Source organism: Mycobacteroides franklinii (assembly GCF_001853795.1).
GTDB classification, from domain to species: domain Bacteria; phylum Actinomycetota; class Actinomycetes; order Mycobacteriales; family Mycobacteriaceae; genus Mycobacterium; species Mycobacterium franklinii.
The window spans coordinates 1-113,126 of record NZ_MLIK01000004.1; the positions used below are offsets into that span (position 1 = coordinate 1).

Below are 113,126 nucleotides of genomic sequence, written 5' to 3' on the forward strand. Positions count from 1 at the left end.
GCTGCTCGGAGTGCACATCTTCGGCTCCGATGCCACCGACCTGGTGCATATCGGGCAGGCGGTGATGGGCTGCGGCGGCACCGTCGAATACCTGGTAGACGCGGTTTTCAACTATCCGACGTTCTCGCAAGCCTATGGCGTCGCCGCGCTCGATGTGACGAACAAGATCCGCGTACTGAACCAGTTCAAGGGATGGGTAAAAGACCAAACATAGGTAGGTCCTTTGCCGATGGGAGGTGTTCCACGGTGCGGGCTACAGACTACCGATGAACGAGATGGAGAGTTTTATGTATGCCACTGTCAGATGGTGCAGAAATATTTTGCCTTACGTATTCACGGGACTAACACTAACGGCGACGGCATGTCGCGAATTCACTCTCGAAGATAGGTTTCTGATTGCACAACCAGGAGTTTGCTCTGCGGGCGAAACCCCGTTCACTCACGAGTGTCGAACCTCCTGTCAAGGTGGTGCCCCTAAAACCGGTGGCGTCTGCACACAACCTGGTACTGTTTTATATGACCGTGGATTGCAGCAGCCCACCTCCGAAGGCGCCAATCCTCGTACGCCCCTGGGCACTAACCCACAAGTCCCTTACGGAACAAATACGACTACCGTCTTGTACAATTAGCCTTCTCGAGATCAGCTGAAAGCCGAAATAAAGATACCGCTGAATGTTGTGTCGATTTCTCAAATTACTTCAGATTTAATCATTCAGAATTAGCTTCGTCTCAACAGAGCTATTAGTCGATCAAACATATGTCGAACCCTGTCGGTTCAGTAATGCGATATGGGGAGATGAAACCAGCGGTTCATTCGCCCCGGGCGCGAGAGGCGTGCCTGAGTCTTGGGCGAAGTCTGAGTTTGGGCCTTGGGTAAAGTTGGCAGCGGCGTCACCGCTGCCATGTGAAACATGCAGAGCGAGGCGGGCGCGGGTCCGGCAAAATGAGTAGCCGCACTCACGGGTAATCATGCCGTCATGTTTCCGTTGAACGCTGGTAGGCCCCCTGGTAGGGCGCAACACGCGATGGATATGAGCGTGCCCGATCAGTTCGGCGTCTACCGCTCGATGCGGGCATACAACTGGAACACTGGAGCCCGCGCATCCAGGACAACAAGGGCTACCGTCGACTGATTCTAGATCATCAGCAGCATGGCTAGCACGCCAGCCAAGTCCACACACCACCAGCAGCCGTAAACTTGGCCGGTCAACAACTCAACTCAAAGACCCCGACCCGCGGCGAAGTCGCGGTCACACCATCGGTATGGCCGAATTCGACTCTGCCACAGCGCAAATAAGCGATGCCCGAGTTAACCCGCCGCGTTGATGCGCAGCGGCGGACACTGTCCTTCGGCATCCGCGGTCAGCTCGTAGTGCCATTTCTCGTTGGCGAAGACCTGACAGAGACCGAACTGTGTGCTGTGCGCCAGCATCCACCCGTAGGCGGAGGCGGGGCCTATGTCGACGGCCTTGCCCTGCACATGATGCGATTCATCGGGGGTGGCTACCCACTGCCGGGCGACTGCCAGACTCCCGTACGTCTGTACCGCATCATCGAGTAACTGCTGCTGGAAGGCCCGCGAACGCCAGCCCGACGTGATCAGAAGTGTCACACCGTCGGCCGCCGCGCTGGTCGCGGCGTCCTGGACCGCACGCAGCAGCGGAGGGTCCAATCTGATGACCGCCAAGGACGACGTGTCGAATGGGCTGACCGGAGCCGAAAGTGCGCCGCCGTCGGGCTCCTCGCCGAGAGTGCTGGGCGTCGGCGACGGCGGAACGGTCGCCTGGGCCGTCACCAGCACGATGGTCGCCATAGCCTCCGCATGACTGCCCGCAGCCGGGCCGGCGCCGTAGCATGCCGACAGGGTGAGTGCCGCACCAGCGGCCACGCTCACGAGTGCACTACGTGACATCTAGAGAAGTCCCGTCACGACCGATGCGGCTCGTCTTCGTCCTCGTCATCGACATCGAACTGCTCGTATGTCTCTTCGGCGGAGGGGTGATGATGGGCCGCCGTGGCGGCCTCCTTGAGGCTCACCGCGGCGGCGACGGGGACCGCGTTCTCGGACACCTGCGGAATCACCGACGTCTCGGCGGGATCAGCTTCCGCCACATCGGCTTTCGCGTCGACGCCGGCAATCTCGGCGGAATGATCATCGGAATCTGCGCCGGCAGGCCCACCGTCGCGTACCTCGTCGTCTTTGTCCGACTCCTCGTCGGACTCCAGGGCGCCGGCATGCCGGTCCCGAATGGCATCGACGATCATCAGCACCACGCCGACAGCGGCCGCGGCGATACATACGAAGGCGAGAACTTCATTACTGGTGACCACCGCTGTCACCAGAGCAGCCAGGCCGACGGCGGCCAACACCAATGCGACGATCAGCATCGCGAATCACTCCTCATACGTGCCGCGAGCATAGACCGATCTAGATCAGTAGTTGTTCCCACGGTTGAACTGGCCGAAACCGGCTTCCTTGGATGCGTTTTCGTTCGAGGCGCCCGCATCGACGGGTGCCGCGGAACCGCGCTGGCCGAGCTCCTCAAGCTGAGACTCGAGGTAGGTCTTGAGCCGGGTGCGGTACTCGCGCTCGAATGTACGCAACTGCTCCAGACGCCCTTCCAGCACCGTGCGCTGCTGGTTGATGGTGCCCATGATCTCCGAGTGCTTGCGCTCGGCGTCGGATTGCAGGGCATCGGCTTTCTCCTGCGCTTGGCGCAGCTGGGTCTCGGAACGGGTCTGAGCATCCGAGAGTAGCGCCTCGGCCTTGGTGCGCGCCTCGGTAACCGTCTTGTCCGCGGTGGCGCGAGCCTCGCCGACAATCTGGTCCGCATTTGCGCGAGCATCGGCGAGCATCTTTTCCGACTCGGATTTGGCGTTCCCGGTCAGACGGTCCGCGGTGTCCTGTGCCAGACCCAGGATCTTGGCCGCGCGCACGTGATGTTCCTCGGTCGACGCTGCGGCCGGAGCGGCCGCCACGACAGGTGCCGGTACCGGCTCGGGCTTAGCGGGCTCGGGCTTCTTCTCGGGCTTCGGCGCCTCGTAGACGGGGGCAGCGCCACCGCCCTTGCGGGCCTCGGCCAGCTCCTGATCCAGCTCCTGAACCCGCTGGCGCAGGTCCGAGTTCTCCTCTATCAGGCGGGCCAGCTCGTTCTCCACCAGGTCGAGGAACGCATCGACCTCGTCCTCGTTGTATCCACGCTTACCGATGGGTGGCTTACTGAACGCGACGTTATGTACATCAGCTGGTGTAAGCGGCATTGCCTGCCCCTATCAAGTCTCGACGTCCGGAATCGTATTGCAGTGTAAAACGAACATGCCGTCTCACTGTAACTGGCGTCCATCCTGTCACATCCGACCCGCCGGTCGCAGCAGAGCGCGTTAAGTATCCCTCTGACGTGCATAAAAATACTCTGAGGCTTTGGATATGACGCGCTTTCGTATCCAGATCGATGTGAGTTGAATACCGAAATTCTGTGTCGCTGGCGGCTTAGCCAGCCGCCATCACGAACGCCACCTTCATGCCAAAGAATCCGACCAAAAGCAGCAAAGTAATGGACAAATCGAATCGCACCGCACCAAGAGAGAGGGGCGGAATGAGACGACGCAATAACCGCACGGGCGGGTCGGTGATGGTGAAGATGAGCTCCAGAATCACCACCGTGGCACCCCTCGGATGCCAATCGCGGCTAATGGACTGAATGGTCTCGATCACTATGCGCGCAAAGAGCAGCAAACAGAAGAGCAAAAGCGCGTAGCCAATGATCTCAAAGAAGAGCGACAACGGACCCCTCACCGGCCAAGCGTGAACAACCACGCGCGGGCTTCTAATAACAGCAGCCCCAGCCTACCGGCAGGCCCCATCGGACCGCCCGCCGCACAACGAATCCCCTGGACCGAGCGACACGGCCTCCTATGTGCAACTAATGGTTGCGCCTAATGCGAATCGACACTACCGTGAAACGCAACCGATCGTTGCAAGTAGGGAGAGACATGTCATACGAACGAATCGAACGGGAGCTTCATATCGAGGCGACCCCAGAGGTCGTCTTCTCCGTCATCAGCCGTCCAGAACATATGAAGCAATGGTGGCCCGACGACGCCGAGTTCGCCCTGGCTCCCGGCGCGAACGGTGAGATCTCCTTCCACGGCGACGGCCCCGGACAGATTCACGTCTTCGGGCTCACGCTCGTCGACGTGGATCCGCCGCGGCGATTCTCGTTCCGTTGGTGTTATCCGGAGGGAGATACCGCGAACCCTGAAAATTCGCTGTTAGTGACATTTGACCTCACACCATCGGGCACCGGCACGGTGGTGCGGATGACCGAGGTCGGTTTCCGGGACCAGAACCACACCGAGGCCGAGGTCGTCGAGCAGTACGAGGCGCACGAGGAGGGCTGGGCACGGCACCTGCCCCGCCTCACACCGTGTGTGGCCGCACTGGCAGGCCGGTCATGACGGCAGTCATCGACGACGACCTGTGGGCCGCGGTCGGCGACCCAACCCGGCGGCGGGTCTTCGATCTCATCCTGACCGACGGCATGGCCACCGCCACGACATTGAGCGACCGTCTGCCGGTCACTCGCCAGGCCGTGACCAAACACCTCTCCGTCCTCGATAAGGCCGGTCTGGTCCACGCCACCACCAATGGGCGGGAGAAGCAGTATCGCGCCAACGCCGAACAGGTCGCGCGCATCGCCGGGCAGCTCACCGCGGTGGGCGCGGCATGGGACCGACGACTGGCACGGATCAAGCAGATCGCCGAGAGCCTGCACAGCATCGAGAAGACTGAATAGGAGGAAACAATGGGCACAGTGATGAGGACACCCCCGATCGTGTCGGCGCGGGAATGGGACACCGCACACCAGGAGATGCTCGTCGAGGAAAAGGCCTTCACCAGGGCCCGCGACGCGCTGGCCGCCAAACGCCGGCGCATGCCCTGGACGGAGGTTGACGCCTCGTATCGGTTCGAGGGACCCGAGGGCCCGATGAGCCTTCTCGATCTGTTTCAGGGTAGGCGTCAACTCATCGTGTACCGGGCCTTCGTCGACCCGGGCACCGGCGACTGGCCCAACCACGGATGTATCGGCTGCTCACTGATGGCCGACCACATCGGCAACTTGGCTCATCTGAACGCACGCGACACCACACTGGTGTACGTCTCGCGTGGGTCCCAGGCCGACCTGGAGCGCATCAAAACCCGGATGGGATGGCAGATCCCTTGGTACACCATGGTTCCCGAGAGCAGTTTCGACCGGGACCTCGGCGTGCACAACTGGCATGGCCACAACGCGTTCATCCGAATCGGTGACCGCGTGTACCGCACCTACTTCATCAACAACCGGGGCGACGAGGCCTTCAACAACACCTGGAGCTTCCTCGACATGACCGCGCTGGGGCGCCAGGAGACGTGGGAGGACTCGCCGGAGGGCTACCCGCAGTCCCCCGCATACGAATGGTGGGCCTGGCACGACGAATACGGCGCGCACGAGCCATCACGATGGTTCGGCGACCCGGATCCCGACGATCCGCACGATCCGCGGCCCGCCAAGGCGTGCCACTAAAGCGAATTCGGAGGTTTACTGGTAGGAGTAGAAGCCACTCTCGGCGATCCGGCGGCGCTCCTCGGCGCTGACATCGATATCGGACGGCGACAGCAGGAACACCTTGGTGGCGACCTTGTCGAAGGAGCCGCGCAGCGCGAACGCGAGCCCGGCCGCGAAGTCCACGACCCGCTTGGCGTCGGCGTTGTCCATCGACACCAGGTCCATGATCACCGGGGTGCCGTCGCGGAAACGCTCACCGATGGTGCGGGCCTCGCTGTAATCCTTGGGGCGCAGCGTGGTGATCTTCGACAACGGGCTTCCCTCTTCGAAGATGGCGGCGCGGCGCGGATCCATGGCCAGCGCGCCGCGGGTGGGGGCGCTACCCCGTAGCGAGCCCAAACGCGGTGCCGGACGATCGAATTCGCGCGGTGCCGGATGGCGGGCGGCAAAGCGGTCTTCCTCGGCGTAGCCCGCCGGACCAGCCGGGCGGTAGCCGGGCTCGTCGTAGCCGTATTCGGCATCGTCGGCGAACCGCTCGCCACGGCGCGGGTATCGACGGTCCTCGGCGGACGCGCGGCGGGGCGCGGGAGCGTCGACATCGTCGTAGTACTCGTCGTCGTAGTCGTCCATTGGAGCCATGCCGAAGTAGGCCTTGACCTTGTGCAGCGTGCTCATCGCGTGACCTTCCGTGCGTGGGCTAAATGGAGTTCAATTGTTCGCTCGGTCTCTACAGCTGTGTTGCAAATGTGACTGGAGTGACGATCTACCGTGACGTTAGCGGTCGTTGCCCCATCAATGCCGTTCCGACACGCACACAAGTGGACCCATATTTAATGGCAGTCTCCAGGTCGTTGGACATTCCTGCCGATAAGCGACTCGCCTGCGGGTAACGCTGCTGGACGCGTTCATGTTCTTGCTGGAGCCGACGAAAGGCCTGGTCGGGATCGGCCTCCCGAGGCGGGAGGGCCATCAGCCCGGCAAGCTCCAGATGCTCGCTGGCGACCACCTGCGTACATAGCTCATCCACCCCGGCGGCGTCGGCGACATCCACCCCACCGCGTTCGGTATCACCGTCGAGGCTGATCTGGAGGTACACCTGCAGCGGCTCGCGCTTCTCCCCCGCCCCACGTGCGGTGTCCAACGCCGATACCAGCCGCGAGTTGTCCACCGAATGCACCGAATACGCCCAGTGGGCAACCGATTTCGCCTTGTTGCGCTGGAGATTGCCCACCATGTGCCACTCGATATCCGAGTGGCCAACCTCCGCCACCTTCGCGGCGGCCTCCTGATCTCGGGATTCGCCGAAAGCGCGGCAACCCAATCGGTACAGCTCCTCGACGTCGCTGGCAGGGAAAAACTTGGTGATGGGCAGCAATTGGATCTCTTCCGGGTCGCGGCCGGCCGCCTGCGCGGCGCGCTCGACGCGATCCCGCACCGCCTCGAGCGCTGCGGACAGTTCTTCGGCGCGTGTCATCAGCTGAGCCAGATCACCGATGCCAGTCGGCCGGTACGGGGCTCCCGGCGATAACTGAACAGATCGGGATCCTCCGCCGTGCACCGCGGGTCGATATCGATCGCGGTCACGCCCAATCCGGAAAGCTGCCGGGCGATTCCGGCACGCAAATCCAGGCCAGGAGTTCCGGCCGCCGTCGTGGTGCGGCTGCCGGGCAGGGTCTGCTCCACATCGGCGGCCATATCGGCGGGCACCTCATAGTGACGACCACTCACGGCCGGCCCGAGAAAGACCGATATGCGGTCCACCTGTGCTCCGGCCTCCACCATGGCGTCGATGGTGCGCGGCACGATACCGAGCTGGGCACCCACCCGTCCGGCATGGGCGCCGGCCACAATTCCCGCGCCGGCATCGGCAAAGAGCACTGGGACACAGTCGGCGCTCAGCACCGCCAGCGCGATACCCGGCTCGGTGGTCATCAACGCGTCGGTCTCCGGAATGACCGACGCCCCGGGTCCCTCCACCCGGTGCACATGGTCGCCGTGAACCTGCTGCATCCAGATGAGGTGATCGTCGGGTACCCCGATGGCGCCGGCGAGCCGTGATCGATTGGCTGCCACCGCATCCGGGTCATCGCCGACGTGATCGCCGAGGTTGAAACTGTCAAACGGCGCGCGCGATACCCCGCCACGGCGGGTAGTGGTGACGCGCCGAACTCGAAAACCCATACGTCAGAGCGTAGTTCGTCCGCTACCGCCGCATGAAGGGTGGCACATCGACATCATCCTCGTCGCCGCCGCCGAGTGTCACCGTGGACCCGTTGGTGTCCCTGGGCAGGCTCTGCGCATCGATGGTGTCGAAGATGCTGGTTCCGTTGGCGCGCGAGCCGTTCACCTCGCCGGCCTTGCCGGGGGCGACCGTGCCCGGAGCCGCCGTACCGCTGATCGGCTTGCGGCTGGGCCCACCGGCGTCGAAGCCGGCGGCGATCACGGTGACCCGCACTTCGTCGCCGAGGGAATCGTCGATCACGGTACCGAAGATGATGTTGGCCTCGGGGTGCGCCGACTCCTGCACCAGCGACGCGGCCTCGTTGATTTCGAACAGACCCAGGTCGCTGCCACCGGCAATCGACATCAGCACGCCCTGAGCGCCTTCCATCGAGGCCTCCAACAGCGGCGAATTGATCGCGGTCTCGGCAGCTTTGAGCGCACGACCGTCACCGCGCGACGAGCCGATGCCCATCAGGGCGCTACCGGCCCCGGACATGACGCTCTTGACGTCGGCGAAGTCGACGTTGATCAGACCCGGGGTGGTAATCAGGTCGGTGATGCCCTGGACTCCGTTGAGCAGCACCTCGTCGGCGCTGCGGAAGGCGTCCATGAGCGATACCGCGGCGTCGCCCATCTGCAGCAGACGATCGTTGGGAATGACGATGAGGGTGTCGCAGCTTTCGCGCAGCGAGCCGATTCCATTCTCGGCCTGACCGCTTCGACGCTTGCCCTCGAAGGAGAACGGCCGGGTGACCACACCGATCGTCAGCGCGCCGAGCTTGCGGGCGATGCTGGCGACCACGGGTGCACCACCGGTACCGGTACCACCGCCCTCGCCCGCCGTGACGAAGACCATGTCGGCGCCCTTGAGGAGCTCCTCGATCTCATCCTTGGCGTCCTCGGCAGCTTTGCGCCCCACGTCGGGGTCGGCACCGGCGCCCAGACCGCGCGTGGAATCGCGGCCGACGTCGAGCTTGACGTCGGCATCGCTCATCAACAGCGCCTGCGCGTCGGTGTTGATCGCGATGAACTCGACCCCCTTGAGGCCGTGTTCGATCATGCGGTTGACGGCGTTCACGCCGCCGCCACCGATGCCGACGACCTTGATCACCGCGAGGTAGTTGTGTGGAGGCGTCATGGTCGCCTTCCTCCCTGGTTGCTGCCGAGATCTGTCAATTCTGGGGCTCTCTGCAAACTCTCAACCTCTACCTCAGGCTTAGAGTTATGTCAGGTTGTCCCGCTGAAACAGAACGGTAGGGGGCGCGGTTAACCGCACCCGGGAGGCGCGCCGAGAGCGCATGACGAATTTCCTTGGCTATTTTCATGACTCCTGCGCGGCGAGCATGCTCGAATGTGCCGAATTCTGACCGAAATGGACACATATCGGCATGCTCGCGCCGAAGGGCCGCCTACTTGACCGTGGGCAGGTCGGGGCTGGACACGTCATAGGTGCGGCCGGGCTGCGTCAACAGCGCCCCCAGCTTCTCTGCCTTCTCCGCTGTGCGCTCGGTGGTCCCCCACACGATGGTGCGTCCATCGTCAAGGGTGAGCGTGATCGACGACACCGACGGCGCCGCGACCTTGGCGACTTGCCGCGCGAGATCGGGCGCCAAGGAGACGAGCACTTGCAGCGCCGCCTTGGTCGTCGGGTCCTGCGGCCCCGGAGCCACCACGTCCAATGCCGGGATACCCGGCGGCGGGGGCTCGTTGGCGAAATCCACCCCGTCGCGGTCGATGAGGTGCGTGCCGTCCGCGCCGCTCCATGCGGCGATCGGAACCCGCTCGACGATCGTCACGCGCAGTGTGGACGGGTACTCGCATTGCACCCGGGCGCTGGCCACCCGGCGAATGCTGGCCACCCGGTCCGCGGCCGCGGCGGTGTCGATCTGCAACAGCCGAGTTCCCTGCGCGATGTTCAGCGCACCGAGAACGTCTTGCTGGGTGACCACCCCGGTGCCTGTCACCACCGTCTGGCGTACCGACATCAGCGGCGTGAAGTACAGGATCGCCCCCAGGCCCACCGCGATCAGCGTGAGAAGCAGCGCCAGCAGCAGGGTGTGCAGACCCTGCACTTTCCCGCGACCGTCGCCCTTGCCCGCCTCGACGTACTTGCCCTTGGCCGCGGCCTTCGCCTCACGCCGGGCCTGCTCCAGCGCGATCGCGCGCCGTTGCGCGTCCCGGCGTTCCGCCCGCTCGCGCCTGGCCCGCATCCGTGGCCCCTCGGCGGACTCGTCCTCGCCGGGCTTGTCGGTATCGCCGGGCTCGGTGACCTCGTCGGCGTCGGCCGGTACCGCCGCCTCCTCGTCCACGCCCTCTGCGGTGTGGTCGGGATCGCTCATCGACCGTTCCCCGGCGGCGGCCAGTCATTGGCACGCGCGCGTAACGCGCGCACAATTTCCTTGCCCTGCAACGTGACATCGCCTGCACCCATGGTGACCACCAGATCACCGGGCGCGGTGGCCGCAGCGACCTGTTGGGCCACCGTCGATAGATCGGGCAGATAATGCACCGGCACCCCGGAGATCTGCTCGACGATCAACGCGCCGGTGACACCCGGGAGGGGCGCTTCCCGCGCCCCGTAGACGTCGAGCACGAACACCAGATCGGCGATGCTCAAAGCCTCGGCGAAATCCGTCGCGAAAGCTGCTGTGCGCGAGTACAAATGCGGCTGGAACACCACCACCGAGCGACCGTAACCCTGCTGTGCCACGATTCCGGAAACCGCTTGCAGCACCGTGCGAACCTCGGTCGGATGGTGCGCGTAGTCATCGAAAACCCGCACCGATTCCACCGAACCAACCAGTTCGAACCGGCGGCGCACGCCCTCGAATCCGGCCAGCCCGTCGAGCGCATCGTCCACGGATGCCCCGATCTCGGCGGCCGCCACCACCGCGGCCAGCGCGTTCAGCGCCATGTGCCGGCCCGGCACCGACAGTCGCATGGTGCGTGGCGCCTTCTCCCCCGCAAGCTGGATCTGCGCGGTGGCTCCGGTGTCCTTGAACTGCCAATCCCGCAGCCGCCCGGCCACCGGGACATCGCCCGCCTCAGCCTGGTCGACGCTGCCATAGCCCCGTACCCGGATACCGCGCTCATGCGCCCGCTGCGCCAGCGCCGCGGAGCCCGGGTCGTCCAGGCACACCACCAGAACCCCTTCGGAACCAAGGGTTTCGGCGAACTGGTCGAATACCGCGGTGTAGGCCTCGACGCTTCCGAAGTGATCCAGATGATCGGCCTCGATATTGGTGACGATGATCAGGTTGGGCCGGTACTGCAGCAGGGAGCCATCGCTCTCATCCGCCTCGGCCACGAACACGTCTCCGCTGCCGTGATGGGCATTGGTACCGGCTTCGTTGAGCTCACCGCCGACCGCAAAGGACGGGTCGTAGCCGCAATGCTGCAGCGCCACAATGAGCATGGAGGTGGTGCTGGTTTTGCCGTGCGTCCCGGTCACCATCAGGGTGCGGTATCCGGCCATCAGGTCCGCGAGCACCACGGGTCGCAGCAGGACCGGTATCCCACGCCGATTCGCTTCCACCAATTCAGGATTCGTCTTGGGAATGGCGGCATGGGTGGTGACGACCACGGTCGGACCACCCGGCAGCAGATCCAGGGCGTCGCCGTCATGGCCGACGTTGACGACGGCGCCGCGGGCACGCAAGGCCAGCACCGCGCGAGACTCCTTGGCATCGGAGCCCGATACCAGCGCTCCCCTATCCAGCAGAATCCGGGCGATACCGGACATTCCGGCACCACCGATGCCCACCATGTGCACGCGATGCAGGTGCTCTGGGAGTGGACCGACGGTCATCGCCGCGCACCCCGCTCATCGGACCGCCCCGCACGGGCGATATCCAGCGCTACCTGGGCCACCTGTCGTGCCGCTTCCGGGTGCCCGGACAGTGCCGCGGCCGAGGTCATCTCGGCAAGCTTGGCCGAATCGGAGGCTATCTCAATCACCATGTGCGCCAATGTCTCCGGAGTGAGGTCGCGATCCGCGACGATGACACCGCCACCGGCCTCGACAACCGGCAGCGCGTTGAGCCGCTGTTCGCCATTGCCGATGGGCAGCGGCACATAGATGGCAGGCAGTCCCACCGCCGAGACCTCGGCGACGGTCATAGCACCGGATCGGCACACCGCGATGTCTGCCGCGGCATACGCCAGATCCATACGATCCAGGTACGGCAGCGCCACATATCTGGCGGCGCCGGGCGCACGCTCGGGCAGCTCGATGGTGTTCTTCGGGCCATGCGCGTGTAACACCGAAACACCAGCAGCAGCAAGGTCATTGGCGGCAGCCGAGACGGCATTGTTCAGGGAGACCGCCCCCTGCGAACCACCGAATACCAAGAGCACCACGGCGTTGTCGTCAAACCCGTAATGAGCACGTGCCTCGCGTCGCAACGCGGCCCGATCCAATGACGTGATCGACCCTCGAACCGGAACACCCACCACCTCTGCGTGGCGCAGACCGGAGTCGGACACCGCCGACAACACCCGCTGCGCGCGGCGCGCCCCGACCCGATTGGCAAGGCCCGCGCGCGCGTTAGCCTCATGAATGACAACCGGAACCCGGGATCGGCGCATCGGGCCGCGGCGAGCGGCCAGATAGGCAGGCAGGGCCACGTAGCCGCCGAAACCGATCACCACGTCGGCCTGGACACTGTCGAACACCGCCCGCGTCTGCCGAACCGCCCGGCGCACCCGCAACGGCAACTTCACCAGATCGCCCGTGAGGCGCCGGGGCAGCGGCACCGGGACAATCAGCTCCAAGTCGTACCCGCGAGCCGGAACCAGTCGCGTCTCCAGGCCGCGCTCGGTACCCAGGGCGGTGATCCGTACCGACGGATCGATCTCACGCAGCGCATCGGCAACCGCCATGGCCGGCTCGACGTGTCCCGCGGTACCACCACCGGCCAGCACCACCGAAAGCGGCCGAAGTTCATCACTCACTCCGGGAGCATCCTTTCGGTCTGGCAACGATCAAATATCAGCAGCTATCGATAGCTTCGGGCGCGTGAGCCGCCGGCCCGTGATTGGTCACGAGACCTGCCACTCGCACGCGTCGCGGAGCCCCGGCGCACCTGCTGCACCTGCCTATGATGCCCTGCTTCGCTATCGGTACGTGCACGCGGCTTACGCTTGGGCCCCTCCACGGACTCCGGCTGCCGCTTGCGCTCGGGCTGCGATTTGGCGGCCCCGGCGTTCGGTGCGCCCGACTTGGCGCGAAGCCGGTCGCGCGCGGTGTCGATCCTCGGCGGAACATAGGGCTCCGGCAGCGGGAGCCGCAGCAGCCGGTTCATCCGGTCACCGGAACCCGCACGTAGGGCCGCCACCGCCTCCGGCTCGTGACGGGCCGCGTTGGCGATCAAACCTATGAAGAACAGCGCGGTTGCCGTCGCCGTTCCGCCCGAAGAGATGAGCGGTAGCTGAATACCGGTCACCGGGAGCAGACCGATGACATAGCCGATGTTGATGAACGACTGTCCGATCATCCACAACCCTGCCGTGGCGGTGATCATGCGCAGGAAGGGATCGGCGCTGCGCTTGGCGATCCGCATGGCGGTGTAGCCGAAGACGCCGAACAGGGCGAGGACACCGAGGCATCCGACGAACCCGAGTTCCTCGCCGATGATGGCGAAGATGAAGTCGTTGTGGGCGTTCGGCAGGTAATGCCATTTGGCCGATCCCTGCCCCAAGCCCTGCCCGAAGAAACCGCCCTGCGCGAGCGCGAACCGGGCCTGCCGGGACTGATATCCCGTCGCCTGCGGATCCGCGGACGGATCGAGCCACGCCTTCACGCGGTCGGAGCGATACCCGGCCGACACCGCGAGGATGGCCGCTGCCATCACGGCGGCCACCACCGAGCTGAGGAAGACCTTCAGCGGCAGACCGGCGTACCAGAGCAGGGCCAGCAAGATGATGCTCAAAGAAACCGTCTGCCCGAGGTCGGGCTGGATGACGATCAGCACCAACGCGATCATCGCCGCGGGCACCAGCGGGACCAGCATTTCGCGCATCGTCGCCTGCTCCATGCGGCGCGTGGCCAGCAGGTGTGCGCCCCAGATCGCGAACGCGACCTTGGTGAGCTCGGAGGGCTGCATGGATAGCCCGGCGTAGACGAACCAACCACGAGAACCGTTGGAGTACGTGCCGATTCCGGGAATGAGCACCAGGGTGATCAACACGACCGTGATGACGAAAACCGGGAACGAGTACTTACGCATCACCCATACCGGGGTGCGCAGCGCGATATAGAAACCGACAAGGCCCACGCAGACCCACAGCACCTGCTTGCCGAAGATCGTCCAGGCGGATCCGTCGTCGTGAAACGACTCGACACCCGACGCGGACAGCACCATGATGAGGCCGAGCGTGGTGAGCAACGCGGCCGTCGCGACGACAAGGTGAAACGATGTCATCGGCCGGTTCAGCCAGGCACCCAGACGAGTACGCGCGATCAGCCCATCGGTCTTGGCATCGGGCTTCTTGGCCGGCTTGGCGCCGGCCTTTGATTCTGCGCGCTTCGCGGAGCGGAAAAGCCTGGCGAACGGAGCGGTCAGGGTTGACACGAGGCAGTCACCTAACCGGTAAGTGCGTGCACCGCCGCGGCGAATCGATCGCCACGCTCGGAGTACCCGCTGAATTGGTCGAAGGACGCGCCGGCCGGAGCCAATAGCACGGTGTCGCCAGGCCGGGCCAACGTGCTGGCGTGCCGGACGGCCGCGGCCATGACTCGGGTACCCAAATCAGCGCCACCCCCATCCGCCTCATCAGTCACATAAACCACATTTGCCTCTTGCACCTCAGCATCCTCGCGCGTCACAACCACAACTACGGGTACATCCGGCGCGTGTCGCGCCAATGCCTCAGCAATCAGCCCCCGATCGCGGCCGATCAGCACAACCGCACCGAGCCGGTCGACCGAATCGCGCACCAGGTCATCGACGGCAGCGCCCTTGAGCAGCCCCCCGGCAACCCAGATGACCCGCGGATACGCCGCGATGGACGCCGCGGCAGCATGCGGGTTGGTGGCCTTTGAGTCGTCCACGTAGGCGACGTCGGCAACATGAGCAACCAGCTCGGCCCGATGCCGCCCCACCTGGAAGGCCTCCAACGCCCTGGCAATATCCGCCGCGGACGTGCCCACGGCCCGGGCCAGCGCGGCGGCCGCCAGCGCGTTGAGCACACCGATGGGGCCGCCCACCGGAAGCTTCGATACCTCGATCAGCGCCACGTCGGGGCCAAAAGCGCGATCAACCAGCCAACCGTCCCGCGCCCCGAGCTCACCCGGCGCGGGCTCGCCGGTGCGAAATCCCGCCTTGACCGGCGCCGCGGCACCGGCAAGCAGCCCGCCGGCCACCGCGTCGTCCAGACCGACGACGGCGACCTCACCGTCGAGCGCGCGGGCCTTGTCCCGCGTATAGCCCTCCATGCCCCCATGCCAGTCGAGGTGATCCTCGGCCACGTTGAGCACCACACCGGCAGCCGGCCGCACGGAAGGCGCCCAGTGCAGCTGGAAACTCGACAACTCGACGGCCAGGAACTCCACATCGCGCTCCAGCACATTGAGCACCGGGTCGCCGATGTTCCCGCAGAGCGCACTGGTACCGCCCGCCGCCGTCAGCATGTCGTGGACCATCGCCGTGGTGGTGGTCTTTCCGTTGGTTCCCGTGACCACCAGCCACCGTTTGGGCGGCCCATATCGGCCGGAAGCATCCAGGCGCCAAGCCAATTCGACATCGCCCCAGATGGGCAGCCCGGCCTGCACCGCGGCCAGCACAACAGGTGAGGACGGACCGAACCCGGGGCTGACGATCACCAGGTCCTGATCGGCCATGCCGCGCTGTGCCTCGGCGGTGGTCAACGCACCGCGCCCCGCATCGCGATGGCGGCGCAGGGCATCCTCGTTGTCGTCACAGACGGTGATGCGCACATCGAATCCGGCCAGTGCACTGACCACCGCGTCGCCGGTGACCCGCGCACCGCAGACCAGGACCCTTGCGCCGCTGACCAATTCGGTGACTTCAGAAGCAGTCATGATCGCCTAGTCACCGATCGTGGCGAGCCACTCGCCATAGAACAGCGCCAGACCCAAGCCGCAGGCGATGGCCGTCAGCAGCCAGAACCGAATGATCACCGTTGTCTCCGCCCAGCCCATCAGCTCGAAATGATGATGGAACGGCGCCATCCGAAACACCCGGCGGCCGGTGGTACGGAATGCGGCGATCTGCAGAACCACCGACACGATCTCGGCGACGAACAGCGCGCCCAGCACCACGGCCAGCAGCTCGGTCCGGGTGGTCACCGACAGACCGGCGATGACACCGCCCAGGGCCAGCGACCCGGTGTCGCCCATGAAGATCTTGGCGGGCGCGGCATTCCACCACAGGAAGCCGATGCAGGCGCCCGCGGTCGACGCGGCGATCACCGCGAGATCCAGCGGGTCACGCACGTTGTAGCAGGCGATGCCCGGATGCGTCGAGCACGCGTTGCGGTACTGCCAGAAGGTGACGATGACGTAGGCGCCAGTCACCATCGCCATGCAGCCACCGGCCAGCCCGTCGAGCCCATCGGTGAAGTTGACGGCGTTGGACCAGGACATCACCAGGATCACGCAGAAGAGCACGAAGATGACGGCGGGCATGGCGACCGTGGCGATCTCGCGGACATACGAGAGCTGCGGACTGCCCGGGGTCAACCCGTCGGTGTTGCGGAACTGCAGCACCAGCACGCCGAAGACGAGTGCCGACAGGATCTGGCCGACCGTCTTGGATGTCTTGTTCAGACCGAGGTTGCGCGCCTTGCGAATCTTGATGAAGTCGTCGATGAACCCGACTCCCCCGAGCATCGTCGCTAGCGCCAGCACCAGCAGGCCCGTCGCCGAGGGACCATCAGACCCGAACGCGATGCCCACCAGGTGTGACCCGAAGTACCCGGCCCACATCCCGGCCAGGATCGCGACGCCGCCCATGGAGGGGGTGCCGCGCTTCTTCTGATGATGCTGCGGGCCGTCGTCCCGGATCTCCTGGCCGAAGCCCTGCCGTGAGAACACCCGGATGAGCACCGGCGTGAGCATGATCGAGACCAGGATCGCGATCCCGGCGGCAATGATGATCTGCCTCATGCGTCATCCACCTTCAGCAGCTCATCGGAACTGTCGCCTCTTCGCGCAAGCAGCTCATCGGCCACGACCCAGAGCCCGGCCGACTGCGATGCCTTGACCAGCACCACATCGCCCGCGGCCAGCTCGCCGGCCAGCAGTGTGGCGGCTGCCGCAGGATCGTCCACCAGCACCGCCTCGGACCCCCACGACCCCTCCATCACCGCACCCGCATGCATTGCCCGCTGTGACCTCCCAGTCCCGACGACTACCAATCGACTGACATCTAATCGCACGGCGGCCCGCCCGATGCGGTCATGCTCGGATATCGCATCGGGACCCAGCTCGGCCATCTCGCCCAGCACCGCCCAGCTGCGACGGGGCTCAGCACCGTGGCGGGCCATCGAGACCAGCGCCTTCAGCCCTGCCATCATCGAATCCGGATTGGCGTTATAGGCGTCGTTGATGACGGTCACTCCGTCATGTCGAGTGCTGACCTCCATGCGGCGGCGCGAGACCGGGCCGGCCTCGGCGAGCGCGGCGGCGACCTGCCCGAGGGTGGCGCCGCATTCCAACGCTACCGCGGCGGCGGCCAGCGCGTTGCCCACCTGATGCTCACCGTGCACCGCCAGCTGAACCGGCATGGAGCTCTGCCCGACATGCAGGGTGAATCGGGCCCTGGCGAGATCGTCGACGCTCACCTCGCCGGCCCAGACATCGGCGGGATTATGCACACTGGTGCGCACCACCCGGGCCGACGTCTTGGCGGCCATTGCGGCCACCGCGGAATCATCGGCGTTCAGCACCGCCACACCGTCAGCGGAAAGCGATTGCGGCAGTTCGCCCTTGGTGTCGGCGATGGCCTGCCGCGAGCCGAACTCACCCAGATGCGCGGTGCCGACATTGAGCACGACACCCACCGACGGCGGCGCGATGGCGGCCAGGTCCGCGATATTGCCGGGACGCCGGGCCGAAAGCTCCAGCACCAGGAACTTTGTCGATTCCGTCGCTCGCAGGACGGTCCAGGGATGACCGAGCTCGTTGTTGAATGATCCGGGAGGCGCCACCACCTCGCCGAGCGGGCTGAGTACCGCGGCGATGAGATCCTTCGTCGACGTTTTTCCGGACGAGCCGGTCACGCCGACGATGCGTAGTCCCTGGGCCGCCAGCCGTCGGGCCACCTCGGCTGCCAGCGCGGCCGTCGCGGCCAGCACCGCAGCACCCGATCCATCCGAATCATGTTCCAGCGCAGAAACTTCGGTCCGCGCCACCCCGGTCGGCGACACCACGATGGCGGGCACGCCGACCGGTCTGGCGGCCAGCACCGCGACGGCCCCGGCCGCGACCGCACCCTGGGCGTGGTCGTGGCCGTCGACCCGGGCTCCGGGCAGGGCGAGGAACAGCCCACCGGGCGTCACCTGACGCGAATCGAATTCGACGGTGCCGGTGATCCGCGTCTGCCGAGCCTCCTGCGCACTCATCCCGTCGAGGCGTCCACCCACAATCTCGGCGATCTCGGCGACGGTCATCTCAATCATCCAGGCTCCCAAGTGCCTCTAGGGCGGAGCGCAGCTCCACGCGGTCGTCGAAGGGCACCGTCACATCGCCCGTCTTCTGACCGCTCTCATGCCCCTTGCCCGCGATCAGGACGGTGTCCCCCGGGCGCGCCCATCGCGTGGCGAAGTCGATAGCGGCTCGCCGGTCGCCGATTTCGATCACCTCGGCATCCGAACCAGCTGTGCCGGAGATGATCTCGGACCGGATCGCGGCCGGTTCTTCATTTCGCGGATTGTCGTCGGTGACCACCACGAGATCGGCCAGCTCCCCGGCGACCTCCCCCATATCGGCGCGCTTACCGCGGTCGCGGTTACCGCCGGCACCGAACACCACCGCCAGGCGACCGCCACGGTGGGCGCGCAGGCTTTCCAGAACAGCACGCAACGCACCGGGCTTGTGGGCATAGTCGACGACGGCCAGAAACGGCTGACCGGCGACCACCGCTTCCATGCGCCCCGGCACGCCCGCGGGCGCGATCCCCGGCGCGGCGGTCGCGGCAGAAACGCCAAGTATCTCCAAGATAGCCACGGCCACAAGACAATTGGCCACATTGTAGTAGCCGGGTAAGGCGATCGCGAGTTCGATGCTGCGCGCCGGACCATTCGCGACGAACCGCTGACTGCCGTCGTGACCCACCGCCACACCCGAACAGGTCCAGTCCGCGGAGCCACCGGCATGCGAGCTCACCGTGACGACCCCGGGGCCCGCCTCGCGCGCCAGCGCGGCCATGGCCTGCCCGGCGTCATCGTCGACGCAGATGACGCAGCGCTGCGCTCGCTGTGGCGAATCGCGCTGGAACAACCGCGCCTTGGTGGCGAAGTAGTCCTCCATGTCGGGATGAAAATCCAGGTGATCTCGCGACAGGTTGGTGAAGGCCCCTACCGCAAAGCGCGTGCCGTCCACCCGGTTGAGGGCCAACGCGTGGCTGGATACCTCCATGACCACGGTGTCCACCCCGCGCTGGACCATTTCGGCCAGCAGTTCCTGCAGCGCCGGTGCCTCGGGGGTGGTCAGCGCGCTCGGTACGTCCTCGCCGTCGATCCGAACGCCGACGGTGCCGATGAGACCGACCCGCCGACCCGCGGCTCGCAGCCCCGCCTCGACCAGGTAGGTGGTCGTGGTCTTGCCGGAGGTTCCGGTGACACCGACGACCCGCAGATGACGAGAGGGCTCTCCGTAAACGGTCGCCGCGAGCTCACCGAGCACCGAGCGCGGGAGGGGGTGAACCAATACCGCGATATCCGAGAGCGCCAGGCCCTGATCCTCCAGTAGTCGCGCGCCGTCAGCATCGGTGAGCACGGCGGTCGCACCCGCGGCGACGGCCTCGGACGCGAACTGCGCACCATGTGTACTGGTGCCGGGCAGCGCGGCGAAGAGGTCGCCCGCGCGAGCATCCTGCGCCCTGAGCGTGACTCCGGAGACGGTGGTGGCGGGGTCCTGTCCGCGCAGCTCGGCCGACACCAGCGAGGCCAGATCGGCGACCGGGTGCGGGCGCGTCCGGGGAAGGAACCGGTGGGTTCCGGATGCCGCCACCTGCGATCACCTCCTGCCGTATTTCTGCCGCCCCTACCCTCGGGCGTCAAACGACACTACCGGGCGTGCCGTCGTCCCCCGATCGGATGAGGACGGGCTCAGGTCGCCTGCAGGATCAGCGGTGGCCCGGGATCAGGTGATAGTGGCACGTTTTCGCGCCGCATCAACCAGGACGCGATGTTGTGGAACAGCGGCGCCGCAGTCATGTGTGACGAGCCGTCCGAGCCGCGTTTCGGCGCGTTCATCTCGATACCGACGACGTACCGGGGGTCGTCTGTCGTGGCGATGCCCGCGAAGGTGATCCAGTACACATCGTCGAAGTAGCACCCACAGGCGGGATTGATCTGCTGGGCAGTGCCGGTCTTACCGCTGAGTTGATAGCCGTCGACCGCGCCGGATGCGCCCGTGCCGTTCTGAATCTGACGCGCGTCCGGTTGCAACACCGCGCGCAGCATGTTCCGGACAGTGCGCGCGGTGCCCGCGTTGACCACCTGCACGGACTCCGGGCGTGGCTCTTCTTTTCGGGTGCCATCGGATGCCGTGATGCTCTTGACGATGCGCGGCGGGATCCGTACTCCGTCGTTGGCGATGGCCTGGTACATGCCCGTCATCTGTAGCAACGTCATCGACAGACCCTGGCCAATGGGCAGGTTCGAGAACGTGCTGCCGGACCACTGCTCGATCGGCGGCACGATACCGGCGCTCTCACCCGGCAGGCCGACCCCGGTGCGCTGACCCAGCCCGAACTTGTCCACCAAATCCATGAAGCGTTCCGGGCCGACCCGTTGGGCCAGCATGAGAGTGCCCACGTTGGAAGACTTTCCGAAGACACCGGTGGTGGTGAATGGCACCGTCCCGTGGGGCCACGCATCCCGGACGGTAACCCCGCCCATATTGATGGAGCCTGGAACCTGCAGCACCTCATCGGGATTGGACAAATCATTCTCGATCACCGCCGAAGCGGTGATGACCTTGTTGACCGATCCTGGCTCGAACGGCGAGGAGACCGAAGGATTGCCCATCTCGCGGTTGCCCTGCTTGCCGAGGTTCTGCGACGGGTCAAAGGTGTTGTCATTGGCCATCGCCAGGACCTCACCGGTCTTGGAATCGAGCACGACCGCGGAAACGCTACGCGCATCGGACAAGTCCCTCGCCTGCTGCACCTGCTGCTGCACATAGAACTGAATGTCGTTGTCCAGGGTGAGCTCGACGGTGGACCCGTTGACGGCATTGTGACGATCGCGGTAGCTGCCGGGAATCACCGCGCCGTCGGAGCCTCGATCGTAGGTGAGCGATCCGTCCTTGCCTGCCAATGAACTGTCGAGAGAATCCTCGAGCCCCAGAAGGCCGTAACCCTCCCAGTCGATACTGCCGACGATGTTGGCGGCCAACGAGCCACCGGGATACTGGCGGATGTCCTGCCGCTCCGCGCCGACTTCCTGGAATTCCTTGGTGATCGCAGTGGCGATGGCCGGATCGACCGAACGCGCCAGGTACACAAAGCTTTCGTCACTGCGAATCTTCTTCAACAGGCTCTTGGCGTCTGGTTTGTTACCCAGCTTGGCCGAGACTCCGGCAGCGATATCCTGCAGCCGCTGCTCGGGATCGACGGACCTGATCTTCTTCGCCGCGGCTTTTGCGGCGTCGCTCTTGCCTGGGTCGTTGAGAATCTCCTGGCTTTTCTCCCAGGCCTTGTTGAGTTGTTCGCGAATCTTCTTGGGCTGGAAGGTGAGAGCCCGAGCCTCGATGGTGAACGCCAACTTGTTGCCCGCGCGATCGACGATGGTGCCGCGCAGCGCCTTCTCGGTCTCGGTGACCTTCAGCTGACCGGAGGCCTCCGCACGCAGGCCCGCGGCGCGCGGCCCTTGGAGAGTGAACAGCTGAATGGCCGCGACAGCCAAGACCACGAAGATGACGATGTTGCCCGTGCGATGACGAAAGGCGAATCCTGCCGTCCGCGAAATGGCAGCCGTGGGCCGTCGGGTGCGACGGGCACCGACCGGCCGGGACGGATCCTGCCGGTTCACGCCGTCGGGAGGGGACTCGTTGTTGCCACGGGATTGAATTGTTCCCCGGTTACTGGAGAATTCGTGATATTTGATGCTTGCGGCGCGTCGGCCACGGGGGGCGGTACAGCGAGCGCGGGTGCCGGTACCGGTGGCACCGGCGGTGCGGCCGCGGGATCCTGCCCGATGGGAGCTTCGACCACGGGCACAGGGGGAACCGCCGCCGGCGGGGCCATATGCGGTACGAGAGCCACCGGGGGCGGTACCGGAGGCAGCTGCACAGGTACCTCGACCGAGTTGCCGGCCTTCGGAACGGCATCGGCGTCGTCCTGGATCACGGAGTTCAGGGGTGCCGGTGCGACACCTTCGGCGGGTTTGGGGGCGCCGACCAGCAGCCAGTTACCCTGCGGGTCACGCACCAGATGCGCGATATCGCGGGACGGGATCATGCCGAGATCGCGCGCCGAATCAGCCAGCGCCGGCGCCGATTCCGCACGCAGTACATCGCGTTCGAGGGCTTCCTTACGTTGCAACAGCTGCTCGTTGGTGGTCCGCTGGGCACCTAGCTGGTAGGAGCGTTCCGCGGCGTCGGTCGACAACCACAGGGTGATGGCCAGGCCGACCCCAAGAGCGCCGATGACCAACACGACGAAGGGGACTTTGGTGACCCAGACATGCGGTCGCAGGTCCACCTCAGACAGGCGGGTGAGAATTCGCTCACGCAGCGGTATCCGGATGACCTTGGGGGCCTTGGCCTTGCGAGCCTTTGCCCGGGCCTTTGCCTGTCGCGTGCTGGCGGCGGGACGGATCTTCTCCGGCGCCTGACGCTGCACCGGGATCGGCATGGTCTGCGGAGCAGAACGACGCGGACGGGCCGAGGGACCCACCGAGGCAGCCTTGGGTGCCCCGTTGCGACGCTTGGTGGGCTTGGTCTTCTTGGGCGCCTCACCGACATTCTTGCGCACACCGATCATGACTTCCTCCTATCCCCAACTCGTTCGACTGCCCGCAACCGCACTGGTGCACTGCGCGGGTTGACTTCTATTTCCGCTTCGTCGGCGCGCTCCGCGCCACGGGTGATCGCCCTGAACTCCGGTGCATCACTGGGCAACTCGACCGGCAGGTCGATGGGCGACCGAGACGCGGTGGCAGCGGTGAACTCTGCCTTGACGATCTTGTCTTCCAGCGACTGGTACGCCATGACCGCGACCCGCCCGCCCGGGCGTAGCGCGGCCATCGCGGTAGGTATCGCCCCCGCAAGGGATTCCAGCTCGGCGTTGACCGCGATCCGGAGCGCCTGAAAGGTCCGTTTTGCCGGGTGGCCGCCGGTGCGACGAGTGGCCGCCGGGATGGCCGCGTACAGCAACTCGACCAACTGCCCACTGCGCGTGAAGGGTTCCGCGTCCCGACGCCGGACGATCTCGTCGGCGATTCGGCGCGCGAAGCGCTCCTCACCGTATCTGCTGAGCACCCTCGACAGCTCCACCGCCGAATAGGTGTTCAGGATGTCGGCGGCGGTCAGCTCGTCCTGCGCATTCATCCGCATGTCGAGTGGGGCGTCCACGGAGTAGGCGAATCCACGTTCGGCCTGATCGAGCTGCATGGAGGACACACCCAGGTCGAAAAGCACCGCGTCGATCGAAGACGTTGCGCGGTAACCCAACCCGTCAAGAGCATCGGCCATGCCGTCGTACCGGGTATGCACACCGACGAAACGCGTCCCGAAGTGCGCCAGTCGCGTCCGGGCAATATCAAGAGCATTGGTGTCGCGATCGAGGCCGATGACCGTCAGGCCCGGCAACATGGTGAGGAAATACTCCGTATGTCCACCGGCACCCAGCGTGGCGTCGACAAGAACGGCGCCCGACCCGTCAGCGGAGCCGGCGGTCAGTGCCGGAGCAAGCAGCTCATAGCAGCGGTCGCGCATGACCGGAATGTGGCCAAATCGAGAATCGTTGTCAGACACGGCGATAGCCCTCCGGGAGCGGGAGATGCAGCAGAGCCGCGCAGCCCGGTCCCTGCCCGATGGTGCGAACCTGGCGTCGGGGAAGTACGCCAGGGTCGTATCGGACAGAGGCCGCGCTGCACGGGTCCGCTCAGAAAATGCCATTGAGAGATTCATCGCTGGCCGTCGAGAAGTTCTCTTCGTGTTCCTCGAGGTACTGCTGCCACTTGGTGGCATCCCAAATCTCTAGGTAGTCAACGGATCCGATGACGACACAGTCCTTGGACAGATCCGCGTACCGCCGATGGTCGGCGGACAGGGTGATGCGGCCCTGCGCGTCCGGATGCTGTTCGTCGGTGGCCGCCGCCAGGTTGCGCAGAAAGGCACGAGCCTCCGGGTTGCTGCGAGAAGCCGCGGCGGCCTTGCGTGCCAGCTGCTCGAACTCGGCCCGTGGATACACCGCGAGGCTGTGGTCCTGGCTTTTGGTAACCATCAACCCTCCCGCTAGTGCGTCCCGAAACTTGGCGGGCAATGTCAGCCGCCCTTTGTCGTCGAGCCTGGGCGTGTAGGTACCGAGAAACATCCCGACACCTCCCTGCCCAAACCCTTCGGAGCTACCCTTCCCTCCGATGTCCGCCACTTTACCCCACAATCCCCCACTTTGAATCTGATTTGCCGCGTGTCTCCCCACCATGCACCCACACTGAGGCTGAGAAGCGCCGCCGATGCGTTGTTTACGCAGGTAAACCCGGTGGGGATGAGTGGGGCACCGGTATCCAGGCGAGTTGATAACGATTTGGCCTGCCCGTCCGGCCGGGCTTGCGCGCGGTCACTCCACGACGCGCAGTGGTGAGGATGAGTGGGTCAAGCAGCAACGCACATAGCAACAGACCCGCGCTGATCGCGCGGGTCTGTGTTTCTTGACCGGTTTAGAGGGTGTTTGTCAGTTGTCGAAGCGGCGACGGAACCGCTCTTCCATGCGTTGTGCGAACGACCCGGCGGCGCGAGGCTTACGGGCGCGGCCGCCGGCCCCACCCTGTCCCCCCTGACCGACCGGGCTGGTCTCGGAGCGTCTGCTGCCGATGATCGCGAAGACCGCCGCACCGAACATGACCACAAATCCGATGACGCTCAGGACCGGGAAGTTTCCGATCTGCGTGGCGGGTACCGCGACACCGATCACCAACATCGCCAATCCGATGCAAAACAGCGCCGCGCCCTGCAGGCGCCGGCGGCCGGAGGTCGCACCCAGCCGTCCTCCGCGCACACTCGACGCAAACTTGGGATCCTCCGCGTACAGCGCGCTCTCAATCTGGTCGAGCATGCGCTGCTCGTGCTCGGAGAGTGGCATCTGTCCCTCCCTCTGGCGCACCGCTACCGGTTGGCTATGTCGTGTCGGCATCAACGCCGGGGAGCGCTGACACTCAATATCTGTTGATGTCTATTTATCAAGGGTGCCGTGGTTACAACACCCTCACGTTCATAATACGAGGTGAATACCCGCCATACCACCCGGTTCACCCACCAATCTCACAGCCACCGCCCACCGGGCAACACCGCACCACGGCGCGCCGACGGACCCGGCGAAAGCCGCGACAGCACCCGGGAACCCACCGCGCGTGATAAACCCGGGCAGTACACGAAGCCCAACCGGAAACCCAAAGGACGCACGTTGACGACATTCCTGGCCGATCTGTCGCAACGCGATATGCAGCGCCGGCTCAGCGAAGCGCTTCGTGTCTATGTCATCGCCATGGGCTACCCACACGGCACCGAGGATCAGCGCGCGCCCATGTGGCTCGAGCACAGTCGCAGGCACGGGTGGCAGGCAGCGGCCATTTTCGATACTCCGGCCATACCGTCGGACCACGACGCCCCACCCGTTCTGGACCCTGAACAGGCCCGCATGGTCGGAATCGCATACGGCTACCGCGGCGCCGCCGACCAGTGGTGGCATCAACAGGTCAGCCAGGGTCTGCGCAAGTCGGGACGGCCGCGCGACCAGGTGAATACCCTGCTCGAGCAGTATTTCGAGCTGACCGAACTGCATGTCGATCCCCAACTACAGGGCCACGGTTACGGCGAGGCATTGGCACGGCGGCTGCTCTCGCGTCGCACCGAGTCGCATGTCCTGCTGTCCACCCCCGAAATCACCGGCGAATCCAACCGCGCGTGGCGGTTGTACCGCCGACTGGGATTCACCGATGTCATCCGGCAGCACCAGTTCGCGGGAGATCCCCGGCGATTTGCGGTGCTTGGTCGCCCTTTGCCGCTGGAGCCCGGATATCGGCAGCCGGACATATCCGCCGTCTGGCACGATAATCCGCGATGACTAAACGAGGGCGGGTGGCGCGGATCACCGCTGTGCTGTTGTTGACGACACTGCCGCTGCTGTCGGGATGCGTGCGCGTCAAGGCCTCGATGACCGTCACCACCGACGATCACGTCTCCGGTCAACTGATTGCCGTCGCCAAACCGCAGGGCAAGAACGATAAGGGCCCCCAACTCGATCGCAACATGTCCTTCGCACAGAAGGTTCAGGTGAGCGATTACGAAGAGAACGGCATGGTGGGGTCCCGGGCCATCTTTAACGACCTGACCTTCGCGGAGGTGCCCCAGCTCGCCGGGATGAACAAGAACGCCGCCGGGTTCGACCTGACCCTGCGACGCAATGGCGACGCAGTAGTCCTGGAAGGACGTGCCGACCTCACCGCACTGGGCGACAACTCAAACGCCGATGTGTCGCTGGCCGTGTCCTTTCCCGGTGATATCGAATCCACCAATGGGGAAATGCTTGGCTCCGACGCCGTGCAGTGGAAGCTCAATCCCGGTGTGGTCAGCACCTTTACCGCGACAGCTCGCTACACCGACCCCAGTACCCGTTCGTTCGACGGTGCCGCGATCTTCGTCTCGATCGCCGCGCTGCTGGTCGGGGCGCTCGTCGCCTCCATGGCCTGGCTGGCTCGTGACCAGTCGCCGCGGTTTACGCCCGACCAGTTCCCGGAGTAACCCGCACCCCGAGGTTCTCCAACACCTCGGATGTGGCCCGGGCGAAGTTCAGAGTCATGAAGTGCAGGCATGGGACACCCTCGGCGAGCAGCCGGGCGGCCATCGCGGTGGTGACCTCGACACCCACCTTGCGCACCTCGTCGCGGTCCTCGTCCGGACCATCCCCGGCGGCCCTGAGTAGCCGTTCCTCCAAGGAGGCGGGCAGCGTGGACGAGGAAAGCTCAACCTGTCGACGCACCGAACGCAGTGAGGTGATGGGCATGAGCCCCGGGATGATCGGCTTGGCGCCCTGCTCGGAGTCGGCCGCGATCACCCGGTCGCGCAGCCGCAGATAGTCGTCGACATCGAAGAACATCTGGGTGATGGAGTACTCGGCTCCCGCACGGAGCTTGCTCACCAGATTGGCGGTATCGCTTTCCAGGTCGATCGCCTGCGGGTGGCCCTCGGGGAAGGACGCCACGCCGACATGGAAATCGCCGAGGTCACGAACCAGCTGCACCAGTTCCGTCGCGTACGTCAGCCCGCCGGGGTGAGGAATCCATTCCGCATTGACATCTCCGGCCGGATCGCCGCGCAGCGCAAGGATATTGGTGATGCCACGGTCCACATACGCCCCCACCATGGCACGCAGCTCATCGACGGTGTGCCCGACGGCAGTCAGGTGCGCGACCGGCAACAACGTGGTGTTCTCGGCGAGTTCGCCGGTCACCCGCACCGTACGGTCCCGGGTGGAGCCACCCGCACCATAGGTGACCGAGACGAACACCGGCTGATACCGTTCGAAAACTCTTGCCGCCCGCCACAACCGAGCCTCAGCCGCCTCGTCGCGGGGCGGCATGAACTCGACCGAGAACGGGACCTCGCCGGGCTGAACCGCGGACAGTCGATCGGCGATCGACCCCGGATCCTGCAGCTCGGCGACCGGTCCATCACGGTCGAGCGGGTGAGTTGTCACTTGTCCAGGATAGGTGGGATTAGGCTGAGTTCACTCTCGGAGACCCTGCACGCATCCGGGACCCAGTTACGCACCGTGAAAGGACTCCCCCGCTGAGCGTCAATGTAGCCGCTGCCAACGCCCGGCACCTGACCGACGCGGTGAGCGACCAACTGAGCCAGTTCCTGGCCGAATGCCGTGAGCACACCGCGCATATCGGGCAGAACTACGAGCACGCCATCACCGCCCTGGACCAGTTTGTGCTGCGCGGCGGCAAGAGGCTGCGCCCGGCGTTCGCCTACTGGGGCTGGCGCGCGATCACCGACGACCCGGACCCGTGGAACCCCGATGTGCTGCGGGTGTGTGCCGCGCTCGAACTGCTACACACCTGTGCACTCATCCACGACGACGTCATCGACAGCTCCGCCACCCGGCGCGGCGAACCCACCATCCATGTCGAGTTCGCGGCCCTGCACCGCGAGAACGGCTGGTCGGGCTCCCCCGAGCAGTTCGGAATATCCGCCGCGATCCTCCTCGGCGACCTGGCACTCACCTGGGCCGACGACATGGTCGTCGGCGCACAGCTCTCCCCGCAGGCTCACGCACGGGCACGAGGCGTCTGGTCGATCCTGCGCAGCGAGGTGTTGGGCGGCCAGTATCTGGACATTCTGTCCGAATCCTCCGGTGACGAGTCCGTCGAGACCGCCCTGCGGGTGATCCGATTCAAGACCGCCGGCTACACGGTGCAGCGTCCCTTGCAGCTGGGTGTCGCGATCGCCGCCGAGAACCCGGAAATCTCACAACTTCTCGGCGATGTCGGACTGGATATAGGCGTCGCGTTCCAGCTTCGCGATGACGTGCTCGGCGTATTCGGCGACCCGAAGGTGACCGGGAAACCGGCCGGGGACGACCTTCGTTCAGGCAAACGCACCGTGCTGCTGGCCGAGGCCCTGCAGCTGGCGCGCCGAAGCGACAGCGCCGCCGAGGATCTGCTGCACTCCTGGATCGGCACCCCGCTCACCGATCAGCAGGTCGCCGAAATGTGTTCGCTCATAGTCGACTTGGGTGCGCTGGCGGCGGTGGAATCCCGTATCGAGGAACACACGCACCGCGCCCTGGACCAGCTGGCGAGCGCCGATATCGCCGACGATGCCCGCGACGCGCTATCTGACCTGGTCCGATTGGTGTCCAACCGGAGCGCATGATCACGTGAGCACATCGTCAAAGGCCGTGGAGCCTCCCCTGGAAAGCGCCGGATGGGTGTCGTCCTTCCTGCGGTCCCCCGCCGGACGCGCGGCCATCACCGGATTCGGTGGTGCTGTTCTCATCGCCATCGGCGGCCTGGGCGCGGGCAGCACCCGCCAGCACGACCCACTATTGGAATCCGCCGGGCTGTCCTGGTTGCGCTTCGGCCACGGCCTGGTGGTGTCCTCGGTCCTCATGTGGCTCGGGGTTGTGCTGATGCTGCTGGCCTGGCTCGGACTGGGCCGACATGTCATCGCGGGCAAGGTAACCAAAGAGTCCCTGATGATTGTCATCCCGTGCTGGTTGCTGCCGCTGCTCACCTCGGTTCCGGTATTCAGCCGGGATGCGTACTCCTATCTCGCGCAGGGCGCCCTGCTCCGCGACGGATTCGATCCCTATGTGGTGGGCCCGGTCGAAAACCCGAATCCATTGCTGGAGAACGTCAGTCCGATCTGGTCCACCACCACGGCGCCCTACGGGCCACTGTTCATCCTCATCGCGCGGTTCGTCACCCAGGTAATCGGCGACGATGTGGTGGCGGGGACCATGCTGCTGCGCCTGTGCATGCTGCCCGGCTTGGCATTGCTGGTGTGGGCCACACCCCGAGTCGCCCAACACCTCGGCGCCAACGCCAGCAAGGCCTTGTGGATCTGCGTCCTCAACCCGCTGGTGATCATCCATCTCATGGGTGGTGTGCACAACGAGATGCTGATGGTCGGCCTCATGATGGCGGGCATCGCCCTTGTCCTTGAGCGACATCACGTTTGGGGCATGTCGGTGGTGGCCCTAGCGGTCGCGGTCAAGGCCACAGCCGGTCTGGCCCTACCGTTTTTGGTGTGGATCTGGATGCGCCGACTCATCGACCGCACCGACGAGGGTCCCCCGCAACAAAAACGGCGGAGCCCGATAGCCGCGTTCGTGATGGCGTCGGCGGCCTCGGTCGCGATTGTCGTCACCGTGTTCGCGGTGCTGTCCTGGATCGCCGGAGTCGGCCTGGGATGGCTGACCGCGCTGGCCGGTTCGGTGAAGATCATCAACTGGCTGACCGTGCCGACCGCCGTCGCCAACATCATCAATGTCGTCGCCGGATTGTTCGTCACCGTGAACTTCGACGCGCTACTGGAGATCACCCGCATCATCGGGGTCATCGTCATAGCCGTCAGCCTGCCGGTGGTGTGGTGGCGGCATCGCCACAACGACCGTGACGCGATGTTCGGGATCCTGTGGTCGATGGTCATCGTGGTACTCATGGCACCGGCCGCGTTGCCCTGGTACTACACGTGGCCGCTGGCCATCGCGGGACCACTGCTGCAATCGCGCGCCGCGATCGCCGCGATCGCCGGGTTCTCCACCTGGATCATGGTGATTTTCAAACCCGATGGCTCCCACGGCATGTACGTATGGATCCATGTGCTGATCGCCGCCACGTGCGCGGCCGTCGCCTGGCGGATGATCAATACCGCGCCGGAACCTCATGATCCGGAACCGGCCGTAGCACCAGCCCCGGCGCCCGCCGCCTAGTACGCCATCGCCTGCGCCCGCCGCAGCACTTCGCGTGCCTGGTGGCCGTGCAGCGCATCGACCGGGCGGGCCGCCTCGATTCGTTCCGTGGTGCCGTCCCGGCTCACGGTGAGCGACTCGTCGCCGGTGAACAGCCAGCGCATGATTTCGGGCTCGTGAAATCCGCCGTCCCGCAGCACGGACAGCAGCCCGGACAAATGTTTCACGACCGGCCCCTCCGGGCTGAAAAAGATGACGGGAACCTTGATTTCACCATCGCGCCGCACCGCGATCAGCTCTCCGTCGCGCAGATATTGCTGGACCTTGCTCACCGTTACCCGTAGACGCGCCGCCACCTCCTTGAGAGAGAACAGTGGCTCATCGGCGTCAAGTGTGTCGGCGACGTATGGAATTGCGCTCATGACGAATGACGCTAGTCGTCCGCCGCGTCACCGTCGCCCAAAAGTGTCCTCCGGGTGTGGTGACACGCGTAACCTTCGGACGGTGACGAGTTCCGGCGATCCGACATCGGTCACCCACAGTGAGTACTACCCCTACCCCGTCGAGAAGGTCTGGGATGTCCTCATCTCCCTAGAGCTCACCGCCTCACAGGTGAAAGAAGTGAACGATGCACCGGTTGAGGTCGGCGCGACGCGCGTCCTCATCACCCATCCCCAGCCCACGGTGGGATTCGATGGGGTGCTCCGCACCACCTACACCAGCGTGGTGCCCTGCGATCACATCGAACAGGTGCTGACCGCCCCTGGCATCGAAGTGACCTCGCGGTGGAATCTGCTCCCCGAGCCCGGCGGCACCCGGCTCCGCGTGACGTACAGCCGGTTCGATCCCGCCATCCCCCTGCACCGTCAATGGCGGACCATGCTGTTCTCCGGGGCCGGGCCAATGCTCAACTCCGTCCGCGAAATGCTCGACAAGCGACATTGACGGCGGGGTGTCCTCGCATCAGTCGATACGATCGATGCGATGACATCGCCCAAGTCCCCGGCCAGCCGTCTCGATCCGATGATCGGCACGGTGCTCGACGGTCGGTACCGCATCGAGGCTCCGATCGCGACGGGCGGTATGTCGACCGTGTACCGCGGGCTGGACACCCGACTGGACCGCCCGGTGGCCGTGAAGGTGATGGACAGCCGCTACGCCTCCGACAGCGGATTTCTCGCACGATTCCGGCTCGAGGCGCGGGCGGTGGCACGGCTGCGTCACCCGGGCCTGGTCGCCGTCTTCGACCAGGGCATGGACGGTAAGCACCCGTTCCTGGTGATGGAGCTGATCGACGGGGGCACCCTGCGCGAGCTGCTGCGTGAACGCGGGCCCATGCCGCCACACGCGGTGGCCGCGGTGTTCAATCCGCTGCTGGGCGGTTTGGCGGTGGCACACCGATCGGGCCTGGTGCACCGCGATGTCAAACCCGAGAACGTGCTGATCTCCGATGACGGCGAGGTCAAGCTCGCCGATTTCGGGCTGGTGCGCGCCGTGGCCGAAGCCGGAATCACCTCAACCAGCGTGATCTTGGGGACCGCGGCATACCTATCCCCCGAACAGGTGCGCACCGGATCCGCCGGCCCGCGCAGCGATGTCTACTCGGCAGGCATCCTGATGTACGAATTGCTCACCGGGGTAACACCATTCACCGGCGACACCGCGTTGGCACTGGCCTACCAACGCATCGATCGCGACGTGCCGGCGCCCAGCGAGACTATCGACGGCGTACCGGAGGAGTTCGATGAGCTGGTGCTGCGCGCCACCTCCCGCGACCCGGACGCGCGTTATGCCGATGCCGCGCAGTTCGGCGCCGAACTGGATGCCATCGCCTCGGAGCTGCGGCTGCCACCCTTTCGGGTACCGGCGCCCAAGGATTCCAAACAGCACGTCGCCGAGCAGCTCTACCGCAGCCGACTGATCGATGCCGGCGGCAGTACCACCGGCAACCTCAGCGCTCCCGACAAGTTCCAAGCGGCCGACGCCGCTTCGGCCGCGGCGGCCCTGGGCGTCTCAGCGCGCCCGGGCACCTCGGCGCGACCCAAGGTGCCCAATCCCACGCGGATGATGGACCCGGTGCCCTCCTACGACCCCGAATACGATGAATACGATCGGGAATTCGACAGCGAGCCAGACGAATCGGCATTCTTCGCCGGCGTCGACGACTCTGACTACCGATACGAACGCCAACAGAGCCGGCGTGCGATCTTCATCTGGCTGGTGATCGTCTTGATCCTCACCGGGTCCGTCGCGGCGGGATGCTGGTCACTGGGTGCCAACATCACCCACCTGTTCTAGGCGCGGCCTCAGTCCCTGAGCATCTCCGCGACGAGGAACGCCAACTCCAGCGACTGCTGGGTGTTCAGCCGCGGATCGCATGCCGTCTCGTAGCGACCGGCCAGGTCGTCATCCGAGATATCTTGTGCGCCACCAAGACACTCGGTGACGTTCTCACCGGTGATCTCGACGTGAATACCGCCCGGGTGCGTGCCGAGTGCGTTGTGCACCTCGAAGTAACCCTGCACCTCGTCGACGATCCGATCGAAATGCCGTGTCTTGTAACCACTGGGCGACTCGTGGGTGTTGCCGTGCATCGGGTCGCACTGCCAGACGACCTGATGGCCGGTGGCCTGCACCTTCTCGATGATCGGCGGAAGCAGATCGCGCACCTTCGAGTTGCCCATCCGCGAGACGAACGTCAGGCGGCCCGGCTTGTTGTGCGGGTCAAGGCGTTCCACGTATTCAACGGCCTGATCGGGCGTGGTCGTCGGACCGATCTTCATACCGATCGGGTTGGCGATGATCTCGGCGAAGGCCACATGCGCGTGATCGAGCTGCCGCGTGCGATCGCCGATCCACAGGTAGTGGGCCGACAGGTCGTAGAGCGCGGGCTCACCGTTCTCGTCCTCGGCCAGGCGCAGCATCGCCCGCTCGTAGTCGAGCACCAGCGCCTCGTGACTGGCGTAGATCTCGGCGGTGTCCAGGTTGGAATCCGCCACGCCGCACGCGCTCATGAACTTCAGGCCGCGATCGATCTCGGAGGCCAGCGCCTCGTACCGCGCACCCGCGGGCGAGGTGCGGACGAATTCACGGTTCCAATCGTGCACCAGGGCCAGCGAGGCCAGGCCCGAGCCGGTCACGGCACGCACCAGGTTCATCGCGGCGCTGGCATTGGCGTACGCACGCACCAGCCGCGACGCGTCGTGCTCGCGCAGTGCGGCATCGGGGGCAAAACCGTTGACCATGTCGCCGCGGTAGGACTTCAGCCCCAGGGCGTCGGTGTCCGAGCTGCGTGGCTTCGCGTACTGGCCGGCGATACGGGCCAGCTTCACCACCGGCATGCTGGACCCGTACGTCAGCACCACCGCCATCTGCAGCAGCGCGCGAATGTTGGCCCGGATATGCGGCTCGGTGTTGTCGGCAAAGGTCTCGGCACAGTCGCCGCCCTGTAGCAGGAATGCCTCACCACGGGCCACCTGAGCCAGCTGGCCCTGCAAACGCTGAATCTCCGCGGGAACGGTGATCGGCGGCACGCTTTCCAGCACCGTCCGCATGGCTGCGGCCTGATTCGCGGGCCAGCTCGGCTGCTGAGCAGCGGGTTTGGCCAGCGCGGCGGCGAGGCGGTCACGCAGATCAGCCGGGAGCGGCGGCAGCTCCGGCAATTGGTCGATAGGGACGTCGACTGTCCAGTTCACCACACCATCTTAACCGGCCCTCACCAGCGGATTTTACCCGCCGTCGGGAGCCATCGCGCGGTAGCGGACCAGGTTGTATCGGGCGTCGACCAAGGCATCGTGCGAGTCGGCAGGGCGTTTCGGTACATCTGGCCGGCCCAGGTCCTGCCACAGCTGCTTGAGCTCCAGGGTGAACCGCGGAATCGGACGCGGGAGCGCCGTCATGGGCCCCCACAGCTGACACAGCGCGACATGGTCGTAGGCGCCCACCCAGGCCCACAGCTCAATCGGGTCGGCCGGTCCGCCACCGTTCAGTCCGAGGAATTCGGCCAGCTCGTCGCGGATCTGCCCACGAGAGCGCCACAGCGGTGACGACAGCGCCGGCAATTTGGGCAGCACGTGCTGACGCACCCACGGGCCCGCCTGCTGCGGATCGAAGGCCGTGGATACCGCGTAATACTCGCGGCCGTCCTCACAGACCATCCCGATGGAGATGAGCTCGATGGTGCGGCCGTCGTCGATGAACTCGGTGTCATAGAAGTAGCGCACGCACGCCGCCTAGTTGTGTGCCGGAGTCGCCGGCGTCAGCTCATCGGCCTGCACTGATTCATCTTCCCGCACAGCCTCATTCGCCTCCCCTGGGTCTCTCCGCAGCCAGATCCAGCTGGTCACGAGCACCCCGAGATGAACAAACACGTACAAGCTGGGAATCACGTCGTTCAGGACGCCGCCCGGCCGCAACGTCAGCGCCCCGGAGTCCGGTGTCTTTCCGCTCAAACTGGTGAACCAGGCCGCGAACACCACGCAGAACACCCACATGGTGACCGCGGATGCCCGCTTGCCCAGCACATATCCGCGGTAGCCCAGGTGCACGACCAAGGGCACGAACCACACCCAGTGATGGCTCCAGCTGAACGGCGATGCAGCCGCCGATGCCATGCCCACGATCGAGATCGCCAGCAACAGCTGGTTCCGCCGGTAGGCCACGGTCGCGACCACCAGGCTCATCACGATCACCAGCACCGACAGGGCCGTGGCGGTCCCGGCGGACAGGTTCAGTCGCAGGAACAGCCCGCTGATGCTGGTGCTGGCGGTGGGATCGCGGGTGATGCGGCTGATCTTCTCGAAGGAGCGGTCCACCCAGTAGTAGTGCGACGCCGAGGGCAGGAATATGAAGCCCAGGCCGATGGTGGCGATCAGCGTCACGGTGGCCACGACGGCGGCGCGAATCCGTCCCACCACGAAGAGGAAGACGATGAAGATCATCGGGGTCAACTTGATGCCGGCGACGATGCCGATGCCGATCCCGGCCAGTTTCGACCGTTTGGGCGCCAGCATGTCCGTGACCACCACGGCGAGGATGAGCAGGTTGATCTGCCCCAGCTGAATGGAGAGCCGCACCGGCTCAAGCCACGAAACCAATCCGATCAGCAGCGCCAGCAGCCCCCACAGCCCTGCCTTGACCGAGATGTTTAGCCAGCGCAGCATGCGCCACACCGAATAGACCAGCAGCGCCGGGAACACCACGAGCGACAGGACCTGCGCGGTGAAGTCGGTGATGAAGGCCAATGGGGTGAAGACCAGCGCCGCGAACGGGGTGTAGGTGAACAGCAGATCGTCGATCTCGCCGTTGCGTCCGATCGAGTACAGATCCAGCCCGTCCAGCACCCGCGTGCCGCCAAATCGATAAACCAGCACGTCGATCTGCAGCGCGTACGTCGGCCAATGAATGAAGACGACCGCGTGCAGCAAGAGGGCGATCGCGAGGACGAGCGGGCCACCCCACGCAATCCATCCGGCGACTCGACGAGTGGAGCCGCCGACCGCGATGGTGGTTTCGTCTATTGAATTCGGCACGGCCCTCGCATCTCTCAGTTCTCCCGCCGGTGGGGTCAAGAGTAGCGGTACCGGCACGGATAGCTGACCCACGCCCCACGACGAGGCGCCACCTCAGATGCAGGGAAGATGTGCCGACCCCGAATTAACCGGCAGCGCTCTCCGGCATGCGATCGGGTTGCTGAGCAGGCTCGGCGGGCTTCGGCTTGTCTGCCGCGTCTTTCTTGAGGGAGGCCGCGTAGATGTCGACGTACTCCTGTCCGGACAGCTGCATCAGCTCGTACATCACCTCGTCGATGACCGCGCGTTCGATGAACCGGTTGCCGGCCATCCCGTCGAACCGCGAGAAGTCGAGCGGCTTGCCGATCTTGACGGTGACCTTGGAAAAATGCCAGCGAGCGGTTCCCGGCGGGTTCATGACATTGGTGCCGACCATGGCGATGGGGATGACCGGCACGCCCGTTGCCAGCGCCATGCGCGCCAGTCCGGTCTTACCCTTGTACAGACGTCCGTCCGGTGACCGGGTGCCCTCGGGATAGATGCCCAACAGCTTGCCCTCACCGAGCAGCCGCTTCGCGGTGCCCAGCGCATTCTCGGCGGCGTCGGCACTGGTTCTATCGATCGGCACCTGACCCGCCCCGCTGAAGAACACCTTCTTGAGCCAGCCCTTGAAACCGGACTCAGTGAAGTACTCGCTCTTCGCCAGGAACGTCACCCGACGCGGAGAGACCAGCGGAAGAAAGAAGCTATCGACCACGGCTAGATGGTTACCCGCCAAGATTGCCGGCCCGGACGATGGGATGTTCTCCAGACCTTCCACCTTCGGCCGGCCCATCAGCTGCAGGATCGGCCCCATGAAGATGTACTTCAGCAGCCAATAGAACATCGCCCATCCTCTCCCGATCCCCATCCCGAACTCCCATGGGGCTGGCGCCGAGCTTACCCTCGGCGACGGCGAAACTCCGTGGAGTGTTTAAGGTCCCGAAAAAATGGGACGCCATGTCCCAGAACGGACACGGATGCGCGCTACTCGTCGATGTCCACCGGAATTGGTTGGTAGCCAGTCGATTGCGAGCTGGGCGGTGGAGGCGGGAAGGGACTGCGGTATTCGGGACCGGGCCCGTCGCCGTCGGGATCGTCCGGACCACCCGCACCCTCGGCCTCCAGCATCGCCCGCACCACCATGACCAGTGCCAGGCTGTGTTCGGCGATCGTCGCCAACAGCGGATGGTGCTCACCCTCGACAAGGGCTGCCAGTGCGCACACCGGGCAGAACAGCTGATTGCATTTCCCGGGGGCGCCACCATCGGCGGCGGCACGTGCGGCCTGGCGCAGCGCCGGATCAAGCTTGTCGAGGATCGAGGTGGCCAACGCCCGCAGCTCGGGGCCGAGCTCCGGATGGGTACCCGTCACGTAGGCCACACCTCCGGATCCGCTCTAAACCGTATGGTCAGCTCGCCACTGACGAGCCGGGCGTCGACAACCACACAGCGCCGCAGCACGGAGGCCAGCCGGACCCGCCGGCGCATCCCGTTTGCGCCGATGACCAGGTCATCTCCTACCCGGCCGAGGCTCAATGTGGCCGGGTCGATCTGCGGTAACTCTAGCCGCAACCGATAGACGGCGTCCGCGCCGGATCCGGATTCGTGTTCGACGACGGTAGCCAGCGGGGCCGGGGGCTTGGCGCCATCGCGGCGTCGCACCGCCTCGGCCAGTTCTCCGAGCGCATCCGGACCGATGGGCTCACGCGGCAGGTGCGGCACCAACAACATCTCCACATCCCCGATCGCCTCCCCCATCTCGTCGAGAACCGCCGACTGATCGGTGATGCGCTGCATGTACCAGTCAAAGGCCGGATGGTCAGGAAGATTGTGGTATTCGTACGAATCATCTTGAATAAGAACCTGATTGACAATCACCTGGTCGATGCGCACACCCATGAGCGCCAGCGCTCCCACGGTGCGGACAGCTTCCGCCACCACCACGCGTTCCGGTGTCAACACCAGATGCGCCCCCACCCGCTCGGGATCCGAGAGCAAGCCCGCGAGCCGATCCGCCGACGCCGCAACGCGTTCCAGCAGTTCGGCCAGTATCAGGGCGCGCGGCGAGCCGATACCGCCGAGCCGGCGATGCCGCGGCCAGGCGCGTTCGAGATACATCGCGAAGGTTCCGGGCAGGGTCAGCATCCGCAACGCGTCGGCCGTCGAGGCACAGTCGACCACGACGACATCCCATTCACCCGTCTCGGCGAGCTGCTGGACCTCATGCAGCCCAAGCATCTCCTGAACGCCGGGCAACGCGGAAAGCTCCTCTGGGGCAAGCGATCCGATATCAGATTCGGGATACTGCGCGGCGATTGTCCCGGCAATGTCTGCCCAACGCCGCTCCAGCAGGCCCAGGGTGTCCAGCGCCATGACGTCGAGCAGGCCCCCGTACGGATCCTCGATCACCCGCACGCAGTGCGCACCCGGGGACGGATCGACACGAACGCCGAAGACATCGCCCAGCGAGTGCGCCTGGTCGGTGGAAACCGCCAGCACCCGTCGGCCGGCACGCGCGTACCGCACCGCGGTGGCACCGGCCAGCGTCGACTTGCCCACGCCTCCCTTGCCCACGAAGAGGCCGATGGTGGCTGTCAACGGCGCGTGGACTTCGGGGGCGACGTCTTCGGGACGGGACATGAGCTCCTCCCCGACGTCGCTAGCGGTCAGATTCGACTCGCTTCTTCAGATCCTTGAGCGCGGAATCGGTGATCTTGCGTTCGGCCTTGCGCTTGAGCATTCCGATCATCGGAATTTGAAGGTCGACCGCGAGCTCATAGGTCACCTCGGTTCCAGACCCTTTGGCCGCCAAGAGGTATGTCCCCTCCAGCGAACGCAACAGGGAGCTTTCCGCCAGGGTCCAGCTGACCTTTCGGCCATCCGGGGACCACACATACTCCAGGACCTGGGTGTCCTTGAGAACACCGGCGTCCAACACCAACCGGGCCCGTTTGACCCTGCCCTCCGAATCGGTGTCGAGCACCTCGGTTTCCTTGTACTCCGACACCCATTCCGGGTAGGCGCCGATATCGGCGATCACCGCCATCACCTTGCCGGGCTCGGCATCGATGGCAATCGTTTGGGTAGTCTTCTCAGCCACCTGACAGACGCTACCCTTCTCGTTGGCGCTCGGATACTCCCATCCTGGCAATTCGCTGCAGCCCCACGAAGGAGAGACGCCCATGAGCCGTCTGGTGGCGAAGGTGCTCGGTGTGCACCAGCAGATCTACATCGCTTCGAAAGGCTATCTGGGTCATCGCGTTCCGGGGATGGCACCAAGCCTGCTACTGACCTCGATCGGCGCCAAGACCGGAGCGCAACGGATCAACTCGCTGACCTATGTGCGGGACGGCAACAATCTCGTCATCGTGGCCTCGAACGGCGGCGCTCGGCGCAATCCCGCGTGGTATCACAACCTCAGGGCTCACCCCGAGGTGCGGGTGCAGCTGGGCAGGGAAAAGCGCCGGGTTCGGGCCAGCGCCCTACTACCCGGCGACGCCGACTATGAGCGGCTGTGGAAGTTGGCCGACACCAACAACTCTGGGCATTACAGCGCATATCAGCGAGCAACCTCCCGTCCCATCCCGCTGGTCGTGCTCGCCCCGGCCTGATCAGGCCTGCGGTACCCGCGACTCACCGATCGGCCGGCCGGCCTCGAGCTGCTGCTTGACCCCGAAGGCGAACCGTTTCCCGGCGACACGACGGGCATGATTGAGCTGGGCCAGATTCAGCTTGCGTGCCTGCGCGGCATTGGCGCCGACAGGCTCCGCATGCAGGAAGTAGTGCAGGATCGCCCCGTCGAGGACGGGCTCCAGCCACACCTCCATCGTGCCGGTGAGCGGCCCGGCGACCGTCCAGCGGATGCCCTTCTCGCCGCGCTCCTCGACAACATTGAGCTGCAGGTCAGGCCACCAACGGCGCCAATCCGCGGGGCTGGAGATGGCGCGGCCGATGTCCGCGGGATCTGCGGCGATAAAGGTCTGATCGGCGACCTGGATGCTGTTCATCGCCGACAAGCTTAAGCCCCGCCGCCGAGGGAAATACGGCAACGCCTTCGACGATCTTGAGGCCACGACTAGTCTAGGCGGGTGCGAGAGTTCAGCGTTCCTGCCCCATTCACCGTCGAGGACAACGCATCGGTTGTTCATGCCGTCTACGACTACGAGCGTGAAGACCCCAACCAGGCGGCGTTCTCCCGTCTTATCGACGGCACCTGGACGCCCGTCACCTACGCGGAGGCCGCGGCGGAGATCCGCGCGGTGGCCAATGGCCTCATCGCCAAGGGCGTGGCGCCCGGCGACCGCGTGGCCCTGATCTCCGCGACACGATACGAGTGGACGATCATCGACTACGCGGTGCTGTCGATCGGTGCCATCACCGTGCCGATCTACGAGACATCCTCGGCCGATCAGGTCCGCTGGGTGCTCCAAGATTCCGCCGCGGTGGTGCTGTTCGTGGAATCCGATGCCCATGCCAAGATCGCCGAAGAACTGGCACCGGAACTGCCCAACCTGCGCACCGTGTTTCACATCGCCAACTCGAGCGCCCCGGCGGCCCTCGACGAGCTCGCCGCGGCGGGCACCGGGGTGGACCCCGCCGAACTCAACGGCCGGTTGGCCGCCATCAAGGCGACCGATCCGGCGACACTCATCTACACCTCCGGCACCACCGGCCGCCCCAAGGGCTGCCAGCTCACCCATTCGAACCTGGTGTACGAAACCCGTGGCGCGCGTGCGGTTTTCCCTGACTACCTACAAAAGGGCAGCCGAACACTGATCTTCCTGCCGCTGGCTCACGTGTTGGCACGCGGCATCGCGATGGCCTGCTTCCAGTCCAAGGTCAGCGTCGGATTCACCAGCGATATCAAGACACTGGTGCCGACGTTCGGGGTCTTCAAGCCGACCTTCATCGTCTCGGTCCCCCGCATCTTCGAGAAGGTGTACAACACCGCTCGCCAGAACGCCCAGAACGACGGCAAGGGAAAGATTTTCGATGCCGCCGCCGACACCGCCATCGAATACAGCGAGGCACTGGACAAGGGCGGTCCTGGCATCGTGCTGCGCGCCAAGCGGGCCGCCTTCGACAAGCTGGTGTACGGCAAGTTGCGCGCCGCGCTCGGCGGCGAATGCGTGGCATCGATCTCCGGCGGGGCACCGCTGGGCGCCCGGCTGGGTCACTTCTACCGCGGCGTCGGCCTGACAATCTACGAGGGTTACGGCCTCACCGAGACGACGGCCGCCTGCGCGGTGAACGTCATCGGTGGTCTCAAGATCGGCAGTGTCGGAAGGCCATTGCCCGGTAACGCCGTCAAGATCGCCGAGGACGGCGAGCTGTTGATATCCGGCGGCGTGGTGTTCAGCGGTTACTGGAACAACGAGACCGCCACCAGCGAGTCGCTCGTGGATGGCTGGTTCCACACCGGCGATCTGGGGGCCATCGACGAGGACGGGTTCGTCACCATCACCGGTCGTAAGAAGGAAATCATCGTCACCGCCGGCGGCAAGAACGTGGCACCCGCGGTGCTGGAGGACCAGTTGCGCGCCCACCCGTTGATCAGCCAGGCGATGGCGGTGGGCGACAAGCAGCCCTTCATCGGCGCTCTCATCACCATCGACCCGGAGGCCATCGACGGCTGGAAACAGCGCAACGGCAAGCCTGCCGACGCCACCGTCGCCGACCTCGTCGAAGATCCCGATCTACTCGCGGAGATCGGGACCGCCGTGAAGGCAGCCAATCAGGTTGTCTCCCATGCCGAAGCCATCAAGAAGTTCCGGATCCTGCCGGTCGACTTCACCGAAGCCACCGGCGAGATGACGCCGACACTCAAGGTGAAACGCAATGTGGTGGCCGAGAAGTTCGCCGCCGACATCGACGCGATCTATTCGGGGTCGCCCGAGTAACGCAGTCGGTACGCGATGAAGCCGAGCGAGCCGCCGGTCGTGCACCTCTCGCGTGTGCTGCGCATGCTCTGCAGGGCCACGAACCCAGGTTATGCGGACCCGCTGACCAGCTCCGCGAATCGGGCGGCATGGTGATCCCAGCGCCAGTTCTCGGTCACCCAGGTGCGCCCTGCCGCACCCATCATGGCGGCACGCGCCGGATCGGACAGAATCTGGACGATCGCGTCGGTGATCGCGGGCACCGATCTGCCGTCGACGACGATTCCCGTTTCGCCGTCGCGCACGGTCTCCGGCGCGCCCCCCGAATCTCCGGCCACCACCGGCACACCGCAGGCCGAGGCCTCCAGGAAGACGATTCCCAGCCCCTCGACATCCAGCCCCGCCCCGCGCGTGCGGCAGGGCATCGCGAAGACATCTGCCATCGCGTGATGAGCGGGGAGCTCCTCCCATGGCACACTGCCGGTGAACACCACATGCTCATCGACGCCGACGCGATTGGCCAACGCCCGCAACGGTTCCGCGTACGGCCCACCGCCCACGATCACCAGCGCTGCACCATCTACACGTTCCCGGATAGCGGGCAGCGCCTCGATGAGCATGTCCTGCCCCTTGCGCGGAACCAGCCGGGAGACGCACACGATGGTCGGCCGGTCACCGAGCCCGTAGCGGCCTCGCAGCTCCTCGCGTGCGGCCGAGTCCGGGCGAAACCTATTGGTATCGACACCGGCAGGTAGATGTTCCAGGGCGGCGCGCGGGCCGAAGGCCGAGGCGAAACGTCCGCGGGTGTAGCGGCTGACGTAGGTGATCACATCGGTGGTGTCCCCGATCTGCCGCAGCGCGGACCGCGCAACCGGGAGCATCGACCAACCCACCTCGTGCCCGTGCGTGCTGGCAGCCGTCACCGAGGCCCCCGCCGCCTTCGCCGCCGAGGACAACAGCGCGAGCGGCGCGGCCGCACCGAACCACACCACATCGGAACGCTGCGACGTGATGAGGTCCACCATGCGCTGGCGGACACCGGGACTGGGCAGCATCAGCGATGTCGGATGACGCACCACCTGGTACTCGGCGGCGGCGTCGTAACGCTCACACCCTTTCCACCGCGGTGCATAGACGGTGACCTCGTGCGATTCGGCCAGACGGGTCACCAGCTCCTGCAGGTACGACTGGATGCCGCCGGGCCTCGGCGGAAAATCGTTGGTGACCAACAAGATCCGTTGCCGCTGGCCGCCAGGGTGAAATGTCACAGCACTTACCGTACTGGGCCTACCGTAGTGGACGGGTGCCGAGCCAGCTCTGCCACTGACGTACCAGCGTCGTCTCGTCGATGCCCAGCGTCCGCTGGATCGCCACCCCCTGCGCCTCCCGCACAATCCCGGCTCCGTACCGGTACAGCTGCGCAAGCGTGGGCTCGCCGAAGGTTTCGGCCACGTATTGCGCCACCGACCAGGCTTCCTCGTAGGCCTGGGTGCGGCGCGCCCCCGGACTGTCGATATCCTCGTCGGTGGGCAGATGATCCGGAATCTGACCCGCGGCAAGGGCATTCGCCAACGTCGGCGCGGCGTTGCGGAAGGGGGTACCGCTACCGCGACGACCGTTGTAGTCGGCCACCCCCTCCACCAGCCACAGCGGCGCGTGGTCTCCGGTGACCGTGCGGGCGGCGGCGTGGAAGAGCTCGTGGCGCAGCACCACACGGAACTGATCGACCGGCAACGCGGCAGATCCGGGGGCGAATATCACGCGCTGCCCTACGGCGACTCCACCGTCGACCCGGTCGGCAACGGCCGCCCCGGCTATACCGTCGGTACGTTCGCCGCCGACAAGAGTGGCGAACTCCGCGTCGGTACCCGTCGCGACGAACAGGATCCCCGAATATCCCTGCGACCCCCAGAACTCCGACAGGGACGTCATGGCCCCGTCGATCTCGGCGACGATCCGCGGCGCGACCGCCGACCCGGGATGCCCGAGCACCACCACGTCCCTGTCCCCCGACCTCTTCCGCGTCTCCACCACCGGCGCGAACTGCCACGGCACGGCGATGTCACTGGCGTCGAACAACCGCCAGGCATCGTTGTCGCGCGACACCCCGATCGTGACGGGGCGCTGGACGGCAACCTTGTCCACCCCGCTGACCGCATAGAACAGCGACGCGTCCAGCTTCCATTGTTGTTGCGAGGCAATGGGATCGGCCGGAACATCGGCGGCAGTGCGGTATTCGAACGTATCGGTCTTGAGCTGCGAGAGATTCGCCTGCAGTGTCAGCTGCGTCTCGATGAACGCGGGCTTGTCCGGGGCAAGCACAGCCCGCAGCGCCGCGGCATCGTTGGCACGCAGCGCCTGGGAATAGCGGGTGAGCAGCGCTTGAATCGAGGTGCGCGCATCATCGGCCGGTACGGCAGGTTGCGCCCGACAACCCCCGCACACGATCAGCAGGGCCACCGCGAAGAGCGGTGCGCAGCGCCTCAGTAGCGACGCGCGTTGTAGATCGGGCCGGACGACGTGATCGGCACGACCGCGACCGGAACACCATAGGTGGAGGCGTGCACCATCATGCCGTTACCGACATAGAGACCGGTGTGTGAGGCATCCCCGTAGAAGTTGATGACATCACCTGGCTGCAGTTCGCTCAGCGAAACGGGCGTACCGCCACGCGCCAGCGCCTGGCTGGAATGCGGCAGCGAGACACCTTGCTGACCGTAGGCCCACATGACCAGGCCCGAGCAGTCGAAGGCGTTGGGGCCCGAACCGCCCCATGAGTACGGCGCGCCGATCCGGGTCAGTGCGGCCGCGACGGCGTTCGCACCCACCGCGGATCCGCCACCGCCGATCGCGGCTTCCGGTGCGGGTGCCGCGGCAGCGGCCTGCATCAACGGCTCGGGCGCATCGGCGTCGCCCGGTTCCGCCAGAGGCGGTGGGGGCACGGGCGCCGGTGCCGCCAACTGCGCACGCTGACCGGGGCTCAGGGTGTTGTACTGCGACTTGACGACCGCGATCTGCACCTGCAGCTGGCTCTGCTTGGCCTGCAGCGAGGCACGCACGTTCTTGGCTTGCTCGGCGGCCACCCGCGCCGCCTCTGCGGCGTCACGGGACCGCTGCTCGGCCTCGTCGGCCGAAGCCTGGGCAGAGCGATAGTTGTCCATCCGGCTGCGCATCTCGCCGCCCACCGTGCGCTGCACGGACAGCTGATCGATCAGATTCTGCGGCGAATTGGACGTCAGCACGGCGCCGTAACCACTGGTCGTACCACCCATGTAGGCGGCGACCATGGCCTTGTTGACATCAACTTGGTAGGTGGACACCGCCATGCGCGCGGCCTTCGCGACGGCCTCGTCGGCGAGAACCGACTTCTCGGCATCGCGCTGAGCGGCCAGCTTGGCATCGAGATCGATTTTCGCCGTGTTAGCTGCCTCAGAGGTTGCCTCGGCCTGGCGAGAGAGCTCGTTGAGCTTCTTCACGGCGTCGTTGTTGGGGTCGGCGGCGGCGGTCTGTCCGCCCGCAAATACCCCTCCGACCAGCGCGGCAGCAGTCAGCGCGAGCATTGTGCGGCGCAGAGGAGAGGGCGTCAGTCGATCCGAATGATTTCGAAGAAGACGCCCGACACTCACTGACTACATCCCTTTACTGCAATTTGATCGCCACGAACCACGGCGCTGATAGGTCTCAGATAGGTTACGAAATGGCATCGGCGTTGTCCACCGCAGTGTGGAACGACGTCAACGTCGCGTAAGCGCCGGTTCTCCTCCCCGTTCCCGGGGCGGGCCATCACGTACCTCTTTCGAGTGTGCCTTATGCGACTCCGGCATCGGGCGTCTTCGCCGAAACAGGCGTGTCGTAGGTGCGCTGAATCGGCACCAAACGCAGCCTGGGTGCCATCCCGGCCTCGGCCAATACGGCCAGCGCGGCGCGCTCGTCATCGGCGAGTGTCTGGGGCACTCCTAACAGCACGCTGACCACGCAGTCTTCGCATCCCGGGCCGCGCATGGCGCAATCGTCACAATCGATGAGCATGGCTCCTCCTATCCCTTGAGTCGTTCTTTCAGGTTCGAGCGGACGGTAACCGCGCCCACCGACAAGTAGGAGTTCCCTGGCACGCTGGCGGTATGACCGAACAGCAACAGCCAGTGCACACCGACCGGCGCCGGGCGGAGTCGTTCGGAGGCTCCGCCGACGCGTACGACAGTCACCGTCCCCGCTATCCACAGCCACTGATCGATGAGCTGATCTCCGGCGGGCGCCCGCATGCCCTGGACGTCGGAGCAGGCACCGGCATCGCGGCAGCACAGCTCGTCGCCGCCGGCGCCCAGGTGCTCGCTGTCGAACCGGACGCCCGGATGGCACGGATAACGGCCGGGAAGGGCATCGACGTCGAGGTGGCCACCTTCGAGGACTGGCAGCCGGCGGGCCGCACATTCGATCTGGTGCTCTTCGCCCAGTCCTTTCACTGGGTCGAGCCCACCGCCGCGCTACAGAAGGTGTTGACGGTGCTTGTCCCCGGTGGGCGGCTCGCACTGGTCTGGAACCGCATCGAACCCACCGCGCCGGCCCAGAGCGATCTGGACGCCATCTACGCCGATTTCATGGACACCGCGAAGCGCCCGTCCATCGGCACCGAGGACACGGTGACTCCGATCATCGAGAGATCCGGATACCAGGTGCGGCATCTGCGCTTCGCGGAGCAGAAGCATTTCTCCACCCAGGCGTACCTGGACATGGTGTTCACCTACTCCAATCACCTCACGCTCGACCCGGCCGCACGCGGCGTGCTGCGGTCCCGCCTGGAAGAGACGATCGGAGACGACGGCGTCGACACCAAGAACGACGCACTCGCACTGATCTGCACCCCCGTGGCGTGATCTCTACATGTCAGTCCTGAGGCCTACGGTCACGTCATGACGCAGCTGACCTTCGACGAGGTGCACTCCTCGTCGGGGTCGGCGGCACAAGCGCTGCGCGACACCACCTTTGTGGTGGTGGACCTGGAGACAACCGGGGGCAGTGCGGAAAACGACGCGATCACCGAGATCGGCGCGGTGAAGGTGCGCGGCGGCGAGGTGCTCGGGGAACTGGCCACCTTGGTCGATCCGCAACGCTCGATACCACCGCAGATCGTCCGCCTCACCGGCATCACCTCGGCGATGCTGGTCGACGCACCGCCGATCGAACAGGTGTTGCCGACATTTCTCGAATTCGCCCGTGGCGCGGTGCTGGTCGCTCACAACGCCGGTTTCGATATCGGGTTCCTCAAGGCGGCCGCACGGCAATGCGGAATCGACTGGCCCCAGCCCACCGTCTTGTGCACGGTGCGGCTGGCACGGCGGGTGTTGTCGCGCGATGAGGCTCCCCGCGTCAGCCTGGGCGCGCTGGCGCAGCTGCTCGGTGCGTCCACCACCCCGAATCACCGGGCACTCGACGATGCCAGGGCCACCGTCGACGTCCTGCACGCGCTGATCGGCCGGGTGGGCAACCAGGGCGTCGACACCATGGGCGAGCTGCGGCGCTATCGCACCCATGTGCCCAACGCCTTACGCGACAAGCGCACCCTGGCCAACGGAATGCCTCACGCCCCAGGCGTTTACCTTTTCCGCGGGCCGTCTGGCGAGGTGCTGTATGTGGGTACCGCGGTCAATCTGCATCGACGGGTGCAGCAGTATTTCACCGGCGCCGACCCCCGTGGTCGGATGCGTGAGATGGTCACCATCGCGACCGCCGTGGACCACGTGACCTGTGCGCACCCCCTGGAGGCTGCGGTACGCGAGCTGCGGTTGTTGGGTGCGCACGCACCGCCGTACAACCGGAAATCCCGATTTCCGCACCGCTGGTGGTGGGTGGTCCTCACCGAGGAGCCATTCCCCCGGTTCGCCGTGGTGCGGAGCACCAATGGGCGCCCGATGCTCGGGCCGTTTCGCGCACGCGGCGACGCGACCACCGCCGCCCTGACCCTTGCCCGATTCACCGGGGTGCGTACGTGCGCCACCCGCATCGGGGCCAACGGCCGGCACGGCCCCGCCTGCGACGGGCAGTCGTATCCACACGACACCGCCTCGCCCTGCCCCACCCCCGCCGGGGTGGACGCTGTCGAATATCGGGAGGGGCTCGGCACTGCGCTCGCTGTCCTCGCCGGCACCGAGGGACAGCCGCTGCACGCGATGTGCGACCGAGTGGCCGAACTGGGCGGCCTGCGGCGTTACGAAACCGCCGCACGACAACGCGATGCGACGGCGGCACTCATGGAGGCACTGGCCCGCCAGCATCGGCTGCACGCGCTCGCACGTCTCGAGGAGCTGATTGCCGCCCGTCCCGATGGCGAGGGCGGATGGCAGATTGCGGTGGTGCGACATGGCCAGCTCGCCGGGGCCGCGGTCGCCCGGCGGGGTGTGCCGCCGATGCCGGTGGTGGCGGCGGTCTCGACCTCAGCGCAGGTGGTGCTGCCGACCCCGGAACCGTTCGGTGGGGCCGCACCCGAGGAGACCGGGCTGATCACCCGCTGGCTGGCCGAGCCCGGGGTGCGCATGGTGTCCTCGACGGATGGTTATGCCGAGGCGACGGGATGCGCCGGATCGCTCCGGGACTGGGCGGCAGCGGCACGCAGCGCGCGCATGGCGCACAGTGTGCAGCGGGATGACTGGGGAATGGCCGAGCTGATCAAGATCGCCGACCCTCCACAACGACCTACCGTGCCCCGAGCCGCTGGCTGACGGCTATCCAGTTGTCCAGTAGCGCCGCGGCCGCCCCCGAGTCGATGGCGGTGGATACCCGGGCGAGCGCGTTCTCCCAGGCAGGCACCCATTGGGCGTCGCTGGCCAGCCCGGCGTGGGCAACCATGGCGCCCGCGGCATTGAGCAGGACCGCGTCCCGTACGGCGCCGGCGCGACCGGCAAGCACCGTCCGGACTTCGGCGGCGTTGAACGCGGGATCGCCCCCGACCAGCTCCTCCAGCCGAGCGCGCGCGAAACCGAAGGCCGCGGGATCGAATCGCAGTGTGTCGACGGTGCCCGCCTGCACCCGCCAGATGGTGCTGGTCGTCGTGGTGGTCAGCTCATCGAGCCCGTCGTCGCCGTGCACCACCAGCACACTGGACCCGCGTCCCGCGAACACCCCGGCCATCACCTCGGCGAGGTCCGCGAACGCACAGCCGATCAGACCTGCCCGCGGACGTCCTGGATTTGTCAGTGGCCCAAGCAAATTGAACACCGTGGGGACGCCCAACTCGCGGCGCACGGACGACGCGTACCGATAGGACGGGTGGAAGTGCGGCGCGAAGCAAAATCCGATACCGACCTCCGCGACACTGCGTGCCACTTGCGCGGCACCCAGGTCGATACGTACCCCTAATTCCTCGAGTGTGTCCGCTCCACCGGCCAGCGACGACGCCGCCCGGTTGCCGTGCTTGACCACTCGCACCCCACACGCCGCCACCACGATGGAGGCCATGGTGGACAGGTTCACCGTGTTCGCCCCGTCACCCCCGGTCCCCACGATGTCCACCGCGTCCGTGCCGATCGCGTCGGCAGCGTCCTGCGGGAACCGGAGCGCGTGCGCCAGCATGGTGTCGGCCAGCTCCCCGACCTCAGCCGAGGTCGGGCGCTTCATCCGCATGGACACTCCGAAGGCCGCGATCTGGGCCGGGGTAGCCGCACCCGTCATGATCTCGTCCATGGCCCAGGCCGCCTGCCCCGCCGTCAGGTCGCGACGGTTGGTCAGCTCCCCCAGTACCCGGGGCCACGAATGTTCCAGCACGCCGCAAATGGTCCCATGGACCGGGCGGGCACAACAAAGGACTAAATGCCTTCCAGGCCTGGCGCGACACGCCGTACGCAGGTCATCGACACCACTCTCATCAGAGGCCACACGTGTTGTGGAGAGTCGGTCACAAATCAATGTCGGACCCGAGTGGCTCTCGACAACTACAAAGCGTCATACTTACGACGTGACGACCGCAGCAGCCCCAGGATCGCCGGCGGGAACCGCCATTACCCAGCGGGTTCATTCACTGAACCGGCCCAATATGGTGAGTGTTGGCACCATTGTGTGGCTTTCCAGTGAGTTGATGTTCTTTGCTGGACTCTTCGCCTTTTACTTCACCGCCCGGGCTCAGTCCGGCGGCAACTGGCCACCGGAGCCCACCGAGCTGAACCTGGGTCTTGCCATCCCCGTCACCGCCGTGCTGGTCGCCTCGTCCTTCACCTGTCAGATGGGCGTGTTCGCCGCGGAACGTGGTGACGTCTTCGGGCTGCGTCGCTGGTACGTCATCACCCTCATCATGGGCACCTTCTTCGTCCTCGGCCAGGGCTACGAGTACTCGAACCTCGTGCGCGAGGGCACCACGATCGCGAGCAGTTCGTACGGCTCAACCTTCTACTTGGCGACCGGCTTCCACGGTCTGCACGTCATCGGCGGACTGGTGGCATTCGTTTATCTGCTGATTCGCACCCGGATGAGTAAGTTCACTCCGGCCCAGGCCACCTCCGCGATCGTCGTGTCCTACTACTGGCACTTCGTCGACATCGTGTGGGTCGCATTGTTCGCCACGATCTACTTTGTCCGCTAACAGCCCGATGACGAAGCCCAGCCCGGTGAAGGGAGCACAACAGGTGAGCGTGGAGCCCGCAAAGGACACAGCCGCCAAGAATCGCGCGCGCCGCAAGTTCCGCCGTCGCGTCTCAGCAGGTTTGCTACTGCTGATCGCACTGGTGGTTGCGGGCGGTTTGGCCTCTACCTTCACGCCAACCCCGCAGGTCGCGGTGGCCGACGAGGACAAGTCGGCCCTGCTGCGCACCGGCAAGCAGCTGTACGAGACCTCGTGCATCACCTGCCACGGCGCCAACCTGCAAGGTGTGCCTGACCGCGGACCCAGCCTGATCGGCGTGGGCGAGGCGGCCGTCTACTTCCAGGTCTCGACCGGCCGGATGCCGGCCATGCGCAACGAGGCTCAGGCCCAGCGCAAGGACCCGATCTTCGACGAAGAGCAGACCGACGCCCTCGGTGCGTACATCCAGGCCAACGGCGGTGGCCCCCAGGTCATCCGCGACCGTGATGGCGCGGTGGCTCAGGAGTCGTTGCGCGGCAACAACATCGCCCGCGGTGGCGACCTGTTTCGCCTCAACTGCGCGTCATGCCACAACTTCACCGGCCGCGGCGGCGCCCTCTCGTCGGGCAAGTTCGCCCCCGAGCTGGACCCCGCCACCGAGCAGCAGATCTACACCGCGATGTTGACCGGACCGCAGAACATGCCCAAGTTCTCGGATCGTCAGCTCACCCTCGACGAGAAGAAGGACATCATCGCGTATGTCCGCGCCTCGTCGGAGACCCCGGATCCCGGCGGTTACGGGCTGGGTGGCTTCGGGCCGACCTCTGAGGGCATGGCCATGTGGATCATCGGCATCGTCGCCGCCATCGCCGCGGCATTGTGGATTGGAGCACGCGCGTGAGCGTGAGTGACGCTGACAAGCCAGAGATTCCGAGCGACGAGCAGCTCGCGGCAATGAGCCGGGACGAGCTGGTCAAGCTCGGCACCAACCTCGACGGTGTCGAGATTGTGTACCGCGAGCCGCGCTGGCCCGTCGAAGGCACCAAGGCCGAGAAGCGTGCCGAGCGTCTGATCGCGCTGTGGTTCGCCCTCGGCGGCGTGTTCGGCCTGGCACTGCTCGGGGTGTTCCTGTTCTGGCCGTGGGAGTACAAGCCGTTCGGCGACCCGGGTAACGCGCTCTACAACCTGGCGACCCCGCTCTACGGCCTGACTCTTGGCCTGTCCGTGCTGTCGCTGGGTATAGGCGCCGTGCTCTACACCAAGAAGTTCATCCCGCAGGAGATCTCGATCCAGGACCGTCACGACGGCCCCGGATCGGCCGAGGTGGATCGCAAGACCATCGTCGCGCAGCTGCAGGACACCCTGGACACCTCGACGCTGCCGCGTCGCAAGATGATCGTCCGGGCCCTCGGCTTCGGTGTCGGCGCCATGGGTGCGGGTACCGCCGTCGCGTTCATCGGCGGCATGATCAAGAACCCGTGGGCCAGGGTGGTTCCCACCGCCAACGGCAAGCAGCCGGTGCTGCTCACCAGCGGCTGGACTCCGCGCTACCACGGCGAGACCGTCTACCTGGGTCGCGCTGTTGGCAGCAGCTCCAATTTGCTGCTCAAGATCCGCCCCGAAGACATCGACGCCGGCGGTATGGAGACCGTGTTCCCGTGGCGCGAGTCCGACGGCGACGGCACCACCGTCGAATCGCACGAGAAGCTGTCGCACATCCAGATGGGCATCCGCAACCCTGTGATGCTGATCCGGGTACGTCCCACCGACATGCCCAAGGTGGTCAAGCGCAAGGGCCAGGAGAACTTCAACTACGGAGATCTCTTCGCCTTCACCAAGATCTGCTCGCACCTGGGTTGCCCCACATCGCTTTTCGAGCAGCAGACGTACCGCATCCTGTGCCCGTGCCACCAGTCGCAGTTCGACGCGCTGCACTTCGCCAAGCCCATCTTCGGGCCTGCCGCTCGCGCGTTGGCACAGCTGCCCCTCACCGTCGACAAGGACGGATACCTCGTCGCCAACGGCGACTTCGTTGAACCCGTCGGACCCGCATTCTGGGAGCGCAAATCATGAGCGACACAGCCCAAAAGCCCTCGCGCGCAGCCAAACAAGCCGAGGCGATGGATTCCCGGTATCACCTAGCCGCCGGGATGAAGCGGCAGATCAACAAGGTCTTCCCGACGCACTGGTCGTTCATGCTCGGTGAGATCGCGTTGTACAGCTTCATCGTTCTGCTGCTCTCGGGTGTGTACCTGACCCTGTTCTTCGACCCGTCGATGTCCGAGGTCACCTACAACGGCATCTACCAGCCGCTGCGCGGCGTGCAGATGTCCAAGGCCTACGAGACCACCCTGAACATCAGCTTCGAGGTGCGTGGCGGACTGTTCGTGCGACAGATCCACCACTGGGCCGCCTTGATGTTTGCGGCGTCGATCATGGTGCACATGGCCCGCATCTTCTTCACGGGTGCGTTCCGGCGTCCCCGCGAGGCCAACTGGGTCATCGGCGCCTTGCTGTTCATCCTGGCGATGTTCGAAGGGTTCTTCGGATACTCCCTGCCCGACGATCTGCTCTCGGGCACCGGTATCCGCGCGGCACTTTCGGGTATCACCATGGGTCTTCCGATCATCGGCACCTGGATGCACTGGGCCCTGTTCGGTGGCGATTTCCCCGGAAACATCCTGATCCCCCGCCTGTATGCCATGCATATCCTGCTGATCCCGGCGATCATCCTGGCACTTATCGGTATTCACCTGGCCCTGGTCTGGTACCAGAAGCACACTCAGTTCCCCGGCCCCGGTGCCACCGAGAAGAACGTGGTGGGTGTGCGCATCCTCCCCGTGTTCGCCCTCAAGGGTGGATCGTTCTTCGCCTTCACCACCGCCATCCTGGCGCTGATGAGTGGTCTGCTGCAGATCAACCCGATCTGGGTGCTGGGCCCGTACAAGCCCTCACAGATCTCCGCGGGTAGCCAGCCGGACTTCTACATGATGTGGACCGACGGCCTGCTGCGCATCATCCCCGCCTGGGAGATCTATCCGTTCGGTCACACCATCCCCCAGGCGGTGTGGGTCGCCGTCGGCATGGGTGTGGTGTTCGGTTTGCTTGTCATGTACCCGTTCATCGAGAAGAAGCTCACCGGTGACGATGCCCACCACAACCTGCTGCAGCGTCCGCGTGACGCTCCGGTCAGGACGGCCATCGGCTCGGCGGCGATCTCGCTCTACATGCTGTTCACGCTGATGTGCATGAACGACATCATCGCGCTGAAGTTCCACATCTCGCTGAACGCGACGACATGGATCGGCCGCATCGGCATGGTCATCCTGCCCGCCGTCGTGTACTACATCGCCTACCGCTGGGCGATCGGCTTGCAGCGCAGCGACCGCGCGGTCCTCGAGCACGGCATCGAGACCGGCATCATCAAGCGGCTGCCGCACGGCGAGTACATCGAAATCCACCAGCCACTGGCCGGTGTCGATGAACACGGCCACGCCATCCCACTGGAATACCAGGGCGCGGCAGTGCCTCAGCGCATGAACAAGCTCGGATCCGCCGGCGCACCCGGCACCGGTTCGTTCCTGTTCGCCGACCCTGCCGACGAGCAGCAGGCGCTCGCCGAGGCCGAACACGAGGCGCACCACAAGTCGCTGCTCGCCCTGAAGGAGTACCAGGACGGCGAGCCCGTGACGAACGGTCACGGTCACTGAGACAGTCCAGCCCTGCAGTTGCGCCCCGCATGCGAAAGCATGCGGGGCGCAACTGTTTTAGGGTGGCAATATGCGTGAGATGAGCCGTGAGGAATGGTGGGCCTTCGCCTCCGCAGGCACCCGGACCGGCATGCTGGGCCTGGTACGGGCCAACGGCGCACCCATCGTGACGCCGGTCTGGTTCGTGCTGCACGAAGGCCCAGACGGTGACGAGCTGATCTTCACGACCGGCACGGACACGTTGAAGGGTAAGGCGATTCGGCGAGATCCCCGCATCTCGCTGGCGGTCGACGATCAGCGCCCACCGTTCTCCTACGTCCAATTCACTGCCGAGGCGCGGCTGACGAGCGATCACGACGAGATGCTCGAGTGGGCGACGAGGATCGGCGGCCGCTATATGGGCGCCGATCAGGCCGAGCAGTTCGGTCGACGCAACGCGGTTCCGGAGGAGTCACTTGTCCGGGCGAAGATCACCACAGTGCTTGCGCGCGCCGGTATCGCAGATTAAGAGGAGGCTGCGAGCTCACGCAGCTTCTTGAGCGTCAGCCATGGGATCGCCCCCATCGCGCAGGTGATCACCCCGGCGAACGCAAACGCAACGATGGCGGCGGTATCGCTGTCCACCGCCAGCAGATAGGTGCCCGTCACCACCGCCAGCAGCGCCAGACCGATAGCACCGGCGATCCCCACCGCGGCCCGTAGCCACAGGCGATCGACTACCGCCGACTTCACGGCGGCCTCGGCGGCGGCCCGATATGCCGCAGATCCGGGGCCGTTGTAGTCCGTCGGCACGTGACTCACATGATCCGCGAGACCGCCGAAGGTCTTGAGCTTCTCGGTCGATGCCTCCGCCGCGGGCGGGCCCGGCAGCGTTCCCGCTTCACGGGAAGTGTTGGCACTCTTGGATTTGGGCGCAGCCTTTGACGCGCCGCGCGTGGCGCGCTGGGCAGCGGTTTTGCGGGCGCGTAGCAGCAGCGGCACCGCGCCGACGATGACGGCCAGCGATACCCCGATGACGATGTAGATCCCCAGAGAAGTACCGGAGGAGCCCGTCGAGCTGTCCCCCATCCCGGAGAGTACGACGATGGCACCGACCAGCATCCCGACGAACGCCAACCAGATGACCGCACACAACCCGATCAGCATCCGATCGACGGACTCCGGCGATGACCGCCGCAGCGGACCCGCGATTGCCTCCAGGGGTTTGACCAATCGACCTGCCGGCATCAGCAGGTTGCCTGCGCCGAATTGTTGTTGTTGGAGGACAGAACCTGACCATCGCTGGTGGTGATCGTGCAATTGAGCTGGCTCAGACGCAGGAAGCTGCTCGCCGACACCGAGCCGATCTCCGAGTTCGAGATGGGAGTGACGGTTATCGACCACGGGATGTACACGTTCGGGTTCACCCGGGTGCGTCCGGATCCGTCGGTCCACGTGATCGAGATGCGATCAAGCGGAGCCTTGGAGCCGGTCACCGAGTACGTGATCTGCCGCGGTCCGGCCGGTGTCGTCGTGGTCGGTGGTGGCGGAGGCGGCGGTGTCGTGGTCGTCGTCACCGGGGGCGGCGCCTCATGCGTCGTCACCGGCGGCGGAGGCGGGGGCACCGGAACCGGAGGTTCCACCGTCACGGTCTCGGTGATCACCGGAGGAGGCGGCGGGGGCGGTGGCTCGGTGGTCGGCGGCGGGGGCGGTGGTGGTGGCGGCGGTGTCGTGGTGGTGATGATCTCGTTCCACGGCGTCGTGGTCGGTGTCGGCGTGACCGAGGTGCTCTTGGCAGCACCGGTCGTCTCGTCCGAACGCCCGGCTACCAACAGCGCGACGGAAGCCACCAGGGTGATCGCGGCGATGATCGCGGCCACGCCGACGACCCACGGCCACCGCGGCGGCGGCGGCTCTTCACCATCGACCAGTTGGGTCTCGTACTCGTCATACGGCACGTAGGGGCTGGTGAATTGCTCGGATTCGGGTGCCGAGTACGCCTGTGAGTGAAAGGCGGCAGAGTCCGCCTCGGGGGCCGCAGCGTCCCCTTTGTCCAGGTTCGGGCCGTCCAGATCCGGAACTTCCCCGGGAGTCCCCGACCCTGGGTTGTCCGTCCCACTCATCTACACAAGTTCCTTTTCGTCACTTCCCGCTCCCCGGCGGGCCACCTGCCTGAGGGGCCATGGCAACGATAGCCAAAGCAATCCGGAGCGACGAATCCCGACGGCCGGAAAAACCAAACTGACCACCGGATTGTTATCGAAAACGTGAGAGTGCGCACGGCGACGTCACACCAGTCACGGGAGTCCCGCCGCAAAGTACGGGTACACCCTGAGATGACGACACAAAACGCGCGGTGAGCTAGTGCTTCTCCGGGCCGATGTGGTATTCGAAGACCAAGCCGGCGACCGCGCTGAGAACAAAGACCGCACCGGCGGCAAGCAACCAGGGCAGCCACAGCGCCACGCCGACAGCGGTGGTGGCGGCTGCCAGCGCGATCATGAGCGGCCACCAGCTATGCGGGCTGTAGAAGCCCAGCTCCCCGGCGCCGTCAGCGATCTCGGCATCTTCGTAGTCTTCGGGCCGGGTGTCCAGGCGCCTGGCCACAAAGCGGAAGAACGTGGAAATGATCAGCGACAGGCCGGTGGTCATCACCATGGCGGTGGTTCCCGCCCATTCCACGCCGCCGTTGGCGTACAGAGCGGTCAGTACCGCGTACAGCACCGTCGCAAGGGCGAAGAATCCGGTGAGGATCTCGAAGAGTCGGGCTTCGATATGCATGCTGCGCTCCCTCGCCTAGTTCTTGGCCGCGTTGGTGTCTGCCGGCGCGAGCTCTCCGCGACGGCCATCGAACGGCCTGGTGGTGATCGAGACGGGCGACTGCCCGATCGAGGCCAGCGCCTCGGCGTTGGTCTTACCGTCCTGACGGGCCTTCAGATAGAACTTGAAGTCGTTGGGGCTGACCACCCGCAGCTCGAAGGCCATCATCGAGTGGTAGGTGCCGCACATCTCGACGCAGCGCCCCACGAATGCGCCTTCCTTCAGGATCTTGCTGACCTGGAAGACGTTGTCGGAGTTGTTGGCCTTGGGCTCGGGCATCACGTCACGGGTGAAAAGGAACGGCACCACCCGGAACGAGTGGATGACGTCGGCCGAGGCGAGCTGGAACTCGACGCTCTTACCGCTGGGCAACACCAACACCGGGATCTCCGAAGAGGTTCCGACGGTCTCGATCTTGTCGAAGTTCAGGTAGGTACGGTCCTCGCGGTTCAGGCCGCGGACCGGGCCGACAAGCTCATTGCCGTGCGCATCCTTGCCCTCGGGCTTGGAGGTCATCGCCTTCTTACGCTCCGGATCGGCGCCCTCGTAGTTCAGGCTGCCATCCTTGAACGCGACCTTCTGGTAGCCGAACTTCCAGTTCCACTGGAAGGCGGTGACGTCGACGACGACCTCGGGGTTGGGGTCCTTGTGCATGACCTTGTTCTGCACCACGACGGTGAAGTAGAAGAGCACCGCGATGATCAGGAAGGGCACCACTGTCAGGACCAGCTCCAGCGGCAGGTTGTACCCGAACTGGCGCGGGAACTCGGTGTCGCCCGGCTTGTGGCGGTGGAACGCGACGGTCCAGAAGGTCAGGCCCCACACGATGACGCCGACAACCAGCGAGGCGACGACTGCCCAGGTCCACAGGGGAGCCATGTAGTCGTGTGCTTCGGGGGTGATGCCCTCGGGCCAGCCGAACCGCAGTACTTCTTGGACGCTGCAACCGCTGAGCAGGAAGCTCGCCGCGCCCAACAACACCACAGTGGCCAGCAGGGACGACCGTGAGCCGGACCGTGACGTCACGTTTTTAGCCTCCTGTTTCGGTACAGAATCCATCGCTGACCAGTGGCAGCAATCGAATACTACGCAGCGTAGACCACGCCGTCGCATCAGGGCTGCGACGGGGCCGGTATGGGGACCTAGGTCCTGAGACGGGCCCCGCGATGTTGCATACTTGGCCCCGTGTGTGGACTGGTGGCGTGGCTGGGCCCGCCCGGGTCTTCCCTCGAATCTCATAGCCCTGCGGTGGATGCGGCGATGGTGCATATGCGCCATCGCGGCCCCGACGAGCCTGGCATTTGGCATGAGGGAAACGTGCTCTTCGGCTTCAACCGGCTTTCGATCATCGACATCGCGCATTCGCATCAGCCGCTGCGCTGGGGTCCGGCGGAGACACCGGACCGCTACGTGTTGGTCTTCAACGGCGAGATCTACAACTACCTGGAACTCAGAGACGTGCTCCGGTCTGAGCATGGCGCGGTTTTCGCCACCGAGGGCGACGGCGAGTCGATCCTCGCGGCGTACCACTTCTGGGGCGCGGACGCGCTGCATCGGCTGCGCGGCATGTTCGCCTTCGCGATCTGGGACACCGTCGAACGTGAGTTGTTCTGCGCTCGCGATCCTTTCGGCATCAAGCCGCTGTTCATGGCGACGGGCCCGGGCGGCACCGCATTGGGCAGTGAGAAGAAATGTCTGCTGGACCTGGTCGAGCAGCTGGGTATCGAAACCGAGCTGGACCTGCGGGCGCTGCAGCACTACACGACGCTGCAGTACGTTCCGGAGCCCGAGAGCCTGCACACCGAGATCCGGCGCCTGGAATCCGGTTCGTACGCCCGCATCACCCCCGGCCAGGAGCCGCGCGTCACCCGGTACTTCCCCGCCAGGTTCGACGTGACACCGTTCACCCGCGCTACCCGCCGGTCCCGGTATGACGAGATCACCGACGTGCTCTCCGATTCGGTGGCCAAGCACATGCGTGCCGATGTCACGGTGGGATCGTTCCTGTCGGGCGGTATCGACTCGACGGCCATCGCCGCGCTGGCGATCCGGCACAATCCGAAGCTCATCACCTTCACGACAGGCTTTGAGCGGCAAGGCTATTCCGAGATCGATGTGGCGGTCGAGTCGGCCGAGGCGATCGGCGCCCGACATGTGGTAAAGGTGGTCAGCCAGGAGGAATTCGTCTCCGCGCTGCCCGAAATCGTTTGGTACTTGGACGATCCGGTAGCGGACCCGTCGCTGGTGCCGCTGTACTTCGTCGCCCGTGAAGCACGTAAACACGTCAAGGTGGTGCTCTCCGGCGAGGGCGCCGACGAGCTGTTCGGCGGATACACAATCTACCGGGAACCGTTGTCACTCAAGCCCTTCGACTACCTACCCGGCGCACTGCGGCGCGGCGCGGCGCGGTTGTCGGCCGCCATCCCGGACGGAGTGCGTGGCAAGAGTCTGCTGCATCGCGGGTCGATGACGCTGGAGCAGCGCTACTACGGCAACGCACGCAGCTTCGATGATGAGCAGCTGCGCGCGGTGCTCCCCCACTACCGCCCGGAGTGGGGCCACCAGGACGTCACGGCGGCCCTCTACGAGCGGTGCGCGGGATGGGATCCGGTGGCGCGCATGCAGTACGTGGATCTATTCACGTGGCTACGCGGCGACATCCTGGTCAAGGCCGACAAGATGACTATGGCCAACTCGCTGGAACTGCGGGTGCCGTTCCTTGACCCCGAGGTGTTCAAGGTGGCCTCCCGGCTGCCCTATCAGGAGAAGATCACCCGCGAGACCACCAAGTACGCCTTGCGTCGGGCACTGGAACCGATTGTGCCCGCGCATGTTCTGCACCGGACCAAGCTCGGCTTCCCGGTACCCATCCGGCATTGGTTCGTCGATGGGCTACTGCATGACTGGGCGCGCGAGATGCTCGCGACCACACAGGCCGGGCACTTGATCGATGTGCCCGCTGTCGGCCGCATGCTCACCGAGCACGCCGCCGGGGTCAGCGATCACAGCCGCAGGCTGTGGACGGTGCTGATCTTCATGCTGTGGCACGCGATCTTCGTCGAGCAGTCAGTGCGGCCCCAGATTCAGGAGCCGCACTACCCGGTGCAGCTCTAGAGAGCCGCACCGATCTCTTCGGCAGCGTCGGGGCCGTACGCGTCCGCAAGGCGGGCCAATGCCTCGTCGCGCTCCCACGACCATTCCTGAGTGCCCACGGTCTCCAGCACCAGCGTGGCCACGAGGGACCCCAACTGTGCCGAACGTTCCAGGTTCAGGCCGGCGCTACGGGCGCTGAGGAATCCGGCGCGCCATGCGTCGCCAACACCGGTGGGATCGACCTGACCCTTCTCCGGGACCACACCCACCTTGAGGGAGGTGCCGTCCTTCTCCACGATCTCGACGCCGTTGGCACCGAGGGTGGTGATGCGCAGCTCGACGCGCTCACGCACGTCGGCCTCGGTCCAGCCCGTCTTGGAGAGCAGCAGATCCCACTCGTAGTCGTTGGTGAACAGGTAGGTGGCGCCACCGACGAGTTCACGGGCCTGCTCACCGGACAGACGCGCCAGCTGCTGCGACGGGTCGGCCGCGAACGGCAGCCCCAGGCTGCGGCATTCCTCGGTGTGCCGGAACATGGCATCGGGATCGTTGGCCCCGACAATCACCAATTCCGGTGTGCCGGTGCGCGATACAACATCAGCTAGCGAGATGTCGCGGGCTTCGGACATCGCACCCGGATAGAACGAGGCGATCTGGGCCATGTCCTGATCGGTGGTGCACACGAAACGCGCGGTGTGCGCGGTCTGGGAAATCAACACGGCGTCGCAGTTCACGCCGTGGCCCTCGAGCCACGACCGGTATTCCGCGAAGTCTGCGCCGACCGCGCCGACCAGCGCCGGCTTGCCACCGAGCACGCCGATGGCGAAGGCGATGTTCCCTGCGACACCGCCGCGACGAATCTCCAGGTCGTCCACCAGGAAGCTGAGGGAGACCTTCTGCAGGTGCTCGACCAGCAGCTGTTCGGAGAACTTGCCGGGGAAGTTCATGAGGTGGTCGGTCGCAATGGATCCGGTGACGATGATGGACACGCAGGAGACCCTTCGTTGGATTCGGGCGGGTTGGGCAAGTCGAGAGACAACCCCAAAAGCTTACCTAACGTAACTGTTCGGAGAGTTGTCACCGATTGCTAGCCTGGTTAGTTGGGGAGTGAGATCGGGGACACGATTTTCAGGAGAATCAATGGCTGAACCAGGTTATTCGACGGTGCCCTACCCTGGTTTACCGCCCATGCCGCCGCCGGTGGACTACCCGGAACGCAAGCGCAAGGTACCCGGCTGGGTCGCACCCGCCGCCGTGGTGGCAGCGCTGCTGGTGCTGGCGCTTGTCCTGGGATTCCTGACCAAGAATTCGGGTGTCTCCCAACGGCCCAGTGAGGCGAAGATCGAGCAGACCATTCAGGGCTACCTGGATGCGATGGCCAAGCTCGACACCGTGACGCTGGCACGCAACGCCGGCTGCGGCCTGTATGACGCCGTGCGCGACAAGGACACCGACGACACGATTGTCCGTGCCAACGCCCAGCAGTTCGTCGCCACCTTCGGAACGGCCACCGTGAAGTCGATAGACAAGGTCGTCTACTTCTCCCAGTACCAACTCAAGGTGCTGTTCACCGCGACAAGCCAGAAGCGCAAGGACGCCCCGCAGGGCCAGGCCGAGCTGCTGCTCAACGACGGCAAGATCTACGTGTGCTCCGCCTACATGCGCGGCGGCAACGCTTACTGATCAGTGCGTTCTGATCAGTTGAAGGAGTCGCCGCAGGCGCAGGAGCCGGTGGCGTTCGGGTTGTCGATCGTGAAGCCCTGCTTCTCGATGGTGTCGACGAAGTCGATGGAAGCACCCTGGATGTAGGGGGCGCTCATGCGGTCGACCGTGAGCTTCACACCGTCGAACTCGGTGACGAGGTCGCCGTCGAGGGTCCGGTCGTCGAAGAACAGCTGGTACCGCAGACCCGCGCAGCCACCCGGCTGGACGGCGATGCGCAGCGAAAGATCGTCGCGGCCTTCCTGATCCAGCAGCGCCTTGGCCTTGGCGGCAGCAGCATCGGTCAAGACGGCGCCATGCGTGCCCTCATCGGTACTGGTGGCGGTCGATTCGTCTTGGACAGTCATGGTGGGATCTCCCCTGGGTCGAAGCTCGCGGGCGGACGTCCACTTCAGGCACGTCTTCTGAACTCAACGGTACCTCGTGTACGGCTATTCCTACATCTGTGCCCGACTATCCGGGCCCTGGCGAGGCGGCCAGTCCTGTGCGACGTGGGCCGCCAGCCCGGCCAGTTGACCGGCCGCATCGTCCATGGCGCGCTGCACGGACCCCGCGAACTGCGCAATCGATTCGGCGCGCGCGATACCTGCCCGTTCGTATTCGGCGCGGTCCAGTGCCACCTGCCCTGCCAACACCAGCACCGGAATGCCCGATGTCGTGGCCCGGGCCGCTACCGCCCCGGCGACCTTGCCGTGCAGCGTCTGATCGTCGAACTTCCCTTCACCGGTGATCACCAGGTCGGCCCGCTCAACCGCGGCATCGAGGCCGGTGTGCTCGGCGACGATCCGTGCTCCCGACGCCCGGCGGCCACCGAGCGCGAGCAGGGCTGCCCCGATGCCACCTGCCGCCCCGGCTCCGGCGACGTCCCGCACGCAGCGCCCGGTTCCGGCCTCCAGCACCGCGACCCACTCGGTCAGCCGCGCCTCCAGGCGTGTGACGGTGTCCGGGTCCGCCCCCTTCTGCGCACCGAACACCGTGGCCGCACCGCGGCCACCGAGCAGCGGATGCTCGACATCGCTGGCGACCACCAGTTCTGTTGTGGCCAACCGGTGCTGCGCCCGCTCGATCCCTCCGAGGCCCTCGACGAGCCCCGCGCCCCCGTCGGTGCAGCTGCTGCCGCCCAGGCCGACGACGATCCGCGTCGCCCCGGCATCCAGTGCGGCCGCGATCAGCTGCCCGACCCCGGTGCTGTGCGCACGCCAGGCGGTGTCGATCGAGGGCGACTGTCGCAGCAGCGGCAGCCCGCAGGCCTGCGCGCATTCGACATAGGCGGTCGTTCCGTCCGCCAGCCATTCGGCGTCGACATCCTCGTCCAGGGGCCCGCGCACCCGCACCGCGTGCCGGCGCGCCGAGGTCAGCTGTGTAGCGAGCACGTCCACGAACCCGGGTCCGCCGTCGGACTGTGGGCTGAGGATGACCGTGTCGCCGGGACGAGTCCTGCCCCAGCCTTCCGCGATGACGCTCGCGGCCTCGGTGGCGGTGAGGGTGTCACCGAAGCTGTCGGGCGCCACCAGAATCTGACTCATTCGCGCAGGATAATCTGGGCTGGTGAATCTGCTCGGCCGAAAGAAATCCGCCCCCACCGATGACACTGCCGCGGCGTCCACTTCGCCGTCCGGTGAGACGGACGTCACAGGACCTTCCGAGCCGGCGCAGTCGGGAAAGGGCCGCCCCACCCCCAAGCGGGACGCCGGGAAGCGCCGCGGACCTGTCGCGCCGGCACCGTTGACCAGTTCCGAGGCACGGCAGCGCCGCAAGGCGATGCGCGGGCCGAAGTTGTCGCGCGCCGAGCGCAAGGTGGAGACCGCCGAGCGGCGCGCCCGGATGGCCGAAAGTCGCGAAAAGATGATGGCCGGGGACGAGGCATACCTGCTGCCCCGCGACCGGGGTCCGGTGCGCGCCTTCGCGCGCGACATCGTCGATTCGCGGCGCAATGTGCTGGGGCTGTTCATGCCCCTGGCGCTCTTCCTGATCTTCTCCATGTTCGCGGTGCCGTCCGTCCAGGTGCAGATGTGGATGACCCCGGCCATGCTGGTTTTGATGATCGTGATGATCGTCGACGGCATCTTCGTGGGCCGACTGGTGAACAAACGCGTCTACGAACGCTTCCCGACCAGCGACGAAGGCGGATTCAAGCTCGGCTGGTACGCCGCCAGCCGAGCGTCACAGCTGCGCAGGATGCGCGCGCCACGTCCCCGGGTCAACCGCGGCGAGCCGGTCTAGCCTGACGTGCCTACCACGCTGGTTCTTGGTGGAATTCGTTCGGGGAAATCGCGTTTCGCCGAATCACTACTGCCCGCCGCAGGACCCGCGCGGTACCTGGCCACCGGATCGTCGGCTCCCGGGGACGCGGCGTGGGCGGACAGGGTTGCCGCCCACCGGTACCGCCGTCCCGGTCACTGGGCCACGGCCGAAACCACCGATATCGCGACCGAGCTGCGCACCGGTGACGCGGTACCCACACTCATCGACGATCTCGGGGGCTGGCTGACCGCCATGCTGGACAGCCGCGGCGCATGGGATCGCGGCGGCGAGATGATCGCCGCCGATGTCGGCACGTTGATCCACGCCATCGGCACCTACCCCAGCGACCTGGTCATCGTGAGCCCGGAGGTCGGACTGACCGTGGTGCCCGCCACCGCATCCGGCCGGCTCTTCGCCGATCAGCTCGGCACACTGAATCAGGCCGTGGCGGGGCGCAGCGAACGGGTGCTGTTGGTGGTGGCGGGTCAGCCGCTGGCCATCAAGGGAGCCTGCACATGACCACAGCCGAAGCACCACGATTCGCGCCGGTGTCGGCGCCCAATCCGGATATCGCCGATGCCGCACGCGAACGGCAACAGCGGCTCACCAAGCCGGCCGGCGCGTTGGGGCGGCTGGAGGAACTCTCGATCTGGGCGTCGGCCTGCCAGAACCAGTGCCCCCCTACGACATTCCAGCGGCCCCGGGTCGTCGTCTTCGCCGGTGACCACGGGGTGGCCGCCGGCGGCGTATCGGCTTATCCCCCGTCGGTCACCGCGCAGATGGTGCGCAACATCGATGCCGGCGGGGCCGCGGTGAATGTGCTGGCGGCATTGGCCGGCGCAAGCGTGCGGGTGGTCGACATTGCCGTGGACACCGATGCGTCTCTGACAGAAACTGTTGCTGCCCACAAGATTCGCCGCTCCAGCGGCAACATCGCCATCGAAGACGCGCTTACCACCGAGCAGACGCACGCCGCACTGGCCGCCGGTATCGCCCTGGCCGACGCCGAGATCGACAGCGGAGCCGATCTGCTCATCGCCGGCGATATGGGCATCGGAAACACCACACCGGCAACGGTGTTGGTGGCGGCGCTCACCGGGAGCGAACCGGTGGCGGTCGTGGGCCGGGGCACCGGGGTCGACGACGCCGGATGGATACGCAAGACCGCCGCAATCCGTGACGCGCTGCGCCGCACCAAGGATGTGCGTACCGACCCCGTCGCCCTGCTGGGCCGGGCGGGCGGCGCCGACCTCGCGGCAATGACCGGTTTCCTGGCGCACGCGGCGGTGCGCCGCACGCCGGTTCTGTTGGACGGGGTGGTGGTGACCGCGGCCGCGCTGGTGGCCGAACAGCTGGCCCCGGGGGCACGCCAGTGGTGGCTCGCCGGACATCGTTCCACCGAGCCCGCGCATTCCCTTGCCCTCAAACGCCTTCGGCTGGAGCCCGTGCTGGATCTGCAGATGCGATTGGGCGAGGGATCGGGAGCACTCGTGGCACTGCCGGTGCTGCAGGCCGCGGTCGGCACGCTGGCTCAGATGGCGACGTTCGACGAGGCCGGAGTGGACAGCGTGTGAATGCGTTCCTGCGGATCCTGCGACCGATCGGTGGCGCCTTCGAATTCGCCACCGTGACACCGGTTCCGGCGCGGCTCGCGGGGACGCTTTCGGGCCCGGTGCTGGGGGCGCTGCCGGTGGTGGGTGCCGCCTTGGGTGTGCTCGCGGCGTTCGTCACCTGGATCATGCATTTCGCGTACATGGCTCCGCTGGCCGGACTGGCGGCGGTGACGGCGACGATCCTCGTGACGAGGGGCCTGCATATCGACGGGCTCTCGGATACCGCCGACGGGTTGGGCTGTTATGGGCCACCGGAGCGGGCCCTGACCGTGATGCGCGACGGTTCGGCCGGACCGTTCGGGGTGATCACGGTCGTCATCTCCCTTCTGGCCCAGGCGTTGTCGTTCGGGGTGCTGGCCTCCAGGCAGGAATGGCTGGCCATCGCGCTGGCGGTCACGGTGGGGCGGGTCAGCGCGGTCGTGGCCTGCCGACGCGGTGTACCCGGCGCCGCGCAGAGCGGTTTCGGCACCCGGGTTGCCGGATCGCAGCCGCTGTGGCTGGCGGGGACATGGGTGCTCGCCGCGATGGCCGTGGGAGTGCTGGCCTTGCCCTGGCGACCGTGGCAGGGCCCGGTGGCGGTGGTGGTGGCACTGATCGCCGGGGCGCTGCTGGTCCGTCATTGCGTACGCAGGTTCGGCGGGATCACCGGTGACGTGTTGGGCGCGAGCATCGAGGTGACCACGACCCTGGCCGCGTTGGGCCTGGCGGCGTACTGATGCGACCGGGAAAATTTCACCAGGAGTTCGTGGCCACATCGGCCTGTGCGGTCGCGTTACCGGCCGCCGTGGTCCACCATTCGAATCTATGCCGCGCAACCCGTTGAACCCCGCCGGTGAGACACCGGACATGGGAATCCCGCAGTCGATCGCCGGATCGATGTCGATGGCCGAACAGTACGAGTGGCATCGCGGGTACCTGCGCCGTCATGCGGTCTCGCGCCGCAACTTCCTGCGGGGTTCGGCGGCGGCCGCCGCGGTCGCCGCATTGGGGGTATCGCCGTTCGGACGACGGGCGTATGCGGACGAGGCGCAGCTGGGGGTCGCCGGTAGGCGCGTGGGATATGGCGCGGACTCCTCGAGCCAGCTCGGCTTCTCCGGCCAACTGTCCAGGAATCCACACGGCACCAAGATCTTTCTCGACCATGGCCCGACGCCCGACCTGGGCGCCTCCCTGGAGGCCGAGGTGCGCAACCTGGTCACCCAGATTCCGTCCAGCGACCACGGAGTGCTGGCGGCCGAACAGTTCTACGTCCACGCGCCCGTGCACGGGCTCGCCGGGGGCACCGAGCATTTCTACCGCTGGCGTACCGAGGACGGTTTCCTGGGCGATATCCGGTCGGCCGCAACGGCAATACCGTCCGCGCGAAACGCGCTCGCGCCCTTCCGTTTCACCATGATGGGCGATCAGGGCACCGATGAAACCCCCACACTCCCACCAAATCTGACACCCGGTGAATACGACGACAACGGCTACAGCGCGGACAACGACCCCACGATGCCGCACACGCTGAACGTCATGAACCAGATCGTGGCCAGCCGGCCCGACTTCCACATCCTGGCCGGCGATATCGCCTATGCCGACCCATCCGGGATGGGTAAGTCGCCCCAATTCGTGTCCGGTGGCGGCAAGGCCCCGGCCGGATTCGACAAGTACAACCCCTTCGTCTGGGACGTGTACCTGACGTCCATCGAACCCAGCTCCTCGACCACACCGTGGATGTTCGCCACGGGTAATCACGACATGGAGGCGGCATACGGCCACCACGGTTACGGCGGCCACCTGGCGCGTCTCGGGTTCCCCGGCAACGGCCCCGCCGGATGCCCGTCGGCATATTCGTTCACGTACGGCAATGTCGCCGTGCTCTCCTTGGACGCCAACGACGTGTCCTACGAGATCCGGGCGAACACCGGCTACTCGGGCGGGGCCCAAACTGGTTGGGTGGGAAGAACTTTAGCGGCGTACCGAGCCAACCCGAATATCGACTTCATTGTCTGCTTCTTCCACCACTGCGCCTATTCCACGACGCTGTCTCATGCCAGCGACGGTGGCGTACGTGACGCGTGGTGTGCACTGTTCGATCGCTATCAGGTAGATCTGGTACTACAGGGCCACAATCATGTCTTCGAACGCACCGATCCCATTCGTGCGGGACGGCCGACCGGAGAGGCCGGGGACAACGCCACCGTCGACCCGGAGACCGATGGCACCGTGTATTACACGGTGGGCTCCGCGGGCCGGCCGCGGTATGACTTTCAGCCGGGTGAGCCGGAGGGGTATCGGGGCCGCGAGCTCGCAGACACCTTGGTACCCAACAGCTTTGTGTGGGCGCCCGACGGTAGTAAGCATGCCGAAGCTGTCACGTGGTCCCGGGTACGTTATCGCAACTACGCCTTCATTCGCGTCGACGTGCGTCCCGGAACCTTGGTCAGCGAGATGGACGTCACCGCGGTCGACGAATACGGCCGCGAGTTCGACAAGGTGACCTATCGCCGCCGGGTACGCGCGGGAGCGTCCTAGCCGAGCTTGGTGATCCAGCCGTGCGTATCGGCGAAGGTGCCGCGCTGGATTCCGGTCAACGTGTCACGCAGGGCCATGGTGACCTCACCGGATTCCCCCTCGCCGATGGTGAATTCGCCACCCGAGTACTTGACGCGCCCGACCGGCGTGATGACCGCGGCCGTCCCGCAGGCGAACACCTCGGTGATCTCCCCGGAGGCCGTCTTCTTCTCCAGCTCGTCGACGTCGATCTTGCGTTCCTCGATGGCGAAGCCTGCATCGGAGGCCAGCTGTAGCAAGGACTTCCGCGTGACGCCGGGCAGCAGAGAACCGGACAGCTCGGGGGTCACCAGGCGTGCCTCGCCGTCGCGCCCGAAAACGAAGAACAGGTTCATCCCACCCATTTCTTCGATGTACCGGCGCTCGATGGCGTCGAGCCACACCACCTGATCGCAGCCCTCGTCGGCGGCCTGCGCCTGGGCGACGAGCGAGGCGGCATAGTTGCCACCGGTCTTGGCTGCGCCGATCCCGCCCGGTGCGGCACGCACGTACTCATGCGACAGCCACACGCTGACCGGCTTGATGCCCTTGGAGAAGTAGGCGCCCGCGGGTGAGGCGATGAGCAGGTACCGGTATTCGTCGGCGGGCCGCACGCCGAGGCCGGCTTCGGTGGCGATGATGAACGGACGCAGGTACAGCGATTCCTCGCCGCCACCCGGTGGCACCCAGTCGGCGTCGACCGCGATGAGCTGGCGCAGTGACTCGATGAACAGGTCTTGCGGCAGCTCGGGGATCGCGATGCGACGGCACGATTGGATCAGCCGTTCGGCGTTAGCCTCGGGACGGAAAGCGGCGATGGTTCCGTCGGGCTGGCGGTAGGCCTTGAGTCCCTCGAAGACCTCTTGCGCGTAGTGCAACACGATGGCCGACGGGTCGAGCGTGATGGGGCCGTACGGCATCACTTGCGCGTTGTGCCAGCCATTTTCGGCGTTCCAGTCGATGGACACCATGTGGTCGGTGAAGTACTTCCCGAATCCCGGCGCCGCGAGTACCTCAGCCCGACGCGCCGGGCTCGCCGGTGACGGGTTGAGTTGCCGGGTGAACTCGGGAAGCGGATTCATGCTCGGCAGTCTAGCCGTCCGCCGTCGCCAAATTCGAACCCATTACCCGACGTTGACGTCGACGAATGGCGGCTTGACAACCTCGCATTCGATCTCGCGGCCGCGCACGTCGACGACGACGGTGGATCCGTCCGGGATCTGGGCCGCGGTGTCCAGCAAGGCCAGCGCGATTCCGGTCTTCAGGGTCGGCGAGAAGGTCCCCGACGTGGTCACCCCCACCGGCTGTCCGTCGGAAAGCACCGCGAGGTCGGGGCGCAGCACACCCCGGCCGGTCGCCCGCAGACCTCGCAGGGTGCGGGTGGGGCCTTCGCTCTTCTCCCGGGTGAGCGCATCGCGCCCCCAGAACGCGTCCTTCTTCCAGCCGACGGCCCATCCGGCCCGTGCCTGTACGGGGCTGATATCGGCGGAGAGCTCATGACCGTGCAGCGGATAACCCATCTCGGTGCGCAGCGTGTCGCGCGCGCCCAGACCGGCCAGCTGGCCACCCGCCGCGGTGATCACCGGCAGCAGGGCATCGAACACCGCACCGGCGTCATCCCAGGACGGCAGCAGCTCGTAGCCGTGTTCGCCGGTATATCCGGTGCGGCATACCCGCACCGGCAGGCCGTTCAGCATCGCGTCGGCGTAGGCCATGTACTCCATATCCGTTGGCAGGCCGAGCTGTTGCAGCACCTCCGCGGACTTGGGCCCCTGCACGGCCAGCACCGCGTAGTCGCGGTGCTGATCGGTGACGGTGATTCCCTCGGGGGCCTGTTCCTGCAGGGCGGCGACCACTGCCGCGGTGTTGGCGGCATTGGGCACCAGGAAGATCTCGTCGTCGGATACGTAGTAGGCGATGAGGTCGTCGATGACTCCGCCGGTCTCGGTGCAGCACAACGTGTACTGAGCCTTGCCCGGTCCAACCTTGTTGAGATCGTTGGTAAAACACGCATTGACGAACGCGGCGGCGCCCGGGCCGCGCACCAGCGCCTTGCCGAGATGACTCACGTCGAACAGGCCGACTGCCTCGCGAGTGGCGGTGTGCTCCCCTACCGTGCCGGCGTACGAAACCGGCATGTTCCAGCCGCCGAATTCGGCGAAGGTGGCGCCCTGTGCGGCGTGCCGGTCATGGAGGGGGCCAGGAATCGGAGCAGCAGTCGGCGGCGTCATGGCGTTCACCCTAATTGGCTCATCATTCGCTTTCACTAGGCTGTGAGCCTATGAGCGCATACACGGCACCTTCGTTCACCCTGGCCACATCCATTCCGCAGCGCGGAGTCTCCGCCGCGGTGCTGCTGGTGGGTGTACGCCCCAGCGAAAAGGAGTCCGACAAGGGCCCCAAGGTGGTGGACGCCCAGCTGCTGGACAAGGCGGCCGTGAAGGCCATCGAGACCGCACTCAAGGCGGTCGGGGCGACCGGCTCGGCCGAACAGCTCAGCCGGGTGGTGGTGGACGGATTGCCGGTGGCCAGTGTGCTCGCCGTCGGGCTGGGGAAGGGCGACAGCGCCGAGACGATCCGTCGTGCCGCCGGCGTGGCCGCTCGCTCGCTCGACAACGTCGAAACTCTGGTGACCACGCTGTCCGAGCGTGATGTCGACTCCACCGTGCAGGGCCTGGTACTCGGCGGGTACCGCTTCGCGGAGTTCCGTAGCGCCAAGACCGCACCCAAGGACGCTGGGCTGCAGAAGGTTACGTTGCTCGTCGGCGACAAGGGCCGCGCGCAGAAGGAAGCCATGGAGCGCGGTGCCGCCGTCGCGGCCGCCGTCGTGACGGCCCGGGATTTTGTGAACACTCCGCCGAGCCACCTGTTCCCCGCCGAATTCGCAAAACGTGCAAAGGCTTTGGCGACCACCGAGGGCATCGAGGTCGAGGTGCTGGACGAGAAGGAACTGGCCAAGGGCGGCTACGGCGGCATCGTCGGAGTCGGCAAGGGCTCCTCGCGCCCGCCGCGGCTGGTGCGGTTGACCTATCGCGGCGCCAAGGGAAAGAAAGCCAAGACGGTCGCGCTCGTGGGCAAGGGCATCACCTTCGACACCGGCGGCATCTCGATCAAGCCCGCCGGCGGTATGGAGAACATGACCTCCGATATGGGCGGGGCGGCAGCGGTTATCGCCGTCACCCTGTTGGCCGCTCGCCGGCAACTGCCCATCGACGTGATCGCGACCGTGCCGATGGCCGAGAACATGCCGTCGTCGACGGCGCAGCGTCCCGGTGACGTGTTGACCCATCTGGACGGCACCACCGTGGAGGTCATCAACACCGACGCCGAGGGCCGCCTGATCCTGGCTGACGCCATCGTGCGGGCCTGCCAGGACGAGCCCGACTATCTGATCGATACCGCGACGTTGACCGGGGCGCAGGTGGTGGCCTTGGGCACCCGCACCCCCGGCGTGATGGGCACCGATGAGTTCCGTGACCGGGTGTCGACCATCTCGCAGTCTGTCGGCGAGAACGGCTGGCCCATGCCGCTCCCCGAGGAGCTGCGCGACGATCTCAAGTCCCGGGTGGCCGACCTGGCGAACGTCACCAATCACCGCAACGGCGGCATGCTGGCGGCCGGGCAGTACCTGCGGGAGTTCGTGGCGGACGGGGTGCAGTGGGCGCATATCGATGTCGCGGGCCCGGCGTTCAACACCGGCGGGCCGTGGGGCTACACGCCCAAGGGCAGCACCGGTGTGCCGGTGCGAACCATCTTCGGAGTACTGGAGGACATCGTCACCAACGGGTAAAGCCCGTCAGGCGCCTTCCTCGGCCGCGCGGCGCTTGAGGATTCTCTGCCGGGCGTCGTAATCACGTTTGCGTTGCGGGTATCCGGTGCGGTGCACGTCGTACACCGGGATCTTGAGTTTCTCGGAGATCCGCCGGGCACCCGCAACCCCGCCGACGCGTCGGCGGGTCCACTCACCGTCACCTGCGATGAGAATCACGGTGACATCGGAGAAGTTGGTCTGCGGCTCGACGAAGGCCTCCACGCCCGTGCGTACCGCGGCCCACGCACCGAGGTAGCGCAAGTCGTCGTTTGTGCCTTGTTTGGTCTGCCCCTCTCGCTTGCCGCGGAAGGCGTCAATCCATGCCATTGGCTCATGGTGCCAGCTAATTCTGAGAGCGTGCTGTCATCCGACCGAGAATCTCTTCAGTCTGCTGGTCTGCCCCGCGACAAGGCGCACCGTGGACTTCGGGACGTCAAGGTACTCGGCCAGCAACGCCACCGCGGCCTTGTTGGCCTTGCCGTCGATCGCCGGCTCCCGGACGAAAAGTGTGAGTGTGCCGTCGCCGGCAACCTCCACCGCGGGGCCCTTACGACTGCCGGGTTTGATGACACAGACGACTGTGCGCTCGCTCACTCGTAGATCTTGGACCCGGGCAGGCGCGTCGTTCCACACAGTGACAGGATTGACCCGGCTCCCACTCAGCTGTGGTAAGCCATGAAGTGTCCGCATTGTTAGTGCCGCTGTCCGAACCGTTTTCAGGAGTGGAAACCATGGCCTTCTCCGTCCAGATGCCCGCCCTCGGTGAGAGCGTGACCGAAGGGACGGTGACACGGTGGCTCAAGCAAGAGGGCGACACGGTCGAAGTCGACGAGCCACTGCTTGAGGTGTCTACCGACAAGGTGGACACCGAGATCCCCGCTCCCACTTCGGGTGTATTGAGCAAGATCGTCGCCCACGAGGACGACACCGTCGAGATCGGCGGAGAGCTCGGTGTGATCAGCGAGGCCGGGGAGGCTGCTGCACCTGCCGCGCCCGCCGCCGCGCCGGCTCCGGAACCGGCACCTGAACCCGCTGCTGCCCCTGAACCCGCCCCGGCCTCTGCTCCCGAACCCGCTGCTGCCCCGGCAGCTGCTGCCGCGCCGGCCGGCTCCGGCACCTCCGTCAAGATGCCCGAGCTTGGTGAGTCCGTCACCGAGGGCACCGTGACCCGCTGGCTCAAGAAAATCGGCGACGAGGTCGGCGTGGACGAGCCGCTTGTCGAGGTGTCCACGGACAAGGTCGACACCGAAATCCCGTCGCCGGTGGCCGGTGTGCTGCTGAGCATCTCGGCCAACGAGGACGACACCGTCGCCGTGGGCGGCGAGCTCGCTGTCGTGGGTTCCGCTGGTGCTGCCCCCGCCGCGGATCCGGCGCCCGCTCCCACTCCCGCCCCCGCGGCAGCCCCTGCCGCTCCACCGGCTGCACCGGCTCCGCCCGCGGCCCCTGCCCCACCGGCACCCGCGCCTGCCGCACCGGCGCCTGCGCCAGTGTCTGCCCCTGACGCGGCACCGGCTCCCGTCGCCAACGGCGCCGCGGGCGACAACCCATACGTCACCCCGCTGGTGCGCAAGCTTGCCGCCGAGAACAACGTGGATCTGTCCGCGCTCACCGGTAGCGGCGTGGGCGGACGCATCCGCAAGCAGGACGTGCTCGCGGCCGCCCAAGCCGCGAAGACACCTGCGGCCCCCGCGCCATCGGCTGCCGCACCCGCCGCTGCCGTCGCGTCCGCACCTGCGGCCCCCGCGGCGTCGCTGGCACACCTGCGCGGAACCACGCAGAAGGCCAACCGGATTCGTCAGATCACCGCGAAGAAGACGCGCGAATCGCTGCAGGAGACCGCCCAGCTGACCCAGACCCATGAGGTCGACGTCACCAAGATTGCGGCGCTGCGGGCTCGCGCCAAGGCGGCGTTCGCCGAGCGTGAGGGCGTGAACCTGACGTTCCTGCCGTTCTTCGCGAAGGCGGCTGTCGAGGCGCTCAAGACGCATCCGAACGTCAACGCGAGCTACAACGAGGACTCCAAGGAGATCACCTACTTCGACGCCGAGCACCTGGGCATCGCGGTCGACACCGATCAGGGTCTGCTGTCGCCGGTGATCCACAACGCCGGCGACCTGTCGCTGGCCGGACTGGCGCGCGCCATCGCCGACATCGCCGCGCGGGCCCGTTCCGGGAACCTCAAGCCCGACGAACTGGCCGGTGGCACGTTCACCATCACCAACATCGGCAGCCAGGGCGCTTTGTTCGACACGCCGATCCTGGTACCGCCGCAGGCCGCCATGCTGGGCACCGGCGCGATTGTGAAGCGTCCCAGGGTTATTCGTGACAATGCAGGTAACGAGTCGATCGGTATCCGGTCGGTCTGCTACTTGCCGCTGACCTACGATCACCGCCTGATCGACGGAGCCGACGCGGGGCGGTTCCTGACAACCATCAAACACCGTCTGGAAGAGGGGGCTTTCGAGGCGGACCTAGGTCTGTAGGCCTATGGGATCTCAGCGGGTCGTCATCGCCGGGTCGTCGGGGGTGATTGGGTCGGCGCTTGTCGCGTCGCTGCGTGCCAAGGACCACACCGTGGTTCGCCTGGTGCGCCGCGACCCGATGGGTCCCGACGAACAACGCTGGGATCCGGCAAGCGGACAGATCGAGCCGGGCGCCCTCGATGGCGCCGACGCCGTCGTCAATATGTGCGGGGTAGGTGTCGGCGACAAACGGTGGTCGGGCGCCTACAAACAGCAGATCTACGACAGCCGCATCATCCCGACGGAGGTGCTGGCCGGCGCCGTCGCCGATGCCAAGGTGCCGGTGTTGATCAACGCCTCGGCGGTCGGCTATTACGGCGACAGCGGGGACCGCGTCATCGACGAGACCGCCTCCAGCGGTACGGGCTTCCTTGCCCGTGTGAGCGTCGACTGGGAAGCGGCAACCGAGGAGGCCGTCCAGGCCGGAACCCGCGTCGTGGTCGTGCGCACCGGCCTGGTGCTCTCCCCCGCTGGCGGGCTCTTCGGCCGGTCGCGGCCGGTGTTCTCCCTCGGTCTGGGCGCCCGGCTGGGCAACGGGCGCTGGTACATGCCCTGGATAAGCCTTGAGGATCAGATCCGCGCCCTCGAATTCGCCTTGGCCGAGTCGACGCTGTCGGGCCCGGTCAACCTGACCGGGCCTGCGCCGGTGACGAATGCCGAGTTCACCGCCGCGCTGGGCAGGACATTGCATCGCCCAACCCTGCTGGTGGCGCCCCAGTTCGCGCTGCGCGCCGTCCTCGGGGAATTCGCCGATGCCGAACTGACCCGCAGCATGCGCGTCATCCCCGCTGTCCTGGAGCAGCACGGATTCCAGTTCGAGCATCACACCATCGGCGAGGCGCTGGCCTACGCCAATAACAGTCGACCGATGAAGTGAGATAATGGAACCTGTGCACCGCTCTCATGGATCCATCCGGTCCAGCGCCGATCCCGTCGATGTACGGGATCTAGGCGTCATCGACTATGAGGCTGCCTGGGAGCTGCAGCGCGATATCGTCGAGGCGCGTGTCGCCGGTGGCCCGGACACCCTGCTGATGTTGCAGCACCCCGCCGTGTACACGGCGGGGCGGCGCACCGAGCCGCAGGAGCGGCCGATCAACGGGGCACCGGTCATCGATACCGACCGCGGCGGAAAGATCACCTGGCACGGGCCCGGGCAGTTGGTCGGCTACCCGATAGTGCAGCTGGCCGAGCCCATCGACGTGGTGAACTACGTTCGGCGCGTTGAGGAATCGATCATCGCGGTGTGCGCGCGGCTCGGTGTGCACACGATGCGCGTCGAGGGCCGCTCCGGTGTGTGGCTGGCTGCGGGCGGTGGAAAGCCGGAACGCAAGATCGCCGCGATCGGAGTCCGCGTGCAGCGCGGGGTCACCATGCACGGGTTCTCGCTGAACTGCAACAACAGCCTGGACGCCTATCTGCCGATCGTGGCGTGCGGCATCAGCGATGCCGGCGTGACGACCCTGTCGGCCGAGCTGGGCCGCGATGTCACCGTCGAGGAAGTGCATGACCAGGTGGTTTCCTCACTTGTGGATGCGCTCGAGGGGCGGCTTCCGGTCGGGGCGACCGTATGACCGAACCGCGCAAGCTGCTGCGGCTGGAAGTCCGCAACGCCCAAACTCCCATCGAACGCAAGCCGGACTGGATTCGCACCCGCGCCAAGATGGGCCCCGAATACAAGGAACTCAAGTCGCTGGTGCGTTCCGGCGGACTGCACACCGTGTGCGAGGAAGCCGGATGCCCCAACATCTTTGAATGCTGGGAAGACCGCGAAGCCACGTTTCTCATCGGCGGCGAGCAGTGCACCCGTCGCTGCGATTTCTGCCAGATCGACACCGGTAAGCCCGCCGACCTGGACCGCGATGAGCCCCGCCGGGTGGCCGAGAGCGTCCAACAAATGGGGCTGCGGTACTCGACGGTCACCGGAGTGGCCCGTGATGACCTGCCCGATGGCGGCGCCTGGCTGTACGCCGAAACCGTGCGGTACATCAAGGAGCTCAACCCGGCCACGGGTGTGGAGTTGCTCGTCCCCGACTTCAACGCGGTTCCCGAACAGCTGGCCGAGGTGTTCGCATCCCGCCCCGAGGTGCTGGCACACAACCTGGAGACGGTGCCGCGGGTATTCCGCCGGATCCGGCCCGCATTCAGCTATGAGCGAAGCCTGTCGGTGATCACCGCCGCCCGTGAGGCGCAGCTGGTGACCAAGAGCAACCTGATCCTCGGCATGGGTGAGACCAACGACGAGATCCGCGAAGCGCTGGTCGCGCTGCACGAGGCGGGCTGCGACATCATCACCATCACCCAGTATCTGCGGCCCTCACCGAGGCACCACCCGGTTGACCGCTGGGTCAAACCGCAGGAATTCGTGGAACTTTCGGATTTCGCGCAGGGGCTGGGCTTCGCCGGTGTGATGGCCGGGCCGCTGGTGCGTTCGTCCTACCGGGCCGGGCGGCTGTACACGCAGGCGATGGCGCATCACGGACGGCCACTGCCCGCCACCCTGGAGCACCTGGCCTCGGCGGGCTCGGCCCGCCAAGAGGCCATCAACCTCATCGGGTAAGAGGCACGGTGCGGACGGCGATATTCTCTAGCCATGCCTAAATCACTGAGTCCCGCCGAGGCCAAGGCTGCCAAGGCCGAGGCAAAGGCGCGTCGCAAGGCCGAATCGAAGGCGCGCCGCGCCCAGATGTGGCAGGCCTTCCAGATTCAGCGCAAGGAAGACAAGCGTCTGCTGCCGTACATGATCGGCGCATTCGTGCTGATCGTGGCCGTGTTCGCGGTCGCCGGGTACTTCTCGGGCGGCATCAGCACCTTCCTGTTCCCGATCCTGGGTGTGGTGCTCGGCGTGTTGGTGGGGTTCATCATCTTCGGCCGCCGCGTGCAGAAGTCGGTGTTCACCAAGGCCGAGGGCCAGAAGGGTGCGGCCGGCTGGGCGCTGGACAACATGCGCGGCAAGTGGCGCGTCACCACCGCGGTCGCCGGAACCACGCAGCTCGATGTCGTGCACCGTGTCATCGGACGGCCCGGCGTCATCTTCGTCGCCGAGGGTGCGCCCGGTCGACTCGGCCCACTGCTGGCCCAGGAGAAGAAGCGGACCGCACGCCTCGTCGGCGATACCCCGATCTATGACGTCATCGTCGGCAATGAGAACGGCCAGGTGCCGCTGTCCAAGCTGGAGCGTCACCTCACCAAGCTCCCCGCCAACATCACCGCCAAGCAGATGGACTCCCTGGAGTCGCGGCTGGCGGCGCTGGGCTCGCGTGCCGCGGCCATGCCGAAGGGTCCGATGCCCGGTCAGGCGAAGTCGCGCGGCGGGATGCAGCGCACCATCAGACGGCGTTAACTCCCGCGCTGAGCTGCAGCTCCAGTTTCTGGTGCCGACGCACCATGATGCTCGGAACCCACTGCGCACCATTGGGTTTGACGGTGAACTCACGCGTTCGGTCCAACAGCACGTTGATCGCGGTGCGCGCCTCCAGGCGCGCCAGCGCCGCCCCCACGCAGAAGTGCAGCCCCTTGCCGAAGGTGATGTGGCTGCGGGGGCTGGGCCGATCAAGGCGTAGCGCGTCGGGTTCCTCGAAGATCGCCGGATCGCGATTGGCCGCACCCCACAGCAGCGTGAGGTGACTGCCCGCGGGCAGCCCGACCCCACCCAGCGTGGTGTCCGTCAGCACGTGGCGGTGATGTCCGCGGAACGGTGACTCGAGCCGCAACACCTCTTCCAAGAATGTCGGCACGAGTGTCCGGTCATCCCGGATGCGCTGCTGCAATACGAGGTTCTCGCCGAGTATGCGCACCGCATTGCCCATCAGGCCGGCCGTCGACTCACCGCCCGCGCCCACCAGCTGCACCAGGATCATCACCCCGATGTCCAGGGTGATGTCGGCCCGATTGCACGCCTGCGCGAGGTAACCGAGCAGATCATCGCCCGGTGCCGCCAGTTCCTTCTCCAGATGTTCGCGCAGGTACAGGACCAGGTACATGGTGTCCGTGACGACCTGGGCCTGCCGCTGCGGGGTGTTGAGCCCACCGAGCATCTCGGTACTGGAGTAGCCCCATTGCACCAGCTGCGGCACGTCCTCGTCCGGCAGCCCGATGAGTCGGGCCACCATCGTCATCGGCAGCGCATCGCCCATCGCAGCCATCCAGTCGATGCCGTCCCCGTCGACGCCACGCCGCCACAGTCGCGCGGCGGTCTCGGCCATCGTGGATTCCAGGGCGGTGATCCGCTTGGCGACCAACGTGGGCAGCACCAGCTTGCGGTGGGCGTGATGGACCGGATCATCGCCGGTGGCCAGCACATGCCCGGGATCGGCCGGCGGTCCCATCGCGGCGACCGTCAAGCCGTCGTCGGATTTCATGAGTACGGCCGTCAGGTTGGACGAGAAATCCTCGGTGCGTTCGGTGGCCTCCACCACCAGATCCCAGCGCGAGACGAAGTAGAAGCCGGAGTCTGCCACCGGCCACACCGGTGCCGTCTCGCGCAGCCGCCGATAGAACGGATACGGGTCTTCCAGGACCTGCGGGTCGAACAATTCAACGGTGCTCATCACCATCGAGGCTGACAGATCGCAAAACCGCACGTCAAGGCATTCACGAAAATGAGAAGACCCAGTTCAGAGGCATGATCTGCGCTGTCTCACGACGCCTTCCCCACCAGCGTGAACGGTGAGAATTTCACGGTATTTTGTCTCATCTTGCGATAGATTCGACGGGCGATGTCACCGTACTCAGACTGGCTACACGGAGGCGATCGGCGCGTCATGGCTGCCGATCGCATCGTGACGGTGGCCGCCACGCAGATAGCGCGCCATGGATTGGACCGACTGAGCCTTGATGACGTTGCTCGCGCGGCGGGATGTTCCCGCGCGACGGTATATCGCCACGTCGGCGGCAAGACCGCGATTGTCGACGCGGTCTTAGCCCGGAACATCCGAAAGGTCACCTCGGACATTCAGCGCGCGGTCGAGTCAGCGGACGCGCGGCGGCGGGCCGTCATCGCCATCACCGCGTCGTTGACCGCCATCCGCAAGGACCCGGTCGTCAGCGCGATGGTCGCGACGATGTCCCCCGCTTCGCTGGGGTCCTACCTGACCGCATCCTCAGAAATCCCACGTTCGGCGTCCGCGTTCACCGGGCTTGCCGACGACACTGCCGCGCAATGGATTTCGCGGGTGGTGATGGCGTTCCTGTTTTGGCCCACAGCAGACCCGGCTCAGGAATCGGAGATGATCGAGCGGTTCGTCTATCCGGTCTTGAAGGACGCCAACGATTCGCGGGTCTCTGCCTCGGCGACAAGCGAATCCACGATCTCCCCGGCCCGCACCGCGACGTTGGACAGCAGCGAGGACGACAGTCCGTGAGTGTGCTCCACCGACCCGTTGAGGTAGATGTCCCCCGGGGCATCCGCCCGCGGCCGTAGCCGATAGTCACGCTCGACCACCGGCCGGCCGGCCTCGTCGAATTCGTAACACGAGGCCAATGCGCCCAGGAAGGCTCGCACGTCCAACGGCCGGTATCCGGTGGCGTACACCACCACATCGCAGTCCAGCAGCTCGGTCGACGACGACGGCAGATGGGTAACCGCCAGGCGCACCCGGTCGGGTGTCTCGTCGACGGCGGCAATCCTCGAGGCGTTGTGCATCCACAGCCGCCGCTCTCCGCTGACCCGTTCCTGATACTCGCGATCGTAGAGGTCGGCGATCAGCGGGGAATCGACTGCCGCGTAGTTGGTGTCGCGGTGGTAGTCGACCAGCTGACGCCTGACCTCGGCGGGCGCGCCGTAGAAGTCATCGACCGCCGCCGGGTCGAAGATCCGGTTGGCGTACGGGCTGTCGTCGGCCGGGCTGTATCCGTAGCGCGCGAAAATGGCGTGCACCTGGGCGTCGGGGTACTGGCCGTGCAGATACGCGACCGCCTCCGCGGCACTCTGCCCGGCACCGACCACCGCGACGCGAGCGGGAGAGCTATCCGAAGCCTCGAGCATGTGCAGCAACTGGCTGCTATGCCATTGCCGGGCAGTGGGATTGATGCCGGAAGGCATCGCCGGGAAGGTTCCGCAGCCCAGAACGAGGGCTCGCGCATGCGTCAGACGATCCGGCCGCACCCCCGTGGTGTCCTGCAGCCGCACCTCGAACCCGTCGGCGGCGGCCTTGACTCCGGTCATCCTCGAGGAGTAGCGGACATCGGCATCAAGCGCCTGCTGCGCCCAATCCAGGTAGTCGTGGAACTCTTGCCGAGTCGGAAAGAAACTCTGCTGATTGATGAAATCCGGCAGCCGTCCGCGTTCCGTCAGGTAGTTGACAAAGGTGTAGTGACTCTTCGGGTTTCGTAGGGTCACGAGATCTTTGAGGAAAGAGACCTGCATGCGCGTCCCGGGGATGAGCATGCCGCGATGCCACCCGAACTTGTCCTGCGCATCCACGAACTGTGCCGTCAAACCGCTGGGGTGCTCGGACAGCGCGATACCCAGCGCGAGGTTCGAGGGACCGAACCCGACGCCGAGCACGTCATTAGAGGACCGCAAGAGACCCCTCCAACCGTTCGAGATAGCGCTCGGTGACGCCATCCTTGCTCAACAACACCAGGAAATCGGACATGTCGAAATCGACGTCATAGGAGGGCGCCCCACAGATCCGCGCGCCCAGCCGCACATACGCCCGCAGCAGCGGCGGAATTTTCGGTTTGATCGCGGGCGCTATCTCATCGATCGATAATCCGTTCACCAACACCGGATTCCGCGGGGTGACCCGATACTCCGAAGTCATGAAGTCCTTGGTGAAGTCGTAGACCGCACGTACCAAAGAGCCGCGCGGTCCGCCGTCCTCCATCTGCACCGACAGGCAGCCCATGATGTATTGGTGCCCGGTCATCTTCTGGTAGCGCAGAATCGCCGCAAACAACAGCCCCATCACGGCGCCGTTGCGATGCTCGGGCGCGACGACAACGCGGCCCAGCTCAACGAGTCCCGGTCGCAGCGGCGCCAGCGCCGAGGCGTCGAACATCGAATCGGTGAACGTCCCGCCCGCCGCCCGATAGCCTTCGGGAGGCAGCAGCCGCAGGCATCCGACGATTCTGCCGGTGCCCACTTCGCGGGCCAACAGGTGATCGCAGAACTGGTCGAGCCGATCCAGATCGATCAGCTCCCCCGTCAGCGGGCCCGAAACAGCGTGCGGGAGTGGTGCTCCCATCTCATCCGCGAATGCTTGATACCGAAGCCGTTGCGCCGCTTCAATTTCGGCCGGGTCGGTAGACATGACAATGCTGTACCGTGGGCTCGGGTTCGGGTCCGTCCCCCGATCGGAACTGGCCCCGGGCGCCGCGACAGCAACCGCCGCGCTCTCCATGATCGAAAACTACTCCCTCTGACTGGGGCTTACGACCGCAATGCACAAATACCGTTGGGCATCCGTGCAGGCAGGCGCGATCACCGATGGCTAGATAGCTAGCGACTCACCGGTGACCGGATCGTGCGAGCGATTCATCGTAGCCACACCGAGCAGAATCAGCGAAACGAATGCCGCGCAGGCCGCCGCGAGCGCCCCCAGTGACAGCACGCTGTCGATGGCCGCCGCGCCTGCGGCGCGGGCCCCGGACTTGCCGGCGGCGGCATGACCAAACGCCACACCCATCCCCGCCACGCCCAAAAGGATGCCGATCTGGCGGCCCGTGCTCACCGAGCCGGTCGCCATTCCGGCATCGTTCAACGGCACAAACTGCAGCGCGGCATCGGATATCACCGCCGAGAGCCCTCCCAGCCCCAGTCCGGCCAGCACCGAACCAAAGATGAAGTGGGTCCAGACCGTGTCGGCGTGTGCACCCGAGGCGGCCCATAAGCCCACGGCCACCAGCGCCACGCCACCCGGAATGGTCACCATGGTGGGCAGACGCTTGCCCACCAAGATCCCCAGCGGCGCCCCCACGATGGTGGCCAGTGTCAGCGGCCCAGCGCGTAACCCGGTCTCAAAGGCGTTGTAACCCAGGGTGTTCATGAAATACAACGCCAGATAGTTGGTGGCTCCGATGAGCGTGCCCGAGGCCGCCGCCGCGGCGACCCACACTCCGGCGAAACCGGGTGAGGTGACCAGCCGCAGGCTCAGCATGGGCGCCGGGGCACGTCCCTCCCACCAGAAGAACAACACCAGGGCCACCGCGGCACACGCCGCGAGTGCACCCGAAGCGGGTGCTCCAATTCCCCCGTCGTGCAGGGAGATCACCGCGAAAACACCGGTCAGCAGCCCGAAGGTGAGCAGCACCGTGCCCACCCAGTCCACGGGCCGCATCTCGTCGGCGCGAGTCTCGGGCAAGTGGCGGGCCGCGATCACCAACGCGACCGCCCCCACCGGCAGGTTGACCAGGAAGATCGACTGCCATCCGAAGTGAGTGACGAGTAATCCACCCAGCAGCGGACCCGCCGCGCTACCCGCGCCCATCACCGCGCCGTAGATCGCGATGGGACCACCGCGGCGCTCCTGCGGGTACGCGGCGGCGATGATCGGCAGCGACACCGCCAGCAGGATCGCGCCGCCGATACCCTGCACCGCACGCACCCCGATCAACGTGGCCGCATTGCCCGAGAGCGCGCAGCCCAGCGAGGCCGTGGTGAACACCACCATGCCCAGCAGATACAGCCGCCTGCGGCCGAGCCGATCACCCAGGGTGGCCGCGGTGAGCAGCAATCCGGCCATCGGCAGGGCGTAGGCGTCGATCACCCACTGCAGGTCGGAGAGCTCGGCCCCCAAGGACGCCTGCAGGTCGGCGAGCGCACTGGACACAATCGTCATGTCGAGCAGCAGCATGAACACCGCCATGCAGACGACGAGCAGGATCATCTAGCGGGAACGAACCACGACGGTGCGGGTCACCCGGTCATGCAGACCGCGGCCGTCGACATCGGTGATGAGCGGCGGCACGATCAGCGCGATCAGCAGATTCCGGATGAACGCACGGCCGATGCCGATCGAATTGGTCCCGTCGGCGGGTGCCACCTGCAGGCCCGCCATGTACTGCCCGGGGGTGAATCGCCACAGCCGCACCGCCAGCACGCCGATGCCGAGCCAGGTGAGCAGCTGGGCCGAGGATAGCGTGGGCGACAACAGGTTTCCCTTGACGAACAGCAGTGCCAAGCCACCGGCGATAAGCCAGTCGATCAGCAGTGCCAGCAGCCGTCGCGACAGCGACGCCGCCGATCCGGGCCCGTTTTCGGGCAGGCCAAGCTGCTCTCCGGGATACCGAGAGTTGCCCGCGCCCTGTACCGAGCCGGGCCCCGACAACCATGAACCCAGGTCTCGCGCCATACTCACAGCGTAAATGCCGACCAATCTGTGCTTACGCGTAACATCCGCGCAACATATGGTTGACCGGCGGGCAACACCGGATCCATAGGTTCAGTCGCGCGGTCATGGTTCAGTGGACCCAAGAGGAAAAGAAATAAGGAGAAGCATGACGTTCAGTAGCCCCGAGGAAGTATTCAAGTTCATTGCCGACGAGAAGGTCGAGTACGTGGACGTCAGGTTCTGTGACCTGCCGGGCGTCGTGCAGCACTTCTCCATCCCGGCTTCGGCTTTCGATCAGAGCGTCTTCGAAGACGGCTTGGGCTTCGACGGGTCCTCGGTTCGCGGGTTCCAGTCCATCCACGAGTCGGACATGCTGCTGCTTCCCGACATTTCGACGGCCAAGCTCGACCCGTTCCGTGCCGCCAAGACGCTGAACGTCAACTTCTTCGTGCACGACCCGTTCACCCGCGAGGCCTACTCGCGCGACCCGCGCAACGTGGCCCGCAAGGCCGAGCAGTACCTGATCAGCACCGGTATCGCCGACACCTGTTACTTCGGCGCCGAGGCAGAGTTCTATATCTTCGATTCGGTCAGCTTCGACTCGAAGATCAACGGCACCTTCTACGAGATCGACTCCGAGGCCGGCTGGTGGAACACGGGCGAGCCTTACGAAGAGGATGGCAGCCCCAACCGCGGCTACAAGGTCCGTCCCAAGGGCGGCTACTTCCCCGTCGCCCCGTACGACCACTTCGTCGACCTGCGCGACGAGATGACCACCAACCTGATCAACGCCGGGTTCACCCTGGAGCGCGGTCACCACGAGGTCGGCACCGGCGGGCAGGCCGAGATCAACTACAAGTTCAACACGCTGCTGGCCGCGGCCGACGATGTGCTGCTGTTCAAATACATCATCAAGAACACCGCCTGGGCCAACGGCAAGACCGTCACGTTCATGCCGAAGCCGCTGTTCGGTGACAACGGGTCCGGTATGCACGCCCACATGTCCCTGTGGAAGGACGGCAAGCCGCTGTTCCACGACGAGGCCGGATACGCCGGGCTGTCGGACGTGGCCCGTCACTACATCGGCGGCATCCTGCACCACGCCCCGTCGCTGCTGGCGTTCACCAACCCGACGGTGAACTCCTACAAGCGTCTGGTGCCGGGCTACGAGGCCCCGATCAACCTGGTATACAGCCAGCGCAACCGCTCTGCCTGCGTGCGCATCCCGATCACCGGCAACAACCCGAAGGCCAAGCGCCTCGAGTTCCGCTGCCCGGACAGCTCGGGCAACCCGTACCTGGCGTTCGCGGCCATGTTGATGGCCGGTATCGACGGCATCAAGAACAAGATCGAGCCGCTCGCGCCGGTCGACAAGGACCTGTACGAGCTGCCTCCGGAGGAGGCCGCCAACATCCCGCAGGCCCCGACCAACTTGGCCACGGTCATCGACAACCTCGAGAAGGATCACGAATACCTCACCGAAGGTGGCGTTTTCACCTCCGACCTGATCGAGACCTGGATCGCGTTCAAGCGGGAGAACGAGATCGAGCCGATCAACATCCGGCCTCACCCGTACGAGGTCGCGCTGTACTTCGACGTCTAAATCGTTGTGTCAATGAGGCCCCCGGGAGAAATCCCGGGGGCTTCATTGCGCTCTGACCGCTAACCCAGGTGCGTGGATATCGGGCTGGTAGGCACCACAATCACGGTGGGGCCGTCGGCCTGCAGCGCAGCGGTGAATTCGGCTGCGAGCTTCTCGGTGGTGTCCACATTGACCGAACGGCACCCGAAACCCTCAGCGATGGAAGCGATATCGAGACCGGGCAGATCCAAACCGGGCACTCCTGGTGTCTGTTCCAGCACTGCGAACGACTTCAAAATCGAGTACTCACCGTTACGCATCACGATGAAAACGATCGGCAGCCTATGTTGAGCCGCGGTGTAGATGGCCTGCACCGAGTATTCGAATGATCCGTCGCCGATGGTGGCCACCACCGTGCGCTTGACGCCCCGTGCGCGGTCCCCCAGCGCGATGCCGACCGCCGCGGGCACTCCCCAGCCGATACCGCCGCTGGGCGTGGCATAGAACGCCCCCGGCCGAGTGGTGGGCAGGAACCGCACCTGTTGGGCCAAGGTGGATGTTGATTCGGTGACCAGCGGCCAATCAGCGTGTTTGACGGAGCTCAACGTGGACCACACCGCATCGGGAGTCAACGGTGCCGACCCGGTCAGGTCGACGGCATCAGAGGCGGCCGGTGCTGGTGGCACCGATCGGTCGCTGTGGTCCTCGATCAGATCCACCAACTGCTCCAAGGCCAATAACGTATCCGCGATCAGACTGTCACCGACCGGCGCGGTGGCCGCCAAATGTGGATCGCAGGTGATCTGCAACAGCTCGGTGCCCTCGGGGAGGTACTCGCCGGCCACATACGGGTAGTAGCGGAAGACCTGCGCTCCGATCACCACAACCAAGTCGTAGCCTCGCAGCGTCTCGGTCACACCGGCCACTGTCATCGGGAGCTGTCCCTGATACAGCCGATGGTCCTCGGGGAACGACACCCGATCCGGCAGCGCGCCCGCGTACACGGGCGCGCCCGCCTTCTCGGCAACAGCCACTGCGACATCCCACGCCCCACTGCGATCCACCTCGGGCCCGAACACCAACGCCGGCCGCTGCGCGGCGTTGATGCGTTCGGCGAATCCGCGCAGTCGCCGAGCATCCGGGCCGACACGGTGACTTGCCGTGCGAATGACCACCGGCCCCAACGCCGGCTTCTCCCAATCATCAAGCGGGATCGACAGATACACCGGCCCCGACGGGGACTGTCGCGCCACCGTGTAGGCGCGCATGAACGCCGCCGGTACATCCTCGGCACGCTTGGGCTCATAGGCCCATTTCACCCACGGCCGCGGAAACACCGTTTCGTCCGGGTTGCTCAGATACGGTTCGCACAGCACCATTTCGCGAGTCTGCTGCCCGGCCGTCACGATCAAAGGGGTGTTTCCCTTGTAGGCCGCCACCAGGCTGCCCATCGCATTGCCGGTCCCGGCAGCGGTGTGGATATTGACCAGGGCGGGCTTACCGGTGCTCTGGGCGAATCCGTCGGCCATCGCCACCACCGACGCCTCCTGCAGACCCAGCACGTAGGTGAAATCGTCGGGGAAGTTCTTCAGGAACGTCTGTTCGGTGGAACCTGGATTGCCGAACACGGTGGTCAACCCCAACGCCCGGAGCAGGTCGTAGGTCACCTCGTGGACGGTTCTCGTATCTGACATGACCATGCCGATCCTTTCCTCACCGCCGTGCACGACACAGGAAACACCCCAGACTGGGCGCCGGATACAACTATCGCGCCCGATCCGGACGCCGTCGATATCGTCGAGTACAACGTCCAACGCCCGTGGATGTACCCGCACCACAGTGAGCCTTGGGGGTGCCTGTGGCATTTCTTCTCTCTCCGCACGCAATGCTCTGCGCCGGCGTGAATATCCAAATCGGTTACATTCCAGGGCAAATGCCGTGGTTGGTGGGAGAGAACCTACGCAAACAGGGCATCACGATCCTCAATACCGGGATCAGCGGGCAAACACACGCCGATCGCAAGCTGCTCACCGGCGACAGCCCGCTGGCATCCAACAACCTGGGACTGCTGGCCGCCGAGACCCTGGTCAAGGTGGTCTCCGACGGGTAGACAGGAATAAAGCGGACCATGGTCCTACTGTTAGACGCATGGCTCTCGTCGATATCGAAAACAAGCTCACCGGTCTGACTCCGATTGCCCTGTCGGCATTCCGGATCGTGGTCGGGTTCCTCTTCTTCCTACACGGCACCTCGCACCTGTTCGGCTGGCCGTTGGCCTCGTTCCTGCAACCCGTGGGCACTCTGCCCTGGTGGGCCGGCATCATCGAATTCGTTGGCGGAGCGGCGATCATCCTGGGGCTCGGCACCAGATTGGCCGCTTTCGTGGCCTCCGGCGCGATGGCCGTCGCGTACTTCGCGTTTCACCAACCCGAGGGCCTCTTGCCCATCCAGAACAAGGGCGAAGCCGCCGCGCTGTACAGCTGGATCTTCCTCCTGCTGGTGTTCACCGGCGGCGGATCGTTATCGCTGGACCGGTTCGTTACCCGCGCTAAGCGCTAAGTCGTTACGCGAGAATTGGTTTAGCATCCTGGCCATGGTCTCCTCCAGTACGTCCAGCTCAGTGGCCAAGCTCGACGGCGCCACACCCGTTGTCCTATCCCTGTTCCGCATCGTCTTCGGATTCCTGTTCACCGTCCACGGCACCGCAATCCTGTTCCGCTGGCCGGAACTAACGCCTCCGATGCCGGTTTCCGAATCGTGGTCACTGGGCTGGTGGGCCGGCGCCATCGAATTCCTCACCGGTGTCGCGATTCTGTTCGGCGCCGGAACCCGGATAGCCGCATTCCTGGCCTCGGGAACCATGGCGGTGGCCTACTTCACCCAGCACCAACCCACCGGGCTGCTGCCGATTCAGAACAACGGCGAGCTGGCCGCCCTGTTCTGCTGGGGCTTCTTCCTCCTGGTCTTCACCGGTGGCGGATCCGTGTCGATCGACGCGGCGCTCAAGAAGAAGAGTTAGGCACCACCACCGTGGCGATAAGCGCCCGGTGGTCACTGCCATAGATCTGCTCGGTACTCACCGACGTCGCGGTCGCACCGCGCGTCAGCACGTGATCGATCCCGATCAACCTGGTGTACCAGCGTCCTTCGCGCCAGGTGGGCAGCCAGCCGCCGCCCGCCTGGTCCACGGCGTCCGCGAATCCGCCGGTGAGAATCTGCCGGAACGCGAAGTGGTCATAGGTGGCGTTGAAATCCCCGCCGACAATCACTTTCACGTCGGGGCGCAGCGCCTGCAGTTGTCGTCCCGTGGTGTCCAGTTCGGTGAGCCAGTCCGGTGAACTCATGTCCTTCTCGGGCGGGCGGGTGTGCACCGCGACGAGCATGACGGACCCCACCCCGGGAATCTCGGCCTCCGCCCAGATCTGCCGCATGGCGAAAGCCTGGTCGTCCTGATGCACCGGGGTCAACGGATACCGACTCCAGATTCCCGTGCCGACGGCCAGCGGTTCGGCGATGGTGTAGGAATACGGGAGGGCCGAATCAATACCCGCGGCAACGAGTTTGGTTCGCGCTTCGGGGGTGAGTTCGTCAACTGTCACCACACCCACATCGTGTTCGTGAATCGCGGCCACCACTGCCCCGGCATCACCGGCGCCAATGCGCAGGTTGGTCTGCAGCACGGTGACCGTGGTTCCGGCGGGGGCGCTGTCGGGCAGATACATCGGTGCGATGGCCAGCGCCTGTAACGCGATCACCACTACCGCGGTGAGCACACCCCACCATTGCCGTACCACCAGGAACAGCAACAGCCCCAGGATCATCAGCAGGCAGGTGGGCGGAAAACCGGCGCTCAGCCCGATGAGGGGCGACCAGCTGGACCGCACCCAACGCGAGGCAATGGCCACGACGGCGATGATGGCCAGCAGCCAACCCAGCGCCCCCACGGCGGTCCGTCCTCGCACCTCAGGGACGGTACCTTATGTTGATGCCATCATTCAGTCGCGCCGAGCTCGAAGAAGCGTTCGCGCAACACCAGGCCACCGTCCATCGCTGCATCGAGACCGGCGATTGGAACCCCTACGCCGAGATGTACACCGAGGACGCGCTCTACATCGAGCACGTGGTGGGTCGTCTGCAGGGCAAAGAGGCCATTCGGCAGTACATCACCGCGGTGATGGCGGAGTTCCCCGGCAACCATATGCCGAGCCTGCCCGCCACCTGGACGGTATTCGACCCCGAAAAGGGTTGGGTGGTCTGCGAAATCGACAATGTGATGAGCGATCCGGGTGACGGCCAGCATTGGGGCGAGCCGAACCTGACGGTGCTGCACTACGCCGGGGACGGGCTGTGGTCGCAGCAGGAGGACGCCTACAACCCCGCCAACATGGTCAAGATGGTGCGGCGCTGGTGCAAGGCGGCCGAGGCCTCGGGCAACTTGCCCGAGGAGGCCAGCGAGTGGCTGGCCAAGTACGGGTCGCGCAAGAACTAACCGGCGGGTCTGTCGGCCACGATCGTCAAAGTCGCCCGCAGGCCGCCCAGTGGGCTTGACGACAGCACCACCTCTCCCCCATGCAGCGCCGCCTGCTGCGCGACGAGTGCCAGCCCCAGACCCAGCCCACCGGGCTTGGCGCCGGGGCCACGTTCAAATCGCCCGAGCACCCGCTCGCGGTCGGCTTCGGGTAGGCCGTTACCGTCGTCGTCGACCTCGATCACCAACCGGTTATCCAGCCGATTTGCCGATAGCACAATATGTTTGGCGTCGCCGTGGTTGATGGCGTTGCGTACCAGGTTGTCCACGGCCAGCCGCAGTCCGTCGGGCCAGCCCAGCACCACGCCACCGTCGTCCGCGTGGACGGTGATCTCCGGCGCGTCGGCACGGTGCATCAGCGCATCCCCCGCCACCCGGTCCAGCAGGTCGGCGATATCCACCAGTTCGCGATCCTCGGTCCTGGCGAGGTCGCCGGAGGCCAGCTGACCAAGCGCGGTGATGGTGGCCTCGACACGCCGCTGTGCGCGCTGCAGGTCGCCGATCACCTCGACGCGTTCCTCGTTCGACAGGTCGTGTGCGCGCAGGGTGTCCAGGTCGGCGCGCATCGCGGTGAGCGGCGTGCGCAGCTCGTGGGCCGCACTGGCGGCGAAATCGCGAGCAGCCAGAAGGGATTTGGTGGTTTCGGACTGGGCCGCCGAGACCCGGCCGAGCATGGCGGCCATGGCCTCGGCAAGCTCCTCGGATTCGCGGGCTCCGCGCACCGCCGCCACCTGCAGACCATCGGTGTCGAGTTGGCGGGTCTGTTCGGTGAGTTGGTGCAACGGCCGCATCGCACGCCCGGCGAACAGCCAGGCGAAGCCACCGGCCAGCAGCATCGACAGCACACCCAAGGCGATGAATACCGGAATTCCGCGGTGATTGACCAACACGGTGTCCGACCGCGTACCCAGCGAAATCACGGTCTGCTCTTCCGGATTCTCGATGGTCCGCACCCGGTAGTTCACGTCACCGACGGTCACATTCCCCGTCCCCAGCGGCATCCGCGGCAGCTCGACGCCCCGGAAGATCACCAACCCTCCGCTCTTGCTGTCCCGCACGGTCAGCACAAAGGTGGTTTCGCCATGACGCGTGGTGGCCTGTACCGCATCGGTCAGCATGTCGAGGCGCCGATCGAGTTGCCGGGTGTCGTTGCGCACCAACGCAATACCTGCGACGATGCCCATCAGGGCAACCATCAGACCGGCGGCCAGGAACGCCGCGACCGCGACGCGGGTGCGCAGGGACAGTGAGCGTTTCACGGCTCTTCCCGCATCACGTATCCCACACCTCGGACGGTATGGATGACCCGGGAGGCTCCCCCGGCCTCCAGTTTGCGGCGCAGGTAGCTCACGAAGACATCGGCCACATTGGTCTCGACGTCGAAGTCGTACCCCCACACCAGTTCCAGCAGTCGGGTGCGGCTCAGCACCACACCGGTGTTCTCGGCCAGCACCACCAGGAGGTCGAACTCGCGCTTACTCAGCTCGACGCGTTCTCCATGGACAAAGACCAGTCTGCGCGAGACGTCCACGGTGATCTGTCCGACGGTGATGGCGGACGTGGCGAGACCGCCGGAGCCGGCGCCGCGGCGGCGCAGCAGTGCGCGCAGACGAGCCACCAACTCGCCCAGGTCGAAGGGTTTCGTCAGATAGTCGTCGGCCCCGGCCTCCAGGCCGGCGATTCGATCGTTGACGGTGTCGCGTGCGCTGAGCACGCAGATCGGAATGTCATTACCCAGGGCCCGCAACGCGGTCACCACCGCCACCCCGTCCAGCTCGGGCATCTGCACATCGAGCACCAGGGCGTCGGGCTCATCGGCCGCGAGCTGGGTAAGTGCATCGCGGCCATCGACAGCGACCCGGACGTCGAAACCCGAGTGGCGTAGCCCGCGGGCTACCGAGTTCCGGACGTCCGGGTCGTCATCGACCATCAACACCTTGTGACGGGCGGCATTTTCCTGTGTCATCGCTGCATAAGGCTATGCCGCTCGCCTGAGTGTGTTGTTACACGTCCTGCTGATCAACCACCGCGGTGACGTTCGGCGCAGCCGGCTTGGCCGGAGCGGCCTGCTGGGTGTTGGCGGTTTCCGTGTTCTCCTGAGCCTGCTGCTGCGGCGCGAAGGGGTTCCACGGCTGCTGCTGCGGCTGCTCGGCCGGCGCGTTCTCGGTGGCGGGCTGCTCGGCGGGCGCCTGGCCCACCAGACCGGCCGGCGCGGCCGGGGCGGCGTCATCGGTGTCTGCGCCGCAGCTGTTCTTCAGGCTCGTCAGCGGCTGACGGATCTTGTCCAGCTCGGCCTTGGCGGCGGGCTGACCGTCCAGGTAGGTCTTGATGGCCTCATGACGCTGGCCCTCGGGCGCACCCTTGGCAGCGTTGGTGATCCCGTCGTTGATCGTGGGGTTCTTGTCCAGGTAGCTCGCGACCTGGCTGGAGACGGTCGAGTGGGTGCGGGCGAACTCGGCGGCAGTGCACTTGCCCGGGGCTGCGTCAGCAGCGCCCGCGAATGCCAGGGCGCTGGCCACTGCGCCGGCGCCAACAACACCGCTGAGGACAGCAGAGGTGAACTTCATGGAGTAACTCCTTGTTCAGCGTTACAGCCGACGACGTGCCGGCCCATCCGGGACGCTATCGACAGTTGGTTGGACGGTCATGGCCTGAACGTTAAGAAACCATGAGAAGCGGGGCCAAAATCACATTCGGGTAGTTCACCCAGGTCAGACACCCCCGTCGCGCAGGGAACGAATCATGCTCTGCAGGATCCGGAACGCGCCCGACTGTTCGGAATCGGTCATACCGGCCAGCATCCTGACTTCGACGGACCGGACCGCGACGGTCGCCTTCTCCAGGCTCCGCCGGCCGCGCGGCGTGAGCCGGGCGGGAAGGACTTTCCCGACGGAAGCCTCCGCGGGCCGGGTCACGTAGCCGTCCCGTTCCAGGTTCTGCAGCAGCACATTCATCGTCTGGCGCGTCACGAACGCGCCCCGCGCAAGCTCGGAGTTCGACAGACCCGGGCGTTGAGCCAACAGCTCCAGGCATGAGTAGTGCGTCACGCTCATGCCGAGCGGCCGCAGCACCTCCTCCATGGCCGCGCGCAGGGTGCTCGATGCCTCCTTCAGGAGGTAGCCCAGTGACGTCTCCAGGTCGACACCGTCTTGACTCATGTCAGTATTCTGACATGAGTTGATGTATGTCAGAAAACTGACATACATCAGAAAGGCCATCATCATGCCCGTCACCGGCCCCGATTTCATCTCACTGCAAGCGCGCGACCTCGACGCCTCGCAGGCCTTCTACGAGCAGTACCTCGGCCTCGTCCGCTCGCCGGCCGGACCTCCGCACGCCGTGGTCTTCGAGACGAAACCGATCGCGTTCGCGCTGCGCGACGTCATTCCCGGCACCGATCTGGCATCAGTCGCTCAGCCGGGCATCGGTGCGGCAATCTGGTTACACGCCACCGATGTCCAGGCCATTCACGATGCTCTGGTCACCGACGGTCACACCATCGTCTCCGCGCCCATCGACGGCCCCTTCGGCCGCACATTCACCTTCGCCGACCCCGACGGATACCAGGTGACTCTCCACGACCGCGCTTGACGGGTTAACCGTCCGGCCAGCACCGGTTCTTGAAGTCCTGCACCGGCTGACGGATCGCGTCCAGATCGGCCCTCGCCGCCGGATTCGCATCGAAGTAGGCCTGCACCGCCTCATGTTTGGCGGCGCCGTCGCCGGGGGTGTTCTTGAGGGCATTGCTCATCCCGGCGTTGACGTCGGGATGGCGCTCGAGGTAGTCGGCACGCTTGGTGGCCGCCACCGCATCGAGCCGAGCCTCCTCGGAGACGGTGCAATCACCCGGCTTCGCCTGAGCCGGTACCGCCACGCCAAGCGCACCGACGACAACACCGAGACCCACGACGATCTGCACCGTTATCCGCATGAAGCAGAAAGCTACTCCCCAAACACCCTCTGCACGACGGCTTTCGCGCGCCTGGTCACCCGCAGATAGTTGTCCAGGAACTCGCCGCCGTCGTTGTCCGGCCAACCGGCGGCCGCGGCCACCGTGTTGAGCAGCCGTCCGGGGCCGGGCAGCTGGTCGGTGGGCTTGCCGCGCGCCAGTACCAGCGCATTACGGGCGTTGGTCGCGGTCAGCCAGGCCTGCCGCAGCAGCTCGGCATCCTCGGCCTCGAGGAGCCCGGCGTCCGCCGCGGCCCGCAGTGTCTGCAGGGTCGAGGTGCTGTGCAGGGACTGATGTTCGTGCGCGTAGCGCAGCTGCAGCAGCTGCACAGTCCACTCGACATCGGCCAGTCCGCCGCGGCCCAGTTTGGTGTTGGTGTTCGGGTCCGCGCCGCGCGGTAGCCGCTCGGCATCAACCCGCGCCTTGATCCGGCGGATCTCGCGCACCGCGTCCTGGGCGATACCGCCGGCGGGATACCGCGTCTTGTCGATCATGTGCAGGAACCGAAGTCCCAGATCGGCATCGCCGGCGACGCTGTGCGCCCGCAGCAGGGCCTGCACCTCCCACGGCTGCGCCCATTGCGCGTAGTAGGTCTCGTAGGCGCCCAGGGTGCGCACCATCGGCCCGTTGCGCCCTTCGGGCCGCAGCCCAGTGTCGACCTGCAGCGGCGGGTCGGTGCTCGGGGCGCCGAGCAGCTTGCCCACCTTCTCGGCGATGCTCGCCGACCACCGGACCGCTTCGGCTTCGGTGGCGCCGCCGCGCGGCTCGCACACGTACAGCACGTCCGCATCGGATCCGTAGCCGAGCTCTCCCCCGCCCAGGCGCCCCATGCCGATGACGGCGATGGCCGCGGGAGCCTCCTCGTCTTCCGGAGTGCTCCCCTTGATCACCGCGTCCAGGGCCGCCTGCAGCACCGCCACCCACACCGACGTGAGTGCGCCACAGACATCGACGACGTCCAGCAGCCCCAGCAGATCGGCCGAGGCCACCCGCGCCAGCTCCCGTCGTCGCAGTGATCGTGCCGCCGCGATCGCGCGTTCAGGGTCGGCGTGACGCGCCGAGGACGCGACGAGCGCCCCGGCCACCGACACCGGTTCGGCCTCAAGGAGTTTGGATCCAATCGGGCCGTCGGCGTACAACTGGATCACTTCGGGGGCACGCATGATCAGGTCCGGCACATAGGCTGACGTCCCCAGAATCTGCATGAGGCGCTTGGCCACCGCACCCTCATCACGCAGGGTGCGCAGGTACCAGGTCTGGTCGACCAGCGCCTCGCTCACCCGGCGATAGGCCAACAGCCCGGCATCCGGATCTGGAGTGTCCGCAAGCCAATCCAAAAGCGTTGGCAGCAGGATGGATTGGATGCGCCCGCGGCGCCCACCCTCCTTGGTCAGCGCGGAGAGGTGACTGAGGGCATGTTGCGGCTGCTGGTATCCCAGGGCCGCGAGCTGACGCACCGCCGCCTCGTTGGACAGCCCCAGCGCTTCCTTGTCGAACTCGGTGACCGATTCCAGCAGCGGTTGATAGAACAGCTTGGTGTGCAGGCGAGACACCCGCACCGCCTGCCGCTTGATCTCGGTGCGCAGCACCCCCAGGGCATCGTTCTGCCCATCGGGACGCACATGCGCGGCCCGGGCCAGCCAGCGCATCGCCTCGGTGTCCTCCGGCGCGGGCAGGGTATGGGTGCGTTTGAGCCGCTGCAGCTGCAGCCGGTGCTCCAATAGCCGCAAGAACTCATAGGACGCCGTGAGATTGGCGCCATCGTCACGTCCGATATAGCCGCCGGTGGACAACACCGTCAGCGCATCGACCGTCGACGCGACGTGCAGCGACTCATCGGCACGGCCGTGTACCAGCTGCAGCAGCTGTACCGCGAATTCGACGTCGCGCAGCCCGCCGGTGCCCAGTTTGATCTCACGCTCGCGCAGGTCCGCGGGCACCAGCGATTCCACCCGGCGACGCATCGCCTGCACCTCGGATACGAAATCCTCACGCTCACAAGCGGTCCACACCATCGGCATGAGCGCGTCCACGTACGCCTTGCCCAGGTCCGCGTCGCCGACGGCGGGGCGCGCCTTGAGTAGCGCCTGAAATTCCCAGGTCTTGGCCCACCGCCGGTAGTAGGCGACGTGAGATTCCAAGGTGCGCACCAACGCTCCCCGTTTACCCTCGGGCCGCAATCCCGCGTCCACTTCGAAGAAGGTGCTGGAGCCGACGCGCATCGTCTCACCGGCCAGGCGGGTGGTCAGCGAGTCCGCCTCCTCCCCCACGAAGATGACATCGACATCGCTGACGTAATTGAGTTCGCGCGCACCACATTTACCCATCGCGATGATCGCGAGCCGGGGTGGTTCCTGTCCGTCGGGAACCACCAGTGACACCGCCACGGCCAGCGCCGCCGTCAGCGCGGCATCCGCCAGATCCGACAGGTGACAACCCACCACTGGGAACGGTAATACCGGTTCGTTTTCGACGGTGGCCGCCAGATCCAGCGCGGCCAGCACCAACAGCCGGTCCCGGTAGGCGTCCCGCAATGCCGAGATCGCCGCGCCCTCCGGCACCGAGGCGCGCCCGTCAATGGCGCCGACGGCCTTCAAAAAGCGTTCTTGCAGAGCCGCTTTGGTCTCGAGTTCAATCTCCCCGACCAGCAGCCGCCAACGATCGGGGTGCGCCACCAAGTGGTCGCCGAGCGCCAGCGAGGAGCCGATCACCGACAGCAGCCGCCCCCGCAGGGCGGTATCGGTGCCGAGTTCCTGATCCAGCACGGCCCACTGCGGGCCCATCTCCTCGCGCAGCCGTATCAGGGTGAGGAGCGCCGCGTCGGCGTCGGGAGAACGCGACAGCGACCACAGCAGCGGGACATGCGCCTCGGTGGTCCAGCCCAGCTCTTCGAGCAGTGATGCCGCCCGTGCGTCGACAAGCCCCAGCCGCCCGACGCCGGGAACCTTCGAACGCTCAGAAGATCGAGTCACAGACCCAAGTAGGCCCGCAGCTCGAACGGGGTCACATTGCTGCGATAGCGCGCCCACTCGGCCCGCTTGTTACGCAGGAAGAAGTCGAAGACGTGCTCTCCCAAGGCTTCTGCAACAAGCTCGGAACGCTCCATGGCGATGAGCGCGTTCTCCAGCGTGCTGGGCAGCTCCTTGTAGCCCATGGCCTGACGCTCGGCCCGGGTCAGGCCCCAGACGTCGTCCTCGGCCTCGGGTCCCAATGTGTAGCCCTGCTCGACACCGCGCAGACCGGCGGCCAGCAGCACCGCGTACGTCAGGTACGGGTTGCAGGCCGAGTCGGGGCTGCGCACCTCGATGCGGCGTGAGGACGACTTGCTGGGCGTGTACATCGGAACGCGCACCAGCGCCGAGCGGTTGGCCGCTCCCCACGACGCAGCGGTCGGCGCCTCGCCACCGTGCACCAGCCGCTTGTAGGAGTTCACCCACTGGTTGGTGACAGCGCTGATCTCGTTGGCGTGCTCCAGGATTCCCGCGATGAACGACTTACCGATGTCGGACAGCTGCAGCGGGTCATCGGGGTTGTGGAAGGCGTTCGTGTCACCCTCGAACAAGCTCATATGGGTGTGCATCGCACTACCGGGGTGATCAGTGAACGGCTTGGGCATGAACGTGGCGTGCACGCCGTCGATGATCGCCACTTCCTTGACCACATTGCGGAATGTCATCACGTTGTCCGCCATGGACAGGGCGTCGGCGTAACGCAGGTCGATCTCCTGCTGACCCGGTGCGCCCTCATGGTGGCTGAATTCCACGGAGATACCCATGGATTCGAGCGCATCGATGGCGTGCCGGCGGAAGTTCGGCGCCGCCTCGTGCACGGCCTGGTCGAAGTATCCGGCGTCATCGGCCGGGATCGGCGCCGACCCGTCGTCCGGCATGTTCTTCAGCAGGAAGAACTCGATCTCCGGGTGCACGTAGCAGGAGAAGCCCAAATCGCTTGCCTTGGCGAGCTGGCGGCGCAGCACGTGCCGCGGGTCCGACCAGGACGGTGATCCGTCGGGCAGCTTGATGTCGCAGAACATGCGAGCCGAGTGGTGCTTACCGGCGCTGGTAGTCCACGGCAGCACCTGGAACGTCGACGGGTCGGGGTGCGCGACGGTGTCCGATTCGGAGACACGAGCGAAGCCTTCGATGGACGAGCCGTCGAAGCCGATGCCTTCCTCAAAAGCACCCTCGAGCTCAGCGGGCGCGATGGAGACACTCTTGAGGTAACCAAGTACATCGGTGAACCACAGCCGGACGAAACGGATATCTCGTTCTTCCAGCGTGCGCAGCACGAATTCCTTCTGACGATCCATGGGGAGAGTATGCCGCAGGTCAGCAGCGCACGTCTTTAGGAGGCACGGTGCCGTCGACGAAGTAACGCGTCACCGCATCGTCGACACATGCCTCGCCGTTGAACGCGACGGTGTGTTGGGTGCCCTCATAGCTGATGAGCGATCCGCCCAGCTGCCGTGACAGCGCCACTCCCGCCTCGTACGGAGTCGCCGGGTCGTGGGTCGTGGAGATGACCACCACTGGCGGCAGGCCGGGAGTCGACGGGGTGTGCGGTGTCGACGTCGGCGACACCGGCCAGAAGGCACACATATCGCGCGGGGCGTATCCAGTGAACTGGCCGTAGCTCGAGAACGGCGCCTGCTCGCGCAGCTGCTTGTCGGCGGCCACCCAGGGAGCGGAATCCTTCGGGGTCGGTCCGTCGACGCACCGAATCGAATTGAACGCGTCCTGCAGGTTGTCGTAGCTCCCGTGATCGTCGCGCTCTTGGTATTGATCGGCCAGCCACAGCAGGTCATCGGGCCCGCTGCCATCTGCCAGGCCGGACAGGCCCGAGGTGAGGAACTTCCAGTAGCGCGGCGTGTACATCGCCTGGATGGTGCCGGTGATGGCGTCCTGGTAGCTCAGCCCGCGCGGGTCATTGGTCTTGGCCGGCTTGGCCACCAGCGGGTCGACCAGCTGGTGAAAACGCTTCACGGCCTGCGACGGGTCGGCCCCCAACGGGCACTTGGCGTCCTTGGCGCAGTCGGCCGCGTAGTCATTGAAGGCCACCTGGAATCCGGTCATCTGTCGGACGTTGGACTCGACCGGGTCGATCGTCGGGTCGATCGCGCCGTCCAAGACCATGGTGCGCACGTTCTGCGGGAAGTATTCGGCATATTGGGTGCCCAGTTCGGTGCCGTAGGAGTAGCCCAGGTAATTGAGCCTGGTGTCCGCCGCCCCATTTCCGACAATGCTCCTGACGATATCCATATCCCTTGCTGCCGAAGCAGTTCCGGCGTTCGCGAGGAAGTCCAGCCCCATCCGGTTTGCACATTCGTTGACGTACTTGCGGTACACGTCTTCGATGTGGGCCACGCCGGCCTGGCTGTAATCGGCCAGCGGTTCCCGGCGGAAGGCGTCGAATTCGGCGTCGGTACGGCAGCGCAGGGTCGGCGTGGAGCCGCCGACACCGCGCGGGTCGAACCCGACGATGTCGAAGCTCTTCCCCACCTCAGAATCACCCAGCTTGGCGCCCATCCCGGCCGCCAGGTCCACACCCGATCCGCCCGGGCCGCCGGGATTGACCAGCAGTGCACCCACGCGCTTGCCGGAGGCGGGCACCCTGAGCACGGCAAGCTCGGCCACCGCGCCCATCAGCTTGTCGTAGCTGACGGGCACCTTGACCTTGGCGCAGCGCGCGGTCGCGATGCGACTGGTGTCACCAACGAATCCCACGCAGCTGCCCCAGACGACCTTTTGGTCGTAGAACGCCTGCAGCGACGGGCTGGGAGCCGGCAGCGGCGCAGCGGCCGCGGGGATCGCAGGGACGGCCGCCGTCAACATCAAGAAAATCACTGGCAACGCCCGGCGCATCCGCATCATGGGCCACATCGTGCCATGTCGCGTACCAAAAGGGATCAGCAGCGGGCGCCTTCAGGCGGAGTCGTGACCTTGATGAGATAGTCCTCAGCCGCCTTGTCGACGCACTGGTTGCCGTCGAACACGATGGTGTGCTTGGTCCCGTCGTAGGTGAGCAGGCCTCCACCGAGCTGTTTGGCCAGTTCAACGCCCGCCTGGTAGGGGGTCGCCGGGTCGTAGGTGGTGGAAACCACCAACAGCTTGGGCAGACCTGCCACGTGGATGGGGTGCGGCTTGCTGGTCGGCGGTACCGGCCAGAACGCGCACACGCCCAGCGGCGCGTTACCGGTGAACTCGCCGTAGTCCTGGAACGGCGCCACCTCGCGGATGCGCCGGTCCTTCTCGACGGCCTTGGCGCGATCCTTCTCCGGTGGTTCGTCGACACAGTTGATGGCGGTCTGCGCGTCTTGTGCGTGGCTGTAGTGCCCGTCCTCGTCACGCTTCATGTAGGCATCGGCGAGCAGCTGCAGGATGTCGCCCGATCCCTCGCTGAGCTGGCGGAGTGCCTTGGTGAACGCCTCCCAGAGCGTGGGCGAGTACATCACCATGATGGTGCCGATGATCGCGTCGCTATGCGACAGACCGCGACCGTCCTTGGTCTTGACCGGGTGATCGACCAACGGATCGATCATGGCCCGATAGCGCGCGGTCGCCTGCGCGGGATCGGTGCCCAGCGGGCAGGTCGGGCTCTTCGCGCAGTCGGCGGCGTAGTTGTCGAAAGCCTTTTGGAATCCGGCGATCTGGTCGATATCGGCCTGGGTGGGATCGGCGTTGGGATCGATGACTCCGTCCAGGATGAGCGCGCGCACGTTCTGGGGGAACTCTTCTGCGTATGTGGTGCCGATCCGGGTTCCGTACGAGTAGCCCAGGTAGGTCAACTTCTCGTCGCCCAGCGCGGCGCGCAGCCGATCCATGTCCTTGGCGACGTTTACCGTGCCGACATTGGCGAGGAACTCCAGCCCCACCTTGTCCACGCAGCGCTTCACGAAGTCCTTGGAATCCTGTTCCATCCGGGCCACGCCCTCGGGGCTGTAGTCGGTGTCGTTCTGCGCACGCAGCCGATCGACGTCTTTGTCCGTGTTGCACTCGATCGCCGGAGTCGAGTACCCGACGCCGCGCGGATCGAATCCGATGAAGTCGAAGCGGTCACGGATGTCCTTGGGCACCTGCTTGACGATGGCGGTCGCGGCCTCGATACCGGACTGGCCCGGACCGCCGGGGTTCATCAGCAGCGACCCGATCCTGTCGCCCTTGGCCGGGTATTTGATGATCGCCAGCCGCGCCTTGGCTCCGTCGGGCTTGGCGTAGTCGACGGGAACCTCCAGCTCCGAGCACACCGTGCTGGCCGGAATCGTGACGTTCTCGGGCGTGAAGCCGTCGCAATCGCCCCAACTGAGCGAGGTTTCCGACGGCCGTGCCGCCGTCGCCTCACCCTCGACCGACCGCACACAACCAGAGACGACGGCTACCACCGAGGCAAGAGCCAAAACGGCAGCAACCCGCCGACCACGCAACATCATGTCAGCCATGTTGCCATGCGAACTCAGATCCGGGCCTTTAGCTCCTGCAGCGCCACGCCGAAATCGTCGGTCAGGGTGGAAAGGTCCGGCATCAGATCCGGGCAGGAAATCAAGCCGACGTTGAGCTTCCCGTCCAGCGACATCACCGTGACGGTGAGCGCGGCGCCATGGAAGATCGGGCCCAACGGGTACATCCCGATGACCTGGGCGCCTAAAAAGTACAGCGGCACTTGCGGTCCCGGCACGTTGGAAACCACCAGGTTGTGGATCACCGGGTGACGGTCGGCGAGCCGGATGCGCGAGTAGACGCGCATGGCGGTACCGAATACCGCCGGCGCCGCGAATTGGCTCCAGTCCTGCAGCAGGGTGGCGCCCAGCACTGCGGTGTGATCCTTGGCGATGTTGTTTGCCGCAGCGATGGCTTGAAGCCGGGTCACTGGATCATCGACATTCGTCTCCAGCCGAGAGAACATGCCGGACACCTGATTTCGGCCCGGCCGGTCCGACTTCTCGTGCACGGAAACCGGAACCATGGCGACCAACGAGTTGTCCGGCAGCTCGCCACGATCGTCCAGGTACTTGCGCAGCGCACCGGCACAGATGGCCATCACGACATCGTTGACCTTGACCCCGAAATGGTTCTTGACCGCGCGGACATCGTCCAGATCAAGCTGGGCGTACCCGACATTGCGACGGCTGGTGATCGTGGAATTGAACGAGGTGCGCGGCGCCGAGAAGGGCGCGGACATGGCCTCGCCGCGCTTGGAACGCTCCAGCCAAGCGGGGATCACCCCGATCGTGGCGGGCAGGAGCTTGGCGAATTTCAGTGGCCGCGATGCCCATTTGAGCGCTCCGGTTACCGCGATCTCGATGCTGTTGGCACCGCCGACCCCGGGCGTGGGTTCGGGCGCCTCGGCATCGGGTTCTAACGCGCACAGCGCCGAGATCAGGTTGGCGCCGGTCACCCCGTCGACGGAGGCGTGGTGCATCTTGGTCATGACCACGAGCCGGTTGGTGTCCCCTGTTTCAATGACCCACATCTCCCACAGCGGACGGGCGCGATCCAGCGGCAGCGACGCGATGTGTCCACACATGTCGGCGATCTCGGCCTTGCCGCCGGGCGACGGTAGGCCGACATGGTGCAGATGACGGTCGATATCGAAGTCGTCGTCGTCCACCCATACCGGGTGATCCAGGTTCAGCCGGCTGTCGGCGAGCTTCTCCTTGAACGACGGGATGCCCTCGACGCGTTCGGCCAGCTTGGTCCGCAGTTTCTCGAACGAGTAGCCACCAGGAATGGTTGTGGTGTCTAATTCCAGAATCCCGCACACGTGCATGGGTTGGGTGGACGTTTCCAGATAGAGGAAACTGGCGTCGAGTCCGGAAAGCCGCTGCATGCGGCAGATGTTAGGCGAGCGGGTATTACCCCGTGACCAAACGCCGCGACTCTCAGGTGTGACCAAGTCCACCCACTTGGATATTCATCTCGTGGCCACGCGGTGGCAGACTGAACATCGTTAGAAACCCAGGGACCCGGATGGGCCTTGAGGAGACGAACGAAAGAGACACTGATGTCTGAATCCGCCTTGTATGGCGCTGCTTCCGAGACTTCCCCCAAGCCTCGCACCAAGACCCGCGTGCACCACTTGCAGAAGTGGAAGGCCGAGGGCCACAAGTGGTCGATGCTCACCGCGTACGACTACTCCACCGCGCGGGTGTTCAACGATGCCGGGATTCCCGTTCTGCTGGTCGGAGATTCGGCCGCGAACGTGGTCTACGGATATGACACCACCGTCCCGATCACCATCGACGAGCTGATCCCGTTGGTGCGCGGCGTGGTTCGCGGCGCACCGGAGGCGCTGGTGGTCGCCGATCTGCCCTTCGGTTCGTATGAGGGCGGGGCCGCCCAGGCCCTCGCGAGTGCCACCCGCTTCATGAAGGAAGCCGGCACGCACGCCGTCAAACTCGAAGGCGGAGAACGAGTTGCCGAGCAGATCGCCACGCTGACCGCCGCCGGGATTCCGGTGGTGGCGCACATCGGGTTCACCCCGCAGAGCGTGAACGGCCTTGGCGGGTACCGGGTTCAGGGACGCGACGATGATGCCGCACAGCTCATCCACGACGCCATCGCGGTCCAGGAGGCCGGAGCCATCGCCGTCGTCATGGAGATGGTGCCGGCAGAGCTGGCGACACAGATCACCGGCAAGCTCACCATCCCCACCGTCGGTATCGGCGCGGGCCGGGAGTGCGACGCGCAGGTGTTGGTGTGGCAGGACATGGCCGGAATGACCAGCGGCAAGACCGCCAAGTTCGTCAAGCAGTTCGGGCAGGTCGGGGCGGAACTACGCAAGGCCGCCGAGCAGTATGCCGACGAGGTGGCGCGCGGGGTGTTCCCCGCTCCCGAGCACTCGTACTAAGCCGAGATCGTCAGGCGCGCACGCCGAGTTTGTTGTTCAGGTACTCCTGGCGGCAGGCTCGGCGTGCGAGCTTTCCGCTGGTGGTGCGGGGAATCGCACCCGCCTGTACCAGCTGCACATCCGCGATGGGCAGGTTGTGGCGTCGCGAGACGGCAGCCCGAATGGCATCGATGATGGGTTCCGGCTCGGCCCGGCCCGCACCGGCAGCGCGCTCTGCCACGATGACCAGCTGCTCCCCAGATCCTTCGGCGGGCACCGAGAATGCCGCCACGAAACCACGGCGCACCGCGGGCGAGGCTTCCTCGACGGTGGCCTCGATGTCCTGCGGGTAATGGTTGCGGCCGTCGACAATGACCAGGTCCTTGACCCGACCGGTGATGTAGAGCTCGCCGTCGAGGTAGACGCCCAGGTCACCCGTGCGGAACCAGAGGGCACCGGGCTCGGTGCCGGCAGCGTGGCTGCCCTGGTCCAGCCGGGCCTGCAGCTTGTTACGGAACGAGAAGTCGGTCTCCTTGGGCCTGCCCCAGTAACCGCGGCCGATGTTGTCGCCGTGCAGCCAGATCTCCCCAACCTCGCCATCGGCCAGCTCGGAATCGGCGTTCGGGTTGACGATCACCGCCCACTGGCTGCGCGCGATGTTGCCGCAGGACACCTGCGGGACGGCGTTCTCGTCGTCCGCGTCGACGCGCACGGCGCGTCCATTGCCCAGCTCCCTGCGGTCCAGGTACAGCACCGAGGCCTCGGCATCGGAGGGAATGGTGGAGACGAACAATGTCGCCTCGGCCATTCCGTAGGAGGGCTTGATGGTGGTCGGCGGCAGCCCATACGGCCCGAAGGCGTCGTTGAACTTGCGGATCGAGGAGATGCTGACGGGTTCAGATCCGTTGATGAGGCCCGCGACATTGCTGAGGTCAAGCTCCTCGCCGTCCTTGGGCAGACCCCGCTCGGCGGCCAACTCGAACGCGAAATTCGGTGCGGCGGCGAAGGTTCGGCCCAGATGCCCCTCGGCTGCGAGCTCCTTGATCCACCGTCCGGGCCGTCGCACGAACGACACCGGGGACATCAGGGTGATCCGGCCACCGCACAGCGGGAACAGGATCATCAGCAGGCCCATGTCGTGGTACAGCGGCAGCCAGCTGACGCTGCGGATGCTGTCGTCCAAACCGACCGAGATGATCATCTGCAGGACGTTGGTCATCACCCCGCGATGAGTGATCTCGACGCCGGCGGGCACCCGGGTGGACCCCGAGGTGTACTGCAGGTACGCGATGTCGTCGGTATCCGGCGTCACCTTGGCGTAGGTGGCGGCCACCGAATCGGGGACGCTGTCGACGGCGACCACTCGGGGACGGCGGTCACGGGGCAGCCCGCGGACGAATCGGTTGACGGATTCGGCGGCGGCGTTGTTGGTCAACACCACAGTCGGTTGCGCGTCGCTGAGCACAGCATCGAGTCGTTCGGAGTGCCCCGGCAGCTCCGGAGCAAACAACGGGACCGCGATATTTCCGGCTTCGATGGCGGCGAAAAAACCGATCACGTAATCGATGCCCTGGGGGGCCAGGATGGCAACGCGGTCGCCGGGCTGGGTTACTTGCTGGAGTCGCGCCGCGACCGCGCGAGAGCGCTGGCCAAGCTGTGTCCAGTTGAGATCGTTGGGTTCGCCATCGGAGTTGGTGTTGAAGTCCAGGTAGCGGTAGGCGAAGGTATCGCCCAGCTCGCTGATGGCACGCTCGAGGTAGTAGTTGACGGTATAGCCGTCTGGCAAGACGATTTCGCCCTTGCCGTTCAGGTACTCCTCAACAAGTAACTTCATGTCGACCTCGGTCTAGCTGTGGATACGGCTGGCGTCCCATAAGGGGACAATACCGACCAGGCAACACCGGCACTCGGCACCACACGCGGTGCGAAGTGAATATCGCGTCCCAATCTGATACCCCGACCTTATGAGAACCCTAAGAGAATCTTAGATTACCTGGTGACAAGTCGTGACCATTGTTTACCTGAATGTGGCACCGTGTCGCGTGCTCACACAGCCCGCACACTCCGAGCATCCCGTCCCTTCGACCGTCAGGGCACACACCCCATGCCATCTCAACACGTCGAGGTCGAGCGGAAGTTCGACGTCACCGACGCGACGATCAACCCGTCATTCGAGGGAATTTCCGCCGTCGCGCGGGTGGAGCAGCAACCTCAGCAGCATCTGGATGCGGTGTACTTCGATACCCCCGATCAGCGACTGGCGCAGCACCGCATCACGCTGCGGCGCCGGACCGGCGGTACCGACGCGGGGTGGCATCTGAAGCTGCCCGCGGGACCGGACACTCGAACTGAGCTGCGACTTCCTCTTACCGAGAGCGATGACGTGGTCCCCGAAGAGCTCCGGGACACCGTGCTGGCAGTGGTGCGTGAGGACGAACTCGCTCCGGTGGCGCGGATCAGCACCGTGCGCACCGTGTCCCGGTTGATCGGCGCTGACGGCGAAGATCTCGCCGAATTCTGCGACGATCACGTCACCGCGGGAGACCTGAGCTGGCGCGAATGGGAGCTGGAGCTGTCGACATCCGGCTCCGGCGATGTCGATACCGCACTGTTCGACCGGATCACCGCCCGCCTGCTCGACGCCGGGGCGGCCCCCGCCGGGCACGGCTCCAAACTGGCCCGTGTTCTTGACGTACCCGAACGCGAGCGCCCCAAGGGCAAGGACTCCATCCAGCGCGCGCTGCTCGAGCAGCTGGAGCAGTTGCAGGGCTGGGATCGTGCGGTCCGGGTGGACACCGACGACTCGGTGCACCAAATGCGGGTCACCATCCGGCGTATCCGCAGCCTGTTGCAGTCCAATCCCGAACGTTTCGGCCTGGACACCAATCCCGAACCGCTCGACGAGCTCCGGCTGCTGGCCAACATCCTCGGGGCGGCGCGTGATGCCGAAGTGCTCGCCCAGCGGTATGCCGCGGCACTCACCGAGTTGCCGGAGTCACTCATCCGCGGTCCGGTGCGCGAACGCCTGGTGGACGCGGCCAGGGAGCGGTACGACAACGGGTTACGTCGTTCGCTGGCGGCGATGCGCAGTCACCGCTATTTCCGGCTGCTCGATGCCCTGGATGAGTTGGTTGCGTCGGCCGGGCCGGCGTCGGACACCCACCACTCGGAGGAGGGTGGGACGCTCGACGCCGCGTACCGCAAGGTGCGCCGTGCGGCGCGGGCGGCCGCGCGGGCCGAAGGTGAGTACCGCGACGAGGCCCTGCACCGCATCCGCAAGTCGGCCAAGCGGCTGCGCTACGTGGCCAGCGCGGAGGGTGCCAAGAAAATCTCCCAGGCCGCCAAGGACATTCAGGAACTGCTGGGCGAACATCAGGACAGCACGGTCAGTCGCACCTACCTGGGCACCCAGGCCGCCGAGGCACACGGCGCGGGCGAGGACACCTTTACCTACGGGGTGCTGTATCAGCGTGAGCACGATGCGGCGGAGGCCACCCGCCACCAGGTGGAGTCGACGCTCAGGGCCCTCCGCAAGGCCGTGCGCCACAAGAAGTGATCAGTTACCGTCGACCGGGAAGCCGAACAGCACGGTCCGGGTATCCGGATTCGCTTCGCGCAGCGTAAGTTTGGCGCGCTGGCCTTCGGGTGGATCGCCTTCGCAACGAGCGAGAATAGGCGGGTCGGTCACGAAGACCTCTGCGGCCCTCTTCTTCTCGGCGCCTCGCAGCACCGCCGAATCGAAGGTCTGCCCCTTCTGTGGAGCAAGGATGGTGGCCTCGGCGAGATCCACGCATGCCTGTTCCACCTTGTTGGCCAACGTATTCGAACTCAGCAATGAGGATCTGACGTCAGCCAGCCCCTCACGCGCCCACTGCGGCACCGCGGTGCCCGCGGACAGCGCCAGGCAGATCTCGGTGACGAACCGGTCCCCCAGCCTGCGCAACGGCGCGGTCGCGTGCGCATAGGGAGCAGCGATACCGGCATGCTGGGCGGCCTGATCGTCCGGGCGCTTCCCGTCGAAAACCAGATAGGAAGCACCCCGCAGGAGTGTGGTTGCCTGCGTCATCATCGCCAATGTCGTGGTGGCGCACGGATCGAGCGCGGCGAGCTGCGCCCCGATCGGCGTGTCATTCATCCAGGGCACCCCGAGGGCCTCGGCCGTGCGGCGCATCCACCGGCGCACGTCACCATCTGCGGGCGGCAGGGTGCGCAGCATCCCGATGCCGCCGTCGAGCATGATCCGCGCCGCGCAGATCCCGGTGAGCAGCGATATTTGCGCGTTCCAGCCGTCGGTTTCGGTGCGCGCCTCGATGGCGAGCTCCCAATCGCCGGCGGAGCCGCGCACTACTTCCTGTTCAGGCAGATTCAGTTCGATGGCACCCCTGGTGAGCCCGAGATCTCTTCTCTTGCGCCCAAATTCAGGGAGCACAGCGATTGCGGGATGCGGGTTGCCGGCGTCGGCCGCGTCTTGCGCCTCGCGGTACGTCAGCTGCTGCACAGATTTCACCAGGGCACGCTCAACGCTCCAACTCACCGGGTTGGCGTCGTTGTCGGTTTCGATACGCCATAACGCGGCGGGCCGAATCTCATTGGGCAGCAAGCTCGCCGAGCCCTCCGAGAACACCAGCGGGTGTAGGGTTATCGATCCGTCGGGCAGGTAGATGGTCTCGCCGCGGTGGCGCGCCTCGGCGTCCAGCGCGCTGCCGGGCTCGATCTGCGCGGCAACGTCGGCAATGGCGTAGTGCACCACATAGCCGTTGGCGGTGCGTTCCAGGTGCAGGGCCTGATCCAGATCACGGGATCCGGGCGGGTCGATGGTGACCAGCCCCAGATCGGTGCGGTCGACGCGCTCCGCGTGATAGCGGTCGACGGCCCGAGCCGCGTCGCGCTGGGCGTCGACACCGAAGTCGGCGGGCAACGCAAATTCCGCACGAATGCCGTCGAAGCTGAGGTCGCGGGCGACCAAGCGCTTCACCGTCACCGGTTCAGGGTAAGAGGCGGGCGAGTTGGCCTGTAAGCCGGATCCTGTTCCGCACAGCCACGGGCTAGCCGCGGCCACGCAGCGGCGACCATCCATCTGGGTACACCGTCGCCGGGTACCTCGAGCGGCCTACCCAGAAGCTCGGGCGAGCAGCCCTCGAACACTTCCGCAGCTGTGCAAGCACAGCCTTTTGGCCTTGCTTCGGGTGGGGTTTACCGAGCCGAACCGGTCACCCGGTCCGCTGGTGCGCTCTTACCGCACCGTTTCACCCTTACCACCTTGCGGTGGCGGTCTGTTTTCTGTGGCACTGTCCCGCGAGTCACCTCGGATTGCCGTTAGCAATCACCCTGCTCTGTGAAGTCCGGACTTTCCTCGAACCACGGGATTTCTCCCGCAGCCCGCGGCCGCCCGGCCAACTCGTCCGCGCGGTCATCGTACTCGTGACAAGCTCGTCTCCATGACGACAACGGCTCGACTTGGTGCGATATCGATCGATTGTTCGGATCCGGTGACGCTGGCACGGTTCTACCAGCAGGTCCTTGACCTGCGGATGATGTTCGAGAGTCCGGATATGGCCGCGCTTCAGGGCGCGAGCGTGCTGCTGACATTCCAGCGGGTAGCCGACCATCAACCGCCGCAGTGGCCCGAGGGTGGGGTGCCGAAACAGCTGCACCTTGAGCTCGCGGCGTCAGACCTCGACGCGGAAGAGGCGCGCATCCTCGGGTTGGGGGCGACCAAGGCCGCCACCCAGCCGAACCCGAGCGGATGGCGGGTGCTGGTCGACCCGGCCGGCCACCCGTTCTGCATCACCAACATGATTCCCGAGGGCACCTATTCGTGACTCGGCGGCGTAGGTACCACCGCTTCATCGCACAGGCCGCGGCCACGTAGGCGGACGTCACCACGGCGAGCCACAGCAGGTAACCCAGCGGCGGGGCCGTCATCTGTAATGGCTCCGCCAAAGGGCTGAACGGCAACAGCACGCCGGCAATGCCTACCGCCACCGCGCTGAGCACGACAACCGGGGCCGGTCGAGGCCCGCGCCAGGGCAGTGCGCGCGAGCGCAGCGCAAGCACAACGGCCAGCTGCGTCAGCAATCCCTCGATAAACCAACCGGTCTGAAAGACCGACGGCGCATCACTACCGCCACATGCCCACCACAACACAGCGAAAGTGGCCAGGTCGAACACCGAACTGAGCGCGCCGAAGATCAGCATGAACGGGACCATGCCGGTGGACTGCCAGCGCCGCGGGTGGCGCAGGTACTCCGGGTCTACCCGGTCCCATGGCAGTGCGAGCTGGGCGATGTCGTAGAGCAAGTTCTGCATCATCAGCTGACTGGGCAGCATCGGCAAGAACGGCAGCAGCATGCTGGCGGCCATGACGGACAAGACATTGCCGAAGTTTGAGCTGGCGGTGATCTTGATGTATTTCATCGTGTTGGCCAGCGTCCGTCGCCCCTCGATGACAGCGCGTGCGATCACAGCCAGGTCTTTGTCCAGCAGGATGAGGTCAGCGGCCTGTTTCGCCGCGCCGGTCGCGGTATCGGGAGCGATGCTGGCATCGGCAATACGCAGGGCCGCAACATCATTGACTCCATCGCCGAGGAACCCGACGGCACATCCGGCGTCCCGTAGCGCGGCGACGATGCGCGCCTTGTGCCCGGGAGTCAGCTCGGCGAATACATCTGTCTGCATCGCGAGTGCTTGGAGGCGGCTGTCGGCGAGCTTGTCGATCTGCTTTCCGCGCAGGACGCGGTCAGAGGTCACTCCGACCTGGGTCGCCACCTGCTGAGCGACGTGCCCGTCGTCGCCGGTCAAGATTTTCACCCGGACGCCGTGCCGTGACAAGCTCGTCACCGCGCAGGAAGCACTCTCGCGGACCGGGTCGACGAACCCCACGAAACCCACTAGGACAAGGCCGTTTTCGTCCGTCTTGTCATACTGCCCCAATTGCGCCGGGCGGCTCTTGGCTGCCACGGCCATCACTTGCATTCCGCGCTTTCGATACGCGCAGATCAGGTCGCGGGCTTCGGATTTCAACTCATCGTGAAATCCGACGACGTCGTCGCCCATCCGAGCGCGGGTGCAGCACGGCAGTACCTCGTCGGGGTCACCCTTGCAGAGCACCATGTGCTCACCATGCAGGCGGGAGACCACTACTGTCTGTTTCCGGCGGGACTGCTCCGGGGCGATCTCGGCTACCCCGGTGTACGCCGCTTCGGCTATCACCGGCATCTGTTCCTCGTCTGCCCACTGCGCGACGGCCTGGTCAAGCCGGCTGTGGGGTCCATCCTGAAAGTGCATGGCCAGGTAGGCCAACTCGCTGGCCGTGTCATCGACATGCCCGGTCACATCCACGCTGTGCGCGTAGACAACCCGGTCCTCAGTCAAGGTTCCGGTTTTGTCGATACACAAAACGTCCATTGCTCCGAGATCTTGAATTGCGTTGAGGCGACGAATAACTACTCGTTCGCGAGCCAACAGCACGGCGCCGCGCGCCAAATTGGAGGTGACGATCACCGGTAACATTTCCGGCGTCAAACCCACGGCAACCGCCACTGCGAACATCGCGGCCTGCCCCCACGCGCCGCTGACTAACCCGTTCACGGCAAACACAATGGGCACCAGCACCAGCATGAAACGAATGAGAGTCCAGCTGACCGCCCGAACCCCGTGATCGAAGCTGGATTCCGACCGTGGGTCAGCAGCGTGGCGGGCCAGCGCGCCGCAGTAGGTTCGACTGCCGGTGGCTACGACGATCCCACTAGCCGCCCCCGCCAACACTGTTGTGCCCGACAAGCAGAGGTTCACGGAATCCACGACCGCAACCAAGCCTCGCGCCCGGCGCTGTGTCGCAGTGGCGTCCTTGTACACCGGCAACGATTCCCCGGTCATCGCCGATTGATCGATCACGAGGTCGGTGGCCGACGCGATCCGCAAATCCGCCGCCACCACATCGCCAGGACCGAGCACCACCACATCTCCTGGCACCAGCGCAGCGAACGGGATGTCGCGCGCTACCGATGGGGCGTCTTCATCGGCCCGCCGGCGCACCGTTGCTGTCGCCGTGACGAGTTCACGCACACCTCGGATCGCCCGCATCGAACGGGTCCGTTGCCATAGGCGCAGGGCTACCGCCAGCGCGATCATTACCGCAACGGTCACCGCGGCCTTGCGATCGCCTACGAGAACGAACACAAGACACAAACCGGCCAGCAGCGCCAGGAATGGGCTCCGCAAGCAGGTGCGGACACCGGTCATGAACCCGTCGTCACGAGCAGGAGTCTGGCTGTTCGGCCCGAAGCAGTGGAGCCGGTCGGCGGCCTCCGCCTCGGTGAGCCCACGCGGAGATCCACCAACCTGGTCAAAAACCGTGGGCAGTGGCGCAGCGCTCAGCTCCCGCAAGCGCTCGCAGCCATCACTGATCATCGGAGCCTCGTCACGCATCGAGCTAGTTGGGAAGGCGGCGGTTGAGGAGCAGTCCGGTAAATGCCGCTGCCAGTATCAGCATTCCTTCCAGTCGTACCCAGCTTGCACTGGCATCACCCTTGATGGTCTCGTATCCGATCTGCTGTTGCAGTGATGCGTACACCTGCCTGAGCTGACCAACTGATGAGGCCGAGTAGGTTTCGCCACCCGATAGCTCTGCGACCTTGGCCATCATGTCCGGCGCCCACGGAACGGGTTGGCGTTGGCCATTGATATCGACGGTGCCGTCCGCGGTGCCGAAGGCAATGGTCGAGATCGGCACACCTTGTTCTCTGGCGGTGCGGGCGGCGGTGTAACAGCCTTTGGGATTGTCCGGATTCGACGGCACGGTTTCCTTACCGTCAGACATCAGGACGATGCGCGCGGGCGCCTTGTTGTCACCACCTATCACCGCTCCAACGGTGGCTATTGCCTGAAGTGCCGTGAAGATCGCCTCACCGGTACCGGTGCGTTCGATGAACTGCAACTTCGCGATGGCGTCCACAGTCGCTTGATGATTGGTCGTGGGCGATACCAATATTGTCGACGTACCGCCAAAAGCTATCAGCCCCAGGTTAATTCCGGAGGTGAGCTTCTGGGCGAACCCTTTGGCGGCCTCCTGGGCAGCGGCCAACCGCGTGGGTGTGACATCGGTGGATTGCATGGATGGCGAGACATCGATCACCAACATGACGACGGCCCGGTTGCGGGGAGTCCGTACATCGTGGGTCGGTCCGGCCAGCGCGATGGTGAGAACGATCAACCCGGTCAGTAGTAGTGCCGCGGATGTGTGGCGCCACAGACGTGGGCGTTGTGGGGCCACCGAGTCCAACAGCTCGGTATTGGCGAATCTCAGCACCCTTTTGTGGCGAAGGCGCTGTGCCACAACGT

Annotated in this window: 111 protein-coding genes, 1 other RNA gene and 2 pseudogenes (1 of these 114 running past the window's edge); 43 read left to right on the plus strand and 71 right to left on the minus strand. The window is 65.7% G+C overall.

Features of this window, described 5'->3' with window-relative positions; translation table 11 throughout:
• Positions 1–214, plus strand: a pseudogene (locus BKG76_RS00495) (Si-specific NAD(P)(+) transhydrogenase); the annotation flags it as partial.
• Between the two features lie 178 nt (positions 215–392).
• Entirely contained in the window at positions 393–629 is a 237-nt protein-coding gene (locus tag BKG76_RS24125; protein ID WP_083337928.1) for a hypothetical protein, read from the plus strand.
• Positions 630–1,309: 680 nt separating this feature from the next.
• Here BKG76_RS24125 and BKG76_RS00500 read toward each other — a convergent pair.
• The 4 genes from BKG76_RS00500 to BKG76_RS00515 all read right to left on the minus strand — a co-directional run bounded on the left by BKG76_RS00500 (position 1,310) and on the right by BKG76_RS00515 (position 3,784).
• A complete protein-coding gene (locus tag BKG76_RS00500; RefSeq protein WP_070935014.1) occupies positions 1,310–1,912 on the minus strand; it encodes a M15 family metallopeptidase in 603 nt (200 codons plus the stop codon).
• A 14-nt stretch (positions 1,913–1,926) separates the two neighbouring features.
• The gene (locus BKG76_RS00505; RefSeq protein ID WP_070935016.1) at positions 1,927–2,388 is read right to left on the minus strand and encodes a hypothetical protein; all 462 of its coding nucleotides are present in this window, start codon (positions 2,386–2,388) and stop codon (positions 1,927–1,929) included.
• Positions 2,389–2,433: 45 nt separating this feature from the next.
• Positions 2,434–3,261, minus strand: coding sequence for a DivIVA-like cell division protein Wag31 (gene wag31, locus BKG76_RS00510; protein WP_070935018.1), 828 nt, complete (start codon positions 3,259–3,261; stop codon positions 2,434–2,436).
• A gap of 229 nt (positions 3,262–3,490) precedes the next feature.
• Positions 3,491–3,784, minus strand: a complete 294-nt coding sequence (locus BKG76_RS00515) for a YggT family protein (protein ID WP_070936748.1) — start codon at positions 3,782–3,784, stop codon at positions 3,491–3,493.
• A gap of 209 nt (positions 3,785–3,993) precedes the next feature.
• Here BKG76_RS00515 and BKG76_RS00520 point away from each other — a divergent pair, with 209 nt between their 5' ends.
• The 3 genes from BKG76_RS00520 to BKG76_RS00530 are packed head-to-tail and all read left to right on the plus strand — an operon-like array spanning position 3,994 to position 5,564.
• Positions 3,994–4,458 carry an SRPBCC family protein gene (locus BKG76_RS00520; RefSeq protein ID WP_070935020.1) on the plus strand — a complete coding sequence of 155 codons (465 nt, stop codon included), beginning with the start codon at positions 3,994–3,996 and terminating at the stop codon, positions 4,456–4,458.
• The gene (locus BKG76_RS00525; RefSeq protein ID WP_070935022.1) at positions 4,455–4,796 is read left to right on the plus strand and encodes an ArsR/SmtB family transcription factor; all 342 of its coding nucleotides are present in this window, start codon (positions 4,455–4,457) and stop codon (positions 4,794–4,796) included. Before BKG76_RS00520 ends, BKG76_RS00525 begins: the two co-directional genes overlap by 4 nt.
• Before the next feature lie 21 nt (positions 4,797–4,817).
• The gene (locus BKG76_RS00530) at positions 4,818–5,564 is read left to right on the plus strand and encodes a DUF899 domain-containing protein (protein ID WP_070935024.1); all 747 of its coding nucleotides are present in this window, start codon (positions 4,818–4,820) and stop codon (positions 5,562–5,564) included.
• A 15-nt stretch (positions 5,565–5,579) separates the two neighbouring features.
• Here BKG76_RS00530 and BKG76_RS00535 read toward each other — a convergent pair whose 3' ends face one another.
• From BKG76_RS00535 to BKG76_RS25070, 18 genes are all read right to left on the minus strand, one after another.
• Positions 5,580–6,221 carry a cell division protein SepF gene (locus BKG76_RS00535; protein WP_070935026.1) on the minus strand — a complete coding sequence of 214 codons (642 nt, stop codon included), beginning with the start codon at positions 6,219–6,221 and terminating at the stop codon, positions 5,580–5,582.
• Between the two features lie 88 nt (positions 6,222–6,309).
• Positions 6,310–7,020, minus strand: a complete 711-nt coding sequence (locus tag BKG76_RS00540) for a YggS family pyridoxal phosphate-dependent enzyme (RefSeq protein WP_070935027.1) — start codon at positions 7,018–7,020, stop codon at positions 6,310–6,312.
• Complete coding sequence (pgeF, locus tag BKG76_RS00545; protein ID WP_070935029.1) at positions 7,020–7,727, minus strand: peptidoglycan editing factor PgeF; 708 nt, start codon at positions 7,725–7,727, stop codon at positions 7,020–7,022. Before pgeF ends, BKG76_RS00540 begins: the two co-directional genes overlap by 1 nt.
• A 22-nt stretch (positions 7,728–7,749) precedes the next feature.
• Positions 7,750–8,907, minus strand: a complete 1,158-nt coding sequence (gene ftsZ, locus BKG76_RS00550; protein ID WP_070935032.1) for a cell division protein FtsZ — start codon at positions 8,905–8,907, stop codon at positions 7,750–7,752.
• A 271-nt stretch (positions 8,908–9,178) separates the two neighbouring features.
• Positions 9,179–10,108, minus strand: coding sequence for a cell division protein FtsQ/DivIB (locus BKG76_RS00555; RefSeq protein ID WP_070935034.1), 930 nt, complete (start codon positions 10,106–10,108; stop codon positions 9,179–9,181).
• Complete coding sequence (gene murC, locus BKG76_RS00560; RefSeq protein ID WP_070935036.1) at positions 10,105–11,577, minus strand: UDP-N-acetylmuramate--L-alanine ligase; 1,473 nt, start codon at positions 11,575–11,577, stop codon at positions 10,105–10,107. The genes BKG76_RS00555 and murC overlap by 4 nt, the downstream gene beginning before the upstream one ends.
• Positions 11,574–12,722 carry an undecaprenyldiphospho-muramoylpentapeptide beta-N-acetylglucosaminyltransferase gene (gene murG, locus BKG76_RS00565; RefSeq protein WP_109420505.1) on the minus strand — a complete coding sequence of 383 codons (1,149 nt, stop codon included), beginning with the start codon at positions 12,720–12,722 and terminating at the stop codon, positions 11,574–11,576. The genes murC and murG overlap by 4 nt, the downstream gene beginning before the upstream one ends.
• Before the next feature lie 44 nt (positions 12,723–12,766).
• Positions 12,767–14,341, minus strand: a complete 1,575-nt coding sequence (gene ftsW, locus BKG76_RS00570) for a putative lipid II flippase FtsW (RefSeq protein ID WP_070935038.1) — start codon at positions 14,339–14,341, stop codon at positions 12,767–12,769.
• A gap of 11 nt (positions 14,342–14,352) precedes the next feature.
• A complete protein-coding gene (gene murD, locus BKG76_RS00575) occupies positions 14,353–15,810 on the minus strand; it encodes a UDP-N-acetylmuramoyl-L-alanine--D-glutamate ligase (protein ID WP_070935040.1) in 1,458 nt (485 codons plus the stop codon).
• A gap of 6 nt (positions 15,811–15,816) precedes the next feature.
• Complete coding sequence (gene mraY, locus BKG76_RS00580; RefSeq protein WP_070935042.1) at positions 15,817–16,896, minus strand: phospho-N-acetylmuramoyl-pentapeptide-transferase; 1,080 nt, start codon at positions 16,894–16,896, stop codon at positions 15,817–15,819.
• A complete protein-coding gene (locus BKG76_RS00585) occupies positions 16,893–18,410 on the minus strand; it encodes a UDP-N-acetylmuramoyl-tripeptide--D-alanyl-D-alanine ligase (protein WP_070935044.1) in 1,518 nt (505 codons plus the stop codon). The genes mraY and BKG76_RS00585 overlap by 4 nt, the downstream gene beginning before the upstream one ends.
• A complete protein-coding gene (locus BKG76_RS00590) occupies positions 18,403–19,962 on the minus strand; it encodes a UDP-N-acetylmuramoyl-L-alanyl-D-glutamate--2,6-diaminopimelate ligase (protein ID WP_070935046.1) in 1,560 nt (519 codons plus the stop codon). Before BKG76_RS00590 ends, BKG76_RS00585 begins: the two co-directional genes overlap by 8 nt.
• Positions 19,963–20,060: 98 nt before the next feature.
• Entirely contained in the window at positions 20,061–21,989 is a 1,929-nt protein-coding gene (locus tag BKG76_RS00595; protein WP_109420507.1) for a peptidoglycan D,D-transpeptidase FtsI family protein, read from the minus strand.
• Entirely contained in the window at positions 21,986–22,942 is a 957-nt protein-coding gene (locus tag BKG76_RS00600) for a hypothetical protein (protein WP_070935048.1), read from the minus strand. The genes BKG76_RS00595 and BKG76_RS00600 overlap by 4 nt, the downstream gene beginning before the upstream one ends.
• Positions 22,939–23,934, minus strand: a complete 996-nt coding sequence (gene rsmH / locus BKG76_RS00605; protein WP_070935050.1) for a 16S rRNA (cytosine(1402)-N(4))-methyltransferase RsmH — start codon at positions 23,932–23,934, stop codon at positions 22,939–22,941. Before rsmH ends, BKG76_RS00600 begins: the two co-directional genes overlap by 4 nt.
• 130 nt (positions 23,935–24,064) lie before the next feature.
• Positions 24,065–24,496 (minus strand): division/cell wall cluster transcriptional repressor MraZ, encoded by a 432-nt coding sequence (mraZ, locus tag BKG76_RS00610; protein WP_070935052.1) that lies wholly within the window; start codon positions 24,494–24,496, stop codon positions 24,065–24,067.
• A gap of 360 nt (positions 24,497–24,856) precedes the next feature.
• On the minus strand, positions 24,857–25,264 hold the full coding sequence (locus BKG76_RS00615; RefSeq protein WP_070935054.1) for a DUF3040 domain-containing protein: 408 nt from the start codon (positions 25,262–25,264) through the stop codon (positions 24,857–24,859).
• Between the two features lie 179 nt (positions 25,265–25,443).
• Positions 25,444–25,584 (minus strand): hypothetical protein, encoded by a 141-nt coding sequence (locus BKG76_RS25070; protein ID WP_165611475.1) that lies wholly within the window; start codon positions 25,582–25,584, stop codon positions 25,444–25,446.
• A 1-nt stretch (position 25,585) separates the two neighbouring features.
• Here BKG76_RS25070 and BKG76_RS00620 point away from each other — a divergent pair, with 1 nt between their 5' ends.
• Complete coding sequence (locus BKG76_RS00620; RefSeq protein WP_070936751.1) at positions 25,586–26,245, plus strand: GNAT family N-acetyltransferase; 660 nt, start codon at positions 25,586–25,588, stop codon at positions 26,243–26,245.
• 14 nt (positions 26,246–26,259) lie between these two features.
• A complete protein-coding gene (locus tag BKG76_RS00625) occupies positions 26,260–26,922 on the plus strand; it encodes an LppM family (lipo)protein (protein ID WP_070935056.1) in 663 nt (220 codons plus the stop codon).
• Here BKG76_RS00625 and metF read toward each other — a convergent pair.
• On the minus strand, positions 26,897–27,877 hold the full coding sequence (gene metF / locus BKG76_RS00630) for a methylenetetrahydrofolate reductase [NAD(P)H] (protein ID WP_070935057.1): 981 nt from the start codon (positions 27,875–27,877) through the stop codon (positions 26,897–26,899). The two genes, BKG76_RS00625 and metF, sit on opposite strands and share 26 nt — an antisense overlap.
• Positions 27,878–28,017: 140 nt before the next feature.
• On the opposite strand from metF, the gene BKG76_RS00635 reads away from it, so the two are divergent.
• Both BKG76_RS00635 and BKG76_RS00640 read left to right on the plus strand, forming a co-directional pair.
• A complete protein-coding gene (locus BKG76_RS00635) occupies positions 28,018–29,061 on the plus strand; it encodes a polyprenyl synthetase family protein (protein WP_083337864.1) in 1,044 nt (347 codons plus the stop codon).
• Positions 29,062–29,116: 55 nt separating this feature from the next.
• Positions 29,117–30,622, plus strand: coding sequence for an alpha-(1->6)-mannopyranosyltransferase A (locus tag BKG76_RS00640; RefSeq protein WP_070936752.1), 1,506 nt, complete (start codon positions 29,117–29,119; stop codon positions 30,620–30,622).
• On the opposite strand, the gene BKG76_RS00645 is transcribed toward BKG76_RS00640, so the two are convergent.
• Positions 30,619–31,023, minus strand: coding sequence for an Rv2175c family DNA-binding protein (locus BKG76_RS00645; protein ID WP_070935061.1), 405 nt, complete (start codon positions 31,021–31,023; stop codon positions 30,619–30,621). The genes BKG76_RS00640 and BKG76_RS00645 overlap by 4 nt on opposite strands.
• A gap of 82 nt (positions 31,024–31,105) precedes the next feature.
• On the opposite strand from BKG76_RS00645, the gene BKG76_RS00650 reads away from it, so the two are divergent.
• The gene (locus BKG76_RS00650) at positions 31,106–31,546 is read left to right on the plus strand and encodes an SRPBCC family protein (RefSeq protein ID WP_070935063.1); all 441 of its coding nucleotides are present in this window, start codon (positions 31,106–31,108) and stop codon (positions 31,544–31,546) included.
• A gap of 39 nt (positions 31,547–31,585) precedes the next feature.
• A complete protein-coding gene (locus BKG76_RS00655) occupies positions 31,586–32,899 on the plus strand; it encodes a protein kinase domain-containing protein (RefSeq protein ID WP_070935065.1) in 1,314 nt (437 codons plus the stop codon).
• Between the two features lie 8 nt (positions 32,900–32,907).
• Here the strand turns inward: BKG76_RS00655 and BKG76_RS00660 are convergent, their stop codons facing one another.
• From BKG76_RS00660 to BKG76_RS00690, 7 genes are all read right to left on the minus strand, one after another.
• Positions 32,908–34,296, minus strand: a complete 1,389-nt coding sequence (locus BKG76_RS00660; protein WP_070936753.1) for a class II 3-deoxy-7-phosphoheptulonate synthase — start codon at positions 34,294–34,296, stop codon at positions 32,908–32,910.
• Between the two features lie 33 nt (positions 34,297–34,329).
• Positions 34,330–34,824 (minus strand): polyadenylate-specific 3'-exoribonuclease AS, encoded by a 495-nt coding sequence (locus BKG76_RS00665; RefSeq protein ID WP_070935067.1) that lies wholly within the window; start codon positions 34,822–34,824, stop codon positions 34,330–34,332.
• A 9-nt stretch (positions 34,825–34,833) separates the two neighbouring features.
• Positions 34,834–36,132 carry a glycosyltransferase 87 family protein gene (locus BKG76_RS00670; protein WP_070935069.1) on the minus strand — a complete coding sequence of 433 codons (1,299 nt, stop codon included), beginning with the start codon at positions 36,130–36,132 and terminating at the stop codon, positions 34,834–34,836.
• Between the two features lie 124 nt (positions 36,133–36,256).
• Positions 36,257–36,997: a lysophospholipid acyltransferase family protein gene (locus BKG76_RS00675; protein ID WP_070935071.1), complete on the minus strand. Its 741-nt coding sequence runs from the start codon at positions 36,995–36,997 to the stop codon at positions 36,257–36,259.
• A gap of 140 nt (positions 36,998–37,137) precedes the next feature.
• Entirely contained in the window at positions 37,138–37,524 is a 387-nt protein-coding gene (locus BKG76_RS00680; RefSeq protein WP_070936754.1) for a hypothetical protein, read from the minus strand.
• Complete coding sequence (locus BKG76_RS00685) at positions 37,521–38,792, minus strand: ArsA family ATPase (protein WP_070935073.1); 1,272 nt, start codon at positions 38,790–38,792, stop codon at positions 37,521–37,523. The genes BKG76_RS00680 and BKG76_RS00685 overlap by 4 nt, the downstream gene beginning before the upstream one ends.
• 19 nt (positions 38,793–38,811) lie before the next feature.
• Positions 38,812–39,252, minus strand: a complete 441-nt coding sequence (locus tag BKG76_RS00690) for an SRPBCC family protein (protein ID WP_070936755.1) — start codon at positions 39,250–39,252, stop codon at positions 38,812–38,814.
• Between the two features lie 82 nt (positions 39,253–39,334).
• On the opposite strand from BKG76_RS00690, the gene BKG76_RS00695 reads away from it, so the two are divergent.
• A complete protein-coding gene (locus BKG76_RS00695; protein WP_070935075.1) occupies positions 39,335–39,763 on the plus strand; it encodes a nitroreductase family deazaflavin-dependent oxidoreductase in 429 nt (142 codons plus the stop codon).
• Here the strand turns inward: BKG76_RS00695 and BKG76_RS00700 are convergent, their stop codons facing one another.
• A complete protein-coding gene (locus tag BKG76_RS00700) occupies positions 39,764–40,159 on the minus strand; it encodes a polyketide cyclase / dehydrase and lipid transport (protein WP_070935077.1) in 396 nt (131 codons plus the stop codon).
• Positions 40,160–40,240: 81 nt separating this feature from the next.
• Between BKG76_RS00700 and BKG76_RS00705 the strand changes: the two genes are divergently transcribed.
• On the plus strand, positions 40,241–42,052 hold the full coding sequence (locus tag BKG76_RS00705; protein ID WP_070935079.1) for an AMP-dependent synthetase/ligase: 1,812 nt from the start codon (positions 40,241–40,243) through the stop codon (positions 42,050–42,052).
• Positions 42,053–42,141: 89 nt separating this feature from the next.
• Here the strand turns inward: BKG76_RS00705 and BKG76_RS00710 are convergent, their stop codons facing one another.
• From BKG76_RS00710 to BKG76_RS00725, 4 genes are all read right to left on the minus strand, one after another.
• Positions 42,142–43,299 (minus strand): glycosyltransferase family 4 protein, encoded by a 1,158-nt coding sequence (locus tag BKG76_RS00710; RefSeq protein WP_070935081.1) that lies wholly within the window; start codon positions 43,297–43,299, stop codon positions 42,142–42,144.
• 19 nt (positions 43,300–43,318) lie between these two features.
• The gene (locus BKG76_RS00715; RefSeq protein ID WP_070936756.1) at positions 43,319–44,482 is read right to left on the minus strand and encodes a hypothetical protein; all 1,164 of its coding nucleotides are present in this window, start codon (positions 44,480–44,482) and stop codon (positions 43,319–43,321) included.
• Between the two features lie 32 nt (positions 44,483–44,514).
• On the minus strand, positions 44,515–45,603 hold the full coding sequence (ripC, locus tag BKG76_RS00720) for a peptidoglycan hydrolase RipC (protein WP_269085931.1): 1,089 nt from the start codon (positions 45,601–45,603) through the stop codon (positions 44,515–44,517).
• Between the two features lie 235 nt (positions 45,604–45,838).
• Positions 45,839–46,060: a hypothetical protein gene (locus tag BKG76_RS00725; protein ID WP_070935086.1), complete on the minus strand. Its 222-nt coding sequence runs from the start codon at positions 46,058–46,060 to the stop codon at positions 45,839–45,841.
• Between the two features lie 113 nt (positions 46,061–46,173).
• On the opposite strand from BKG76_RS00725, the gene BKG76_RS00730 reads away from it, so the two are divergent.
• Positions 46,174–46,905 (plus strand): class I SAM-dependent methyltransferase, encoded by a 732-nt coding sequence (locus tag BKG76_RS00730; RefSeq protein WP_083337929.1) that lies wholly within the window; start codon positions 46,174–46,176, stop codon positions 46,903–46,905.
• A 36-nt stretch (positions 46,906–46,941) separates the two neighbouring features.
• Positions 46,942–48,747, plus strand: a complete 1,806-nt coding sequence (locus BKG76_RS00735) for a DEDD exonuclease domain-containing protein (RefSeq protein WP_070935090.1) — start codon at positions 46,942–46,944, stop codon at positions 48,745–48,747.
• On the opposite strand, the gene trpD is transcribed toward BKG76_RS00735, so the two are convergent.
• Positions 48,722–49,789 carry an anthranilate phosphoribosyltransferase gene (gene trpD / locus BKG76_RS00740; RefSeq protein WP_070935092.1) on the minus strand — a complete coding sequence of 356 codons (1,068 nt, stop codon included), beginning with the start codon at positions 49,787–49,789 and terminating at the stop codon, positions 48,722–48,724. The genes BKG76_RS00735 and trpD overlap by 26 nt on opposite strands.
• Positions 49,790–50,057: 268 nt before the next feature.
• Here trpD and ctaE point away from each other — a divergent pair, with 268 nt between their 5' ends.
• From ctaE to BKG76_RS00765, 5 genes are all read left to right on the plus strand, one after another.
• Positions 50,058–50,600 (plus strand): aa3-type cytochrome oxidase subunit III, encoded by a 543-nt coding sequence (gene ctaE, locus BKG76_RS00745; RefSeq protein ID WP_237156289.1) that lies wholly within the window; start codon positions 50,058–50,060, stop codon positions 50,598–50,600.
• 7 nt (positions 50,601–50,607) lie between these two features.
• Positions 50,608–51,480 (plus strand): cytochrome bc1 complex diheme cytochrome c subunit, encoded by an 873-nt coding sequence (qcrC, locus tag BKG76_RS00750; RefSeq protein ID WP_070935096.1) that lies wholly within the window; start codon positions 50,608–50,610, stop codon positions 51,478–51,480.
• A gap of 2 nt (positions 51,481–51,482) precedes the next feature.
• Entirely contained in the window at positions 51,483–52,652 is a 1,170-nt protein-coding gene (gene qcrA / locus BKG76_RS00755) for a cytochrome bc1 complex Rieske iron-sulfur subunit (protein WP_070935098.1), read from the plus strand.
• Positions 52,649–54,289, plus strand: a complete 1,641-nt coding sequence (gene qcrB / locus BKG76_RS00760) for a cytochrome bc1 complex cytochrome b subunit (RefSeq protein WP_070935100.1) — start codon at positions 52,649–52,651, stop codon at positions 54,287–54,289. Before qcrA ends, qcrB begins: the two co-directional genes overlap by 4 nt.
• Positions 54,290–54,359: 70 nt before the next feature.
• A complete protein-coding gene (locus tag BKG76_RS00765) occupies positions 54,360–54,797 on the plus strand; it encodes a PPOX class F420-dependent oxidoreductase (protein WP_070935103.1) in 438 nt (145 codons plus the stop codon).
• On the opposite strand, the gene BKG76_RS00770 is transcribed toward BKG76_RS00765, so the two are convergent.
• The 4 genes from BKG76_RS00770 to ctaC form a co-directional block, all read right to left on the minus strand.
• A complete protein-coding gene (locus tag BKG76_RS00770; RefSeq protein ID WP_070935105.1) occupies positions 54,794–55,516 on the minus strand; it encodes a DUF2561 family protein in 723 nt (240 codons plus the stop codon). The two genes, BKG76_RS00765 and BKG76_RS00770, sit on opposite strands and share 4 nt — an antisense overlap.
• Positions 55,516–56,391, minus strand: coding sequence for a hypothetical protein (locus BKG76_RS24130; RefSeq protein ID WP_083337865.1), 876 nt, complete (start codon positions 56,389–56,391; stop codon positions 55,516–55,518). The genes BKG76_RS00770 and BKG76_RS24130 overlap by 1 nt, the downstream gene beginning before the upstream one ends.
• A 238-nt stretch (positions 56,392–56,629) precedes the next feature.
• Positions 56,630–57,049, minus strand: coding sequence for a cytochrome c oxidase subunit 4 (locus BKG76_RS00780; RefSeq protein WP_070935107.1), 420 nt, complete (start codon positions 57,047–57,049; stop codon positions 56,630–56,632).
• Between the two features lie 15 nt (positions 57,050–57,064).
• Entirely contained in the window at positions 57,065–58,114 is a 1,050-nt protein-coding gene (gene ctaC, locus BKG76_RS00785) for an aa3-type cytochrome oxidase subunit II (protein WP_070936758.1), read from the minus strand.
• Between the two features lie 159 nt (positions 58,115–58,273).
• Between ctaC and asnB the strand changes: the two genes are divergently transcribed.
• A complete protein-coding gene (gene asnB, locus BKG76_RS00790) occupies positions 58,274–60,202 on the plus strand; it encodes an asparagine synthase (glutamine-hydrolyzing) (protein ID WP_070935109.1) in 1,929 nt (642 codons plus the stop codon).
• Here the strand turns inward: asnB and BKG76_RS00795 are convergent.
• The gene (locus BKG76_RS00795) at positions 60,199–61,170 is read right to left on the minus strand and encodes a carbohydrate kinase family protein (RefSeq protein ID WP_070935111.1); all 972 of its coding nucleotides are present in this window, start codon (positions 61,168–61,170) and stop codon (positions 60,199–60,201) included. The genes asnB and BKG76_RS00795 overlap by 4 nt on opposite strands.
• Positions 61,171–61,321: 151 nt before the next feature.
• Between BKG76_RS00795 and BKG76_RS00800 the strand changes: the two genes are divergently transcribed.
• Complete coding sequence (locus BKG76_RS00800; protein WP_070935113.1) at positions 61,322–61,864, plus strand: Rv0361 family membrane protein; 543 nt, start codon at positions 61,322–61,324, stop codon at positions 61,862–61,864.
• Positions 61,865–61,878: 14 nt separating this feature from the next.
• On the opposite strand, the gene BKG76_RS00805 is transcribed toward BKG76_RS00800, so the two are convergent.
• Both BKG76_RS00805 and BKG76_RS00810 read right to left on the minus strand, forming a co-directional pair.
• Positions 61,879–62,250: a HesB/IscA family protein gene (locus BKG76_RS00805; RefSeq protein WP_043080323.1), complete on the minus strand. Its 372-nt coding sequence runs from the start codon at positions 62,248–62,250 to the stop codon at positions 61,879–61,881.
• Between the two features lie 90 nt (positions 62,251–62,340).
• Complete coding sequence (locus BKG76_RS00810; RefSeq protein WP_070935115.1) at positions 62,341–63,429, minus strand: glycerate kinase family protein; 1,089 nt, start codon at positions 63,427–63,429, stop codon at positions 62,341–62,343.
• Between the two features lie 22 nt (positions 63,430–63,451).
• Between BKG76_RS00810 and BKG76_RS00815 the strand changes: the two genes are divergently transcribed.
• The 5 genes from BKG76_RS00815 to BKG76_RS00835 all read left to right on the plus strand — a co-directional run bounded on the left by BKG76_RS00815 (position 63,452) and on the right by BKG76_RS00835 (position 68,277).
• On the plus strand, positions 63,452–64,126 hold the full coding sequence (locus tag BKG76_RS00815) for a DUF3043 domain-containing protein (RefSeq protein WP_070935117.1): 675 nt from the start codon (positions 63,452–63,454) through the stop codon (positions 64,124–64,126).
• Between the two features lie 6 nt (positions 64,127–64,132).
• Positions 64,133–64,666: a bifunctional adenosylcobinamide kinase/adenosylcobinamide-phosphate guanylyltransferase gene (locus BKG76_RS00820; RefSeq protein ID WP_070935119.1), complete on the plus strand. Its 534-nt coding sequence runs from the start codon at positions 64,133–64,135 to the stop codon at positions 64,664–64,666.
• Positions 64,663–65,721 carry a nicotinate-nucleotide--dimethylbenzimidazole phosphoribosyltransferase gene (cobT, locus tag BKG76_RS00825; RefSeq protein WP_070935120.1) on the plus strand — a complete coding sequence of 353 codons (1,059 nt, stop codon included), beginning with the start codon at positions 64,663–64,665 and terminating at the stop codon, positions 65,719–65,721. Before BKG76_RS00820 ends, cobT begins: the two co-directional genes overlap by 4 nt.
• The gene (locus BKG76_RS00830) at positions 65,718–66,476 is read left to right on the plus strand and encodes an adenosylcobinamide-GDP ribazoletransferase (protein ID WP_070935122.1); all 759 of its coding nucleotides are present in this window, start codon (positions 65,718–65,720) and stop codon (positions 66,474–66,476) included. The genes cobT and BKG76_RS00830 overlap by 4 nt, the downstream gene beginning before the upstream one ends.
• An 88-nt stretch (positions 66,477–66,564) precedes the next feature.
• Positions 66,565–68,277 (plus strand): metallophosphoesterase, encoded by a 1,713-nt coding sequence (locus BKG76_RS00835; protein WP_070935125.1) that lies wholly within the window; start codon positions 66,565–66,567, stop codon positions 68,275–68,277.
• Here BKG76_RS00835 and BKG76_RS00840 read toward each other — a convergent pair.
• Both BKG76_RS00840 and gcvT read right to left on the minus strand, forming a co-directional pair.
• Positions 68,274–69,377 carry a branched-chain amino acid aminotransferase gene (locus tag BKG76_RS00840; RefSeq protein ID WP_070935126.1) on the minus strand — a complete coding sequence of 368 codons (1,104 nt, stop codon included), beginning with the start codon at positions 69,375–69,377 and terminating at the stop codon, positions 68,274–68,276. The genes BKG76_RS00835 and BKG76_RS00840 overlap by 4 nt on opposite strands.
• Positions 69,378–69,419: 42 nt before the next feature.
• Positions 69,420–70,526, minus strand: coding sequence for a glycine cleavage system aminomethyltransferase GcvT (gene gcvT / locus BKG76_RS00845; RefSeq protein ID WP_070936759.1), 1,107 nt, complete (start codon positions 70,524–70,526; stop codon positions 69,420–69,422).
• Positions 70,527–70,576: 50 nt separating this feature from the next.
• Here gcvT and BKG76_RS00850 point away from each other — a divergent pair, with 50 nt between their 5' ends.
• Positions 70,577–72,085: a leucyl aminopeptidase gene (locus tag BKG76_RS00850; protein WP_070935129.1), complete on the plus strand. Its 1,509-nt coding sequence runs from the start codon at positions 70,577–70,579 to the stop codon at positions 72,083–72,085.
• Positions 72,086–72,091: 6 nt separating this feature from the next.
• Here BKG76_RS00850 and BKG76_RS00855 read toward each other — a convergent pair whose 3' ends face one another.
• Both BKG76_RS00855 and BKG76_RS00860 read right to left on the minus strand, forming a co-directional pair.
• Entirely contained in the window at positions 72,092–72,433 is a 342-nt protein-coding gene (locus BKG76_RS00855; RefSeq protein ID WP_070935130.1) for an oxidoreductase, read from the minus strand.
• A 36-nt stretch (positions 72,434–72,469) separates the two neighbouring features.
• Entirely contained in the window at positions 72,470–72,700 is a 231-nt protein-coding gene (locus BKG76_RS00860; protein WP_070935133.1) for a DUF167 domain-containing protein, read from the minus strand.
• A gap of 137 nt (positions 72,701–72,837) precedes the next feature.
• On the opposite strand from BKG76_RS00860, the gene sucB reads away from it, so the two are divergent.
• Genes sucB through BKG76_RS00885 form a run of 5 tightly spaced genes read left to right on the plus strand, consistent with a single transcriptional unit; the run spans position 72,838 to position 77,971 of the window.
• Positions 72,838–74,589, plus strand: coding sequence for a 2-oxoglutarate dehydrogenase, E2 component, dihydrolipoamide succinyltransferase (sucB, locus tag BKG76_RS00865; protein WP_070936760.1), 1,752 nt, complete (start codon positions 72,838–72,840; stop codon positions 74,587–74,589).
• 4 nt (positions 74,590–74,593) lie between these two features.
• Positions 74,594–75,505 (plus strand): TIGR01777 family oxidoreductase, encoded by a 912-nt coding sequence (locus tag BKG76_RS00870; protein ID WP_070935135.1) that lies wholly within the window; start codon positions 74,594–74,596, stop codon positions 75,503–75,505.
• A 4-nt stretch (positions 75,506–75,509) separates the two neighbouring features.
• Positions 75,510–76,202 (plus strand): lipoyl(octanoyl) transferase LipB, encoded by a 693-nt coding sequence (gene lipB / locus BKG76_RS00875; protein ID WP_070935137.1) that lies wholly within the window; start codon positions 75,510–75,512, stop codon positions 76,200–76,202.
• Entirely contained in the window at positions 76,199–77,188 is a 990-nt protein-coding gene (lipA, locus tag BKG76_RS00880) for a lipoyl synthase (protein WP_070935139.1), read from the plus strand. Before lipB ends, lipA begins: the two co-directional genes overlap by 4 nt.
• Positions 77,189–77,221: 33 nt before the next feature.
• Complete coding sequence (locus BKG76_RS00885) at positions 77,222–77,971, plus strand: DUF4191 domain-containing protein (protein WP_070935141.1); 750 nt, start codon at positions 77,222–77,224, stop codon at positions 77,969–77,971.
• On the opposite strand, the gene BKG76_RS00890 is transcribed toward BKG76_RS00885, so the two are convergent.
• A complete protein-coding gene (locus BKG76_RS00890) occupies positions 77,958–79,178 on the minus strand; it encodes a cytochrome P450 (protein WP_083337930.1) in 1,221 nt (406 codons plus the stop codon). The two genes, BKG76_RS00885 and BKG76_RS00890, sit on opposite strands and share 14 nt — an antisense overlap.
• 89 nt (positions 79,179–79,267) lie before the next feature.
• Complete coding sequence (locus tag BKG76_RS25250) at positions 79,268–79,561, minus strand: hypothetical protein (RefSeq protein ID WP_236737507.1); 294 nt, start codon at positions 79,559–79,561, stop codon at positions 79,268–79,270.
• Here BKG76_RS25250 and BKG76_RS24135 point away from each other — a divergent pair.
• Positions 79,446–79,991 (plus strand): TetR/AcrR family transcriptional regulator, encoded by a 546-nt coding sequence (locus BKG76_RS24135; protein ID WP_236737508.1) that lies wholly within the window; start codon positions 79,446–79,448, stop codon positions 79,989–79,991. The two genes, BKG76_RS25250 and BKG76_RS24135, sit on opposite strands and share 116 nt — an antisense overlap.
• On the opposite strand, the gene BKG76_RS00900 is transcribed toward BKG76_RS24135, so the two are convergent.
• From BKG76_RS00900 to BKG76_RS00915, 4 genes are all read right to left on the minus strand, one after another.
• Positions 79,874–81,154: a lysine N(6)-hydroxylase/L-ornithine N(5)-oxygenase family protein gene (locus BKG76_RS00900; protein ID WP_456237957.1), complete on the minus strand. Its 1,281-nt coding sequence runs from the start codon at positions 81,152–81,154 to the stop codon at positions 79,874–79,876. The two genes, BKG76_RS24135 and BKG76_RS00900, sit on opposite strands and share 118 nt — an antisense overlap.
• Complete coding sequence (locus BKG76_RS00905; protein WP_070935147.1) at positions 81,141–81,974, minus strand: GNAT family N-acetyltransferase; 834 nt, start codon at positions 81,972–81,974, stop codon at positions 81,141–81,143. Before BKG76_RS00905 ends, BKG76_RS00900 begins: the two co-directional genes overlap by 14 nt.
• Before the next feature lie 90 nt (positions 81,975–82,064).
• A complete protein-coding gene (locus BKG76_RS00910; protein WP_070935149.1) occupies positions 82,065–83,459 on the minus strand; it encodes an MFS transporter in 1,395 nt (464 codons plus the stop codon).
• Complete coding sequence (locus tag BKG76_RS00915) at positions 83,460–83,924, minus strand: RDD family protein (RefSeq protein WP_070935151.1); 465 nt, start codon at positions 83,922–83,924, stop codon at positions 83,460–83,462.
• 145 nt (positions 83,925–84,069) lie between these two features.
• Between BKG76_RS00915 and glnA (BKG76_RS00920) the strand changes: the two genes are divergently transcribed.
• Positions 84,070–85,506 (plus strand): type I glutamate--ammonia ligase, encoded by a 1,437-nt coding sequence (gene glnA / locus BKG76_RS00920; protein ID WP_043080344.1) that lies wholly within the window; start codon positions 84,070–84,072, stop codon positions 85,504–85,506.
• A gap of 59 nt (positions 85,507–85,565) precedes the next feature.
• Here glnA (BKG76_RS00920) and mdlC read toward each other — a convergent pair whose 3' ends face one another.
• Complete coding sequence (mdlC, locus tag BKG76_RS00925) at positions 85,566–87,179, minus strand: benzoylformate decarboxylase (protein ID WP_070936761.1); 1,614 nt, start codon at positions 87,177–87,179, stop codon at positions 85,566–85,568.
• Positions 87,180–87,373: 194 nt separating this feature from the next.
• On the opposite strand from mdlC, the pseudogene BKG76_RS24140 reads away from it, so the two are divergent.
• The 3 genes and pseudogenes from BKG76_RS24140 to BKG76_RS00935 form a co-directional block, all read left to right on the plus strand.
• Positions 87,374–87,595, plus strand: a pseudogene (locus BKG76_RS24140) (glyoxalase III HchA); the annotation flags it as partial.
• Positions 87,596–87,633: 38 nt separating this feature from the next.
• Positions 87,634–88,044 carry a DoxX family protein gene (locus tag BKG76_RS00930; RefSeq protein WP_070935153.1) on the plus strand — a complete coding sequence of 137 codons (411 nt, stop codon included), beginning with the start codon at positions 87,634–87,636 and terminating at the stop codon, positions 88,042–88,044.
• A 34-nt stretch (positions 88,045–88,078) separates the two neighbouring features.
• On the plus strand, positions 88,079–88,504 hold the full coding sequence (locus BKG76_RS00935) for a DoxX family protein (protein ID WP_070935155.1): 426 nt from the start codon (positions 88,079–88,081) through the stop codon (positions 88,502–88,504).
• Here BKG76_RS00935 and BKG76_RS00940 read toward each other — a convergent pair.
• A complete protein-coding gene (locus tag BKG76_RS00940; RefSeq protein ID WP_070936762.1) occupies positions 88,488–89,429 on the minus strand; it encodes an endonuclease/exonuclease/phosphatase family protein in 942 nt (313 codons plus the stop codon). The two genes, BKG76_RS00935 and BKG76_RS00940, sit on opposite strands and share 17 nt — an antisense overlap.
• Positions 89,430–89,470: 41 nt before the next feature.
• On the opposite strand from BKG76_RS00940, the gene BKG76_RS00945 reads away from it, so the two are divergent.
• Entirely contained in the window at positions 89,471–89,974 is a 504-nt protein-coding gene (locus BKG76_RS00945) for a nuclear transport factor 2 family protein (RefSeq protein WP_070936763.1), read from the plus strand.
• On the opposite strand, the gene BKG76_RS00950 is transcribed toward BKG76_RS00945, so the two are convergent.
• The 4 genes from BKG76_RS00950 to BKG76_RS00965 form a co-directional block, all read right to left on the minus strand.
• Positions 89,971–91,272: a sensor histidine kinase gene (locus BKG76_RS00950; protein ID WP_070935157.1), complete on the minus strand. Its 1,302-nt coding sequence runs from the start codon at positions 91,270–91,272 to the stop codon at positions 89,971–89,973. The genes BKG76_RS00945 and BKG76_RS00950 overlap by 4 nt on opposite strands.
• Positions 91,269–91,949, minus strand: coding sequence for a response regulator transcription factor (locus tag BKG76_RS00955; protein WP_330220032.1), 681 nt, complete (start codon positions 91,947–91,949; stop codon positions 91,269–91,271). Before BKG76_RS00955 ends, BKG76_RS00950 begins: the two co-directional genes overlap by 4 nt.
• Before the next feature lie 67 nt (positions 91,950–92,016).
• Complete coding sequence (locus BKG76_RS00960) at positions 92,017–92,580, minus strand: hemophore-related protein (RefSeq protein ID WP_070935161.1); 564 nt, start codon at positions 92,578–92,580, stop codon at positions 92,017–92,019.
• 144 nt (positions 92,581–92,724) lie between these two features.
• On the minus strand, positions 92,725–93,171 hold the full coding sequence (locus BKG76_RS00965; protein WP_070936764.1) for a MarR family winged helix-turn-helix transcriptional regulator: 447 nt from the start codon (positions 93,169–93,171) through the stop codon (positions 92,725–92,727).
• Positions 93,172–93,235: 64 nt separating this feature from the next.
• Between BKG76_RS00965 and BKG76_RS00970 the strand changes: the two genes are divergently transcribed.
• Entirely contained in the window at positions 93,236–93,604 is a 369-nt protein-coding gene (locus tag BKG76_RS00970) for a VOC family protein (protein WP_070935163.1), read from the plus strand.
• A 4-nt stretch (positions 93,605–93,608) separates the two neighbouring features.
• Here BKG76_RS00970 and BKG76_RS00975 read toward each other — a convergent pair whose 3' ends face one another.
• From BKG76_RS00975 to BKG76_RS01000, 6 genes are read right to left on the minus strand one after another with little or no spacing between them, the layout of a single operon-like run.
• Positions 93,609–93,944 (minus strand): hemophore-related protein, encoded by a 336-nt coding sequence (locus BKG76_RS00975; RefSeq protein ID WP_070935164.1) that lies wholly within the window; start codon positions 93,942–93,944, stop codon positions 93,609–93,611.
• An 11-nt stretch (positions 93,945–93,955) separates the two neighbouring features.
• A complete protein-coding gene (locus BKG76_RS00980) occupies positions 93,956–96,934 on the minus strand; it encodes a bifunctional [glutamine synthetase] adenylyltransferase/[glutamine synthetase]-adenylyl-L-tyrosine phosphorylase (protein WP_070935166.1) in 2,979 nt (992 codons plus the stop codon).
• Complete coding sequence (gene glnA / locus BKG76_RS00985) at positions 96,931–98,271, minus strand: type I glutamate--ammonia ligase (RefSeq protein WP_070935168.1); 1,341 nt, start codon at positions 98,269–98,271, stop codon at positions 96,931–96,933. Before glnA (BKG76_RS00985) ends, BKG76_RS00980 begins: the two co-directional genes overlap by 4 nt.
• 19 nt (positions 98,272–98,290) lie before the next feature.
• On the minus strand, positions 98,291–99,832 hold the full coding sequence (locus BKG76_RS00990) for an alpha/beta hydrolase (RefSeq protein ID WP_070936765.1): 1,542 nt from the start codon (positions 99,830–99,832) through the stop codon (positions 98,291–98,293).
• Between the two features lie 35 nt (positions 99,833–99,867).
• Positions 99,868–101,397: an alpha/beta hydrolase gene (locus BKG76_RS00995; RefSeq protein ID WP_109420515.1), complete on the minus strand. Its 1,530-nt coding sequence runs from the start codon at positions 101,395–101,397 to the stop codon at positions 99,868–99,870.
• A 14-nt stretch (positions 101,398–101,411) separates the two neighbouring features.
• Positions 101,412–102,785 carry a WS/DGAT/MGAT family O-acyltransferase gene (locus BKG76_RS01000; RefSeq protein ID WP_070935174.1) on the minus strand — a complete coding sequence of 458 codons (1,374 nt, stop codon included), beginning with the start codon at positions 102,783–102,785 and terminating at the stop codon, positions 101,412–101,414.
• Between the two features lie 174 nt (positions 102,786–102,959).
• On the opposite strand from BKG76_RS01000, the gene panB reads away from it, so the two are divergent.
• Positions 102,960–103,805 (plus strand): 3-methyl-2-oxobutanoate hydroxymethyltransferase, encoded by an 846-nt coding sequence (gene panB / locus BKG76_RS01005; protein WP_070935176.1) that lies wholly within the window; start codon positions 102,960–102,962, stop codon positions 103,803–103,805.
• A gap of 10 nt (positions 103,806–103,815) precedes the next feature.
• On the opposite strand, the gene BKG76_RS01010 is transcribed toward panB, so the two are convergent.
• Positions 103,816–105,618 carry a fatty acyl-AMP ligase gene (locus BKG76_RS01010; protein ID WP_070935178.1) on the minus strand — a complete coding sequence of 601 codons (1,803 nt, stop codon included), beginning with the start codon at positions 105,616–105,618 and terminating at the stop codon, positions 103,816–103,818.
• Between the two features lie 270 nt (positions 105,619–105,888).
• Here BKG76_RS01010 and BKG76_RS01015 point away from each other — a divergent pair, with 270 nt between their 5' ends.
• Positions 105,889–107,340 (plus strand): CYTH and CHAD domain-containing protein, encoded by a 1,452-nt coding sequence (locus tag BKG76_RS01015; RefSeq protein WP_070935180.1) that lies wholly within the window; start codon positions 105,889–105,891, stop codon positions 107,338–107,340.
• Here BKG76_RS01015 and BKG76_RS01020 read toward each other — a convergent pair whose 3' ends face one another.
• Both BKG76_RS01020 and rnpB read right to left on the minus strand, forming a co-directional pair.
• Positions 107,341–108,765: an RNB domain-containing ribonuclease gene (locus BKG76_RS01020; RefSeq protein WP_083337931.1), complete on the minus strand. Its 1,425-nt coding sequence runs from the start codon at positions 108,763–108,765 to the stop codon at positions 107,341–107,343.
• A gap of 17 nt (positions 108,766–108,782) precedes the next feature.
• Positions 108,783–109,185: RNase P RNA component class A (rnpB, locus tag BKG76_RS01025), an RNA gene on the minus strand.
• 37 nt (positions 109,186–109,222) lie between these two features.
• Here rnpB and BKG76_RS01030 point away from each other — a divergent pair.
• Positions 109,223–109,606, plus strand: coding sequence for a VOC family protein (locus BKG76_RS01030; RefSeq protein ID WP_070935182.1), 384 nt, complete (start codon positions 109,223–109,225; stop codon positions 109,604–109,606).
• On the opposite strand, the gene mgtA is transcribed toward BKG76_RS01030, so the two are convergent.
• Both mgtA and BKG76_RS01040 read right to left on the minus strand, forming a co-directional pair.
• Entirely contained in the window at positions 109,572–112,214 is a 2,643-nt protein-coding gene (gene mgtA, locus BKG76_RS01035; RefSeq protein ID WP_083337867.1) for a magnesium-translocating P-type ATPase, read from the minus strand. The two genes, BKG76_RS01030 and mgtA, sit on opposite strands and share 35 nt — an antisense overlap.
• 4 nt (positions 112,215–112,218) lie before the next feature.
• On the minus strand, positions 112,219–113,126 hold the 3' portion of the coding sequence (locus BKG76_RS01040) for a VWA domain-containing protein (protein ID WP_070935184.1). The gene runs 97 nt beyond the window's last position; 908 of the gene's 1,005 nt are visible here — the last part of the coding sequence; the start codon falls outside the window, past its right edge; the stop codon is at positions 112,219–112,221.

What these genes read in the sequence shown, in the direction of transcription:
- wag31 (WP_070935018.1), bottom strand. Translation starts at nt 3,261, where the DNA reads ATGCCGCTTACACCAGCTGATGTACATAACGTCGCGTTCAGTAAGCCA.
- BKG76_RS00810 (WP_070935115.1), bottom strand. Translation starts at nt 63,429, where the DNA reads ATGAGTCAGATTCTGGTGGCGCCCGACAGCTTCGGTGACACCCTCACC.
- BKG76_RS00965 (WP_070936764.1), bottom strand. Translation starts at nt 93,171, where the DNA reads ATGAGTCAAGACGGTGTCGACCTGGAGACGTCACTGGGCTACCTCCTG.
- BKG76_RS00805 (WP_043080323.1), bottom strand. Translation starts at nt 62,250, where the DNA reads ATGACTGTCCAAGACGAATCGACCGCCACCAGTACCGATGAGGGCACG.
- murC (WP_070935036.1), bottom strand. Translation starts at nt 11,577, where the DNA reads ATGACCGTCGGTCCACTCCCAGAGCACCTGCATCGCGTGCACATGGTG.
- BKG76_RS00700 (WP_070935077.1), bottom strand. Translation starts at nt 40,159, where the DNA reads ATGAACAGCATCCAGGTCGCCGATCAGACCTTTATCGCCGCAGATCCC.
- BKG76_RS00530 (WP_070935024.1), top strand. Translation starts at nt 4,818, where the DNA reads ATGAGGACACCCCCGATCGTGTCGGCGCGGGAATGGGACACCGCACAC.
- BKG76_RS00885 (WP_070935141.1), top strand. Translation starts at nt 77,222, where the DNA reads ATGCCTAAATCACTGAGTCCCGCCGAGGCCAAGGCTGCCAAGGCCGAG.
- BKG76_RS00910 (WP_070935149.1), bottom strand. Translation starts at nt 83,459, where the DNA reads ATGATCCTGCTCGTCGTCTGCATGGCGGTGTTCATGCTGCTGCTCGAC.
- lipB (WP_070935137.1), top strand. Translation starts at nt 75,510, where the DNA reads ATGGAACCTGTGCACCGCTCTCATGGATCCATCCGGTCCAGCGCCGAT.
- BKG76_RS00615 (WP_070935054.1), bottom strand. Translation starts at nt 25,264, where the DNA reads ATGCCACTCTCCGAGCACGAGCAGCGCATGCTCGACCAGATTGAGAGC.
- gcvT (WP_070936759.1), bottom strand. Translation starts at nt 70,526, where the DNA reads ATGACGCCGCCGACTGCTGCTCCGATTCCTGGCCCCCTCCATGACCGG.
- BKG76_RS00855 (WP_070935130.1), bottom strand. Translation starts at nt 72,433, where the DNA reads ATGGCATGGATTGACGCCTTCCGCGGCAAGCGAGAGGGGCAGACCAAA.
- BKG76_RS00800 (WP_070935113.1), top strand. Translation starts at nt 61,322, where the DNA reads ATGGCTGAACCAGGTTATTCGACGGTGCCCTACCCTGGTTTACCGCCC.
- ftsZ (WP_070935032.1), bottom strand. Translation starts at nt 8,907, where the DNA reads ATGACGCCTCCACACAACTACCTCGCGGTGATCAAGGTCGTCGGCATC.
- BKG76_RS00840 (WP_070935126.1), bottom strand. Translation starts at nt 69,377, where the DNA reads ATGAATCCGCTTCCCGAGTTCACCCGGCAACTCAACCCGTCACCGGCG.
- BKG76_RS00850 (WP_070935129.1), top strand. Translation starts at nt 70,577, where the DNA reads ATGAGCGCATACACGGCACCTTCGTTCACCCTGGCCACATCCATTCCG.
- BKG76_RS00930 (WP_070935153.1), top strand. Translation starts at nt 87,634, where the DNA reads ATGGCTCTCGTCGATATCGAAAACAAGCTCACCGGTCTGACTCCGATT.
- BKG76_RS01010 (WP_070935178.1), bottom strand. Translation starts at nt 105,618, where the DNA reads ATGAAGTTACTTGTTGAGGAGTACCTGAACGGCAAGGGCGAAATCGTC.
- BKG76_RS00675 (WP_070935071.1), bottom strand. Translation starts at nt 36,997, where the DNA reads ATGTTCTATTGGCTGCTGAAGTACATCTTCATGGGGCCGATCCTGCAG.
- mdlC (WP_070936761.1), bottom strand. Translation starts at nt 87,179, where the DNA reads ATGTCAGATACGAGAACCGTCCACGAGGTGACCTACGACCTGCTCCGG.
- cobT (WP_070935120.1), top strand. Translation starts at nt 64,663, where the DNA reads ATGACCACAGCCGAAGCACCACGATTCGCGCCGGTGTCGGCGCCCAAT.
- BKG76_RS00765 (WP_070935103.1), top strand. Translation starts at nt 54,360, where the DNA reads ATGCGTGAGATGAGCCGTGAGGAATGGTGGGCCTTCGCCTCCGCAGGC.
- BKG76_RS00945 (WP_070936763.1), top strand. Translation starts at nt 89,471, where the DNA reads ATGCCATCATTCAGTCGCGCCGAGCTCGAAGAAGCGTTCGCGCAACAC.
- BKG76_RS00735 (WP_070935090.1), top strand. Translation starts at nt 46,942, where the DNA reads ATGACGCAGCTGACCTTCGACGAGGTGCACTCCTCGTCGGGGTCGGCG.
- BKG76_RS00990 (WP_070936765.1), bottom strand. Translation starts at nt 99,832, where the DNA reads ATGATGCGGATGCGCCGGGCGTTGCCAGTGATTTTCTTGATGTTGACG.
- BKG76_RS00645 (WP_070935061.1), bottom strand. Translation starts at nt 31,023, where the DNA reads ATGAGCGCAATTCCATACGTCGCCGACACACTTGACGCCGATGAGCCA.
- BKG76_RS00585 (WP_070935044.1), bottom strand. Translation starts at nt 18,410, where the DNA reads ATGATTGAGATGACCGTCGCCGAGATCGCCGAGATTGTGGGTGGACGC.
- BKG76_RS00655 (WP_070935065.1), top strand. Translation starts at nt 31,586, where the DNA reads ATGACATCGCCCAAGTCCCCGGCCAGCCGTCTCGATCCGATGATCGGC.
- BKG76_RS01030 (WP_070935182.1), top strand. Translation starts at nt 109,223, where the DNA reads ATGACGACAACGGCTCGACTTGGTGCGATATCGATCGATTGTTCGGAT.
- qcrC (WP_070935096.1), top strand. Translation starts at nt 50,608, where the DNA reads ATGACGAAGCCCAGCCCGGTGAAGGGAGCACAACAGGTGAGCGTGGAG.
- BKG76_RS00890 (WP_083337930.1), bottom strand. Translation starts at nt 79,178, where the DNA reads ATGAGCACCGTTGAATTGTTCGACCCGCAGGTCCTGGAAGACCCGTAT.
- BKG76_RS01000 (WP_070935174.1), bottom strand. Translation starts at nt 102,785, where the DNA reads ATGCAGCGGCTTTCCGGACTCGACGCCAGTTTCCTCTATCTGGAAACG.
- BKG76_RS00870 (WP_070935135.1), top strand. Translation starts at nt 74,594, where the DNA reads ATGGGATCTCAGCGGGTCGTCATCGCCGGGTCGTCGGGGGTGATTGGG.
- panB (WP_070935176.1), top strand. Translation starts at nt 102,960, where the DNA reads ATGTCTGAATCCGCCTTGTATGGCGCTGCTTCCGAGACTTCCCCCAAG.
- mgtA (WP_083337867.1), bottom strand. Translation starts at nt 112,214, where the DNA reads ATGCGTGACGAGGCTCCGATGATCAGTGATGGCTGCGAGCGCTTGCGG.
- sucB (WP_070936760.1), top strand. Translation starts at nt 72,838, where the DNA reads ATGGCCTTCTCCGTCCAGATGCCCGCCCTCGGTGAGAGCGTGACCGAA.
- pgeF (WP_070935029.1), bottom strand. Translation starts at nt 7,727, where the DNA reads ATGGGTTTTCGAGTTCGGCGCGTCACCACTACCCGCCGTGGCGGGGTA.
- mraZ (WP_070935052.1), bottom strand. Translation starts at nt 24,496, where the DNA reads ATGTTTCTCGGTACCTACACGCCCAGGCTCGACGACAAAGGGCGGCTG.
- lipA (WP_070935139.1), top strand. Translation starts at nt 76,199, where the DNA reads ATGACCGAACCGCGCAAGCTGCTGCGGCTGGAAGTCCGCAACGCCCAA.
- BKG76_RS25250 (WP_236737507.1), bottom strand. Translation starts at nt 79,561, where the DNA reads ATGTTCCGGGCTAAGACCGCGTCGACAATCGCGGTCTTGCCGCCGACG.
- BKG76_RS00835 (WP_070935125.1), top strand. Translation starts at nt 66,565, where the DNA reads ATGCCGCGCAACCCGTTGAACCCCGCCGGTGAGACACCGGACATGGGA.
- BKG76_RS01015 (WP_070935180.1), top strand. Translation starts at nt 105,889, where the DNA reads ATGCCATCTCAACACGTCGAGGTCGAGCGGAAGTTCGACGTCACCGAC.
- ctaE (WP_237156289.1), top strand. Translation starts at nt 50,058, where the DNA reads ATGGTGAGTGTTGGCACCATTGTGTGGCTTTCCAGTGAGTTGATGTTC.
- BKG76_RS00505 (WP_070935016.1), bottom strand. Translation starts at nt 2,388, where the DNA reads ATGCTGATCGTCGCATTGGTGTTGGCCGCCGTCGGCCTGGCTGCTCTG.
- BKG76_RS00970 (WP_070935163.1), top strand. Translation starts at nt 93,236, where the DNA reads ATGCCCGTCACCGGCCCCGATTTCATCTCACTGCAAGCGCGCGACCTC.
- BKG76_RS00540 (WP_070935027.1), bottom strand. Translation starts at nt 7,020, where the DNA reads ATGACACGCGCCGAAGAACTGTCCGCAGCGCTCGAGGCGGTGCGGGAT.
- BKG76_RS00975 (WP_070935164.1), bottom strand. Translation starts at nt 93,944, where the DNA reads ATGCGGATAACGGTGCAGATCGTCGTGGGTCTCGGTGTTGTCGTCGGT.
- BKG76_RS00520 (WP_070935020.1), top strand. Translation starts at nt 3,994, where the DNA reads ATGTCATACGAACGAATCGAACGGGAGCTTCATATCGAGGCGACCCCA.
- BKG76_RS00725 (WP_070935086.1), bottom strand. Translation starts at nt 46,060, where the DNA reads ATGCTCATCGATTGTGACGATTGCGCCATGCGCGGCCCGGGATGCGAA.
- BKG76_RS00770 (WP_070935105.1), bottom strand. Translation starts at nt 55,516, where the DNA reads ATGCCGGCAGGTCGATTGGTCAAACCCCTGGAGGCAATCGCGGGTCCG.
- BKG76_RS00525 (WP_070935022.1), top strand. Translation starts at nt 4,455, where the DNA reads ATGACGGCAGTCATCGACGACGACCTGTGGGCCGCGGTCGGCGACCCA.
- glnA (WP_070935168.1), bottom strand. Translation starts at nt 98,271, where the DNA reads ATGGATCGTCAGAAGGAATTCGTGCTGCGCACGCTGGAAGAACGAGAT.
- BKG76_RS00915 (WP_070935151.1), bottom strand. Translation starts at nt 83,924, where the DNA reads ATGGCGCGAGACCTGGGTTCATGGTTGTCGGGGCCCGGCTCGGTACAG.
- murD (WP_070935040.1), bottom strand. Translation starts at nt 15,810, where the DNA reads ATGACTGCTTCTGAAGTCACCGAATTGGTCAGCGGCGCAAGGGTCCTG.
- glnA (WP_043080344.1), top strand. Translation starts at nt 84,070, where the DNA reads ATGACGTTCAGTAGCCCCGAGGAAGTATTCAAGTTCATTGCCGACGAG.
- qcrB (WP_070935100.1), top strand. Translation starts at nt 52,649, where the DNA reads ATGAGCGACACAGCCCAAAAGCCCTCGCGCGCAGCCAAACAAGCCGAG.
- mraY (WP_070935042.1), bottom strand. Translation starts at nt 16,896, where the DNA reads ATGAGGCAGATCATCATTGCCGCCGGGATCGCGATCCTGGTCTCGATC.
- BKG76_RS00995 (WP_109420515.1), bottom strand. Translation starts at nt 101,397, where the DNA reads ATGGCTGACATGATGTTGCGTGGTCGGCGGGTTGCTGCCGTTTTGGCT.
- BKG76_RS00555 (WP_070935034.1), bottom strand. Translation starts at nt 10,108, where the DNA reads ATGAGCGATCCCGACCACACCGCAGAGGGCGTGGACGAGGAGGCGGCG.
- BKG76_RS24130 (WP_083337865.1), bottom strand. Translation starts at nt 56,391, where the DNA reads ATGAGTGGGACGGACAACCCAGGGTCGGGGACTCCCGGGGAAGTTCCG.
- BKG76_RS00600 (WP_070935048.1), bottom strand. Translation starts at nt 22,942, where the DNA reads ATGATCGGTGTGCGCAAGAATGTCGGTGAGGCGCCCAAGAAGACCAAG.
- BKG76_RS00685 (WP_070935073.1), bottom strand. Translation starts at nt 38,792, where the DNA reads ATGTCCCGTCCCGAAGACGTCGCCCCCGAAGTCCACGCGCCGTTGACA.
- BKG76_RS00695 (WP_070935075.1), top strand. Translation starts at nt 39,335, where the DNA reads ATGAGCCGTCTGGTGGCGAAGGTGCTCGGTGTGCACCAGCAGATCTAC.
- BKG76_RS00780 (WP_070935107.1), bottom strand. Translation starts at nt 57,049, where the DNA reads ATGCATATCGAAGCCCGACTCTTCGAGATCCTCACCGGATTCTTCGCC.
- BKG76_RS00500 (WP_070935014.1), bottom strand. Translation starts at nt 1,912, where the DNA reads ATGTCACGTAGTGCACTCGTGAGCGTGGCCGCTGGTGCGGCACTCACC.
- BKG76_RS00935 (WP_070935155.1), top strand. Translation starts at nt 88,079, where the DNA reads ATGGTCTCCTCCAGTACGTCCAGCTCAGTGGCCAAGCTCGACGGCGCC.
- BKG76_RS00905 (WP_070935147.1), bottom strand. Translation starts at nt 81,974, where the DNA reads ATGGAGAGCGCGGCGGTTGCTGTCGCGGCGCCCGGGGCCAGTTCCGAT.
- BKG76_RS00960 (WP_070935161.1), bottom strand. Translation starts at nt 92,580, where the DNA reads ATGAAGTTCACCTCTGCTGTCCTCAGCGGTGTTGTTGGCGCCGGCGCA.
- BKG76_RS00535 (WP_070935026.1), bottom strand. Translation starts at nt 6,221, where the DNA reads ATGAGCACGCTGCACAAGGTCAAGGCCTACTTCGGCATGGCTCCAATG.